Origin of the sequence: Klebsiella pneumoniae, from assembly GCF_000742135.1 — a bacterium.
Classification (GTDB): domain Bacteria; phylum Pseudomonadota; class Gammaproteobacteria; order Enterobacterales; family Enterobacteriaceae; genus Klebsiella; species Klebsiella pneumoniae.
Genome location: NZ_KN046818.1, coordinates 2,311,521 through 2,425,392 on the forward strand (window position 1 = coordinate 2,311,521; position 113,872 = coordinate 2,425,392).

General features: G+C 58.5%; 107 protein-coding genes, 12 pseudogenes and 1 riboswitch (2 of these 120 only partly in view). Of the genes and pseudogenes, 53 read left to right on the forward strand and 66 right to left on the reverse strand.

Annotation, left to right across the window (positions count from 1 at the left end; genetic code table 11):
* The 3 genes from DR88_RS14485 to DR88_RS14475 form a co-directional block, all read right to left on the reverse strand.
* Positions 1-533, reverse strand: partial view of a fimbria/pilus outer membrane usher protein gene (locus DR88_RS14485; protein WP_004148374.1) — the beginning only. 1,969 nt of this gene lie to the left of the window's left edge; 533 of the gene's 2,502 nt are visible here — the first part of the coding sequence; it begins with the start codon at positions 531-533; the stop codon falls past the left edge of the window.
* Positions 534-548: 15 nt separating this feature from the next.
* Positions 549-1,244 (reverse strand): fimbrial biogenesis chaperone, encoded by a 696-nt coding sequence (locus tag DR88_RS14480; RefSeq protein WP_025861922.1) that lies wholly within the window; start codon positions 1,242-1,244, stop codon positions 549-551.
* A gap of 76 nt (positions 1,245-1,320) precedes the next feature.
* Complete coding sequence (locus tag DR88_RS14475; RefSeq protein ID WP_004143457.1) at positions 1,321-1,884, reverse strand: fimbrial protein; 564 nt, start codon at positions 1,882-1,884, stop codon at positions 1,321-1,323.
* A 443-nt stretch (positions 1,885-2,327) separates the two neighbouring features.
* Here DR88_RS14475 and DR88_RS14470 point away from each other — a divergent pair, with 443 nt between their 5' ends.
* A complete protein-coding gene (locus DR88_RS14470) occupies positions 2,328-2,615 on the forward strand; it encodes a YmdA family protein (protein WP_004176193.1) in 288 nt (95 codons plus the stop codon).
* 226 nt (positions 2,616-2,841) lie between these two features.
* Here DR88_RS14470 and map read toward each other — a convergent pair whose 3' ends face one another.
* The 3 genes from map to DR88_RS14455 form a co-directional block, all read right to left on the reverse strand.
* Entirely contained in the window at positions 2,842-3,624 is a 783-nt protein-coding gene (gene map / locus DR88_RS14465) for a type I methionyl aminopeptidase (protein ID WP_004179825.1), read from the reverse strand.
* Complete coding sequence (locus tag DR88_RS14460; RefSeq protein WP_002904808.1) at positions 3,605-3,823, reverse strand: ParD-like family protein; 219 nt, start codon at positions 3,821-3,823, stop codon at positions 3,605-3,607. The genes map and DR88_RS14460 overlap by 20 nt, the downstream gene beginning before the upstream one ends.
* 289 nt (positions 3,824-4,112) lie before the next feature.
* Complete coding sequence (locus DR88_RS14455; RefSeq protein ID WP_002904810.1) at positions 4,113-4,361, reverse strand: hypothetical protein; 249 nt, start codon at positions 4,359-4,361, stop codon at positions 4,113-4,115.
* Positions 4,362-4,657: 296 nt separating this feature from the next.
* Between DR88_RS14455 and DR88_RS14450 the strand changes: the two genes are divergently transcribed.
* The gene (locus DR88_RS14450; RefSeq protein ID WP_004148379.1) at positions 4,658-6,313 is read left to right on the forward strand and encodes a putative bifunctional diguanylate cyclase/phosphodiesterase; all 1,656 of its coding nucleotides are present in this window, start codon (positions 4,658-4,660) and stop codon (positions 6,311-6,313) included.
* A 33-nt stretch (positions 6,314-6,346) separates the two neighbouring features.
* Here the strand turns inward: DR88_RS14450 and iroE are convergent, their stop codons facing one another.
* From iroE to DR88_RS14415, 7 genes are all read right to left on the reverse strand, one after another.
* The gene (iroE, locus tag DR88_RS14445; RefSeq protein ID WP_004148380.1) at positions 6,347-7,282 is read right to left on the reverse strand and encodes a siderophore esterase IroE; all 936 of its coding nucleotides are present in this window, start codon (positions 7,280-7,282) and stop codon (positions 6,347-6,349) included.
* 187 nt (positions 7,283-7,469) lie between these two features.
* Positions 7,470-7,610 (reverse strand): hypothetical protein, encoded by a 141-nt coding sequence (locus tag DR88_RS30675; protein WP_002904814.1) that lies wholly within the window; start codon positions 7,608-7,610, stop codon positions 7,470-7,472.
* A 24-nt stretch (positions 7,611-7,634) separates the two neighbouring features.
* A complete protein-coding gene (locus tag DR88_RS14435) occupies positions 7,635-7,874 on the reverse strand; it encodes a hypothetical protein (protein ID WP_004179827.1) in 240 nt (79 codons plus the stop codon).
* Positions 7,875-8,290: 416 nt separating this feature from the next.
* Positions 8,291-8,734 (reverse strand): PTS mannitol transporter subunit IIA, encoded by a 444-nt coding sequence (locus DR88_RS14430; protein ID WP_002904819.1) that lies wholly within the window; start codon positions 8,732-8,734, stop codon positions 8,291-8,293.
* Positions 8,724-10,169, reverse strand: a complete 1,446-nt coding sequence (locus DR88_RS14425) for a sugar porter family MFS transporter (RefSeq protein WP_004143440.1) — start codon at positions 10,167-10,169, stop codon at positions 8,724-8,726. The genes DR88_RS14430 and DR88_RS14425 overlap by 11 nt, the downstream gene beginning before the upstream one ends.
* A 746-nt stretch (positions 10,170-10,915) precedes the next feature.
* Positions 10,916-12,244 (reverse strand): 6-phospho-alpha-glucosidase, encoded by a 1,329-nt coding sequence (locus tag DR88_RS14420; protein ID WP_004143438.1) that lies wholly within the window; start codon positions 12,242-12,244, stop codon positions 10,916-10,918.
* A gap of 11 nt (positions 12,245-12,255) precedes the next feature.
* Positions 12,256-13,788 carry a PTS transporter subunit EIIC gene (locus tag DR88_RS14415; protein ID WP_016528926.1) on the reverse strand — a complete coding sequence of 511 codons (1,533 nt, stop codon included), beginning with the start codon at positions 13,786-13,788 and terminating at the stop codon, positions 12,256-12,258.
* Positions 13,789-14,055: 267 nt separating this feature from the next.
* On the opposite strand from DR88_RS14415, the gene DR88_RS14410 reads away from it, so the two are divergent.
* Entirely contained in the window at positions 14,056-14,754 is a 699-nt protein-coding gene (locus tag DR88_RS14410) for a GntR family transcriptional regulator (protein ID WP_002904825.1), read from the forward strand.
* 5 nt (positions 14,755-14,759) lie between these two features.
* Here the strand turns inward: DR88_RS14410 and DR88_RS14405 are convergent, their stop codons facing one another.
* Positions 14,760-15,503, reverse strand: coding sequence for a sulfite exporter TauE/SafE family protein (locus DR88_RS14405; RefSeq protein WP_002904827.1), 744 nt, complete (start codon positions 15,501-15,503; stop codon positions 14,760-14,762).
* 111 nt (positions 15,504-15,614) lie between these two features.
* On the opposite strand from DR88_RS14405, the gene DR88_RS14400 reads away from it, so the two are divergent.
* The gene (locus DR88_RS14400; protein WP_025861994.1) at positions 15,615-16,499 is read left to right on the forward strand and encodes a LysR family transcriptional regulator; all 885 of its coding nucleotides are present in this window, start codon (positions 15,615-15,617) and stop codon (positions 16,497-16,499) included.
* 111 nt (positions 16,500-16,610) lie between these two features.
* A pseudogene (locus DR88_RS14395) lies at positions 16,611-17,042 on the forward strand (NAD(P)-dependent oxidoreductase); the annotation flags it as partial.
* Here the strand turns inward: DR88_RS14395 and DR88_RS14390 are convergent.
* From DR88_RS14390 to DR88_RS14345, 10 genes and pseudogenes are all read right to left on the reverse strand, one after another.
* Positions 17,006-18,178: pseudogene (locus DR88_RS14390) on the reverse strand (MFS transporter); the annotation flags it as partial. The pseudogenes DR88_RS14395 and DR88_RS14390 sit on opposite strands and share 37 nt — an antisense overlap.
* A 76-nt stretch (positions 18,179-18,254) precedes the next feature.
* Positions 18,255-19,133, reverse strand: coding sequence for an SMP-30/gluconolactonase/LRE family protein (locus DR88_RS14385; RefSeq protein WP_004148392.1), 879 nt, complete (start codon positions 19,131-19,133; stop codon positions 18,255-18,257).
* A gap of 13 nt (positions 19,134-19,146) precedes the next feature.
* Positions 19,147-20,484 (reverse strand): MFS transporter, encoded by a 1,338-nt coding sequence (locus DR88_RS14380; protein WP_004143425.1) that lies wholly within the window; start codon positions 20,482-20,484, stop codon positions 19,147-19,149.
* A 135-nt stretch (positions 20,485-20,619) separates the two neighbouring features.
* Positions 20,620-21,810 carry a thiolase family protein gene (locus tag DR88_RS14375; RefSeq protein ID WP_004148393.1) on the reverse strand — a complete coding sequence of 397 codons (1,191 nt, stop codon included), beginning with the start codon at positions 21,808-21,810 and terminating at the stop codon, positions 20,620-20,622.
* A gap of 11 nt (positions 21,811-21,821) precedes the next feature.
* Positions 21,822-22,556 carry a 3-oxoacyl-ACP reductase FabG gene (fabG, locus tag DR88_RS14370; RefSeq protein ID WP_032443884.1) on the reverse strand — a complete coding sequence of 245 codons (735 nt, stop codon included), beginning with the start codon at positions 22,554-22,556 and terminating at the stop codon, positions 21,822-21,824.
* Positions 22,557-22,567: 11 nt separating this feature from the next.
* Entirely contained in the window at positions 22,568-24,160 is a 1,593-nt protein-coding gene (locus DR88_RS14365) for an acyl CoA:acetate/3-ketoacid CoA transferase (RefSeq protein ID WP_004148394.1), read from the reverse strand.
* Positions 24,157-25,713 carry a class I adenylate-forming enzyme family protein gene (locus DR88_RS14360; protein ID WP_004148395.1) on the reverse strand — a complete coding sequence of 519 codons (1,557 nt, stop codon included), beginning with the start codon at positions 25,711-25,713 and terminating at the stop codon, positions 24,157-24,159. Before DR88_RS14360 ends, DR88_RS14365 begins: the two co-directional genes overlap by 4 nt.
* Before the next feature lie 247 nt (positions 25,714-25,960).
* Positions 25,961-26,866 carry a ribokinase gene (locus tag DR88_RS14355; protein ID WP_371920526.1) on the reverse strand — a complete coding sequence of 302 codons (906 nt, stop codon included), beginning with the start codon at positions 26,864-26,866 and terminating at the stop codon, positions 25,961-25,963.
* Positions 26,867-26,877: 11 nt separating this feature from the next.
* Positions 26,878-27,567, reverse strand: a complete 690-nt coding sequence (alsE, locus tag DR88_RS14350; RefSeq protein WP_004151641.1) for a D-allulose 6-phosphate 3-epimerase — start codon at positions 27,565-27,567, stop codon at positions 26,878-26,880.
* Positions 27,568-27,676: 109 nt separating this feature from the next.
* Positions 27,677-28,477: a DeoR/GlpR family DNA-binding transcription regulator gene (locus tag DR88_RS14345; RefSeq protein ID WP_004143408.1), complete on the reverse strand. Its 801-nt coding sequence runs from the start codon at positions 28,475-28,477 to the stop codon at positions 27,677-27,679.
* A gap of 362 nt (positions 28,478-28,839) precedes the next feature.
* Between DR88_RS14345 and deoC the strand changes: the two genes are divergently transcribed.
* The 3 genes from deoC (at position 28,840) to DR88_RS14330 (ending at position 31,983) form a co-directional block, all read left to right on the forward strand.
* Positions 28,840-29,589, forward strand: coding sequence for a deoxyribose-phosphate aldolase (gene deoC / locus DR88_RS14340; protein ID WP_004190109.1), 750 nt, complete (start codon positions 28,840-28,842; stop codon positions 29,587-29,589).
* 53 nt (positions 29,590-29,642) lie between these two features.
* Positions 29,643-31,148 (forward strand): xylulokinase, encoded by a 1,506-nt coding sequence (locus DR88_RS14335; RefSeq protein ID WP_004213052.1) that lies wholly within the window; start codon positions 29,643-29,645, stop codon positions 31,146-31,148.
* A gap of 61 nt (positions 31,149-31,209) precedes the next feature.
* Entirely contained in the window at positions 31,210-31,983 is a 774-nt protein-coding gene (locus DR88_RS14330) for a DeoR/GlpR family DNA-binding transcription regulator (RefSeq protein WP_025861991.1), read from the forward strand.
* 136 nt (positions 31,984-32,119) lie between these two features.
* Here the strand turns inward: DR88_RS14330 and DR88_RS14325 are convergent.
* A pseudogene (locus tag DR88_RS14325) lies at positions 32,120-32,377 on the reverse strand (helix-turn-helix transcriptional regulator); the annotation flags it as partial.
* A 125-nt stretch (positions 32,378-32,502) separates the two neighbouring features.
* Positions 32,503-32,667: a hypothetical protein gene (locus tag DR88_RS30690; RefSeq protein ID WP_004221585.1), complete on the reverse strand. Its 165-nt coding sequence runs from the start codon at positions 32,665-32,667 to the stop codon at positions 32,503-32,505.
* Positions 32,668-32,835: 168 nt separating this feature from the next.
* Here DR88_RS30690 and DR88_RS14320 point away from each other — a divergent pair.
* A pseudogene (locus tag DR88_RS14320) lies at positions 32,836-33,414 on the forward strand (aldo/keto reductase); the annotation flags it as partial.
* Positions 33,415-33,465: 51 nt separating this feature from the next.
* Here the strand turns inward: DR88_RS14320 and DR88_RS28100 are convergent.
* From DR88_RS28100 to DR88_RS14315, 3 genes and pseudogenes are all read right to left on the reverse strand, one after another.
* A pseudogene (locus tag DR88_RS28100) lies at positions 33,466-33,663 on the reverse strand (SMP-30/gluconolactonase/LRE family protein); the annotation flags it as partial.
* Positions 33,626-34,776, reverse strand: a pseudogene (locus DR88_RS0125785) (aldo/keto reductase). The pseudogenes DR88_RS28100 and DR88_RS0125785, both read right to left, overlap by 38 nt.
* A 46-nt stretch (positions 34,777-34,822) precedes the next feature.
* Complete coding sequence (locus DR88_RS14315; protein WP_004148403.1) at positions 34,823-35,809, reverse strand: aldo/keto reductase; 987 nt, start codon at positions 35,807-35,809, stop codon at positions 34,823-34,825.
* A gap of 216 nt (positions 35,810-36,025) precedes the next feature.
* On the opposite strand from DR88_RS14315, the gene DR88_RS14310 reads away from it, so the two are divergent.
* Positions 36,026-36,934 (forward strand): LysR family transcriptional regulator, encoded by a 909-nt coding sequence (locus tag DR88_RS14310; protein WP_025861989.1) that lies wholly within the window; start codon positions 36,026-36,028, stop codon positions 36,932-36,934.
* A 29-nt stretch (positions 36,935-36,963) separates the two neighbouring features.
* Positions 36,964-37,887 carry a LacI family DNA-binding transcriptional regulator gene (locus tag DR88_RS14305; protein WP_100219340.1) on the forward strand — a complete coding sequence of 308 codons (924 nt, stop codon included), beginning with the start codon at positions 36,964-36,966 and terminating at the stop codon, positions 37,885-37,887.
* 110 nt (positions 37,888-37,997) lie between these two features.
* Here the strand turns inward: DR88_RS14305 and DR88_RS0125790 are convergent, their stop codons facing one another.
* Complete coding sequence (locus DR88_RS0125790) at positions 37,998-38,216, reverse strand: hypothetical protein (RefSeq protein ID WP_073980554.1); 219 nt, start codon at positions 38,214-38,216, stop codon at positions 37,998-38,000.
* Between the two features lie 216 nt (positions 38,217-38,432).
* Here DR88_RS0125790 and oxlT point away from each other — a divergent pair.
* Positions 38,433-39,727: pseudogene (gene oxlT, locus DR88_RS0125795) on the forward strand (oxalate/formate MFS antiporter).
* Positions 39,728-39,764: 37 nt separating this feature from the next.
* Here oxlT and DR88_RS14300 read toward each other — a convergent pair.
* Both DR88_RS14300 and DR88_RS0125800 read right to left on the reverse strand, forming a co-directional pair.
* Entirely contained in the window at positions 39,765-40,343 is a 579-nt protein-coding gene (locus DR88_RS14300; protein ID WP_014907574.1) for a GNAT family N-acetyltransferase, read from the reverse strand.
* A gap of 70 nt (positions 40,344-40,413) precedes the next feature.
* Complete coding sequence (locus tag DR88_RS0125800) at positions 40,414-40,602, reverse strand: hypothetical protein (RefSeq protein ID WP_004148407.1); 189 nt, start codon at positions 40,600-40,602, stop codon at positions 40,414-40,416.
* Between the two features lie 338 nt (positions 40,603-40,940).
* On the opposite strand from DR88_RS0125800, the gene DR88_RS14295 reads away from it, so the two are divergent.
* Positions 40,941-41,519: a TetR/AcrR family transcriptional regulator gene (locus DR88_RS14295; RefSeq protein ID WP_025861988.1), complete on the forward strand. Its 579-nt coding sequence runs from the start codon at positions 40,941-40,943 to the stop codon at positions 41,517-41,519.
* Here DR88_RS14295 and DR88_RS14290 read toward each other — a convergent pair.
* Entirely contained in the window at positions 41,495-42,595 is a 1,101-nt protein-coding gene (locus DR88_RS14290) for an iron-containing redox enzyme family protein (protein WP_004148409.1), read from the reverse strand. The genes DR88_RS14295 and DR88_RS14290 overlap by 25 nt on opposite strands.
* 201 nt (positions 42,596-42,796) lie before the next feature.
* On the opposite strand from DR88_RS14290, the gene DR88_RS14285 reads away from it, so the two are divergent.
* Positions 42,797-43,711, forward strand: a complete 915-nt coding sequence (locus DR88_RS14285; protein WP_004148410.1) for a DMT family transporter — start codon at positions 42,797-42,799, stop codon at positions 43,709-43,711.
* 40 nt (positions 43,712-43,751) lie between these two features.
* Here the strand turns inward: DR88_RS14285 and DR88_RS14280 are convergent, their stop codons facing one another.
* A complete protein-coding gene (locus tag DR88_RS14280; RefSeq protein ID WP_004148411.1) occupies positions 43,752-44,984 on the reverse strand; it encodes an MFS transporter in 1,233 nt (410 codons plus the stop codon).
* 275 nt (positions 44,985-45,259) lie between these two features.
* Between DR88_RS14280 and DR88_RS14275 the strand changes: the two are divergent.
* Together DR88_RS14275 and DR88_RS14270 are read left to right on the forward strand one after the other, a co-directional pair.
* Positions 45,260-46,868 (forward strand): annotated as a pseudogene (locus DR88_RS14275) (FAD-NAD(P)-binding protein).
* A gap of 107 nt (positions 46,869-46,975) precedes the next feature.
* Positions 46,976-48,076: an NADH:flavin oxidoreductase/NADH oxidase gene (locus DR88_RS14270; RefSeq protein ID WP_004148413.1), complete on the forward strand. Its 1,101-nt coding sequence runs from the start codon at positions 46,976-46,978 to the stop codon at positions 48,074-48,076.
* A 233-nt stretch (positions 48,077-48,309) separates the two neighbouring features.
* On the opposite strand, the gene DR88_RS14265 is transcribed toward DR88_RS14270, so the two are convergent.
* Together DR88_RS14265 and DR88_RS14260 are read right to left on the reverse strand one after the other, a co-directional pair.
* Complete coding sequence (locus tag DR88_RS14265) at positions 48,310-48,843, reverse strand: hypothetical protein (RefSeq protein WP_025861987.1); 534 nt, start codon at positions 48,841-48,843, stop codon at positions 48,310-48,312.
* A 64-nt stretch (positions 48,844-48,907) separates the two neighbouring features.
* Positions 48,908-49,798: a LysR family transcriptional regulator gene (locus DR88_RS14260; RefSeq protein WP_004218747.1), complete on the reverse strand. Its 891-nt coding sequence runs from the start codon at positions 49,796-49,798 to the stop codon at positions 48,908-48,910.
* A gap of 174 nt (positions 49,799-49,972) precedes the next feature.
* On the opposite strand from DR88_RS14260, the gene DR88_RS14255 reads away from it, so the two are divergent.
* Entirely contained in the window at positions 49,973-50,950 is a 978-nt protein-coding gene (locus tag DR88_RS14255; RefSeq protein ID WP_004148416.1) for an NAD(P)H-dependent flavin oxidoreductase, read from the forward strand.
* A gap of 32 nt (positions 50,951-50,982) precedes the next feature.
* Here DR88_RS14255 and hpxK read toward each other — a convergent pair whose 3' ends face one another.
* The 7 genes from hpxK to hpxU all read right to left on the reverse strand — a co-directional run bounded on the left by hpxK (position 50,983) and on the right by hpxU (position 57,384).
* A complete protein-coding gene (hpxK, locus tag DR88_RS14250) occupies positions 50,983-52,242 on the reverse strand; it encodes an allantoate amidohydrolase (RefSeq protein ID WP_004148417.1) in 1,260 nt (419 codons plus the stop codon).
* Positions 52,239-53,480, reverse strand: coding sequence for a pyridoxal-phosphate-dependent aminotransferase family protein (gene pucG, locus DR88_RS14245; RefSeq protein WP_004179945.1), 1,242 nt, complete (start codon positions 53,478-53,480; stop codon positions 52,239-52,241). Before pucG ends, hpxK begins: the two co-directional genes overlap by 4 nt.
* Before the next feature lie 15 nt (positions 53,481-53,495).
* Positions 53,496-54,233: an amino acid ABC transporter ATP-binding protein gene (locus tag DR88_RS14240; protein WP_025862289.1), complete on the reverse strand. Its 738-nt coding sequence runs from the start codon at positions 54,231-54,233 to the stop codon at positions 53,496-53,498.
* On the reverse strand, positions 54,214-54,870 hold the full coding sequence (locus tag DR88_RS14235) for an amino acid ABC transporter permease (RefSeq protein WP_023313205.1): 657 nt from the start codon (positions 54,868-54,870) through the stop codon (positions 54,214-54,216). The genes DR88_RS14240 and DR88_RS14235 overlap by 20 nt, the downstream gene beginning before the upstream one ends.
* Positions 54,870-55,535, reverse strand: a complete 666-nt coding sequence (locus DR88_RS14230; RefSeq protein WP_023313206.1) for an amino acid ABC transporter permease — start codon at positions 55,533-55,535, stop codon at positions 54,870-54,872. Before DR88_RS14230 ends, DR88_RS14235 begins: the two co-directional genes overlap by 1 nt.
* A gap of 9 nt (positions 55,536-55,544) precedes the next feature.
* Entirely contained in the window at positions 55,545-56,330 is a 786-nt protein-coding gene (locus DR88_RS14225) for a transporter substrate-binding domain-containing protein (protein ID WP_004143665.1), read from the reverse strand.
* A gap of 214 nt (positions 56,331-56,544) precedes the next feature.
* Positions 56,545-57,384: a MurR/RpiR family transcriptional regulator HpxU gene (hpxU, locus tag DR88_RS14220; RefSeq protein ID WP_004176115.1), complete on the reverse strand. Its 840-nt coding sequence runs from the start codon at positions 57,382-57,384 to the stop codon at positions 56,545-56,547.
* Positions 57,385-57,563: 179 nt separating this feature from the next.
* On the opposite strand from hpxU, the gene hpxW reads away from it, so the two are divergent.
* The 5 genes from hpxW (at position 57,564) to DR88_RS14195 (ending at position 61,631) form a co-directional block, all read left to right on the forward strand.
* The gene (gene hpxW / locus DR88_RS14215; protein WP_004148422.1) at positions 57,564-59,150 is read left to right on the forward strand and encodes an oxamate amidohydrolase; all 1,587 of its coding nucleotides are present in this window, start codon (positions 57,564-57,566) and stop codon (positions 59,148-59,150) included.
* 10 nt (positions 59,151-59,160) lie between these two features.
* Complete coding sequence (gene hpxX / locus DR88_RS14210) at positions 59,161-59,346, forward strand: oxalurate catabolism protein HpxX (protein ID WP_004179955.1); 186 nt, start codon at positions 59,161-59,163, stop codon at positions 59,344-59,346.
* Complete coding sequence (locus tag DR88_RS14205) at positions 59,343-60,740, forward strand: AtzE family amidohydrolase (RefSeq protein WP_004199945.1); 1,398 nt, start codon at positions 59,343-59,345, stop codon at positions 60,738-60,740. Before hpxX ends, DR88_RS14205 begins: the two co-directional genes overlap by 4 nt.
* On the forward strand, positions 60,737-61,123 hold the full coding sequence (hpxZ, locus tag DR88_RS14200) for an oxalurate catabolism protein HpxZ (RefSeq protein WP_025862006.1): 387 nt from the start codon (positions 60,737-60,739) through the stop codon (positions 61,121-61,123). The genes DR88_RS14205 and hpxZ overlap by 4 nt, the downstream gene beginning before the upstream one ends.
* 85 nt (positions 61,124-61,208) lie before the next feature.
* Positions 61,209-61,631 (forward strand): GNAT family N-acetyltransferase, encoded by a 423-nt coding sequence (locus tag DR88_RS14195; protein WP_004148426.1) that lies wholly within the window; start codon positions 61,209-61,211, stop codon positions 61,629-61,631.
* Positions 61,632-61,668: 37 nt separating this feature from the next.
* Here the strand turns inward: DR88_RS14195 and asd are convergent, their stop codons facing one another.
* Positions 61,669-62,787, reverse strand: a complete 1,119-nt coding sequence (gene asd, locus DR88_RS14190; RefSeq protein ID WP_032443886.1) for an aspartate-semialdehyde dehydrogenase — start codon at positions 62,785-62,787, stop codon at positions 61,669-61,671.
* Positions 62,788-62,988: 201 nt separating this feature from the next.
* Between asd and DR88_RS30695 the strand changes: the two genes are divergently transcribed.
* Genes DR88_RS30695 through fabF form a run of 5 tightly spaced genes read left to right on the forward strand, consistent with a single transcriptional unit; the run spans position 62,989 to position 67,545 of the window.
* On the forward strand, positions 62,989-63,111 hold the full coding sequence (locus DR88_RS30695; protein ID WP_032415987.1) for a hypothetical protein: 123 nt from the start codon (positions 62,989-62,991) through the stop codon (positions 63,109-63,111).
* Positions 63,108-63,665, forward strand: a complete 558-nt coding sequence (locus DR88_RS14185; protein ID WP_009307830.1) for a winged helix-turn-helix transcriptional regulator — start codon at positions 63,108-63,110, stop codon at positions 63,663-63,665. The genes DR88_RS30695 and DR88_RS14185 overlap by 4 nt, the downstream gene beginning before the upstream one ends.
* Positions 63,649-64,692, forward strand: a complete 1,044-nt coding sequence (locus DR88_RS14180) for an HlyD family secretion protein (protein ID WP_004179962.1) — start codon at positions 63,649-63,651, stop codon at positions 64,690-64,692. Before DR88_RS14185 ends, DR88_RS14180 begins: the two co-directional genes overlap by 17 nt.
* A complete protein-coding gene (locus DR88_RS14175) occupies positions 64,689-66,251 on the forward strand; it encodes a DHA2 family efflux MFS transporter permease subunit (protein ID WP_004148430.1) in 1,563 nt (520 codons plus the stop codon). The genes DR88_RS14180 and DR88_RS14175 overlap by 4 nt, the downstream gene beginning before the upstream one ends.
* 19 nt (positions 66,252-66,270) lie before the next feature.
* On the forward strand, positions 66,271-67,545 hold the full coding sequence (fabF, locus tag DR88_RS14170; protein WP_004148431.1) for a beta-ketoacyl-ACP synthase II: 1,275 nt from the start codon (positions 66,271-66,273) through the stop codon (positions 67,543-67,545).
* Positions 67,546-67,548: 3 nt separating this feature from the next.
* On the opposite strand, the pseudogene DR88_RS31465 reads toward fabF, so the two are convergent.
* Positions 67,549-67,716, reverse strand: a pseudogene (locus DR88_RS31465) (DMT family transporter); the annotation flags it as partial.
* A gap of 177 nt (positions 67,717-67,893) precedes the next feature.
* Between DR88_RS31465 and DR88_RS14165 the strand changes: the two are divergent.
* On the forward strand, positions 67,894-68,250 hold the full coding sequence (locus DR88_RS14165; protein ID WP_073980551.1) for an ASCH domain-containing protein: 357 nt from the start codon (positions 67,894-67,896) through the stop codon (positions 68,248-68,250).
* A 202-nt stretch (positions 68,251-68,452) separates the two neighbouring features.
* Positions 68,453-69,352: a hypothetical protein gene (locus DR88_RS28105; protein ID WP_071531370.1), complete on the forward strand. Its 900-nt coding sequence runs from the start codon at positions 68,453-68,455 to the stop codon at positions 69,350-69,352.
* 459 nt (positions 69,353-69,811) lie between these two features.
* On the opposite strand, the gene DR88_RS14160 is transcribed toward DR88_RS28105, so the two are convergent.
* Positions 69,812-70,585 carry an AraC family transcriptional regulator gene (locus DR88_RS14160; RefSeq protein WP_004212113.1) on the reverse strand — a complete coding sequence of 258 codons (774 nt, stop codon included), beginning with the start codon at positions 70,583-70,585 and terminating at the stop codon, positions 69,812-69,814.
* Between the two features lie 119 nt (positions 70,586-70,704).
* Here DR88_RS14160 and DR88_RS14155 point away from each other — a divergent pair, with 119 nt between their 5' ends.
* Entirely contained in the window at positions 70,705-71,430 is a 726-nt protein-coding gene (locus DR88_RS14155; protein ID WP_025862004.1) for a type 1 glutamine amidotransferase, read from the forward strand.
* Positions 71,431-71,564: 134 nt separating this feature from the next.
* Here DR88_RS14155 and DR88_RS14150 read toward each other — a convergent pair whose 3' ends face one another.
* A complete protein-coding gene (locus tag DR88_RS14150) occupies positions 71,565-72,314 on the reverse strand; it encodes an SDR family oxidoreductase (protein WP_004189989.1) in 750 nt (249 codons plus the stop codon).
* A 319-nt stretch (positions 72,315-72,633) separates the two neighbouring features.
* On the opposite strand from DR88_RS14150, the gene DR88_RS0125820 reads away from it, so the two are divergent.
* Positions 72,634-73,143, forward strand: coding sequence for a cysteine hydrolase family protein (locus DR88_RS0125820; RefSeq protein ID WP_025862003.1), 510 nt, complete (start codon positions 72,634-72,636; stop codon positions 73,141-73,143).
* 45 nt (positions 73,144-73,188) lie between these two features.
* Here the strand turns inward: DR88_RS0125820 and DR88_RS31470 are convergent.
* The 5 genes and pseudogenes from DR88_RS31470 to DR88_RS14140 all read right to left on the reverse strand — a co-directional run.
* Positions 73,189-73,293 (reverse strand): annotated as a pseudogene (locus DR88_RS31470) (LysE family translocator); the annotation flags it as partial.
* Between the two features lie 110 nt (positions 73,294-73,403).
* Complete coding sequence (locus DR88_RS28115) at positions 73,404-74,024, reverse strand: histidine phosphatase family protein (protein WP_004189986.1); 621 nt, start codon at positions 74,022-74,024, stop codon at positions 73,404-73,406.
* A gap of 71 nt (positions 74,025-74,095) precedes the next feature.
* Positions 74,096-74,239: a hypothetical protein gene (locus tag DR88_RS30705; protein ID WP_004184140.1), complete on the reverse strand. Its 144-nt coding sequence runs from the start codon at positions 74,237-74,239 to the stop codon at positions 74,096-74,098.
* Between the two features lie 4 nt (positions 74,240-74,243).
* Positions 74,244-74,468 carry a hypothetical protein gene (locus DR88_RS0125825; protein WP_004212106.1) on the reverse strand — a complete coding sequence of 75 codons (225 nt, stop codon included), beginning with the start codon at positions 74,466-74,468 and terminating at the stop codon, positions 74,244-74,246.
* Positions 74,469-74,670: 202 nt separating this feature from the next.
* Positions 74,671-75,438, reverse strand: a complete 768-nt coding sequence (locus DR88_RS14140; RefSeq protein ID WP_025862002.1) for an AraC family transcriptional regulator — start codon at positions 75,436-75,438, stop codon at positions 74,671-74,673.
* Between the two features lie 109 nt (positions 75,439-75,547).
* Between DR88_RS14140 and DR88_RS14135 the strand changes: the two genes are divergently transcribed.
* Positions 75,548-76,339 carry a sulfite exporter TauE/SafE family protein gene (locus DR88_RS14135; protein WP_004184144.1) on the forward strand — a complete coding sequence of 264 codons (792 nt, stop codon included), beginning with the start codon at positions 75,548-75,550 and terminating at the stop codon, positions 76,337-76,339.
* Positions 76,340-76,427: 88 nt separating this feature from the next.
* Here the strand turns inward: DR88_RS14135 and puuE are convergent, their stop codons facing one another.
* Genes puuE through DR88_RS14120 form a run of 3 tightly spaced genes read right to left on the reverse strand, consistent with a single transcriptional unit; the run spans position 76,428 to position 78,832 of the window.
* Positions 76,428-77,360, reverse strand: a complete 933-nt coding sequence (gene puuE / locus DR88_RS14130) for an allantoinase PuuE (protein WP_004148446.1) — start codon at positions 77,358-77,360, stop codon at positions 76,428-76,430.
* A gap of 12 nt (positions 77,361-77,372) precedes the next feature.
* On the reverse strand, positions 77,373-78,116 hold the full coding sequence (gene hpxA / locus DR88_RS14125) for an allantoin racemase (protein ID WP_025862001.1): 744 nt from the start codon (positions 78,114-78,116) through the stop codon (positions 77,373-77,375).
* Complete coding sequence (locus tag DR88_RS14120) at positions 78,116-78,832, reverse strand: GntR family transcriptional regulator (protein ID WP_025862000.1); 717 nt, start codon at positions 78,830-78,832, stop codon at positions 78,116-78,118. The genes hpxA and DR88_RS14120 overlap by 1 nt, the downstream gene beginning before the upstream one ends.
* A gap of 144 nt (positions 78,833-78,976) precedes the next feature.
* Between DR88_RS14120 and DR88_RS14115 the strand changes: the two genes are divergently transcribed.
* Together DR88_RS14115 and guaD are read left to right on the forward strand one after the other, a co-directional pair.
* Positions 78,977-80,473, forward strand: a complete 1,497-nt coding sequence (locus DR88_RS14115; protein WP_004148447.1) for an NCS1 family nucleobase:cation symporter-1 — start codon at positions 78,977-78,979, stop codon at positions 80,471-80,473.
* Positions 80,474-80,574: 101 nt separating this feature from the next.
* Entirely contained in the window at positions 80,575-81,885 is a 1,311-nt protein-coding gene (gene guaD / locus DR88_RS14110) for a guanine deaminase (protein WP_004148448.1), read from the forward strand.
* Positions 81,886-81,983: 98 nt separating this feature from the next.
* Here the strand turns inward: guaD and DR88_RS14105 are convergent, their stop codons facing one another.
* A complete protein-coding gene (locus DR88_RS14105; protein WP_025861999.1) occupies positions 81,984-83,240 on the reverse strand; it encodes a sensor domain-containing diguanylate cyclase in 1,257 nt (418 codons plus the stop codon).
* A gap of 398 nt (positions 83,241-83,638) precedes the next feature.
* Between DR88_RS14105 and DR88_RS14100 the strand changes: the two genes are divergently transcribed.
* The 3 genes from DR88_RS14100 to DR88_RS14090 all read left to right on the forward strand — a co-directional run bounded on the left by DR88_RS14100 (position 83,639) and on the right by DR88_RS14090 (position 86,981).
* Positions 83,639-84,679 carry a LacI family DNA-binding transcriptional regulator gene (locus DR88_RS14100; protein ID WP_004148452.1) on the forward strand — a complete coding sequence of 347 codons (1,041 nt, stop codon included), beginning with the start codon at positions 83,639-83,641 and terminating at the stop codon, positions 84,677-84,679.
* 192 nt (positions 84,680-84,871) lie between these two features.
* Complete coding sequence (locus DR88_RS14095; RefSeq protein ID WP_025861998.1) at positions 84,872-85,795, forward strand: TIM barrel protein; 924 nt, start codon at positions 84,872-84,874, stop codon at positions 85,793-85,795.
* Between the two features lie 13 nt (positions 85,796-85,808).
* On the forward strand, positions 85,809-86,981 hold the full coding sequence (locus DR88_RS14090) for a Gfo/Idh/MocA family protein (RefSeq protein ID WP_004148453.1): 1,173 nt from the start codon (positions 85,809-85,811) through the stop codon (positions 86,979-86,981).
* A 37-nt stretch (positions 86,982-87,018) separates the two neighbouring features.
* On the opposite strand, the gene DR88_RS14085 is transcribed toward DR88_RS14090, so the two are convergent.
* Positions 87,019-88,125: a DUF4056 domain-containing protein gene (locus DR88_RS14085; RefSeq protein ID WP_004148456.1), complete on the reverse strand. Its 1,107-nt coding sequence runs from the start codon at positions 88,123-88,125 to the stop codon at positions 87,019-87,021.
* A 194-nt stretch (positions 88,126-88,319) separates the two neighbouring features.
* A riboswitch (TPP riboswitch) is annotated at positions 88,320-88,421 on the forward strand.
* Between the two features lie 68 nt (positions 88,422-88,489).
* Here DR88_RS14085 and tenA point away from each other — a divergent pair.
* From tenA to DR88_RS14050, 7 genes are all read left to right on the forward strand, one after another.
* Positions 88,490-89,185, forward strand: coding sequence for a thiaminase II (tenA, locus tag DR88_RS14080; protein ID WP_015958456.1), 696 nt, complete (start codon positions 88,490-88,492; stop codon positions 89,183-89,185).
* Positions 89,182-89,910: an ABC transporter ATP-binding protein gene (locus DR88_RS14075; RefSeq protein ID WP_004180001.1), complete on the forward strand. Its 729-nt coding sequence runs from the start codon at positions 89,182-89,184 to the stop codon at positions 89,908-89,910. Before tenA ends, DR88_RS14075 begins: the two co-directional genes overlap by 4 nt.
* The gene (locus DR88_RS14070; RefSeq protein ID WP_004143673.1) at positions 89,907-90,647 is read left to right on the forward strand and encodes an ABC transporter permease; all 741 of its coding nucleotides are present in this window, start codon (positions 89,907-89,909) and stop codon (positions 90,645-90,647) included. Before DR88_RS14075 ends, DR88_RS14070 begins: the two co-directional genes overlap by 4 nt.
* A 24-nt stretch (positions 90,648-90,671) precedes the next feature.
* Entirely contained in the window at positions 90,672-91,607 is a 936-nt protein-coding gene (locus DR88_RS14065; RefSeq protein WP_004148458.1) for an ABC transporter substrate-binding protein, read from the forward strand.
* A 306-nt stretch (positions 91,608-91,913) separates the two neighbouring features.
* Entirely contained in the window at positions 91,914-93,299 is a 1,386-nt protein-coding gene (locus DR88_RS14060) for a diaminobutyrate--2-oxoglutarate transaminase (RefSeq protein ID WP_002905540.1), read from the forward strand.
* 9 nt (positions 93,300-93,308) lie between these two features.
* Positions 93,309-94,790: a pyridoxal phosphate-dependent decarboxylase family protein gene (locus DR88_RS14055; protein WP_073980552.1), complete on the forward strand. Its 1,482-nt coding sequence runs from the start codon at positions 93,309-93,311 to the stop codon at positions 94,788-94,790.
* Between the two features lie 193 nt (positions 94,791-94,983).
* Positions 94,984-95,877, forward strand: coding sequence for a LysR substrate-binding domain-containing protein (locus DR88_RS14050; protein WP_032443887.1), 894 nt, complete (start codon positions 94,984-94,986; stop codon positions 95,875-95,877).
* Between the two features lie 796 nt (positions 95,878-96,673).
* Here the strand turns inward: DR88_RS14050 and DR88_RS14045 are convergent.
* The 4 genes from DR88_RS14045 to DR88_RS14030 form a co-directional block, all read right to left on the reverse strand.
* On the reverse strand, positions 96,674-97,864 hold the full coding sequence (locus tag DR88_RS14045; protein WP_004148464.1) for a cytochrome c biogenesis protein/redoxin: 1,191 nt from the start codon (positions 97,862-97,864) through the stop codon (positions 96,674-96,676).
* A 102-nt stretch (positions 97,865-97,966) separates the two neighbouring features.
* Positions 97,967-99,310 (reverse strand): ATP-binding protein, encoded by a 1,344-nt coding sequence (locus DR88_RS14040; protein ID WP_004148465.1) that lies wholly within the window; start codon positions 99,308-99,310, stop codon positions 97,967-97,969.
* Positions 99,307-100,047 (reverse strand): response regulator, encoded by a 741-nt coding sequence (locus DR88_RS14035; protein ID WP_004180014.1) that lies wholly within the window; start codon positions 100,045-100,047, stop codon positions 99,307-99,309. Before DR88_RS14035 ends, DR88_RS14040 begins: the two co-directional genes overlap by 4 nt.
* Positions 100,048-100,133: 86 nt before the next feature.
* Entirely contained in the window at positions 100,134-101,126 is a 993-nt protein-coding gene (locus DR88_RS14030; protein WP_004180015.1) for an alpha/beta fold hydrolase, read from the reverse strand.
* Between the two features lie 89 nt (positions 101,127-101,215).
* Here DR88_RS14030 and DR88_RS14025 point away from each other — a divergent pair.
* From DR88_RS14025 to pqqF, 7 genes and pseudogenes are all read left to right on the forward strand, one after another.
* Positions 101,216-101,401: pseudogene (locus DR88_RS14025) on the forward strand (membrane dipeptidase); the annotation flags it as partial.
* Between the two features lie 33 nt (positions 101,402-101,434).
* Positions 101,435-101,506 (forward strand): pyrroloquinoline quinone precursor peptide PqqA, encoded by a 72-nt coding sequence (pqqA, locus tag DR88_RS0125835; protein WP_002905689.1) that lies wholly within the window; start codon positions 101,435-101,437, stop codon positions 101,504-101,506.
* 54 nt (positions 101,507-101,560) lie between these two features.
* Positions 101,561-102,487, forward strand: a complete 927-nt coding sequence (gene pqqB / locus DR88_RS14020; RefSeq protein WP_004148467.1) for a pyrroloquinoline quinone biosynthesis protein PqqB — start codon at positions 101,561-101,563, stop codon at positions 102,485-102,487.
* Entirely contained in the window at positions 102,481-103,236 is a 756-nt protein-coding gene (pqqC, locus tag DR88_RS14015) for a pyrroloquinoline-quinone synthase PqqC (RefSeq protein ID WP_004143685.1), read from the forward strand. The genes pqqB and pqqC overlap by 7 nt, the downstream gene beginning before the upstream one ends.
* A 2-nt stretch (positions 103,237-103,238) precedes the next feature.
* Positions 103,239-103,517 (forward strand): pyrroloquinoline quinone biosynthesis peptide chaperone PqqD, encoded by a 279-nt coding sequence (gene pqqD / locus DR88_RS14010; RefSeq protein ID WP_025862269.1) that lies wholly within the window; start codon positions 103,239-103,241, stop codon positions 103,515-103,517.
* Entirely contained in the window at positions 103,504-104,646 is a 1,143-nt protein-coding gene (pqqE, locus tag DR88_RS14005; protein ID WP_004184158.1) for a pyrroloquinoline quinone biosynthesis protein PqqE, read from the forward strand. Before pqqD ends, pqqE begins: the two co-directional genes overlap by 14 nt.
* Positions 104,646-106,931, forward strand: a complete 2,286-nt coding sequence (pqqF, locus tag DR88_RS31300; protein ID WP_004148469.1) for a pyrroloquinoline quinone biosynthesis protein PqqF — start codon at positions 104,646-104,648, stop codon at positions 106,929-106,931. The genes pqqE and pqqF overlap by 1 nt, the downstream gene beginning before the upstream one ends.
* Here pqqF and DR88_RS13995 read toward each other — a convergent pair.
* From DR88_RS13995 to DR88_RS13980, 4 genes are all read right to left on the reverse strand, one after another.
* Positions 106,928-107,665 carry a glutamine amidotransferase gene (locus DR88_RS13995; protein WP_023280129.1) on the reverse strand — a complete coding sequence of 246 codons (738 nt, stop codon included), beginning with the start codon at positions 107,663-107,665 and terminating at the stop codon, positions 106,928-106,930. The genes pqqF and DR88_RS13995 overlap by 4 nt on opposite strands.
* 112 nt (positions 107,666-107,777) lie before the next feature.
* Positions 107,778-109,688 carry a peptidoglycan DD-transpeptidase MrdA2 gene (gene mrdA2, locus DR88_RS13990; protein WP_025861974.1) on the reverse strand — a complete coding sequence of 637 codons (1,911 nt, stop codon included), beginning with the start codon at positions 109,686-109,688 and terminating at the stop codon, positions 107,778-107,780.
* A 198-nt stretch (positions 109,689-109,886) separates the two neighbouring features.
* Positions 109,887-110,363: a DMT family transporter gene (locus DR88_RS13985; RefSeq protein WP_004143692.1), complete on the reverse strand. Its 477-nt coding sequence runs from the start codon at positions 110,361-110,363 to the stop codon at positions 109,887-109,889.
* 9 nt (positions 110,364-110,372) lie between these two features.
* Positions 110,373-110,807: a DMT family transporter gene (locus DR88_RS13980; protein ID WP_004143693.1), complete on the reverse strand. Its 435-nt coding sequence runs from the start codon at positions 110,805-110,807 to the stop codon at positions 110,373-110,375.
* A gap of 99 nt (positions 110,808-110,906) precedes the next feature.
* Between DR88_RS13980 and DR88_RS13975 the strand changes: the two genes are divergently transcribed.
* Positions 110,907-111,839, forward strand: coding sequence for a LysR family transcriptional regulator (locus tag DR88_RS13975; RefSeq protein ID WP_025861973.1), 933 nt, complete (start codon positions 110,907-110,909; stop codon positions 111,837-111,839).
* Positions 111,840-112,107: 268 nt separating this feature from the next.
* Positions 112,108-113,460: pseudogene (katG, locus tag DR88_RS13970) on the forward strand (catalase/peroxidase HPI); the annotation flags it as partial.
* Between the two features lie 183 nt (positions 113,461-113,643).
* Here the strand turns inward: katG and zapE are convergent.
* Positions 113,644-113,872, reverse strand: the final stretch of a protein-coding gene (zapE, locus tag DR88_RS13965) for a cell division protein ZapE (protein WP_004153572.1). It continues 833 nt past the right edge of the window; the window shows 229 of its 1,062 coding nt (coding positions 834-1,062); its start codon lies beyond the right edge, outside the window — the gene reads right to left on this strand; its stop codon occupies positions 113,644-113,646.

Consider the following 113,872-nt stretch of genomic DNA (forward strand, 5'->3'; position numbering starts at 1 on the left):
CTGGCGCCTGAATAACGATAGTTACTCTGAAAGGCGCTAATACCTTCGTCCCACAGCGCAGAGGGAACATTATCCCTCGCCCGGTGCGTCATCAGCGCCTGAGGAATGGTCATTACCAGCCGCTGATGAGCAAAATCGAAATTGACCGTGCTGCCCGGCAGCAGCGCGTTGAGTTCGGGACATGAGCGGGACGTTGCGCCGGGCGCCTGGGACAGCACGGCCGGGTTAACTCCGGCCTGCAGCAGATCTTCCGGCTTAAGGCAGGGCGTGAGCTGTCCGCGATCGTTCTGGCGAAACGTGACGGTCTTACGGGCGTCCAGCGTGACGCCGTTGACCTGCCAGCTCACCGGATAGTCGCCTGGCGGCTGGCCCGCCTGCTGATTGAAGCGTTGCAGATCCACTGCCGGCAAATGGTCGTTTTTCTCCAGCAGATCCATATTAAAGGTCGCCTGGGCGTGCAAGAGCGCGCTCTGTCCGCCCAGCAGGATGGAGAGGCTGACGACGGTAACGGTATGAGCCGGGCCGTGGCGCATCGCGACATCAGACGCTTAGTGCGCCGAAACGGGGGCGCTAAACGTCTGCACAGCGCCAAAGTCATCCAGAATGCGCCAGCTCACCTCGCGGGCGCAGGCCTCGCCGGGGAGGGCATACTCTTCACGGCTGTGAGGAGCAATCACGCTGCGCTCAAGCGGCGTTTTCTGGTTCTGGCCCGCGCAGGTGAGCGTGGTGATAGTCACATAATAGGGGGAGGCATTCTCCGCCTGCAGGTGGTTGCCGCTGATCCGCCAGCGCAGGTGCTGCGCCGCGTCGAGCGCCGAGCCAGGGAGCCCTGCCGGGCGATAAATGAGCTTCAGTTGATTCTTAATAGCAAATTGCAGAATGTTCTCGCCAGCCGGCGCGGTATTGGCAGGGATCACTTTGATATTCAGGGTGAACAAACTTTCCCGATCGTTTGGCAGTTGCGCCGAGGTTAATAACACGCGCAGATCGTTGCTGTCTCCGGCATCCAGACGGAACAATGGCGGGGTGACGATAAACGGTGATTTATTATTATCAGCCAGATCGTCTACCCAGCTCTGAATAAGCACCGGATCGTGAGGATTGGTGTTTTTTACCGTGATGTCTGCCTCATGGCTTTGTTCATTATAAATGACACGTGTGCCGGCAATGGCAACCCCGGCGGCAGACGCCAGGAACGGGCAAAAGAGAAGGCTCAGGATAAAAGCCGCTTTATAACACTGCATAATTGAGGATCCGGTCACGAGGAAGAGAATAAGGGCAGGAGGACGCTGCCCTTGGAAAAGTGGCAATCATGACATTCTATTCGTACACAATATCAATATTGGCCGTGGCATTAATATTGCCGGCAGTGACATCCTGTGAGGAATCGCTCTTCAGATCGGCAATAAAGTTAAATGCAATATCACCGTTTTCGTCGGCTTGCGAAACCGCCGTTTTGCTCTGCTTGTCAAAGGTCAGCTGAGTGCCTTCCGTTGAGCCGTCAGGGGAAGAGAAGACTTCAATGCCCACCCCTTTGGCGGTATCCGCGGCGTCGGAGAGCGCCAGCACGGCGGCGCTGGTGCCGTTAGCGTTGGTGTCCGGAGTACCTTCCAGGCTGATACTGATGTTCTGCGCCAGTGGGCAACCGGTGAGGTTGATAGTGAACGGCGTTTCTGCGGTTTTCGCTTCATGGGATTTCAGCGCCGACATATCGACGTTGCCAAAATCGACATTAACATCGCCACCGTTATTGGCGATCTGGCAGGACTCGTTAATAATTTTACCGGTGAAATTCAGTGTACCCGCCGCGCGGGCGGTGGTCACAGTAGCCAGACTTAAGGCCAGCAGTGAACCAACAACCAGCAGGGTGCCTTTTTCTTTCATACTCAAACCTTATTAAATAATCACAAGTTAACAAAAGCATTTAACATTTTTAAAGCATGTTTTTTATTTCTGTTCACAAAAAACGGTAAGCATCGCTAATGTATATTACCGTCGGGGGCGGGATTATACGGAGAACATCGTAAAGGCCCATTGATAAGATGTGTTAAGCTGTAACATTATTTATTTTTTGGTGTAAGTATAATCTCATTAAATATTGAAAAGAGTCCCATACGTATAATGCATTATTTCCGGGAGATAACTGTTCTGAGCAAATTTTACGAAAAGTTGTTGTTATTCCCGGCAGTTGACCGGGTGGCCCGGAATAATCATTTACGCTGCCGCTATTTTGCAGTAGCGTGGAGTGACGGCAGGAAGCCGCAGGTTGTAGGGCACAGAAACGATGCTGTGCCGCGCAGTGTCACCCGTTATCAAGGAAGATTGCTATGTCTCCATTCCGTCTCGCTCTGCTATGTCTGTGCCTGGCGCCGCTGGCGTCGTCTGCTGCGCTTTCCGGCCAGGTTCATTTTTCAGGACGGGTCATCAATCCGGCCTGTGTTATCGCCCCCCGGCACGATCGTATCGATGTCTCGTGCCAGCACCATTCACCGGAACAGGTCGCCTTGACAAACAACCGTCCTCGCTACGCCATGCCGGACAATCGCGGTGAGGTCAGTATTCACTGGCGAAATGCGCAGCATAGTGAAGCGGATGTCATTATTCGCTATCGCTAAGGCAGGATAAAGGCAATGAAGAGTAAGCTGATGCAAGAAGGTAAAGGATAAACCGTTGTGCGGTTTATGCGCGCATCAGCCATAACCAGCGGGCAGGCGCGCGCGCAGAAATCATTCATGAAAACAATTATTGCCGCCGCCCGGCGGCAGAATCAGGTGTCGTCTGGCGCCCAAGCGAGCTCCGGGATCGGAAAGCGGCCCACCGTCATAGAGAAAGGGAAGCAACTCAGCGGATCCGCGACTGTTCATCGTCGCGTAACGTCAGCACCTCAAAACCGTTGGCGGTGACGGCCACGGTGTGCTCCCATTGCGCGGAGAGTTTTTTATCGCGGGTAACCACCGTCCAGCCATCTTTTTTGGTTTTGATACGGCTGTCGCCCTGGTTGACCATCGGCTCAATGGTGAACACCATGCCTTCCTGCAGCACGGCGCCTTCTCCGGGGCGGCCGTAATGCAGCACCTGCGGTTCCTCATGCATTTCCTGACCGACGCCGTGACCGCAATATTCTCTGACCACGCTATAGCCATGTTCCTCCACCCAGCGCTGAATAGCGTGGCCAATATCGCCCAGCGTCGCGCCAGGCTTCACCACCTCAATGCCTTTCCACATCGCTTCATAGGTAGTCTTTACCAGCCGGCGGGCCAGCGGGGAGACATCGCCTATCAGGTACATCTTACTGGAGTCGGCAATCATGCCCGCTTTCTCGAGGGTGATATCGACGTTAACAATCATCCCGGAGCGCAGATGTTCGGTCGCTTTGGGGATCCCGTGGCACACCACATCGTTAATGGAAGTGTTCAACACATAGGGAAAATCGTATTGCCCCTTGCTGGCCGGGCGGGCGTGCAGCTGGTTGACGATAAAATCTTCCACTCGATCGTTAATCGCCATCGTCGTTACGCCGGGAACGATAAAAGTATCCAGCATATCAAACACTGACGCCAGCAGCTGGCCGGCATGGCGCTGCCGGGCGAGTTCGTCGGCGGTTTTAATGATTATTGATGGCATTGATCACCTCCAGCAGACGGTCAGAGCCGGATTTCAGCATCAGCAGTTTGATCTGCTGGTGGTTAAGCTCAGGGTAGAGTTCGCTCATCATGCCCAGACGGATCCAGTATTCCGCCTGGGCATTGACGGAGCGGGACATGGCTTTGCTGGCATCACGAATATCATCGTGCAGCAGATCGGAGATTTTGACGATTCCCATAGATATATACCGTAATGATTCGTATATACATCGTATACAATCCAGCGCGGGATGTCCTTGGCATTTTGTGGCGTGGATGGCGAGCACCATGCAAAAAAGCCCGACCAGCGGGCTTATATTCAGCATTTTTTCGGGTTAAAAATTCGCGCTGTGCACCATGGCGAAAATTACCCATTAGATTATAGGTATGCAGAAAGAAAATAACATGATGGCGACGCATCAATATATTTTATGCAGGTGTTAATTTTGCGTATTAATATTCTCCCGTCAGGCCGGGAATCCGAAGGATTTACAGCGCGTCAGTGAGTTTATCCACCACCACTTTACCCGCATTATCGAACTGCGTAATGCGGAAACTGTCGCTCCAGGAGCGGCGGGTGGTGAAGCGGTCGAACAGGGATACCCGGCCTTTGCGCTGGCCATCTTTACTTAAAATAACCCATTCGGTCACCGAAGAATAATGCTGGCTATTGTCATGCCGACTCTGTTGTTCAACAAGCTGGTCTTCTTTTTCCACTTTTAAATAATCACGCAACATATTTAACCTCCATAGAAAGTATTATTAACATTACCCCTTTTATTTATTCTTTCAATCAAACTTTTTAATCAATAAAAGTAACTATTAGTGGGCGACCTAAGTGCAAAAATCGCGGGGAATATCACTCCTTCGGACGGCCTGGTCCACTACGCTTAACGAGAGCGTCCGCCGCGCCTACTGCGGTGTCCGGGTCAGAAAGAGGCCAACAAAAGGCCATATCCTTGTATTCTTAATAGGCGTAATTCTGCTATATCTAATGCGTTTTGCCACGACCAAGCCACAGAGAGCGCTGTACCATGAGTAACGATCACCTGACGGATATTGCCTATCGCCACTTTATTGAAAGCGTTAAAGATTATGCCATCTATATGCTGAGCGCCGACGGCACGGTCATTAGCTGGAATGAGGGCGCCCGCCGGGCAAAAGGGTACCTGAGCGACGAGATCATCGGTCGCTACTTCGGTCTCTTCTATAGCGAAGCTGAGCAACTATCCGGTGTACCCGCAAAAAACCTGGAAATCGCCCTGCGTAGCGGGCAGTTTGAAGGGGAAGGCTGGCGGTATCGCAAAGACGGGTCCCGATTCTGGGCGCATGTCATGATCGATACCATCCGCGATGAGCAGAACACCCTGCTGGGTTTTGCCAAAATTACCCGCGACATTAGTGAACAGAAGGCGATTAACGACCGCATCGCCTGGATGGCGCGCTACGATGCGTTAACCGGTTTACCCAATCGGGTGGAGTTTTTTGAACGGGTGGAGAAGCTGATCACTGGAAATGATGCCCGCCGCTTTGCCATTTTCACGATCGATTTAGACAAATTTAAAGAGATTAACGATCTGCAGGGACATCTGATTGGTGACCAGCTGCTGCAGCGCGTGGCGGGCGCCGTTCTCAAAACGCTGCAGAAGGAGGAGATGGTCGCCCGCTTCGGCGGCGATGAGTTTGTGGCCGTTAAACCTTTTTCCGATGAGGGGGAAGTGGATGCCTTTGCTGCGCGCCTGTGGCACTGCTTCAGCGGTAAGCAGACGTTTGCCGCGACGGAAGTGGTTCTCTCCGCCAGCATTGGCATCTCAGTCTACCCGGAGGACGGCACGGATATTAATACGATACTGAGCAATTCCGATCTGGCTATGTATCGGGCAAAAAGCAGCCTCGACCATAAGATTTGCTGGTATGAACGTGAAATGGATGACAAGACGCGGCAGCGCAATATGATGGCCGCCGATATCCGGCGCGGTATTCACGCCGGGGAGTTTTCGCTCCACTATCAGGCTATCCGCAACATCAAAGATCGTAGCATCACCGGTTACGAGGCGCTGCTGCGCTGGCAGCATCCGCAGCTGGGGACGATCCCACCGGACGTGTTTATTCCCATCGCCGAAGAGAGCGGCGCCATCGTGCCCTTAGGTTACTGGGTGCTCGAGCAGGTGTGTAACGAATCGCTGGAAAATGGTTTGAACAGAATAGTTTCGGTCAATATCTCTCCGGTGCAGTTGCGTCATCGTAGCTTTATCGAAAAAGTCCGCGAGATCCTGATGCGTACCGCCTACCCGGTCAGTCTGCTGGAGTTTGAGGTCACCGAAACGGCGTTTGTGATCAATAAACAGCTGGCGTTCAGCGTTCTGCATCATCTGCAAAAAATGGGGATCAGTATTGCGCTGGATGACTTTGGCACCGGTTACTCCTCCCTGAGCATGCTGCGCGATTTTCATTTCGACGTCATCAAACTCGACCGCAGCTTTATGACAGATGTGGAGAGCAACCCTCAGGTACGCTCATTCGTGCGAGCCATTATTTCGCTGGGCAATTCGATCAATACGCCGCTTATCGCCGAGGGGGTGGAAACGGCTGGACAACTGCAGATCCTCGAAGAGGAGGGATGTGACGAGATGCAGGGATTTCTGTTCGGCGAGCCGGTCGATATCAAACACCTGCCCGACCGGCGCTGATGCGCCCACCCTCCGCTGGTGGGCGTAAGGGCGTTACTGATGCGCAAGCGCTGCCTGTCCGGAAAGATGCAGCAGCGCCGAGCGCAGCGAGACCTCGAACATCTGACCGTGCGTCAGACCGGGGTAGCGCCAGAAGGCTACGGTCAACCCTTTACTGGCAAGCTGCTGTTGGGTTTGACGCAACACCTCAAGCGAGGCCTCGTGCCCGGACGGCTCTCCACGGGCTTTACCGTCACCCTCGAGTAGGTACAGCGATTTCCCGCGAAAGCGGACGGCATCAAGACTTTGGCTTGCCTGCAAAGGCGATTGCAGGGCCTGACCTAGCGACGGGCTGGCGGAATAGTAGATCCCGAACGGCGAAGCCTTCCTCCAAGCGTCGAGCACAAACAATCCGCCGTAGGAGTGGCCCCAGATAGCGCGCTGGTGGGGATCTATTTTCAGGTTAGCTTCCGTCTGGGGAACCATCGTTTCGGTCAGCAGCTGGCGAAAAACATCATTGCCGCCGGTTTTACGCGGCGGTAGCGCGGGTTTCCCGGCGCGAGGCTCATGCGTCTTTAGCGGTGGGGTGTAATCCCAGGCGCGGGCTGCGGTATCAAAGGGCAGCGCGGTCTGGTAGCCGATAGCGACGATCACCGGCGGGGAGCCGGCGAAGAGCTGCTGCAGAAACGCGTCGTCGAGTTTATCCATCACCGCGTTGCCATCCAACATATACAGTACCGGATAGCCGGCGGCGGGCGGGGCTTTGTCCGGCACTGCGGTCCATACCCGGTAGTGACGTTCGCCATCGGCAGAGTCATACTGGCGTTGCGTAAAGTGGTAAAACGCCGACCCTTTATCCGCAATGTTCGGCCCCAGCGGCTGAAGATCCGGCCGGGCAATACTGCCGCTGCTGTAGAAGAGTGCGCCAATCGCCAGCGTCAGCAGCCCGCTCGTACGACCTGTTGTGATGCTCCCTGAACTCAACTTCACCTCGTCTGTCCCCCTGTTTTGTTGCTTCTGGCGTTATTGTTGGGCTGACACGTTAGCACAGCTTTTATGATAATGGTTCTCATTTCTTTTTCTGGCGTTGCCACAAACTGTATGCTGGGGGAGCGGGTGACGGGATAAACGGAGATGACGAAGAGAAGGCCCCCTATAGGCGGTCATAAAAGAAAATTCAGGAACGATCGTGAAGGTGACTCAACAGTTTTTTGACCAGCGGAGTGAGCGCAATAAACAGCAGCGCAATAATTACGATCAGCAAGAGCGTCAGCCCTTTATGGTGGCTGATAAGCACCAACAGCATCGCCAGCGTCATGGTATGATCCTTTAATAAATGGCGTTAACCACCGCCAAGGTGAATAAAATTCAACAGAATGGTCATGACCACCCAGGCCAGCAGCAGATAGCGTCGTTTATCGCGTCGAGCTTCCAGCGCAGCAAAATAGTTAGCGCTGTACCAGGTCGATATGATAATAGCCAGCGTGATGATGACCTGCCAGATCGCCTCGCTGAAACCGGTGACGATGCTTATGCCACGAAAGCAGAGGACAATCGCAATACCGTTAAACGCATTACACATCAGCCATCCCCACAGACTTGCGGGTCGGCTAAATAAATATCCCAATCGTAAAACCAATGTCGTATTCACCCTGCTAAAATAATCGCGCTGTAAAATGCATTTTAACGATCGAACAGGTATTGATATAAATCAAAACTAATGGAATACCGCAGGAATCACTGGCGTACGGTGCTAACAGCGCGAGCAATAAACCTGAGGGTCAGTAGCCCTGAAGAATATTTAACTCATTGTTTTAATGGGGTTTTAGTTATGAGATGCCTGCGGTAACGTGCGTACTTCAAGCAAGTAGCAATACGTTGGTTGCTCTGGTTATTATTGCCATTGAGGTTATAACGGGGAGAATCAGATTATTCGCCATGTTTGCTGGGCGAGGGGTGAAAATCCGACCGGGGCCAGAGCTCCGGTCGGTGTCATACTTAATGGGGCAAGGCGTTATGCTGCAGAATTTTCAGGAAATCATGTTTGTCGGAGATTAATGACAGTGCGTTAGCGATCAGCTCATCGCTAAATATCGAGGCAATTTCCTTGAGTACGTCAATATGCTCTTTCTCTTTCGCGATCACGCCGATGGCAATAAACATTACATTGCTCCGATCCCAGATTACGCCATCAGGAAACTGATAGATCTCAATCCCGGTTTTAAGGATGATATCCGTCGCGGATTTCGGCAAATGCGGCAGGGTGATGCCATTGCCTAAAAAGGTCGAGACCTGATGTTCACGCTCCAGCAGAAAGTGGACACATTCCTGATTGACATAGCCTTTGGCTTTAAACTCCGCGCCGATCATGGCGATGACTTCCGCTTTATTACTGGCTTTGCAGCCAATATGCAGATTATCCAGCGTGATGTTATCGATCATAACCAACCTCCCTGGTGAGACGAGTGGATTTTTTATCTTCATGGTTTGCTGACAGCTCTGCTTCTAACTGCTCAAGCGATTTATTGGAGGTCTCGGGCAGGGCAAAGACCACGAAAAGAATGGCTAAATAGTTAATGGCGGCGAAGATAAAGAAGACCGGCCCAAGGCCCAGTTTTGCCTGCAGCAGCGGGAACAGATAGCTGACCACCGCGTTCATGATCCACATGAAAAATACCGAGATCCCCATCGACAGTCCGCGGAATTTCAGCGGGAACAGTTCGGCTAATACCACCCAGGTAATAAAGCCCATGGAGCCCTGCATCACGCCGACGAACAGCGCGCCCAGCAGCCAGATGGCGGTAGCTTTCAGGTCACCCACCAGGGTGTAATCGACAGCGGCGATAATCAGATGCAGGGTTGCCATAATGGCGAAACCGTAGATGATGATTGTCTTACGTTTGAAGCGGTCGACAAGGAACAGTACCCCGATCAGCATACCGCCCACGGAGAAAACACCGTTCAGCACGTTGCAGATCAGCGAAGTACGCTCTGAGAAACCGGCGGCACTCAGGATTTCCGTACCGTAATACATAATGACGTTAACGCCGGTGGTTTGCTGCAGTGCGGCCCAGGTAATGCCGACCAGCAAAATTTTGAGGATCCAGGGTGTTTTGACAATCGTCGCAAAGGTGCTCTGGGCGCTGTACTTATTACCAGCTTCAATTTTGATCAGGGTAGAGATGTCATCGTACTCCTTCTGCGCGCGTTCCGCCGGGCGGATTTGTTTGAGGATATGCAGCGCTTCATCATGACGATTTTTGCTGATCAGCCAGCGCGGGCTTTCCGGCGCGCGCCACATGCCAACGAACAGGCAGATGGCCGGAATCGCTTGTACCAGCAGCATATAGCGCCAGACGTCCGGCAGATGGCCCCAGATGATGCCAATGATCGCGTTGATGGCAAACGCCGCCAGCTGGCCAATGACGATGGCGACTTCATTCAGGCCGGTCAGCTTGCCGCGCATCTCGGTAGGCGCCACTTCTGAAATAAAAGTGGGGGCGGTGACCGAAGCGCCGCCGACGGCATAGCCCAGCAGGGCGCGCGCAATCAGCAGGGTAGTGATATCGGGGGCCGCGGCGGAAAGCAACGCGCCGATGAGAAAAACAAAGGAGAGAAAGAGTAAATATTTACGCCGGCCGAAGTAATCGGCAAATTTGCCGCCAAACACGCTGCCCAGCGCGGCGCCGACCAGCAGAACGCTCATTACCAGCCCTTCGGTGGTTGGGGTCAGCGCCATGTACTGCTTCAGTGAGGAAAAGGCGCCGTTGATAACGCCGGTGTCGTAACCGAAAAGCAGGCCGCCGAAGGTGGCCACTAAGGTGATCTGATGAAGTCGTTTTCTCTGTTGCTGGTTCAGGTTTGTTATAAATGACATGGTAGTCCCTTTATTTTGTTGAACGACACAAGATAAAAATACATCTCCCCAGTCAGGATTTATCACGCCTGTGTTGTCGTATCTAACTGAATTAAATGATTTTCTTCTTTGTGTAATTGCTCAGCACAAGGCAGGGTACGCTAAGCAATGGCGGTCAAAGAGGTTTACGGCTTGGTGTTGACATGGATGTAGTCGATATCCGTTCTCCTTTGCGGGTTAGCGGTCTTTAGTGCGTCAGTCGCGACGACATTTGCCGATGAACAGCGCTCTGGTGTGGCACGTTGCTGTCGCTCCGGCGATTTTACCGTGGTAAGAATATGGCACAAAGAAATGGAATGAACATGCAACAAGATCACATTATGAAAATTTAATTTCATATCAGTGTTGCAGAATGGTAAATGCATGAAGCCAATCACAAAGGCTAAAGGGAGTATATCCCCATGAAAAGCAGGTTAAATTTACAGTGAGGTAATAACGATGTTGTTTTCAGTGGGTTAATGTAAATCGAAGAATACTACGCAGATCACATTTTTACGCCATAATATTGAAGAATAGAATTTATATTTCATTGTCACGATCGGGGCAAAATGAAGATAGAGGCCTTTTACCACCGGTCTGAAGGGGGAAATGAGCGGTTCGCTTTGCCCACGGGGGCGGAGGTTAAGGATGAATGCATCACCGGGGGAAACATCGGGTAAAAATGCAGAGAAGGGGGATTCTCTGCATCTTACCCATCACGAAAAAGATCAGTGCAGTGCGGGCCAGTAGCCTTCGTTGGCGACGATCAGTTCATCGAGGATGGCTTTCGCCACCGAAGCGCTGGGCACCGTTTTCGACAGGGCGATGGCCTGCCACAGTTTCTGGTAACTGCCCTCAATCCAGGCGTCAACCACCAGTTTCTCAACTGCCACCTGCTGCTCCATCAACCCTTTCTGGAATGACGGGATTTTCCCCATCGCCAGCGGTTCCGGACCATTAACGCCCACCAGGCAGGGGACTTCCACCATCGCCGTCTCATCGAAGTTGGCGATGGCTCCGTTGTTCTCGACGATCAACAGCATCCGCTCCTGGGTGTTAAAGGCGATGGCGCAGGCGAGGTCGACGATAAAGGTGGCATGGGCCCCGGCATGGAAATGCGCGCCTTCCGCCGTGCCGCGACGGGTGATCTCCCGGGCCATATCAAAGACCTCTTTTTCGCGTCCGGCCATCACCTCGTTGGCCCGCGTAAACTCCGGGTCGGAATGCGCCACTTCATAGTCCGGGTAGAGATAGTATTTCAGATAGGTGTTAGGCAGCGTCGACGGATCGAGGGCAAACACATCCTTCACCTTTTTAAAGGTCTCGATCCAACTCGGCGCCTTATGCTGAAAGTCTTCTTTTGGGCTGCTGTATCCCTGCTCCGCCACGTGACGCTTCAGCGCCGGCATCAAATCGTTACCGGCTTTATCGGTGATGCTGGTCCACCAGCCGAAGTGGTTCAGGCCATAGTAACGAACGTTCAGCGCTTTGCGCGACGGCAGGCCGAGGATGTCGGCGAACAGACCCTCGATAGCCACCGGCATATCGCAGATGTTGATGATGCGCGCGTCGGGCCGCAGGCGACGGGTCGCTTCCGCGACAATAGCCGCCGGGTTGGAGTAGTTGAGCATCCAGGCCCCTGGAGCGTACTGCTGCATATAATCGACCAGCTCCAGCACCCCGGCAATCGAGCGCATACCGTAGGCAATCCCACCCGGGCCACAGGTCTCCTGGCCCGGGACGCCATATTTCAGCGGGATCTTTTCATCCTTTTCCCGCATCTCATACAGGCCAACGCGAATATGCGCCATCACGAAATCGACGTCGGTAAAGGCCGCCTGCGGATCGGTGGTATAGCTGAACTTAACCTGTGGAAAGCGTTCAGCCACCAGGATGGCGCAGGCGTCGCCGATAGTCTTCTGACGCTGGTGATGGTTGTCATACAGACGGATCTCCCGCAGGGGAAAGCGCGACATATTTTCCAGTAACATCATCACAATCCCAGGGGTATAAGTACTGCCGCCGCCGGCAATGGTGACCACAAAATTATCTTTCATTTACCACCTCGTTATTCAATAACACCCAGACTGGCGTTGACCGCCGTTCGAATTTTGTTAACTCCCAGGCCATAGATAACCTGGACATGGTTTCCTTTAATCAGCACGCTGCTCCCGCCGCTCTCTTTCAACAGCGTCTGCTGGATAAGGGCGGGGTCCCGCACATCAACCCGTAGACGGGTAAAACAGTTGCCCACCGCACAGACATTCTCTTTCCCTCCCAGCCCGGCAATCACCAGCGCGCCTTTATCCGGATGCTCGCTATTAGCCTGTTGCGAATGCTCATCTTCGGCTGCGGTTTCGCGGCCCGGGGTGAGCAGCCGCAGACGGGTAATACAGAAGGTGCCGACCAGGTACATGGTCGCGGTTTCCAGCAGACCGAGGGCGACAAACACCGGCCAGCGCGTCGCGCTGACTCCCGCCGGGAGGTTATAGACGACGAAATCGATGAGACCGTTAGTGGCGCAGACCCTGACGTGAAGCAGCCAGGCCAGCATCTGGAAAAAACCGTCCAGCAGGGAGTAGATAAGCCACAGCAATGGGGCGGTGAAGATAAAGAGAAACTCAAAAGGTTCGGTGATCCCCACCAGGACGGAGGTAACAATCAAGGGGATCAGCGTGACTTTCAACCGCTGCTTATTCTCCGGTTTCGCCGTACGGTAGAAGGCGAGCGCCATGCCGGCGGTGCCAAAAATCTTCACCATCCCATAGGTGAGGAAACGGGCGGAATCACTGAGCGCGTCAACGGGGTGGCGGGCGATTTCGGCCAGGAAAATAGGCTTAGCGCCAATGACGGTCTGACCATCGATCAGCAGCTGACCGCCGATAGAGGTAAAAACGAACGGCGACCAGATCAGATGATGCAGCCCGGTGGGGATCAGGAACCGGTTGAGAAAGCCGTACAGGAAGACCCCGATGGCGCCAAAGGATTTCATAAAGCCGGTCAGCGCCGAGATGCCCAGCTCCACTACCGGCCAGAGATAGACGGTGGCGATGGCGAACATGCCAACCAGCGGCAGCATCACGATCAGCACCAGCTTACTGTTGCCGTAGATCGACAGCGCGCCGCGAAACTCAATCCCAACCACGCGATTATGGACAAAGGCGACAGCGCAGCCAAGGATAATCCCAAGGAATACGCCCATATCGATAACCTGAAAACCGAAGATAAAGGTTTGTCCGCTGCCGTACAGTTGCGCGTTGGTGGCTCCGGTCGCCAGGCGATGGGTGAGGGTTAGCCAGCTATTATTCGCCGCCAGGTACATCAGCCAGGTCATGGCCGCCACGAAGGCCGCTTCGGCCTTGCGGGTTTTCGCCAGACCGCTGGCCAGCCCAAGGCAGAACAGAAACCCTAGATGGTTCATCAGCGCCCAGAGCATACTGGAGACAAATTTCCCCATCAGGTAGAGCCCGCTGCTTTCATCCACCCACAGCCGGTTGGTCGTCATGCTGAACAGGGCGATCAACAGGCCGATAGCTGGCAGATACAGTACCGGCCCGATCATCGCCTTGGAAAAGTCCTGAAGCTTTTTCACTCCAATCATGGTTGTCCTCTCGTCTTTGCAGACCGCTGTCATCACCTGATGAATAGGCTTATCAGACTAGGAGCAGACCACCGGGATCCCGAGCAGGAAAAGGGCCATCTGTGACGAAAGTCATATATATTGTTGCTGGACAGATATATAAATATGGCGTGATTTATAGATGTGTCATTGTTGATTTTTTCGCTGCAAGATAAAAATAATCATCTAATTACATGAAGTTATTCATGGTTACCGTTGACTGGCGCCACTCCATCGAGACATCTAAAAGTGATTTATAAAAAGATTGCCACTGAACTGCGGACCCGCATCAACAGCGACGACTATGCCGTCGGCGATATGCTGCCCAGCGAAAAAGCGCTCGCCGCGGAGCTGAAGGTCTCGGTGATGACGCTGCGCAAAGCGCTGGCGCTACTGGAGGAAGAAAAGCTGATCGCGCGGCGGCACGGCAGCGGAACCTGCATTGTGCGTAAAAGTAACTATCATGGCGGGGAACTGGAGGGCTTTAACTACCAGATGCAGGTGGTGGGCGTCACCAACTACCGTAACAAAGTTATTGAATTTACGCTGCTTGATGCCCCGCCAGCCATTGCCCAGCAGTTAAAGATCCAGCCGGGGGAGAAAGTGTATTACGTCAGACGGCTGCGGCTGATCGATGAGGTCCCAATCCTGGTGGAAAACAGCTATATCCCCTTCGCCACCTTCCCCTGGCTCAGCGTGGGTAACCTCGAGCAGTCTAAGTTCAACTATTTTAAAAAAGAGTGCCATATCACCATCATCGAGAGCCACCGCAGCTATACCCCGGTGCTGGCGACCCGTGAGCAGGCGGAGCTGCTGCAGGTGGCGCCAAACAGCCTCCTGCTGCGGGTGCAATCGATCAGCTACGCCCAGAACCGGGCGATCGTCGATTTCTCAGAGATCTACCAGAACACCAGTAAGTATAATGTGAAGCACATTACCCGCCGCTAGAGGATTCAGACCAGCCATCCCCGGGCGATCAGCTCTATCCCCAGCGCCAGCAGGAACAACAGAAAGCCCTGACGAAAGCGCTGCGGGCTGAGACGTGAGCGGATCCGCTGTCCCAGCCACATGCCGAGCAGTGCCGGCAACAGCGCCAGCGCCGACAATAGCCATGCATCATCATGCCAGCCATCGTGCAGGGCGAGGCCAGCCGCCAACGCCAGGGTGGAAAGGGTGAACGACAACCCCAGGGCCTGCACCAGCTCGTCGCGACGAAAGCCCAGCGCCTGTAGCCAGGGAACGGCCGGAATAACAAATACCCCGGTCGCCCCGGTGATAACGCCGGTCAGCCCGCCCATGAGCGGCGACAGCCACTTCTCCACGCGGCCGGAAACCTGAAACACCGGACTGCAGAGCGCATACCCGGCATAGACTATCAATGCGGCGCCAAGCGCCAGCGCCGACCACCGAGGATTGAGGCCGATCAGCAGTGAGGATCCAGCCAACGTGCCAATAATAATCCCGGTCATCATAAGCCAGAGACGGCGTACAATCTGCGCCAGCGCCGGGCCTGCCAGTAACTGCCAGAGATTGGTGAGCAGCGAGGGAAGGACCAGCAGCGCCGCTGCGGCCTGCGGCGGCATCAGCAGGCCAAGCAGGCCCATCGCCACGGTGGGCAATCCCATGCCGGTCACCCCTTTGACCAGCCCGGCGGCAATAAAGATCAACAGGAAAGAGATCGTGTGTAAATCGAACATTATGGCTCACTTTTCAGGGTAGAAAGGGGCATTGAAACAGCTGGTCGTGAGGGCCACAATGCGGTATGTTGGCCATAGACTACGGAAAAACCGAAGGGAAAGGAGGGCCTGATGCGACTGGATCTGGCCGATCTGCGGCTATTTATCGCCATCGTGGATACCGGTAGTATCACCGGCGGAGCGGCGAATGCCCATCTGGCCCTGGCGTCCGCCAGTGAGAGGCTGCGCAAGATGGAGGCCGAGATCGGCGTGCCGCTGTTGCACCGTCATGCCCGCGGGGTGACGATGACAGAGGCCGGGGAGGTACTGGCGCGCCATGCCCGCCCGCTTCTTGCGCAGCAGCAGCGTCTGCGCCAGGCGATGCACGCCTTCGCCTGCGGTCAGCGGGGGACGCTGCGCCTGTTCGCCAACACCTCGGCGATGTCGGCCTTTCTGCCGGGGAAGCTTGCCGCCTGGATGGCAGCGCACCCGGCGGTGCAGATCGAAACCGAAGAACGCACCAGCGCGGATATCGTCAGCTGTATCCTGGCGGGCGTGGCGCAGGCCGGAGTGGTGTCCGATGCGGTCGACGCCGGGCCGCTGCGCCTCGATCCCGTCGCTGACGACCCGCTGGTGCTGATCGTGCCGCCAGCTCACCCTCTGGCCGAAAAACAGGAAGTGGCGTTTGCGGCGGTGCTCAACGAGCCGTTGGTCGCCCTCTATCAGACCAGTGCGCTACAGCAGCATATCGAACAGCACGCAGCTGAACTCGGCCAGGCGCTAAACGTTCGGGTCAGGATGAGCCATTTTGCAGGGCTTTGCGAGATGGTGGCGCACGGCGCCGGCGGGGCGATCCTGCCGCGCGTTATTGCCGAGCGTTACCGGCAGCGCTATTCGTTTGCCGTCATCGGGTTACAGGACCGCTGGGCGCAGCGCCGTTTGTGCCTGTGCTATCAGGATGACGCCAGCCTGTCGCCAGCGATGCGCCGCTTACTGGAATGGCTTCGTCAGCCTTGAGAACATCAGTGACAGTGTCACTTTTCATGCCCGTTATTGCTACTGACATCCGTGCCAGAGATGCGATAGTAGAGGTCCGCTTTTATTAAGACGCGAATCAGGACAGACAAGATGAGTACATTACCAAAGGTCGCGGTGCTGGGACTCGGCGCCATGGGACACGCTTTTGCCAGTAACCTGCTGAAAAACGGCTTTACCGTTGCCGGCTGGAACCGTTCGCCAGCCCGCGGCGAAGATTTACAGGCGCATGGGTTATCTCTGCACGCCACGCCGCAGCAGGCGGTGGCCGATGCCGAGGTGATCATCAGTATGCTCGCCGACGGCGAGGCCACCCTCGAGGTACTGGCGCAAATCGCGCCCGCCTGTCAGCCGCAGGCGATCTATTGCCAGATGGGCACCATTGGCCTGCCGGAGACCCGGCAGGCCATCGCGTTGTTGCGGGAACTTCAGCCAGCGATGACCTATATTGATGCCCCGGTGTCGGGGACCAAAGCCCCAGCGGAGAAAGCGGTAGAGGTGGCGCGTTCTTCGGCGGAGTCCGACGCCATGGCGTAGTAGATAGGCCACACGGCGTTGGCCACCAGGCCAAAAAATAGCTGAATGGCGATAAGGCGCGGCATATTGGTGGCGAAATAGAACAGCGCAATGCCGATACTCATCCACAGACCGCAGACGATCAGGGTTCGTTTACGGCCAAAGCTATCCGACAGCCAGGGCCAGATTACCTGACCCAGGGTACCGGTAAGCGTGAAGATAATACTCAGCCCGGCGGACGCCGCCAGCGACAGGCCGGAGACGTGATAAAGATACGGGGGCAGTACAACGTTAATGCCCATATAGACGATTTGCGTCAGCAGGGTATTGCCCGCCGTCAGCGAAATATTGCGGTTGCGCAGGGTGCGTAAAAAGGTCTTCATCCCTTCGCCTTTGGCGACATGGCTGCTTTCCTGCGTCGCCGGGCGCGTCAACCCCTGGCTGTCGATATGCTGATAAAGCGTGTTGATGCGGTCGGCGGTAGAATATTTTGCCCAGAAGATCATTAGCGGGATGGCGACGAGCAGCACCAGCAGGAAGCAGTAGCGCCAGCTGCCTTCGCCAAACGTGGCAAGCACCAGGCTTGCCACCACGCCGCTCAGCAGCGCGCCAATCGGATAGCCGGTATGATGCACCCCCAGCGCAAAACCACGCTTCTCTTTCGGCCACCACTCCGCGGTGTTGCTGACGCCGACGGGTTCGCCCCAGCCGGCCCCAAGGTTGACGCCCACGCGCAGCAGCACAAAGGCCGTCAGCCCGTGGCTGATCGCTTTAATCCCGGAAATAAAAGACAGCGCGGTATAGCCCAGCACCAGCGGTACCTGAAAGCGCGCTCGTTTCCAGCCAGACCCGTAGCGATCGCTCCAGATGGAGCCGGGAATATCCAGCACCGCAAGGGCTACCATGATCAGGGCGACGATATTGCCCCACTGTTCCGGCGAGAGCGAGAACTCCTTAGAGATGACCGGGCCAAGGCGCAGGATCATCTCGCGATCGTAGGCGTTAAGCACCCAGATTAGCCAGCAAACCAGTAGCGAAACCCAGGAGAAGCGATGTATCAGCCGCTTTTTGCCACGTTGTTCGCCGGCAGGTGTGTGATTGATTGTTGTCATAGTCGTGTTTACTCCGCGGCGTCGCGACAGCATGATGCGCGCCGCCTGGTGTCAGGGTCAGAGTCAGTTCGCCGGGTATTATTGTTATCGCGGCGAGCCGGTGGTTCGTTTAGCCGGCGAAGCGCCGTTCCGCTACGCCGGTCACGCCCAGGTCGTAAATGGCGAACAGGCTGCCGCGCAGCTGATTATCTTCCGGGAAGCGCGGCAGGGGCGGCTGCGCCATGGAGGTGACGTACAGCACATCAAGGTTTTCGCCGCCGAACATCACGCTGGTCACTTTTTTCACCGGCATCTCAATGATGCGATCGACCTTGCCCTCCGGGGTATAGCGCACCAGCTTGCCCGCGTAGACCAGCGCGTTCCACAGATAGCCTTCGCTGTCCACGGTGGCGCCGTCCGCCGCGCCGCCTTCGCTGCGATCGACATGGCAAAAGACCCGTTCGCCGGAAAGATCGCCGGTCGCGGTGTTGTAGTCCCAGGCGCAGATTTCGCCCGTCCAGGTATCGGCAAAATAGAAGGTCTCGCCGGAGGGGCTCCAGCAGGGGGCGTTAGAGACGATAATGTCTTTCTTCAGCACGTGCAGGGACAGATCGGGGTCCAGGCGATATAGCGCGCCGCTCGGTTCCTCTTCGCGCATATCCATTGACCCGAACAGAAAGCGTCCCTGACGATCGACTTTGCCGTCGTTGAGCCGGTTAAAGGGTCGGTCCGCTTCCGGATGGTGCAACAGCGTCAGCTCGCCGCTGGCGAAGTCGAGCAGATGAACGCCATTCTGCAGCGCCACCACCGCGCCTTCGCCGTTCTGGCGCAGGGCGAAAGAGCCAATTTTCTGTCGCACGTCCCAGCTCTTGATCGCGCCGCCCTGCGCGTTGCAGGCGAACAGGCGCCCGTCGAGGCTGTCCACCCACCAAAGACGCTGCTGTTCGACATCCCAGACCGGGCTTTCGCCGAGTCGGGTTTTTAAATCCAGTAACACTTCAATGCGCATAATGGCCTCCTGATTACACTTTTTCGCCGTGGGCCTGTTTCGCCGATACGGAGCCTGGGGATGAGGAACTTTTGAGAAACAGGGACACCAGCGCGCCGATAATCAGTAGCGCGACAGCGAACCATAAGCCGGACGTTGCCGCACCGGTGCGGTCCTCAAACGCGCCGAGAATAAACGGCCCGAGAAAGCCCCCGCACAGCCCGAGGCAGTTGAGCAGGCCGAAGCTGCCCGCCAGCATATGCCCGCTCATGATGGACGGGAGCCAGTTAAAGATGATGGATTGCATAGCGAAGAACATGAAAGCGGCCAGCGAGAAGCCAAGCAGCGCCACACCGTGGCCGGCAATGGCGCCAATCGCCATGCCGGTCGCCATGACCAGATATCCGGCCATCAGCATGCTGCGGGAACGCTGTTCCGTGCGGGCGAATCGCGGCAGCAGGATCCCACCCGCGGCGGCGGCAATCCACGGGATGGCGGTCAGCAGACCAATCTGCAGCGGAGTAAGCTGGCCCCAGCTACCGATGATCCCCGGCAGGAAATAACTCAGGCCGTAAACCGAAAACTGGTGGGTAAAGTAAATCAACACCAGCAACAAAAACACTCGGGTGGACAGCGCGGTTTTCAGGGAGAAACGGCTCGGCGTATGGCGCGTTTCCTCGGCTTCTTTCGCCAGTACCGCGTTAATGGCTTGCACATCGTCGCTGTCCAGCCAGCGGGCGTCGGCTGGTTTATCCGGCAGTCTGCGCCAGACGACGAACGCCAGCGCTATCGCAGGCAGCCCTTCGATAAAGAACATCCACTGCCAGCCGTGCCAGCCGGACATGCCATCAAGGCTTAATAACAATCCGCCCAGCGGCGCGCCGATAATATTGGCCAGACAGACCCCCAGCAGGAACAGGCCGGTGGCTTTTGCGCGCTCTTCGCGGCCAAACCAGAGGGTGAGGTAGTAAATAATGCCCGGATAGAGTCCCGCTTCGGCGGCGCCGAGCAGAAGGCGCATCACGTAAAAGGACGTAGGCCCGGTGACAAACGCCATACCGCAGGAGAGGATGCCCCAGGTAATCATGATGCGAGCTATCCAGCGCCGTGCGCCAATCCGGGTGAGAAACAGGTTACTGGGGATCTCCAGCACTGCGTAGGTGAGAAAAAACAACCCGGCCCCGAGGCCGAATGCGGTTGCGGAAAGGCCGATATCCACCGACATGGTCGCTTTCGCCATGCCAATATTGGTACGATCAATAAAGCTGATGATGTACGCCACGATAAGCAGCGGCATCAAATGGCGGTAGATTTTTTTATGGGTGCGTTGCAGCTGCGTCCCGTTTACCGCCTTTTCATTTATTGCGGACATGGTTATTATTTCCCCGTATTCGTGGTCAGAAGACTTGCCGGGATCGAGACGATCCCGTTCGTCAGCTCACAGGTTGTCGCCGGGTGCTGACCCGAACGACGCCCGGCCCGAAGCCCCACTTCGGGCCGTCTTTTGCTAAGCGCCTTCGCGCTCGAACAGCATAGAAATCCCCTGGCCGCCGCCGATGCACATGCTGACCAGACCAGTGCGTGCGCCGCTGCGCGCCATTTCATACATCAGTTTGACCGGCAGAATCGCACCGCTGGCGCCTACCGGGTGGCCGAGGGCGATCGCGCCGCCGTTGACGTTAACGCGGGCCGGGTCGAGACGCAGATCGTTCATCACCGCCAGCGCCTGAGCGGCGAAGGCCTCGTTGAGTTCAATTAAATCAATGGACTGCACATCTATATTGAGACGGTCCATCAGGCGTCGGGTAGCGGGAGAGGGACCAAACCCCATAATCTCCGCTCCGCAGCCGGCGACCGCCCAGCCGCGAATGCGCATGCGCGGGGTTAAGCCGCGTTTTTCCGCCTGCTGGCGGGTCATCATCACCAGCGCCGCCGCGCCGTCGTTAATGCCCGATGAGTTGGCCGCCGTCACCACGCCGTCGGCTTTAAACGCCGGACGCAGCGTGGCGAGCTTTTCACGCGGGGTGTCGCGCGGGTGTTCATCGGTCGCAAACAGGCGGGTCGCTTTTTTGCCGTCCGGCACCTCAAGGGCCAGGATCTGCTCGCGAAAGCGACCCTCCGCGATCGCCTTCAGCGCCTTCTGCTGGCTCGACCAGGCGAAATCGTCCATCGCTTCGCGGGTAATACCGAAGCGTTGCGCGACGTTTTCCGCGGTGATGCCGTTGTGATAAGGGCCTTCCGGCCAGGTGAGAATGGAGATCAGGCCATCTTCCAGCTCGCCATTGCCCATGCGATAGCCATCGCGCGCTTTACGCAGGTAGTAGGGCAGCTGGGTCATATTTTCAGTGCCGCAGGCGACGACCACCTCGGCCTGGCCGCTTTGCAGCTGCATCATGCCGTCCGCCAGGGCCTGAAGTCCGGAGCCGCACTGGCGGTTAACGGAATAGGCGGTGCTCTCCTGCGGGATCCCCGCGCGCAGCTGACAGATGCGGGCGATAAAACCGCTTTCGGCGATTTGCCCGACGTTGCCGACGATCGTTTCGTCGATATCCTGCGGCGCAATCCCGGCGCGGGCGATCGCTTCGCGAATGACGGCGGCCCCAAGGTCATGCTGATGGGTATGTTTAAGACTGCCGTTAAACGTGCCAATAGCGGTACGGACGCCGCTGACAATCACAATATCATTAGCCTGGGTCATTGTTTTTCTCCTTACAGCACCATGCCGCCGCCGACGTTAATCACTTCACCATTGATATAGCGCGCGCCATCGGACGCCAGAAACGCCACGCACTCGCCGACGTCTTTCGCCTCGCCGGCATAACCCGCGGAGATTTTACTGATCATGATTTGCCAGACGTTTTCCGGTACGCCGCGCGTCATGTCGGTATCGATAAAGCCCGGGCAGATGGCATTCACCGTGACACCTTTTTTCGCCAGTTCGCGGCAGGCGGTTTTGGTCATTCCCACCACGCCGGCTTTTGACGCCGAATAGTTGGTTTGCCCGACGTTGCCAAGCCAGCTGGCGGAAGCGATATTGATAATGCGGCCCGCACCGCGCTCGCGCATGCGGATAGCGGCCTGCTGCATACAGAGGAAAGTGCCTTTCAGGTTAATGTCGATAACCGTGTCCCAGTCCGCTTCCGTTAATTTGTGCAGCATGGCGTCGCGGTTGATTCCGGCGTTATTCACCAGAATGTCTACCGGGCCAAACGCCTCTTCGGCCTGGGAAAACAGGGCTTCGACCTGCGTTTTTTCAGCGATATTGCAGCTGATAAACAGCGCCTGTGCGCCCGATTCGCGCAGGGAAGCGGCGGCGGCTTCGCCGTGTGCATCACGATCGGCGATAATCACTCGCGCGCCTTCCCGCGCAAGCACCTGGGCAATGCCAAAGCCGATACCGCGTGCGGCGCCGGTGACAATGGCGGTTTTACTGGCAAGTTTCATAGCAACGTTCCTTATGAGTCAGAGGATGAATTCCGGGACAGATGTTCCGCGAGACCGCAGGGCGGCGGGGCGAACAATCGGCTATCCATAACCTGAAGATCCGCGGCGATCGCCGGATGAAAATCCATATGCGCCAGGATGTCGCGCTCAAGATCGATACCGGGGGCGATTTCCGTCAGCACCGGTCCTTCCGGGCGCAGTTCGAAAACCGCCCGTTCGGTGACGTAATGCATGGTTTGTCCTTTGGCGCGGGCCAGTTCGCCGTTGTAAGAAATCTGGTTTACCCCGGCGACGAATTTACGCACTTCGCCTTCGCGGCGGATATGCAGCGCCCCGTGTTCACAGGCGATCTCCAGCCCTTTGGCGGTAAAAGAGGAGCAGAACACGACGTGGCGGGCATTCTGGGTGATATCGATAAAACCGCCCGCGCCGGGGCAGGATGCGCCGAGCCGTGTGGCATTGACGTGCCCGTGCGGGTCAATCTCGCCGGCGCCCATAAAGGTGATGTCGACCCCTGCGCCGTTGTAGTAGAGCATTTGATCCTGGTGGCTAATCATCGCGCTCAGATTACGGCCGATACCGAAATCCACGCCACCCGCCTGCTGCCCGCCGTAGATCCCTGACTCGACGGTGATGGTGACCTGCTCCCCGAGCTGTTCCTCGTGAATGATGGCGCCAATCACGTCATTGGGAATACCGGTGCCGAGATTGATGACGCAGCCGGGGGTCAGATAGCGGCAAGCAATCCGCCCGATAAGCTTGCGCAGGTCCAGCGGCAGCGGCGCATTCTGCGCGGCGGGCAGCTGGATATCGCCGCACAGCGCTGGGTCGAAGGCCCAGCTTGAAGTCTGGCGGTGATCCGTCTGCGGCTCTTCGCATACCACGATGGCGTCGATCAGGTTGCCGGGAACAGTGATGCTTTTCGGATGCAGCGAGCCTTTCGCTACGCGATATTTCACCTGCGCCAGCACCTTCGCCCCGTAGCGTCTGGCGGCGAGAACGGCGTGCAGGACTTCCAGCTTCATCACCTCTTCATCGGTCGTGAGGTTACCGTCTTCATCAGCATGGGTGCCGCGCACAATGACCACGTCCAGAGGAAGGGCCGGATAAAACAGATATTCGTCGCCGCGAAACGTGACGTGCTCGATCAGATTGGGTCGTTCGCGGGTGCGGGCGTTCATCCTTCCGCCCTCTATGCGCGGATCGACAAAGGTACCGAGACCGACGGGAGAAAGCCGCCCCGGCAGTCCGGCGGCCATCGCGCTATAGAGATGAACGATCTGCCCCTGCGGCAGGCACCAGGCTTCCACTTCGTTGTTGTTGATCATCGCCATCCAGCGCGGCGCCAGGCCCCAGTGCGAACCGATAAGGCGGGTCACCATACCCGGATGGGCAAAGTGCTGGATACCGCGCTGGCGATCGCTTTGCCCCGCGGCATGCAGTAGCGTCAGGTCACGCGGTTCGCCCGCGGTCAGAAAGCGCGCTTCGATGGCGCTTAAAATGGACTCCGCCGCGCCGATAAGCGTCATCCCGACGGTGCAGACGGTGTCGCCGCTGGCGACCCACCGCGCCGCCTCATGGGCGTCGATAAATTTGCTGCTCACTTTTTATCCTCCGTTGATAGCGTGATGATGGATTCTGCGAGACGCTTTTTGAGCTGCTGTTTGCTCACTTTGCCGTTGTGGGTACGCGGTAAAGCACGGGTGAAAATAATGCGCGCCGGTAGCTTAAAACGGGCGATTTTGACCTTGAGCCAGTCGAGGATCTCTTCGCTGGTCAGGTGATGCTGGCCATCCGGCACGATAAACGCCACGGGCTCTTCGCCGTAGACCGGGCTGGGGGTCGGGATGACGGCAACTTCCCGTACTCCCCGATAGGTAGAGAGAATGTTTTCCAGCTCCAGTGAGTAAATTTTCTCGCCGCCGCGATTGATCATGTCCTTGCTGCGGTCTTTGATGTACAGCCAGCCTTCGTCGTCGAGATAGCCCAGATCGCCGGTACAAAACCAGCCCTGCGCATCGCAGCTCGGGCGTCGCTCGCTGTGCTGCCAGTATTCGCGGATCACCACATCGCCTTTTAGCCAGATATGGCCGATTTGTCCGGCGGGGAGGGGCTGCTGGCGATCGTTGCGGATGGTAATGGCGAGACCCGGGATCGCCTGACCTGAACTGCCGCATTTATCGCTGCCCCAGACGTCGCCCGGAAAAATCGTCGCAGGCGAGGTCGTTTCGGTGAGGCCGTAGATTGGCTGAATCGCGGTATGCGGGAACAGGGTTTTTAACTCCTTGATCAGTCCATCGCTCAGGTGGCCAGCGCCGCAGGCAATCGTGCGCAATGCCGGAAAATCGCTGGGATGGTTGACGCTCTGCTCACGCGCAGCCTGGCAAAGAAGGATAAAAATGGTGGGCGAGCCGTGCAGAAAGGTAATGTTCTGCTCGCGCAGGGTGGTGATCACCTGCGGGGCGTTGAACCGATGCTGCAGCCAGATGCTCGCGCCGAGGCTAATAAACAGCGCCAGCAGCGCCGACAGGCCGGTGATGTGATAGATAGGCACCGCCAGGATGGTGCTATCCGCGGCGGTGAGATTCAGTTTTTGCGTATAGGCGTCAATCGCGCAGAGCAGGTTATTGTGGGTGATAATCGCCCCTTTAGGCTCTCCGGTGGTGCCGGAGGTGAACATCATCACCGCCGTATCGTCGCGGTTAACCGGGACCGGCGGGCGGGTCAGCGGTTCGGGAAGGCAGAGCGCCTGCCATTCGCTGAGAGAAACCGCACGCGCGTCAGGGGTGTTTTTCAGCCAGTCCTGTACTGTCGCATCGAACAGGACAACCCGGGGAGCGATATGGCCTACCAGCGCCTCGCTTTCGGCCTGCTTAAGCTTGGTGCTGAAAGGCACCACTTCGATGCCCAAACCCAGCGCGGCAAAAAGGACTTCGCAAAAAGCGGGGTGATTGCCCCAGGCCAGCAGAATACGGTCGCCTTTGCGCAGCGACCAGCCGCGATCAAGCTGCGCCATCGCCCGCTGTACCCGCAGATGAAAATCGCGGTACAGATAGCGCCGATCCTCAAACGCCAGCGCCAGGGCATCCGGGCTGCGGGCGGCGCTGTGGCTCAGGGCCTGGTACAGATTCTGGAAGTCGGCGGAGGTGCTGTTCATGTGTCTCTCCTGATATCGCGTATTGAGTAGGAGTAGTCTGGGGAAATTCAGGAGAGGAAATTGCCGAATGGCTCACAATAGAAAATCAACAAAACAGAAGCAATTTTGTAACATTGCACAATGGGCAGGAGAGACCGGGTGGGGGAGAGATATCCGCGAATCAAACCGACGTGAATAAAGCCAGAGGACGTATCTTTTAGACCCGTGTTAACCGGGCCTAAAAGAGTGAAGGGGTCAGCCCTGCCGCTTAGCGTTTACAGGCATCGAACTCGAGCCGTTCGCCATCGGGGCCGCGAATAAGCAGGAAGCGCACGTTGTCTTCTTCTATCGGCCCTTCATCGAGCTGATAACCGAGCGCCGCCAGCCGCGCCGCCAGCGCGCCGTTGAAGGCATCGCCCGCACCGGTAGTGTCTCGGGGGTGAGAAGGAAAGCAGGGAATAGGGGATTTCACCCCATGCTCGCTCAGCAGGGCGCCGCTGGCGCCGAGAGTGATAATGACGTTGCGCGCGCCCTGAGCATGCAACACGTCGGCGGCCTCAGCCGCGGCCGTCAGACTGTCAACCCGGCGTCCGGTCATTAACCCGGCCTCCGTGGCGTTCGGTGTAAGTAAATCCACTTTGCGTAGAAGGGCGTGCTCAACGGGCTGCCAGGGCGCGGGATTGAGCATCACCAGGGCCCCGGCTTGTTTGCCGGCGTCTATGACCTGTTCAATAGCAGAAAGATTGTTCTCCAGCTGAACCAGAACCACATCCGCGCAGCCGATAGCGGGAATGCAGCCGGCGATTTCATCATCGGTCACCGTCATATTCGCGCCGGGATCGACGGCAATCATGTTTTCGGCATCGTTACCGGCGACATAAATCAGCGCATTGCCGGTGGGGATCTCTTCGGCGACCAGCAGCGTCACAGCATTGAAGCCCACGCCTTTCAGATGACGGCGGGCAAAATGGCCGAAGGTGTCATTGCCAATCTTGCCGATATAGTGGACATTTGCTCCCGCTTTTAGCGCGGCGGTGGCCTGGTTCGCCCCTTTACCTCCGGCGCTGGTCATACTTCCGCAGGCCACTAACGACTCACCTGGTACCGGAAAGTGATCCACCCTGGCGACCATGTCGAAATTGAATGAACCAAAAACACAGACTTTTCCTGACATCATTCGCTCCTCTATACCAGCTCGGGGGAGTGCAGCGCGGCGGACAGTTCGCGGGACATGGTTTCCCAGGCCAGCTCGAGCGGCATATCAGCGCGGAATAAACCGCTGCTGCCCATCACCAATATCTGCGCCCCGGCGCCCAGCAGCGCGCGGTAGGTGTTGCGGTTACAGGAGCCATCGACTTCCAGCAAGAAGCGGAGGCTGCCGGTCTCTTTGAGCTGATGAAGCTGCGTAATTTTGGCGAGCATTTCAGGAATAAACGGCTGACCGGCATAGCCTGGGTCGACGGTCATCACCGTCACCTTATCGAGCAGATGCAGATAGTGCTGGATGCTCTCAACCGGTGTGGCGGGATTGAGCACCATTCCCACCTCTTTCCCCGCCTGACGAAGCATATTGATAACCCGGAACGCTTCGCGGCAGATGGTCTCCGGATGCAGTGAGAAGGCGTCTGCGCCGGCGTCTAACAGCGCCGGTATAAACGAAGCGGGCGCTTCGACCATCAGATGGACATCGATAGGAAGCGAGGTGTAGGGACGGATCTGCGCCACAAAGCTGGCCGACAACGCCAGATTTTTGACATAGTGGCCGTCCATGATGTCGACATGCAGCCTGTCGGCTTTGCTGTTTAGAAAGCGCAGCTGTTCCGTCAGCTTCATCATGTCCATACACATCAGCGAGGGAGAAAGGTAATAACGCATAAGGCCTCATTTATTCCGGTGGTGGCTGAATTCAGGCAAAGTCTGGCCCTGCCGCGGTAAGCAGCGTTTCGACATTGCGCGTATTAACCGTCACGTCATGACGGCGTACTCAGGCGATTTGCAGGCTGACGTTATGCCAGGTCATCTCTTTTTCCAGCAGCGGATCGACAAACCTTTCAGTCACCAGACAGTCCAGCTCGCCCAGTCCGCCGATACGCGCGACGCCTGTTCGCCCCAGCTTGCTGCCGTCGACCAAAGCCACAGTCTGACGGGCGGCCAGCAGCATCTGTTTCAGCAGGGCGGCGTGGGCTTGCGTACCCGCATACAAGCCGCTATCGCGCTCCAGCCCCTGGCAGGAGAAAAAGAGCGTATCAATGGCATATTCGCGTAGCGTTCGTGAGGCGGTTTCCCCGAAGAACGACTCTTCGGTCGGGGAGAAATCGCCCCCCAGCCCGACGAGATGCAACGAGCGTCGGCTCATCAGAGTTTGTAAGATGCGAATGGAGGGCGTAATCACCGTCAACGCCATCTCCGGCATCTGCCGGGCCAAAAACCAGCTGGTGCTACTCCCGTCCAGGACAATGGTCTGTCCCGGTTGGAGAAACTGCAGTGCTTTACGGGCCACGCGCATTTTGCCTTCGCTGTGCAGCAGCGTTCTGTGCTGAAAGCTTCCCTGGCTATCTTCAACTGGCAGGGCGGATGCCGCCGCCCGGGTCGCCGGCAGCGGATTTTCCGCCGCCAGCGCTCCACCGTGGCTTCGGGTTAAGATCCCTTTGCGTTCCAGCTCGCTCAGATCGCGGCGAATCGTTTCCCTGGAGACCCGAGTCGCTTGCGCAATCTCATTCACCCGCATGACGCCGTGTTGGCCCAGCAGTTCAACAATCAAACGATGACGTTCCAGCGGCAACATAGCTCTCTCCTGAAGTACATAATCAGATTACCTTTCCCTTGCGCAGAGCGTTGAGACCTCGGGAATGTCCCACGAAGGCAAGCTATCCGCAGCCGAACACTGTGATAGCGCACGCATTTCGCTTCACTTCCGTCAGCGGTTTGCGCTATTTCGCCCGTGATTCAGGCATAAACAAAAACAAACAAAAATAAATGCAAGATTGCTTTTGCGCCCATTTATGCCCGATTACGCCTGCTCTGCAAGGTTAACGCTTATTTCCTGCTGCTAATTAAAAACAAATAAAAATAAAAAAATGCTAATTTGATCACGTTATTTTCATTTAATGCGTTTTTAAATGGATTTAAGCCAAATATCAGCATTAAATGAAAGCAATTAAAAACAAAGGACAGGATAAGACCATGAATGAAACAACCCGTCGTTTTGCACGTTTAGTTGATCTGAGCGCAGTTCAGGCCACCAGTACCGAAGCGGATGTTCGCGCCTGCGCCGAGCTGGCTGCCAGATACAACATTATTTCCGTCCACGTACTGCCTTGCTGGACGCGCTTTCTCAGTACGTTGCTGCCGCAGCAGGGTACGGGAGAGGTGATGATTGGCGGTCCGGTCGGCTTTCCCGGCGGTGGGCATACCACCGATACCAAGGTTCAGGAAGTGCGGCAGCTGATTGCCGACGGCGCTCGGGAAGTGGATATGGTCGTGAATATCGGCAAAGTGCTCTCCGGCGATTATGACTATGTGCGCGAAGATTTGCGCCGCGTGGTGGAAGCCGCCGCCCCGGTACCGGCCAAAGTGATCCTTGAAACGCACTATCTTAATGAGGAGCAGATTCGTCGCGTGTGCGAAATTGCCGTAGAGGTGGGGATGAAGTGGGTCAAAACCTCTACCGGCTGGGCGCCCACCGGCGCCACGGTGGAAAAAGTCAGCATCATCGCCGACCAGCTTAAAGGCCGAATCGATATCAAAGGCGCCGGGGGCATTCGCGATCTGGCCACGGTGCGTGCGCTGTACCAGCTTGGCGTGCGCCGCTTTGGCATGAGCCATGGCGCGGTAACCAAGGTGCTGGCTGAACTGGAGCAGCACCCGGAACGTTTTCCCGAGCTGAACGCCGATTAAACTGAGAGACCGCGGGCCTGGTGGCCCGCCTTAAGACGTCACCGGAGTTAGTGATGAAAGATAAAATACTCACGATTGATGTTGGCACTGGCAGTACCCGCGCCGCTATTGTGCGCATTGACGGCGCGATGATCGGCTTTGCGCAAAGAGAGTATGAGCAAACCACGCCGCGTGCAGGTTGGTCAGAACAGGCCCCGTCTTTATGGTGGCAGGCCGCCTGCGACTGTATACGCGAGGTGCTTTACCGCTATCCTGAAACGGCAGCGCAAATTGCGGTTATTGGTGCTTGCGGACAGATGCATGGCACCGTCCTTCTGGACGACCGTGGCGAGCTGGTGGAGGATAGGGCGTTGCTGTGGAATGATAAGCGCAGCCAGCCGCAAGTTGACGCCTTTAACGCGCGCGAAGGTTGGGAAAAGTGGCTGGCACATTTGAATAATCCGCCTGCGGCAGCATGGCCCGCTTTCAAGTTAGCCTGGTGGCGCGAAAATCATCCGGATCGCTGGTCGCAGCTCGCCAAAGTATTAATGCCGAAGGACTATATTAATTTCATGCTGACCGGTGCCATGGCGACCGATTATAGCGAAGCGTCGTGCTATTTCCTGATGGACAGCGAAACCCGTAGCTGGTCTTCGCAAGCCTGCGAAACGTTTGGTCTGCGGGTCGATCAGCTCCCGGAGCTTAAACTTTCCAGCGACATAATCGGCCAGGTGACGCAGCGCGCAGCCGACCTGACGGGCCTGCCGGCGGGTATCCCGGTGGTTGCCGGGACGTCGGATATGGCGGCCTCTCTGCTGGGCTCGGGTGTGTATGAACCGGGGATGGCGTCCGATTCGACCGGCACGTCGACGCTGATGACGGTGGTGTCGCCGCGGCCGTTACACCATCCGCTGGTTAATAATCTTCATCTTGCCAACGCGGCCTGGGGCGGATTTACGATCCTCGACGCCGGCGGCGATGCCGTTCGCTGGGCGCGGCTGGCACTTGCCGATAACCAGATTACGCATCCACAGCTTTTACAGGAAGCGGCGGCGGTGCCGGCGGGGGCAGAAGGGCTGCTGTTTCTTCCCTATCTGACGGGAGAACGTCTGGCCGAACACACGAACTCGCGGGCACAGTTTTTTGGCCTGCAGCGCAAGCATCGCCGCGGTCATTTATTCCGCGCAGTTCTGGAAGGGGTGGCCTTTGCATCCTGGCGCAATCTTCGGCAGCTGCAGAAGTGCGGGCAGTATCCGCAACAAATGATCGCTTCCGGCGGCGGCGCGCGCAGCTCGCTGTGGCTTGAAATCAAAGCCTCGGCGTACAATCTGCCGATATTATCTACGCGTAATCAGGAGAATGGCGTCACCGGATGCGGTATTATCGCCGGGGTTGGCGTAGGGTTGTACGCCGATTTTGCCAGCGGCGTGCGGCAAACGGTGCAGTTCGACAAACTGATCTCACCGGATCCCCTTCTGCGGGATTATTACCACGCCTGCTGCGAGCTTTTTGATACGCTGTACCGGCAATCCGCTGCCTTATACGACAGGCTGGATGCGCTCAGCGTAGGACCCGACTGATACGCAAAGGTAAGCCAGCGCCGCGACGCGCGTAACGAGCTGTAAAAAAGAGAGAGGCAGAATGTTTGCAGAAGAAAGACAGGAGAAGTTACTCGGTATTCTCAGGGAAAAACGCAAAGTTGCTGTTTCTGAGATGTGTGACGTCTTTAATGTATCTGGCGCTACCATTCGTGCCGATCTCCGCCAGCTGGAAGAGGAGGGGTTGCTGACCCGAACGCATGGCGGAGCCGTTCTTCGTACCCGAGCGAGCTTCGAACAAGCATCGGACGCCCGCGAAATTGTCAATCTCAGCGCGAAAGAACGGATCGGCCAGCGCGCGGCGGCGCTGGTTGAGGATGGCGATATAATCGTGCTGGATACCGGTAGCACGACGCTACATATCGCGCGCAATATTCGTGACAGACAGAACGTCACGGTGGTTACCAATGATTACCAAATCGCCCGGGAGCTTGAGGCCAGTCCCTCGATTCAAACGATTCTGCTCGGGGGGATCGTTAAGAAGGGATACCACTGCGTGGTGGCGATCAACGGACGTTCCATTCTCGACACGCTAAACGTCGATAAAGCATTTATGGGCACCAATTCGCTGTCGCTGAAACACGGCGCCTGCGTGGCCGATATCATGCTGGCAGAAACGAAACGAGGCATGGTGGAACACGCCAGTCAGGTGATTATTGTCTGCGACTACAGCAAGCTGAATAACACCTCGCTTGCCCAATTTACCGCCGCAGATCGAATTGACACGGTGGTGGTGGATCGTCTGCCTGATGATGTTCAGGCGTATCGTAATGCCGGCATTCAGGTGATCTCGCTGGATGAAGAGGAGTATCTTTAGCGCGCTGCTGTGACGTTGTCACTAACCAGCGCGTCGTAAAATCCCGTCCATCAGGGCGGGGTAAAGTTTTGGGTATTAGACTCACGTGCCGGGGGGATATCGAAGACCAGGCATGGTACAGGCGGTCCAGAATTGATTAAAGCTTACCCGCTGACTTTCTCAGTTCAGTAATATCCCTCTTGGGCGATTCCCCGAACATCCGCGTATATTCCCGGCTGAAATGGGACAGGCTTTCGTAACCGACCGCATAGGCTGCTGTGGTGACATCGTAATGTTCATTCAGCATCAGTCGCCTGGCTTCATTGAGGCGCAGCCATTTCTGATACCGTAGCGGGCTCATCCCCGCAAGCTGCCTGAAATGGTGGTGGAAAGAGGGCGTGCTCAACTTCAGCTGGCGGTTCTGTTTATGGTCGCGATGGCACTCGCCATTTGAGTGCGGAAAACGAAGCTGGCATCTTTTTGATAATCACGTCTGTGGCTGATCAAGCCCGGTTGATACACACTGCAGGCGGCGCGCTATCAAATGAGCATTTCATCTGGCATCCCGTGACGCGTTCGGTCAGAAAATGCAACAGCAGTAAGATATGCCGGACAGTACAAGCAGCAGGTGTGGCTGAATGAATTTCCCTGGCTTTTACTGTAGGAGAACAGGCTGTAGTGGGCGAAGTGATTGTTAAAAGCCATGCTTGATTTATCACCTCGAACATTTTGCCTTATAGCGCAGCATTCACGTGCATGAAAGGAATGACGGTCATAGTGTTGATGTGGGAAGAGGCAGCTATCAAAGATGACGTTATTGAGTACGACATTGCATTTAACATAATATACATTATGCGCACTAATGTTATAGTACGTTACATCGGCGCATCTTCTATGGAAGCCTGGCGCTTTGCAAAAATGCAGCATACCGCTGAGCGTAACGGCTGGACCCGATTTATCACGATGCAACCGCAATACAACCTGCTTTACCGGGAAGAAGAGCGCGAGATGCTGCCCCTGTGTGAAGACCAGGGCGTTGGGGTGATCCCCTGGAGTCCGATGGCACGCGGCAGGCTCACGCGCGACTGGAGTGTCACGTCCCGACGAACGCAAAACGATGCCTTTGCGTTAAAAATGTATGAGAACGCAGCCCTTCTGGATAAGCCCGTGATTGATGTTGTTGCCAGCATTGCCGAAAAGCACGCGGTGCCAAGAGCTCATGTTGCAATTGCCTGGCTGTTATCAAAAACGGTCATCACAGCACCGATCATTGGCGCAACGAAACCAGAACATCTTTCCACGGCTATCAGCGCGCTGGACTTTTCACTTAGCGATGCCGAAATCACGGAACTGGAAGCTCGCTATCTGCCGCACCCCGTTGACGGGATCATTCCCCCGCTTCCGGATACGCCGCCTTCCCTCACGCCGCCTTCAGCGATCCAGAACTATTAACACCCTGCCCTGGCCCGGCGTTGCCGGGTCTCCCAGACCACTCATTCCCGGTCACTGATGTGAAAAGGGAAACGGTGCCGGCGCGAATGCGCCCGATCGAAAAATCATCGCTCCACCAGGTTCGGTCCCGCTGTTAGCGACAATAAACAACTCGCGATGCCCGGGGCGGGTCGCCAGGCTTGTCGATTTAAGGTTACGGCCTTTGTCGCGGTCAGGCAGCACAATTTGCCCAATAGGCAGTCCGTTGCGCAAGCGCCGCATCGATTTCGCGTAGCTCGCTGTCCGTCAACCGGACTTGCGGTGCGCCGCTGTTTTCTATCAGGTGCGGATATTGCGTCGTACCCGGGATTGGGACAATCCAGGGCCGCTGCGCCATTACCCAGGCCAGCGCGAACTGAACCGGAGTGGTGTTTTTGCGACGGGCCCACGACTGCGCAAATTCAAGCAGCACCATGTTTTTGGCCAGGGCATCGGGCTGGAAGCGTGGCAGGTTATGCCGCCGATCGGTGCTGTCGAACCGCTGGCTTGGATTGACTGCTCCGGCAAGGAAGCTGCGGGCAGTCGGGCAGTAAGGTACGAAACCGATACCCAGCTCTTCGAGCGTTGGAAATATCCGCGTCTCTGGTTCCCGCCACCACATGGCATACTCACTCTGCACCGCAGTCACAGGGAGTACCGCATGTGCGCGGCGAATTGTCCTGGCACTCGCTTCCGACAGTCCCCAGTTTTTCAACCCTACTGGATCAACGCCTTCACGGTTTCCGCCACATCCTCGATCGGCACATTCGGATCGGGGCGATGCTGATAGAGAAGATCGATGTGGTCCGTTTTCTGACGCTTTAGCGAGCCTTCTACGGCGCGGCGGATATGGTCAGGATGGCTGTTAAGGGAAGTGGGCTTCCCCTCCTCCACGCCGAAGCCGAACTTGGTGGCAATCACCACACGATCGCGAACAGGGGCCAGTGCTTCCCCGACAAATTCTTCACTGAGATGGGGGCCGTAGACCTCGGCAGTATCAAAGAACGTGATACCTTGTTCGAAGGCTGCCCGGATAAGCGAAACCATGGCTTTACGATCGCGCGGACCTCCGCCGTAATAACCCACCATCGGCAGGCACCCGAGTCCCATGCTGGACACCTCCAGCGAGCCGAGTTTACGCGTGGTTAAGGTTTCCTGCTGGACCGGAACAGCTTCCGAAGGGGCGTTAGGCGTGTCCTGACCAGCCGGTTTCGCCATCACGGCGCCGCTCCTGCCAAGGGTGGTTGCGGCCAACGCCAGACCGGCTCCGGCGATCAGAAAATTGCGCCGGTCCCGGGAAGCGGGTACGGCAGCAGAAGGCTGGTCATGGATCATCTTGCTCATAAACTGGAACTCCCTTTAACGCAGAAAGGATTCATTAATTTGGTCATTACCAGGCATAAGCCTGGGGCGCTTCTCCCCCGGGGCCGGGCCAGATTTCGTCGAGACAGCTCATGGTGTCGTCTGATAGCGTGATTGTCGTTGCGTGAAGCGCTTGCTGGAGTTGTTCGACCGTACGAGGCCCAATCAGTGGAGCGGTAACGACAGGATTCTGCAGGAGCCAGGCCAGCGCCACATCGGAAGGGGATTCGCCGAGGTCATCACATAATCCTTCATAGGCTTCCAGCTGCGGACGATAATCTTCAATTTGGCGGGCAAACGCGGGCCTGGCACGGCGCCCGCTTGCCATCTTTTTCAGTACGCCGCCAAGCAGCCCTCCGGCAAGCGGGCTCCAGGGGATCAACCCCAGGCCAAAATGGCGGCATGCGGGAATGACCTCCAGCTCAATGGTGCGGGCTGTCAGATTATAAAAACTTTGCTCGGCGACCAGGCCCAGGAAATGACGGGCCGTGGCGACTGACTGCGCAGTCGCAATGTCCCAGCCCGCGAAATTGCTGCTACCGATATAAAGAACCTTTCCCTGCTGAACAAGCAGTTCCATGGCCTGCCAGATCTCTTCCCACGGCGTATGACGATCGATGTGATGCATCTGATAGACGTCAATATGGTCGGTCTTAAGCCGTCGCAAACTGTCCTCGCAGGCTTTGCGAATATGGTAAGCAGAAAGCCGGCGATCGTTCGGGCCCGGTCCCATAGGCTGATAGACTTTTGTCGCCAGAACGATGCGTTCACGGCGGCCACCCTGCTGAAGCCAGCGACCAATAATTTCCTCGGACAGCCCCGAGCCTTGCTGGATATCGGGAGATTGTTCAGTGCCATACACGTCTGCTGTATCAATGAAATTGATACCCGCCTCAAGCGCCTCATCCAGAATGCGGGCGCTGGTCTTTTCGTCGGTGACGTCACCAAAATTCATGGTTCCGAGACAAAGGCGGCTGACTTTCAGGCCGGTGCGGCCAAGATGCGTATAGTTCATAAACGGCTCCGTTAGATGAGTGTTCCGCCCTGGCCTACCAGCCAGAGCGCATGATTTTCAAGAATAACGAAGCACAACGTGTACAGTGAGTGGACGTGCATGAATGGACTTGTGAAAAAAATTCAGCAATGGATTAGCCCTAATCGGTCTAAGGTGTATATCATTTCTTCATCAACGCATTCGGGTTTTAACGCCGCATAAGGAAAACTATTCTGTATGCAAATAAGCAGAGCTGATGTTGCCGATCTTATTTATTTCATGGCGATTGCACGTCATCGCAGCTTCAGCCGTGCGGCAATTGAATTAGGCGTCAGTGCATCAGCGCTGAGTCATGCCCTGAAGGGACTGGAAACCCGGCTCGGAGTTCGCCTGCTTAATTGCACGACCAAGAGCGTCACCCCTACGGCAGCTGGTGAGGAACTGGTTCCGTCTGTTCTTCAGCCTTTCGACACCATAGAAGGCGCGCTTGAATCGCTTAACCGGTATCGCAATACCCCTACCGGACGTATCCGCATCAATGCAGCCGTTGAAGCGGCAAATCTTTTGCTTGCGCCGGTCATGCCCGCTTTTATGGATCGCTATCCCGATATTGAAATCGATATTGTGGCCAGCAACCGTATGGTTGACGTGACTGATGCGGGCTTCGATGCCGGCATCCGCTATGGTGGCACCGTCCCGGAGGACATGGTTGCCCGGCGTTTATCTGCCGATATTCGCTGGGTTATCGCGGCCTCCCCTGATTACCTGGAACGCTACGGAACGCCTGAACATCCGGATGATTTATTACACCATCGCTGCATCAGCAATCGTCTCGGTGACGATCGGGTTTATCGCTGGGAACTTGCGCGAGACGGCGAAACATACCAAATGACAGTGCCAGGCTCAGTGACGGTCAATCATGCCGAAACGGGTCTGGTGGCCGTATTGGGCGGGGCTGGCCTGATGTATTTTCCGGAACCTCTTGTTGCACCCTATGTCAAGGATGGACGGCTCCGTCTGGTGCTTACGGAATGGTCCCCACTGGAGGAAGGTTTTCATATCTATTATTCAAGCCGCCGGCAATTGCCGACCGGGCTTCGCCTTCTGATTGAGTTCATACAGGAGGCCAGGCCGCTGGGGTTGTGAAATAGTGCCTCCATACTGAACGATGCGTTATCGGCTTTATCGCCCCGTCGCTTATTCAGAATGCTCAGTTGCAGGAAGCCGCAGGACTCGGCTATGTCCCTAATCTGCAGGCACGTAATCTGGCGTCGGTCCATTCCGATCTTATTCTCGCCTTCGTTCCCACCTTCTCTTCGCCGGGTTTTTTGCCGGTCTCTGAAGCGCTGCAAAAAGTGCTGACCGAACGCGGATATACCATGATGTTTATGGAATCCGGGCATGACGGTCAAAGTGAACAAAAGACGTTTGAAAAAATGCTCGCCTATAACCCGGCGGCCATTATTCAGTTCAATATCGATACCATTGAGAGCTGCACCCAGTTGCTGGCCAACGTGGATGTTCCTATTCTGGAAATTGGCGCGCTAAATACCCACCCTGTGGGTATGTGCATCGGCGTGGATTACGGTAAGGCCGTAAAACAGATCGTGACTCATCTGGCCGACGCCTCATTAAAAAACATCGCACTGCTCTGTACCCCGGCTAATAACACATTGTTTCGCCAGTTGCTGAGCGGTTGGAATACGGCGATGCTCGCTCTGAACCGCTCCCCGCACCGGGTGGTAACCACGCATTTGCCATCCACCATCGCCACAGGCGTCAATATATTCATGGATATGATGATTACCTGGGGCGATCTGGATGCGTTAATTTGCACGTCGGATGAAATGGCCTGTGGATGTATGATGGCCTGCCACAGTGCCGGCATCAAGGTGCCCAATACCGTAGCCATTGCGAGTTTAGGCGGAGGAGTGTTATCGACGGTCTGTTCCCCTGCCCTGACAACCGTTGAGTTTCCCTGGCATGACATTGGGGTGAAAGCCGGTAAAGCCCTTCTCGAACTGCTTAACGATAAGCCTGGTGAAAAGTTCATTGAAATTCCGTCAGTGCTCAAAGTCCGGGCCAGTACCGCGGCATGAACTTAGTATAGGGCGATAAGGCTTCCCCTATCTAGTATCTGTGTGTGGTAGCCAGGCTTTCTACCAGGAAGAATGTCTCTCTGCGAGAGTCCATACAATAAATGCCCAGCTCATAAAGCAAAAAATAGTCGGGACAGTAGCGTTTTTTCGCTACTAAGCGGGTAAACCGCCAGCCTCATTTCCCGTTTATCTTGCCAGCCGCCCCAGGCGGTGATTTCGTAGCCTCGACCCGCCTGGGCGGCTTTGCACTGAAGTCCGTCTAGCGCCAGTCCAGGGTATACGATGTCTCCTAAGCCAGTTAGCAGGCAAAGCGCACCGCAATAATTCATTTGCACCGCCCTGGTGCCGCACATTCACCATGCCGCCCCCCGTCAGACATACCCTCATTACATTAACCACTTGAATATAAAAACTTATTTTATATGGCACGTTTAATGCTCTTCGCTTGTATACCGCAATGTGGACAAGAACGTATGCCATATGGCCACAACAGGTCGCCAGTCTGCGGTCGCAACCTTCCCCTTTCTGTGAGGCATCCAGGGTGGATGCGTTTCACGGAAGCCTGCTTACTGAAAACGGAGAACAACATGACGACACTCAGTGAACCGTTGGTTACCCCGAAATATGGCAAATGGCGCCAGCTGGTGCTGGGTTTGATCTGTATGGCCGCCATTTCCAGTCCGCAATATGTCTGGACGCTGTTGACAAAACCCCTGGCCGCTAAACTGGGCGTGGGTTTGCCAGAATTGCAGGTGACCTTCTCCCTGCTGATCATCCTGCAGACCTTCTTTTCCCCTTTTCAGGGGCGGTTAGTGGAAAAATTTGGCCCACGGCGGCTGATCGCTATTGGCACGGTGATGGCGGGAATGAGCTGGGTGCTTTCCGCGCAGGTGAATGGCCTGGCAACGCTCTGGCTGGTTTATGGCTGCATGGGCGGCCTCGGGACCGGGATCGTCTACATCGGCGTTGTCGGCCTGATGGTCAAATGGTTCCCACAGCAGCGGGGATTTGCCGCCGGCGCGGTGGCGGCGGGCTACGGGATGGGGGCCATCATAACCACCTTCCCCATCTCCCTGTCGCTGACCACTAACGGCCTTGAACACACGATGGCGACTTTCGGGATCCTTTTCGCCCTCGTCGGCTTCCTCGCCAGTCAGGGGCTGAAGCTGCCGCCGCCCGCTGTCTCCCAGCCCGTCAGTCAGACGGTGGCGCAGAGCAGCAGATCGTTTACTTCCCGGGAAATGCTGCGCCAGCCGCTGTTCTGGCTGATGTTCGCCATGATGGCGATGATGTCGACTTCCGGGCTGATGGTCACTTCGCAGATGGCGGTGTTCGCCGAGGATTTCGGCATTAGCCAGGCGGTGGTGTTTGGCATGCGCTGCCGTTGGCGTTAACGATAGACCGCTTCACCAACGGATTGACCCGGCCGCTGTTTGGCTTTATTTCCGACCGCTTCGGCCGCGAGCAAACCATGTTTATCGCCTTTGCGCTGGAAGGCGTGGCGATGATGCTCTGGCTGGCGTGCCGGGAAGATCCGCTGCTGTTTGTCCTGCTCTCCGGGGTGGTGTTCTTTGGCTGGGGGGAGATCTTCTCTCTCTTCCCGTCGACACTCACCGATACGTTCGGCAGCGAGCATGCCGCCAGCAACTATGGCTGGCTGTATATTTCGCAGGGCATCGGGTCAATCTTTGGCGGTCCGCTGGCGGCACTGCTCTATCAGCACACTCACGGCTGGCATGTGGTCTTCAGCTGCGCGATTGGCCTTGATTTTGTCACCGCCGCCCTCGCGCTGTGGGTGCTAAAACCGTGGCGCGCGCGCTTTATCCGCCAGCATAGCTAATCGTCCGCCGGGCAGAAGTGACGGCTCGCCCGTCACTTCACTGATATTCGCTACGCAACAGCGCATACAGGTACTCATCGCCCCACTCGCCTTTAAAAAAGATATTCTGCCGGTAATGCGCCTCGCGACGAAAGCCCAGCCCTTCCAGGAGTTTGATCGCGCCGGTATTGCGGGTGTCTACCACCGCTGTCAGCCGGTGGTGGGCTAACTGTTCAAAGAGTAAGGCCATCACCGCCCGCATGGCTTCCCGGGCATACCCCTGATGCTGATACGCAGGGGAAAAGGTCATCCCCAGCTCGGCTTGTCTGCCGTGATCTAAGAAGTGGATCCCCACATCTCCCGCCAGCGCACCGTTGGCCTGAATCTCTACGGCAAGCTGGAACCAGCTCTCATCCTCAGCAAAGGCCTGCGAACGCTGTTGTTCATAGAAGGCTGTCGCCTCTGTCATGCCGTAGTGGGTCCAGCTCTGAAAGCGGGCCACCTCCGGCAGATTGCGATAATGGCTGAAAGACGGCAGATCTTCCGTTCTGAACCGGCGCAGCAGCAGCCGGGGCGTGGTCAGGGGTAATTTCATCTCTTCTCTTCTTCTTAATGAGACGGGCAATGGCGGGGCCATCTTAACCTGCGCAGCCTCAACCCAGCCATCGCACTTCCTTGTCAATTTAATATAAAGTTAAATTTCGATATTAAAATTTCACAAACCGATAAAACATTACAATAACAAATACGAAAAACAGGGGAACAAGCCAGAGAGGCGTCTCTGGAAAAAAGAGCCCTTGCGCCACGGCGAAGAGGATGGTCAGTACAGCAGGGCCATAAGATGAAATTAACGACCTGAATATTCTTCGCAGCAATCTTTTAATAAGATTCATCATAGTTATCGGATCATCCTGGTAATGATGTCTGTAATACCCTCATTCGATGCCTGTCCTGCTGTAACCGTCTCAGACTTCAGAAATAATGCCTATCAGAAAGTACATCATTCACAGCTTATGTGTATAAAGGTCCGAATAATACGCCGGTTCAGAAACATAAGGACATGACTTGTGTATGTCTACGCAATCTTGTTTTTATTGGGGGAACCGACGCCGCATAAACCGCGGCTGATTTACTTTTTGCCCGTCTGGCGGCAAGATCCGGCATAATGCACCGCTGTCGCAGGACGGCCGTGTCACCGGCAATCGTGACAGCGAACCATTCGACAGGAAAACGCATGAAGCCAAAACAAGCGGACATTCTCCGCCACGCCAGCACGCTTTTTAATCGCGAAGGATATCAGTCGCCCAGCATCGAGCGGATTGCTGAACATGCTGGCATCTCCAAAATGACCTTCTACCGCTATTACGCCGATAAAGAGGCGCTCATTCTGGCTATCCTCAAGCAGAAAGAGAGCGAATTTATGCAGGATTTGGCGCAGATCACCGCGGATAAAGCCAGCGCGCGGGAAAAGCTGTTTGCCGTGTTCGACTATTATCATCGCTGGTTTACCTGCGAAACGTTCCACGGCTGCATGTTTACCCGCGCGCTGTTTGAATATGGCGCGTCATCGCCGGCGATCCGGGAGCAGTGTTCCCGCTTCAAGTCGCTCCTCTGGCAGTTCTTCCGCGATATTCTCCTGCTGGTGTTAAAACCAGAGCCTGCCGAGCGGGTCGCCATGATGATGGTGATGCTCATCGATGGCGCTATCGCCGCCCAGCAGGCCGAGTCCGCCGAATGTCGGGAGATCCCGCCGGGGATGACCGCCTGGAGCGCGGCCAAAGCGCTTATTTACTCAGAAGGCGGTACGCTGTGAGATGATAAGCTGCCGCCCAGCGACTGCAGGGCCGCCAGCAGACCATCATAGTAATCGTTGCAGGTTTGCAGACGCAGCGCGGCGCCAAAGAAGACCTCCTCCATAGCCGCCGGATGTTTTTTGCCAATCGGCACAATCACATTGTTCAGCCAGCCATCCGCATGACCGATGTCGACCGTGATATGTTCGGCATAGTAATGCACGTCGCGCTCGGAAAGCCCAATCCGCCGACAGCCCGCCACCAGTTTTTCATACTGCGGCGGGTCGAGCAGCTCGGTCATGGCCATCACGCCCAGTGATTTGTAGTAATGCTGACGGTTTACGCCGCCCAGCATAAAGGCGTTATACCCGGCCAGCCCCTGCCACTCGTACAAATGGGCAAAATGATTGTCCGGTAAGGCGATATTTCGCCGCTTCAGTAAATCCTTATACAGATTAACGTGGGTGATCTCGGTGCTGCCCTGGCCTATCTCATCCCACAGATTTTGCGCAATCTCAGCGCGGGTTTCCGGCAGCGAGCCCACCAGCCCCATCGCCACCAGATCGAAGAAAAGCAGATTGAGGGCGCTGTCGCTTTTGAAGAAATAGTCGATTTGCGCCGCAGAGGCCTCGCTGGCAAGGAAATCGAACAGCGGATGATGAGACGCCGGGTGCTGCTGGCATAAGGCGCGCAGTTCGTCGACGATATTGCCGGCGTTAAGCATTGGTCTCTGGTGGTGGAAGCGTTTGCTTTCCGCCCGCAGCCACTCAGACTCGATGTAATTTCTGATCCCGGAAAGCAGCGGATGAAACTGATTGGCAGCCGCTGGCGAGAGCGGGTCGGCAAGCCAGGACTGATAAAGAATGAACAGCGCGTGGTGCGCACGCTTTTTGGCCTGTGGATCGTCAGCGGAGAAGGCGCGGATGCAGGTATTCTCAGTGAGATGCCAGGCTCTGTCGGCCACCAGCGGGTTGGCCGTCAGCTTCAGCGACAGCGCGTTGCTGTGCAGAAGCTGGTCAATTAACTCATCCAGCGCCAGCCTGGCCATCACCGCGGTCTGGTCGCTTCCAATCACCCCATTATCTGTGTTACGCATGATTTATCCCTGTGAAATACATGGCTACTATACGGTATAGTACCGTCCATAATGCGGCAACGTAAATTTCACACGTGTTGTCAATTTACTGTTTATTAAAGAATTTAAATGAATACAATAAAAACCACTAAAATATTATTGATATTATAAAAACAATAACATTACCATTCAGTACAGTGACAAACGACACAAGGAATCATCATGCCTTATCTGTTACTGACGCTGGCGGCTCTGTTCTGGGGCGGGAATTATGTTGTCGGGCACGTGCTGGTGCAGGGCGTGGATCCGATCCTGATGACCGAAGCGCGCTGGGCGCTGACGGCGCTGCTGCTGGGCCTGCTCTACCGACGGCAAATCGCCGGCAGTCGCCACCTGCTGCGGGCAAACGCGCCAGCGGTGGTGGTGCTAACCCTCTGCGGCCAGGTCAGTTTCCCGCTCACGCTCTATATTGGCCTGCAAACCACCTCCGCGCTCAACGCCGCCATCTATATGTCCGCCACGCCGAGCATGGTACTGTTGATTAACCGACTATTTTTCCGCGATCCGGTATCAGGGCGTAACTGGCTCGGAGTGGCTTTTAGCACCCTCGGCGTGATGATCCTCTTATTTCAGGGAAATCCGCTGCACGCCGCCTCTCTGCACACCTTTGCCATCGGCGACCTGTGGGCGATGGGGTCGGCGCTGAGCTGGGCGCTCTACTGTTCGCTGTTACGTCTGAAGGACCGCCGAATCCCGGCGAATGGCTTTGTCGCCGTCAGCTCGCTGCTCGGCGCCCTGATCCTGGTGCCAATCGTCATCTTCTGGCTGATGCGCCACCCGGCGCAGGACTGGGCAGCCTGGCGCGAGCCGTTTTTCCTCAGCGGCCTGGCGTATCTGGTAATTTTCCCATCGTGGCTGGCATACCTGTTCTGGAACAAAGGTATCGCCACCATTGGCGCCACGCGGGGCGAAATTTACACCCACATCATCCCCCTCTCCGGCGGGGTGTTGAGCATCCTGTTCCTGCATACCCAGCCGCATGCCTGGCATCTGTTTAGCGCGCTGTTCATCATGGTGGGGATTGGGATCTGCTCGCTGGAGAAACGCCAGGCGGCGTCTATTCGTCTGCGTGACTAATGTATGCGACCGGGCGCCTGGCCACGCCCGGTCACAAAAGTTAACGGCTGGTGGAGAGCGGCTGGTGATGTCCCGCTCCTGCGGATTGGATCACCCGGCCTTCGCGACCAAAAAAGGTCAGGACGGTAATGACAATCGCCACCGTCCCGGCCACCAGGGCCATTGCCAGGCCGTAGTTATGCCCATGATGCTGGGCGATTGATGCCTGGAGAGTGGCATTCACCGAAGCCAGCAAATTACCCAGCTGGTAGACGAAGCCGGGCAGCACCGCCCGGGTGTTGGCCGGGACCAGTTCATTGAGCCAGGTGGGGATCACCCCCCAGGCCCCCTGGACCATAAACTGCATCAGGAACGCCCCCGCCCCCAGCGCCAGCGAGCCGCTGGCGAAAGCCCACAGTGGAATGACCGGCAGCGCCAGCAGGGCGGCGATCATAATCGCTTTGCGTCGGCCAATCTTCTCCGACAGCGAACCGAAGAACACTCCACCAATGATCGAGGCGATGTTATAGCAGACCGCGATGATGCTGACCGTTTTAGGCTCGAAGCCGTGCTGAACTTTCAAAAAGACCGGGTAAAGATCCTGCGTCCCGTGAGAGAAGAAGTTGAAAGCCGCCATCAGCACCACCAGGTACAGGCACAGCTTCCAGTGGCTACGCAGTACCGGCAGCAGGGCCGTACTCTCTTTATTCTGCCTGGCCGCCTGCCAAACCGGAGACTCCTCGACGCAGAAATAGATAAACGGCAGCAGCAGCACCGGCGCGGCGCCAATGACAAACATCCCGCGCCAGCCGAGTTGTTCAAACAGCAGCCCATAGGCGACGGCCGCCAGCAAATAGCCGAAGGGGTATCCCGCCTGGAACAGGCCGGACATCAGGCCGCGCGAGCGGTCGGGGATCGTCTCCATCGCCAGCGAAGAGGCCACGCCCCAGATCCCGCCCATCGCCACGCCGTACAGCACCCGCAGCAGGAAAAACAGCATCAACGACGGCGCGGCGGCGGAGAGCAGCTCAAAAGCCGAGAAGAACACAATGTTGAGCATCAGGATTGGTTTGCGACCAAACTTCTCCGCCGCCCTGCCGAAAATTAGCGCGCCGACGGGCCGCACGGCCAGAGTCAGCAGAATCGCCAGGGTGACCTCCTCAAGGTCGACATGAAACGAGTGGGCGATATCGCTCAGTAAAAAAACTAACAGGAAAAAGTCGAAAGCATCGAGCGTCCAGCTTAAAAAACTGGCTATCGCCGCATTACGCTGTCGTGAGGTCCAGCCGTGCATCTTGTCATCCCTATCCCGACGGCATTGCCGGGAGTGTGCGCGGCGTCCAGCAGAGCGAGCTGGGGTTACCGCTTGTGTAAATTGTTTGTATAGAAAGTTGCTCTTTTGTTAATTACACCCCTTTTACGACAATCGGCAAGTTTATTAGCATGCTAATTTGTTTCAAATTGCGTGTTCCCCTCACCGGTTCGGTAATTTTCGACCAGAATTAAAACTAGGTTCGCTTAAGCGAAGCGTCATCAATGCCGCATCTGCCCACAGGAAGGGAGAGAATCATGAAGAGAATTGCCATCGTCGGCGTGGGGCCGACGGGGATTTACACCTTTTATGAACTGGTGAAGCGCGGTGAGCCGCTGGCCATCACCCTGTTTGAAAAAGAGGCGCAGGCCGAGGTGGGTATGCCCTACAGTGACGATAATACCGCGGCGCAAATGCTGGCCAATATTGCCAGCATTGAGATCCCCCCCCATCGACCTGACCTACCTGCAATGGCTGCAGCAGCAAAGCGATGACTGGCTGGCGGCGCGCGGGCTTGAACGGCACGCCCTGCATGAGCGCCAGTTTCTGCCGCGGGTGATCCTCGGCGAATACTATCGCGACCGTTTTCTTTACCTCGTTGAGCGGGCCCGGGACGTCGGCTTTGTGATTAGCGTTTGTGAATCCTGTGAAGTCACGGATATTGCGGTTCAGTCCACCGGGATCGCCATCCACACCGATAGTGCAGCAGACCCGGTAATCGTCGACCTGGTGGCGATTGCCACCGGCCATCTGTGGCCTGAAGAAGAGCGCGCCAGCCGACAGTACTTCCCCAGCCCGTGGACCGGCCTGATGGAGGCCCGCATTGCCCCCTGCCGGGTGGGGATCCTTGGGACTTCATTAAGCGCGATTGATGCCGCCGTGGCGGTAGTGGCCCGCCACGGCGTTTTCCATACCGAGGACGACAAAACGACCCATTTTTCCCTCCATCCAGGCAGCGAAGCGCTGGAGATCACCCTGATGTCACGCCACGGCGTGCTGCCGGAGGCCGATTTTTACTGCCCGATCCCGTGGGAGCCGCTGGAGATTGCCACTCCCGCCGCCCTCGAAGCGGCCATTGCGGAGGGTAGCGACGCTCTGTTAGATCGGATTTTTGAGCTGATCGTTAAAGAGCTGGAATATGCTGCCCCCGACTGGAGCGAGGCGATCGGGCTTCGTCAGCTGACGCCTGACAGTATCGCCGACGCCTGGTTTGCCGACCGCCTCACCCATGACCCCTTTCAGTGGGCGCAGCGCAATCTGCAGGAGGTGGAGCGCAATAAGCGCGAACACCACACGGTGCCCTGGCGCTATGCCATTCTGCGCCTGCATGAGGCGATTGAAACCTTGGTGCCGCAGTTCAACGACGCGGACAGCCGTCGCTTCCGCCAGGGCCTCGCCCGGGTATTTATCGATAACTACGCCGCCATTCCGCCGGAGTCCATACGTCGGCTGCTGGCCCTGCACCGGGCTGGCATTCTGCGGATCCTGACGCTGGGCGAAGATTATGAGCTGCAGCGGGAGCCTGACCGGACGCTGATTGTTCATCATCGTCAGCGCTGCGAATTCGATGTCTTTATCGATGCCCGCGGACAAAAAGCGCTGAAAACCCGGGATCTGCCCTTCCCTTCACTGCGCCAGCAGCTGCTGGCCTGCGGCGACGACATTCCGGACGTCGGTGATGACTACACGCTGCAGGCGCCGGAGACAGTGCGCGGCCGGGTCGCCTTCGGCGCCCTTCCCTGGCTGATGCACGATCGCCCCTTTGTGCAGGGGCTGACGGCCAGCGCCGAGATTGGCAGCGCAATGGCCCGCGCCGTGTCGCAGCAGGCCGCCGGCCGACGGCGCCGTCTCTGGTATATCGAATAGCGGAGCGCTTAAGCGCAATATCCGAATACTGGGGGGGTGAACAGGCGTGCTATAAACAGCAACTGTCCGTCCCCTGCACGACCACGTTTAACATTTACGAGGTATTCATGAGTCATCTTTTTAGCGCGACGCGAATTGGTCAACTCACCCTTGATAACCGTATCGTTATCGCCCCGATGTGTCAGTACTCCGCCGACGAGGGTAAGGCGACCTCCTGGCACCGGATCCATCTTGGCCAACTGGCTTTCTCCGGCGCCGGCCTGTTAATTCTGGAAGCCACGGCGGTAGATCCTGCGGGGCGTATCTCCCCGGGGGATCTGGGGCTGTGGGATGATGAAACCGAAAACGCCCTGCGCGGCGTAGTCGAAGATATTCGGGCCTGGTCGCCGATCCGTCTGGGGATCCAGCTGGGTCATGCCGGACGCAAGGCATCCTGCGCCGCCCCGTGGCAGGGAGGCCATCAGCTGGCGCTCAACGATGGTGGCTGGCAGACCGTCGCCCCTTCCGCCGTGGCGTTTCACGATGGCGATCGCGCCCCCGCTGAACTGAGCCATGCCGATATGGCGCGCATCAAAGCGGCCTTCGTCGCCAGCGCGCTGCGCGCCCAGCGGCTGGGCTTTGAGCTGATTGAACTGCACGCCGCCCACGGCTATCTGCTGCACCAGTTTCTCTCGCCGCTCAGCAACCAGCGCCGCGACGAGTACGGCGGTTCGCTGGAGAACCGAATGCGCTATCCGCTGGAAGTCTTTAAGGCGATCCGCGAGGCAGTGGGCAACACCATGGCGGTGGGCGTCAGGCTGTCGGCTACCGACTGGGTCGAAGGCGGCTGGGACTGCGAGCAGTCCATTAAGTTTAGCCAGCAGCTGGAAACGCTGGGCAGTGACTATATTCACGTCTCCAGCGGCGGTTTGTCGCCGCAGCAGGCGATCACCGTTGGGCCGGGATACCAGTTGCCTTTCGCCCGCGATATTCGCCAGCAGGTAGCCATCCCGGTGATTGGCGTGGGGCTGATCACCGACCCGCAGCAGGCGGAAGCGGCGCTGGAGAATGGCGATGCCGACCTGATCGCCCTCGCCCGCGCGGTACTCTACGATCCGCACTGGCCGTGGCACGCAGCGGCCAGCCTTGGCGCCCAGGTCCGTGTGCCGTCGCAGTATTTGCGCTCGGAGCCGCACGGCCTGAAAGGCACCCTGCTGCCAAACCGTTGAACCCACGGCGGGCATAAAAAAGGGGTATCGTAAGATACCCCTGAGCAGGATGTTATTGCGGTCCATGTGCCGGGCGGCGACGACGCCTTGCCCGGCCTACAAAAGGGTGATACCCGGTCATTGCGCAGCCAACCCGCCCCCTGCGTAGGCCCGCGCAAGCGCAGCGCCGCCGGGCAATCTATCAGGCTCCGCTCCCTATATTTCCGGGCGGCGGGTCAGGCAAACACCGCGAGTTACTGCTGTGCGGCGGGCGGCGCGGCGTTCTGTTTATCCTTCGCGATACTGTCCTGGATGGCTTTGGTTTTGCTCGCCGCTTCAGCCGAGAGCTGATTGGCGTCACCGATGGCGTTGTCTTTGATCTGACCCGCCTCTTTGACTATGCGGTCACTTTCCTGCTTTGCGTTCTGCTTCACCGCATCGGCCTGGGCTTTCGCCTGCTGGGCGATGGCGTCCGCCTTCTTGTCCGCCTCGGCCTTGATGGCGCTGGCCTGATCCTTCAGGCGATCGGCCTCGGCGTCAGCCTGGCTTTTCAGCGTATCGATTTGCTTATCCGCATCCTGTTTAATTGCCTGCGCTTTATCCGCCGCGGCATCCTTCATCTGCTCCGCATTATCTTTAGCCTTATCCAGTTTGTTATCAACTGTCGACGCATCGTCGCAGCCAAACAGGGTCAGGCACAGGGCGGAAGCGAGTAGTGTTTTATTCCAGAGTTTCATCAGCATTCCCTTACAGGTTAAGTCGTTATCCAGCTTTGTGATTCGTTGCATTAATAGCATTCACATTTTATATATAAACGCTCAGCCGATAGAGTCAAGGCGACAGCGCCGATTGTCAGTCCAGGGTCGCTACCAGCCCCTGCAGCCAGTCGGCAAAGACCCGAACCTTATGCGAGAGATGCCGGTGCGGATAGAGCAGCGACAACGGTCGACGCGGCGCCGGAAAGTCCGGCAAAACTTCCACCAGTTGCCCGCTGTCGATATAAGGTTGCAAAAAGAAACGCATCCCCTGCAGCATCCCCAGCCCCGCCAGCCCGGCAGCAGTAAAGACTTCAGAGTTGTCCAGCACCAGTTTACCGGGAATGGCGATCTGCCTGATGCCCTCCGGGGTCTGGAATCGCCAGGGCATAATCTGCCGGCTGCTGCTGTTCACCCAGTTCACCGCCAGATGCGACTGCAGGTCCTCCAGCGTCGCGGGCGCCCCATAGCGCGCCAGATAGCCCGGACTGGCGCAGGTGGTTAACGCCACCTCCCCCAGTGAACGCGCCACATAGTCGCCATCCTCAAGATCCCCCACCCGCAGCAGGCAATCCAGACCATCGCGCAGCATATCCCGGCGTACGTCGGAGCTGCTGAGGACAATCTCCACCTCCGGATGGGCCTGATAAAAATCCGGCAGATGCGGGATCACCAGCAGCCGGGCAAAGGCGATCGGCATATCAACGCGCAGCTGACCGCGGATCGGCCGGTCCGGCGCGAACGACTCCAGCAGATCGTCGGCCTGGGAGAGCAACGGTTTGCTGCGACGATAAAACTCTTCCCCCTCCGGCGTAAGATACAGACGTCGGGTGGTGCGCTGCAGCAGCCGGACCCCGCTCTCCTGCTCCAGCTGCTGCAGTGCTTTGGTCACCGCCGGTCGGTGGATCTGCAAATTTTCCGCCGCCTGGGCAAAGCTGCCGGCATCGACGATTTCAATAAAAATTTTAATATTTTCAAACAGATTCATTTGCATGATGGCCCGCCTCCCACCTCTTCATCAGTTCACATTATTACTAATTTAATAATAGTGATGAAAGTTTTTGCTCATTTTTTAAAACAATAAAGACGCCTACACTGCCCTCATTGCCGCATCGCTGGGGCGAACAAATTTATAACTTATTAACATACAAGGAAAAATAGCATGCAACCTAACCGCGTCGCCCGCATTCTGGGTATTGAAAAACCGGTGGTCCAGGGGCCCCTCTCCTGGCTAACCGATGCTCGTCTGGTGGCGGCCGTCGGCAACGCCGGTGGGCTTGGCGTGCTGGGCCCGAACGCCGGACTGACGGCGACAACCGCCGTCTCCACCCCGGAGGCCACCGCCGAGAAAATGCGCGAAGAGATCCGCAAAACCAAACAGCTGACGGAGAAACCCTTTGGCGTCAACCTGATCCCGACGGCGGAAAATGACATCTGGACGCCGGCGATCCTCCCGGTGATCAAAGAGGAAGGGGTTAAGGTGGTGGTCTACACCGGCTACGGCGACGGTTCGTTAAAACCGGCGCTGTTCGACGAACTGAAAGCCGCCGGGATCACCATTATCTATCGTGACATCAACCCGACGCCGGAGAACAGCCGCCGCGCGGAGCAGGCCGGAGCGGATATTATTGTCGCCACCGGCTTTGACGAAGGCGGCACGCTGCCGGGCACCGCCCTCGGGACCTTCACCATCGTCCCGCTGATCGTTGACGCGGTACAGCGGGTTCCGGTGATGGCCGCCGGAGGGATCACCGACGCCCGGGGCGCGCGCGCCGTTCATGCCCTGGGGGCGGAGGGCGTCTTCGCCGGTTCGGTATTTATCAGCACCATCGAAAGCCGGGTTCCCGACTCGGTGAAAGCGAAAATTGTGGCCGCCAACGGTCTGGATCTGCGCCTGTTCCGTACCCTGCCGGACTACTACCGCGCGCTGCCCGGCAAACTGAGCGACACACTGGTAGCCATGGACCGGGCCGGCGCCTCAAAAGCCGAGCTGGCCCAGGCGATGGGCGGGCTGCGCGGGATGCGGCTGGGCATGCTGGAGGGGAATACTGATGAGGGATATATCTCGGTGGGCGCGGGGATCGGCAACATCCATGCCATCACCTCCGTCGCCGAGGTGGTCAACCAGCTGGCGGTATGAAGCCGCCAGCTGGGGCACGGTAACCGCCGCGATCAGGCGTCAGCCACCTTCTCTACCGCCCGGGAGAACGCGTCGATAGCCAGCCCGACGTCGGCGGCGGTGACCGACTCCGCCGGGTGATGGCTGACGCCCCCCAGGCAACGCACAAACAGCATGGCCGATGGCCAGCGCTCGGCGATGGCGATGGCGTCATGCCCTGCGCCGCTCGGCAGCGTCAGCGAACGGCCCTGCACCGCCACCACCGCCTCGCTCAGCACCGCCTGCAGGTGACTGTCGCAGGCGGTGGCGGCGATGCGATAATACTCCTCGGCGGCGAAACTCAGCTGGCGGCGCCCGGCAATGGCCTGCGCCTGCCCCAGCAGTTCCTCCAGCAGCGCCGTCAGCGGCGCATCCTGCGGGCCGCGAATATCCAGCGTCAGCTGCACCTCGCCCGGTATCACGTTTACCGCGCCCGGCGCACAGCGCAGGGTGCCGACCGTCGCCACCAGGTTACCGCCGTGCTGCCGGGTCAGGTTTTCCACCTGCATCATCCATTCCGCCGCCGCGGCGAGGGCGTCCTTGCGATGAAGCATCGGCACCGTGCCGGCATGGCCAGCTTCGCCGGTAAAGCGGCAGTTCAGCCGTCTGGCGCCATTAATCGCCTCCACCACGCCGAGCGCCAGCCCCGCCTGCTCCAGGCACGGCCCCTGCTCGATATGCAGTTCCAGATAGGCGGCGATATCCCGCGGGTGACGGGCCGCGTGGGCGATCCGCGCCGGATCGAGTCCGGCATTCACCAGCGCCTGGGCGACGCTCACCCCGTCGGAATCGCACTGTGACAGCCAGCTTTCAGGCCAGGTGCCGGTGACGCCGCGACTGCCGAGCAGGGTGATGCCAAAGCGGGTGCCCTCTTCATCGCCAAAGCCGACGATCTCGATTGCCTTCGCCAGCCGTCGCCCCTGCTGGTGCAGACGCTGGACCACCTCAATCGCCGCCAGCACGCCGAGCATGCCGTCGTAGCGTCCGGCGTTGCGCACGGTGTCAAGATGAGAGCCCAGCAGCACCGCCGGCGCCCCCTCCTGTTGTCCTTCATAACGTCCGCAGATGTTGCCGACGCTGTCCTGCCACACCATCATGCCGGCAGCCTGCATCCACTGCCCCACCAGCTGGTTGGCCTGCAGATGCTCGGGCGACAGATAGACCCGGGTCAGGGCATCGGCGGTTTCGCTGAGGGCGGCCAGCCGATCGGCACGCGCCATCACCCGGCTGGCGGCCGCCTCTCTCTCCGCCTGCTGGCGGACGGTGTCACTCATAGGGTGGCCTCGGTGCGGTAGTGATCCCAGGCCGCCTGCATCGCCGCGCCCTGGGTGGTGGTGAACCTGAGGTAGTTCAGGACCGCTTCCAGCGCGCTGAGCGTCTGCATCACGCAGTCTTTACGCGCGTTATAGCCCATGGTGCCAATGCGCCAGACTTTACCGTGCAGCGGACCAAACGAGGTGCCAATTTCAATGCCGAAATCTTCCAGCATCAGTTTGCGTACCTGATCGCCGTTGACCCCGTTGGGGATCACCACCCCCAGCACGTTATTCATTTTGTGCCGCAGGTCGCCAAAGGTCTCGAGCCCCATCGCCTGGATGCCCTTCAGCAGTGCATCGCCGTGCAGTTTGTGGCGGGCGATGCCGTTGTCGAGTCCCTCCTGGAGGATCAGGCGCGCGCACTCCCGGGCGGCGAACAGCGCCGAGGTCGCTTCGGTATGGTGGTTAAGGCGCTCCGGCCCCCAGTAATCCATCACCATGCCGAGATCGAAATAGTTGGAGTAGATCATCTCGTCGACGCCATCGTGATGGGCATCGGTGCGGATCCCCTGCTCAATGCAGCGGCGGCGGCGGATGACCTCTTCCATCCGCGGGCTGAGGGTGATGGGCGAGGTGCCGGAAGGACCGCCCAGGCACTTCTGCATCCCGGCGGACACGGCGTCCAGCTGCCAGGCGTCGGTTTCCAGCGGGTTACCGCCGAGCGACGCGGTGGCGTCGGTATAGAACAGCACATCGTGACGACGGCAAATCTCTCCCAGCTCCGCCAGCGGCTGCAGCATGGTGGTGGAGGTATCGCCCTGCACGGTGAGCAGCAGGCGCGGCCGCACGCGCTTGATCGCATCCTCAACCTGATCCGGCGTAAAGACCTCACCCCACGGCACCTCGATGGTGTGCACCTCTGCCCGGCAGCGACGCGCGATCTCGCACAGCAGATGACCAAACCGGCCGAACACCGGCACCAGCACCTTGTCACCGGGACGGATCGCCGACAACAGAATCGCTTCGATCCCGGCGCGCGAGGTGCCGTCGACCAACATCGTCCAGCGATTTTCGGTGCGAAACACGCCGCGGTAGAGCGCCATGACTTCATTCATGTAGTGGGTCATCGCCGGATCGTACTGGCCAACCAGCTGGCTCGACATGGCGCGCAGCACGCGCGGGTCGGCATTGATCGGCCCCGGCCCCATCAGCAGGCGCTGCGGCGGGTTAATTTGCGAAAACTGAGTGATATCCATCTGCCATTCCTTACGTTAGTTAAGACCGCGCACCGAGGAGATAAACTGTTTCAGTTCGCTGGTCTGCGGGCTGGCGAACAGCGTTTTGCTGTCGCCCTGCTCCCAGACGCGTACCTGATGCATAAACACCACGCGGTCGCCCACTTCGCGGGCAAAATTCATTTCATGGGTGACGAGGATCAGCGTCATACCTTCCGCCGCCAGTTGCTCCAGCACCTTCAGCACTTCACCCACCAGTTCCGGGTCGAGCGCCGAGGTGATTTCGTCACAGAGTAAAACTTTCGGCGACATGGCCAGCGCCCGGGCAATGGCCACGCGCTGCTGTTGGCCGCCGGAGAGATTGGCCGGATAGTAATCCAGACGGTCGCCAAGACCGACCTTCTCCAGCATCCGCTGCGCCAGCTCCCGGCATTCGGCCTGGGACTTCTTCAGTACCCGCCGCGGAGCCAGCATGACGTTCTCCAGCGCCGTCATGTGCGGGAACAGGTTAAAGTTCTGGAACACCATGCCGATGGAGCGGCTGATCTCCCGGGCCTGGGAATCGCGGTTGGTGATGGTCATGCCCCCGAGCTTGATGCTTCCCTCCTGGTAGCCCTCCAGACCATTGATACAGCGCAGCAGGGCGCTTTTACCCGAGCCGCTGCGGCCGATGATCGAGATCACTTCCCCCATGTCGATATCCAGATCGACGCCCTTCAGCACATGGTTGTCGCCGTAGTACTTCTGCATCTGATTAATGGTGATGAGAGGCATTGAATTTGTTCTCCAGATAGCGGCTGTAGCGGGACAGCGGATAGCACAGAATGAAATAGCCCAGCGCCACAAGGGCAAACACTTTAAACGGCTGATAAGTGACGTTGGTCAGCATCGTCCCTGCCTTGGTCAGCTCCACAAAGCCGATAATCGATGCCAGCGCCGTGCCTTTGATCACCTGTACTGCGAACCCGACGGTCGGCGCGATGGCAATGCGCAGCGCTTGCGGCGCCACCACCCGGTACAGGGTCTGGCCGAAGCTCAGCCCGAGACAGCGCGAGGCTTCCCACTGGCCTTTCGGCAGCGCGCGAATGCTGCCGAACCAGATATCCAGCAGAAAGGCGCTGGTGTAGAGCGTCAGGGCGACCGAGGCGGCGGACCACGCCGAGACGTCGACGCCGAACAGCGCCACGCCAAAGAATGCCAGAAACAGCTGCATCAGCAGCGGCGTGCCCTGGAACAGCTCAATATACCCGCGGATCAGCCGTTTCACCTGGCGTCCGCCGGTGAGGCGCAGCAGCAGTAACGGTAAGGTCACCAGCGCCCCGCCGGTGAACGCGACCAGCGACAGCAGCACCGTCCAGCGACCGGCCAGCAGCAGGTTGCGGATAATGTCCCAGTCGGTAAAAGTGGTCATCAGGCCTGTACCCCCAGCCATTTACGCCCCGCCGCCATCAGCAGCTGGCGCATCGCTATCGATAACGCTAAGTAGATCCCGGTGGCTACCAGATAGACCTCAAAGCTCAAAAATGTCCGCGACTGGATCAGGTTGGCGGCGAAGGTCAGCTCCTCATAGGAGACCTGGGACACCACTGACGAGCCGAGCATCACGATGATGCACTGGCTGACCAGCGCCGGATAAATCCGCTGCAGCGCCGGGGGCAATACGACGCGAACGAAGGTTTGCGTCCGGCTGAGCCCGAGCACGCGACCGGCTTCCCACTGGCCCTTCGGCGTCACCTGGATGCCGGCGCGGACGATCTCGGTGCTATAGGCGCCGAGGTTGACCACCATCGCCAGCAGCGCCGCTTCACCGGCGGTCATCTTCAGTCCGAGGTTCGGTAAACCAAAGACGATAAAAAAGAGCTGCACCACAAACGGCGTATTACGGATGATTTCCACATATCCGCCCCATACCCGGCTGAGCATTCCCGGGCGACCGCTGCGGATCGCCGCCCCGAGGATGCCGATCGCCAGTCCGCCGATCGTCGCCAGCACCGTCAACTGCACCGTCACCCACAGGCCGGCCAGCAGCTCCGGCCAGTGCGGCCAGAGCTCAGAGAAATGAAGTTGCTCCGTCATCCCCAGACCTTACGCGCCGAGGCTGGCAGGCAGTGGCGCTTTCAGCCACTTCTCAGACAGACCGTTGAGGGTGCCGTCCTTAATGCCCTGCTCAATGAGGGTATCCACTTTCGCCTTCAGCGCCGGTTCGTTCTTTTTCAGACCGATAAAGCACGGCGAGTCCTTCAGCATAAAGCTCGGGACCGGCGCTTTGTCGGCGTTCTGCCGGGAGATAGCCGCCACCACCAGGTTTCCGGTGGCGACATACTGCACCTGACCGGACAGGTAAGCCGACAGCGTAGTGTTATTGTCCTCGTAGCGCTTAATCTGCGCCGCCTGCGGCGCCACGCTGGTCAGCACCATATCTTCCACCGCCCCACGGGTCACGCCGATGCTTTTGCCGCTCAGCGCGGCCGCGTCCTTCAGCTCCGCCCCTTTCGGGCCAAACACCCCGAGGAAGAACGGGGCGTAGGCGCGGCTGAAGTCGATCACCTTCTCGCGCTCGGCGTTCTTGCCGAGGCTGGAGATCACCAGGTCTACCTTATCGGTCTGCAGATACGGCACGCGGTTGGCGCTGGTCACCGGGACCAGCTGCAGCTTGAGCTTCATCGATTTCGCCAGATAGCGCGCCATATCGATGTCATACCCCTGCGGCTGCAGGTCGGTACCCACCGAGCCGAACGGTGGAAAGTCCTGGGGTACGGCAATGCGGATGACGCCGCGTTTTTCAATATCCTGGAGCTGGTCAGCCTGCGCGGCAGAAACAGACGATAGGAGACAAGCGGCCCCGGCCAGCGCGATCAACAGTTTCTTCATGATGTTTACCCGTTACGTTAGCATGAAACAAAAGGTTCTTTGAATCTGTTTTTGCAACTAATGTGCCAGATACGGACGAGGCGAGGGTTGGCGAGGAATTAAAACAAAAAGTGAGAAAGGACAAGCGTTAACGGAAAAGTGTTCAGAGAGCGGCGGCGCCATCACGTGGTTTTTATTGCACCATAATAATGCACAGCACCACGCTGGCGCCCCATCAGCGTTGTTCCAGCTCGTCCAGCTGCTGGTAAAGCGTGGCGATATCGTGGATGCGCGGACGACCGCTGTCGAGCGTTTCATGGAGAAAGGCATTGGCCAGCAGATTAATCAGGCTGTTGACCGAGGCATAGCTATCGTAGGCGGAGACGCTGTCCAGCGGCGCGCAGAGCTGCCAGCGGGAGAGCGGAAACAGGCTGTGGGCCTGCGGCTCGCACATTAACAGGACCGGCACCCCGTCGCGCTGCAGCTGCTGCAGCAGCGGGCGTACTATTCGCGGCCGGCGGCGAAACGCCATCATTACCACCAGATCATCGGCGGTCAGATCGACCAGCTCTTCGCTGAGACTCTGACCCGGCTGGGGCAGCACCAGCACCTGGCCGCGGGCCTGCAGCAGCTGCTGGCGCAGATGCAGCGCCGCCGGATAGGCGTTGCGCATGCCAATCACCACAATGCGGCGGGCGGCCACCATCGCCGTCAGCGCCTCAGCGAACTGGCGGGCGTCGAGGGCGTTGACCCACTGGGTGAGGTTTGCCATCTCCTGCTTATAATGGCGCGCCAGCAGCGTGTTACCCTGCACCGCGTCGCGCTGGTCGGTGAGCGGCATCCCGCTCTGACGCAGAGTGCGCAGTTCATCGCGCATATCCTTATATTTGTCGTAACCGAGGCGCTTAAACAGCCGGCTGACGGTGGCTTTCGACACGCCGCTCAGCTGCGCCAGCTCGGCGCTGTTGTAGCTTATCAGGTCGTCAAAGTGGTCAAAGATGAAATCCGCCACCCGCTGCTCCTGCGGCGACAGCGAGGCGTATTGCCCTTTCAGTCGTTCATCGAGTTGTTGCATAGCGCCCCTGTAACTTTCGTTTCATCATCTATTCCTCATCATACTGTATCTGCTATGCCTTACACATAGCGTGCCAGTGGGAAAATTCTGGTCATCGTTTTTATCAATGAAACGAAACGTTCAGAGATGGAACAGCTTTTGCAGTGTTCTGCGGGTGATTCGTTCAGAAAGGATAATTTATGCACAGTAGCAACGTTTCGACCCACGGCATGGCGGTGGCCCCCCACCACCTCGCCAGTCAGAGCGCGCTGGCGATCCTGCGCGAGGGCGGCAGCGCCATTGAAGCGATGGTGGCTGCCGCGGCGGCCATCGCCGTCGTCTATCCCCATATGAATGGCCTCGGCGGCGATGGCTTCTGGCTGATCGTGCCGCCTGAGGGAGACCCAATCGCCATTGACGCCAGCGGGGCCGCCGGATCGCTGGCGACCCTCGAGGCCTACGCCGGACAGCGGCATATTCCCCACCGGGGACCGCAGGCCGCGCTGACCGTCGCCGGCACCGTCAGCGGCTGGGACGAGGCGCTGCGTATTTCACGGGACTTAACCGGCCGCGCGCTGCCGGTGGCCCGCCTGCTGGCCGATGCGATCGGCTATGCCGAAGACGGCATTCCGGTCACTGCCTCGCAGGCCCACGCCACCGCCAGCAAACTGGAAGAGCTGCGCCATCAGCCGGGCTTCAGCGAAACCTGGCTGGTAGCGGGCGAGGCCCCGCGGCCCGGCAGCCGCTTCCGCCAGCCCGCCCTCGCCGGTACCCTGCGCATGCTGGCCAGCGACGGTCTCGACAGTTTCTATCGCGGGCCGCTGGCCGAGCGTCTCGCGCAGGGTATGGCCGCGCTGGGGATGCCGATCACCCTCGGCGACCTGCAGGCCCACCGCGCCCGGCGTCCGGGGCCGTTGACGCTCCAGCACCAGCAGGGCACGCTGTGGAATCTTGCGCCGCCGACGCAGGGACTGGTGTCGCTGGCGATCCTTGGCATCACCGACCGCCTGAACATGGCCGATGCCGACGACGCGCAAACGGTGCACCGTATTGTCGAAGCCACCAAGCGGGCATTTGCCCTGCGCGATGCGCATATCACCGATCCACGCCATCTGGATGTGGATGTACAGGCTTTGCTCACCCCGGAAGCCCTGCAGCCGCTGGCCGACAGCATCGACAACGCCAGCGCTTCCCCCTGGGGCCGCGGCAAAGGCCCGGGCGATACCGTCTGGATGGGCGTCGTGGATGACAGCGGACTGGCAGTGTCATTTATTCAGAGTATCTATCACGAGTTCGGCAGCGGCGTGGTACTTCCGGACACCGGGATCGTCTGGCAAAACCGCGGGGCGGCCTTCAGCCTCGACCCGCAGCATCTCCTGGCGCTGGCCCCTGGCAAACAGCCATTCCACACCCTCAACCCTGCCGCCGCCCGCCTGAACGATGGCCGGGTGATGGTCTATGGCTCGATGGGCGGCGACGGTCAGCCGCAAACGCAGGCGGCGCTGTTTACCCGCTATATCCTGCAGGGGGTGCCGCTCCAGGAGAGCATCTCCCGTCCGCGCTGGCTGCTGGGCCGCACCTGGGGCCAGTCCTCCGACTCACTGAAGCTGGAGGGACGCTTTGCCCCCGCCTGTATCGCGCGCCTGCGCGAGCTGGGGCACGAAGTGGAAGTGCTGGCTGATTTCAGCGAAGCGATGGGCCACGCCGGGGCCATTGTCCGCCATCCCAACGGCCTGCTTGAAGGGGCGACCGATCCACGCAGCAACGGCGCCGCCGCCGGATACTAAGGAGCAGACTATGACCACACAGCCAGACTGGAGCGAGTATCTGACGCAGATGACTCACCTGTTGGATATGGAGCTGGATGCGCCGCGCCGTGAGGAGCTGGAGCGCCAGTTTGCCCGCATCGCCGCCATGGCGCAGCCGCTGATGGACTATCCCCTCGGGCCGCGCGAGGAGATTGCGGGGGTGTATAAAGCATGACTCTTCAACACTTTACCATTGCCGATCTCCAGCGTGCGCTGCACGATGGCGAACTGAGCGCCCGGGAGATCGCCCGCCAGACGCTGGACGATATCGCCCGCGTGAATCCGCAGATCAACGCCTGGACCGAGGTCACCGCCCAGCGCATGCTGGCGGAGGCCGACAGCATCGACGCCCTGCGCCGGGAAAAGCGCCCCTTGCCGCCGCTGGCAGGGATTCCTTACGCAGTGAAAAATCTGTTTGATGTCGCCGGGCATACCACCCTCGCCGGCGCCGAACTGCTGAGCGACCGGCCGCCGGCAGCCAGCGACAGCTGGGCGGTGCGCCAGCTGCACAGCGCCGGCGCCCTGCTCAGCGGGATGCTCAATATGGACGCCTACGCCTACGGCTTTACCACCGAAAACAGCTACTATGGCGCGACGCGCAACCCGCACGATCTGTCGCGGATCGCCGGCGGTTCTTCCGGCGGTTCGGCCGCGGCGGTGGCGGCCGGGCTGGTTCATTTCAGCCTCGGCAGCGACACCAACGGCTCGATCCGTGTCCCCGCGTCGCTGTGCGGGATCTTTGGCCTGAAACCCACTTTCGGGCGCCTGTCGCGCTCTGGCAGCCATCCGTTTGTCGCCAGTCTGGATCATATTGGTCCTTTTGCCCGCCGGGTAGCCGACCTCGCCGCGGTGTATGACGCCCTGCAGGGGCGCGACCCGGCCGATGACTTTCAGGCTGATAAAGCCAGCGAGCGCACCGGCAATCTGCTGGAACGCGGACTGGAGGGGCTGCGCTGCGCGCGGCTGGGCGGCTATTTCACCACCTGGTGCGATGACGACGCCCGGGCGGCCGTGGATCGGGTCGCCCACGCGCTGGGCGCCGACAGCGAGCTGCAGTTCGCGGATGCCGCGCTGGCCCGCTCGGCGGCCTTTATCATCAGCGCCAGCGAAGGCGGCAATCAGTACCTGACGGATCTTCGCCACTCGCCCGAGCGCTTTGAACCTCACTCCCGCGAGCGGCTGCTGGCCGGCGCGATGATCCCCTCCGCGTGGTATCTGCAGGCTCAGCGTTTTCGCCGTCATGCCCGTCAGGCAATGAAATCCCTGTTCAGCCAGGCCGACGTGCTGATCGCCCCGGCCACCCCATGCAGCGCCACGCCAATAGGCGCGGAGGAGATGGTGATTAACGGCCAGCCGCTGCCGGTGCGCGCCAGCATGGGAATGCTGACGCAGCCGATCTCCTTCCTCGGGCTGCCGGTGGTGACCGTGCCCCTGCGTACCGCCAGCGGTAAGCCGATTGGCCTGCAGCTGATTGCCGCGCCGTTTAACGAACAAGCCTGTCTTCGCGCCGCGCGGGCGCTGGAAGCGATGGGCATTACCGATGCCCGAGTGGCGGAGAGTGCAGCATGATCAATCTGGATAATGTAGACCGCCCGGCGATCCTCGCCGAGGTGACGGCGGCGTTTTATCAGTATGAAGAGGCGCTGGTGAGCAATAACATCGAGGCGCTGGATGCGCTGTTCTGGCACAACCCGCGCACCGTACGGCTGGGAGCCGGCGAAAATCTGTATGGCATCGAGGCGATCCGCGCCTTTCGCGCCGCCCGCCCCGCCGCCGGTCTGGCCCGCGATCTGCGCCATACCACCATTACCACCTTTGGCGCGGATATGGCGGTGTGCAGCACCGAGTTCACCCGCGAGGGCAGCGCCCGCCTGGGCCGCCAGCAGCAGACCTGGGTACGCTTCCCCTACGGCTGGCGGATTGTCGCCGCCCAGGTCAGTCTGATGGACTGAGTGGAGTATACGGGAGCGGACCGGAGACTAAGGTATCCACCGGCCCGCTTCCGGTCCGGTAACATGCTATTTGGAGTCGAAGATCATGGTGTTCATCAGAGCTGCTGAAGCAAAAGATATCCCCTCGCTGCAAACGCTATTTCTGCAGCTAGGCTATCAGACGGAGACGGCGATCTTAGCGCAACGCATCACTGCCCCGCAGATCATGATGAGTGCGCTGGTGGCGGAAACAGAAAACGCCGTGTGTGGCGTAATCGTTATCAATTTTATTTTACCGGTACATGAGAACCGTTTATGGGCATTAATTTCCGCGCTGGTCATCGAGGAATCGTCACGTGGATCAGGGATAGGCCAGCAGCTTCTCCAGGCCGCAGAGCGCCTCGCCCGTGATAAACAATGCGCTCAGATCGAGCTTTCAAGTAGTGAAAAAAGAATCAGAGCGCATCAATTTTATGAAAATAACGGCTACAAGGAGGTTCGCAAACGCTTCGTTAAACATTTGTCTTAACCGCCTGCGCGCGAGGGCTTTCCCCGGATGACCGTAACTATATTTTGCCCAGCAGGATATTTAACATGCGGCGCAGGGGTTCCGCCGCCCCCCACAATAGCTGATCGCCAACCGTTAACACCGAGTAGACTGGGTCATTATTTAGCGACATTTTCTTGTAGCGGCCAATACCTACCTGCAGCGAACCACTAATAGCAGCCGGGGTCAATTTACTGACACTCTCTTGCTTATTATTGCGGACATAGTTTACCCACGGATGGGAATGGGTGACTAACTCAGCAAATTCTGCTTCGCTGACCTCACGTTTAAGTTTCAGCGTAATCGCCGCGCTGTGACAGCGGATCACCCCGACCCGAATGCATAAACCATTGACCGGGATGGTACCCGGCGCAAGGCCAAGAATTTTATTAGTTTCCGCCTCGCCCTTCCATTCTTCGCGGCTGTTTCCATCGCCCAGATCGCTGTCGATCCACGGAATGATGCTGCCCATGAGGGGGACGCCAAAATTCTCCACCGGCATGCCCGCGCTGTTAATCAGCTCACTCACTTCATTTACCAATGGCAGCACGGAACCTGATGATGTCAGTTCATCCGCAGATAAATGCTGACTGATATAAGCGCTTTGTGCGATTAATTCCCGCACCTGTTTGGCGCCCGCCCCGGAGGCAGACTGATAGGTCATCACGCTCATCCATTCGATAAGATCCGCTTTTATCAGCCCGGCCAACCCCATCAGGCTCAGCGTAATGGAGCAGTTGCCGCCGACAAACAGTTTAATTCCCGCTTTTACCGCACGATCGATATTTTCGCGGTTGACGGGGTCGAGAATAATGCAGGCTCTTTCATCCATCCGCAGCGCCGAAGCGGCGTCAATCCAGTAACCTTGCCAGCCATGGTTAATTAACGCCGGATAGATGGCTTTGGTATAATCCCCGCCCTGACAGGTGATGATGATATCCATTTCGGCGAGTGCGCTAAGGGAATTCGCATCTTTCAGCCTGTCGCTTCTACCATTAATAACCGGGCCCGGGGCACCCGCACTGGAGGTACTAAAAAAATGCGCTGTAATATCGTCGAAATCATTTTCTTCGATCATGCGTTGCAACAATACTGAGCCCACCATCCCTCGCCAACCAACAATACCCACCTGCTTCATTTATTTAACCTTTATAAGTTATGAGAATGTTAATTTGAGTGTCGCCATACCTTATATCGTATCCCCCAATAAAGGTCATTACCCAGCACATCGATTTTTATCATTATTAAAATGTTTCATCTGCCATCAGCGATATTTATCTCTTATTACGGTCAAGCAGATATAAGGCGGCGGCGACTGTCCAGTTTTCGGCATTCAAAGGTGAAACGGCGTAGCGAAACGGCAGCAGCTTCTTCTCCGGGTACCATGAAGAGTAACTTGCATTTTGATAGTTACTATGTCAATTTGCTGGCAAAAGCCACCTGGTTACTGGACAGCCCATGAAAAATGAACCGCTTTGCCACGCTCCCTGCCCCATCGCCCGCAGCCTGGGCCGCATCGGCGACAGCTGGAGCATCATGATCCTGCGCGATGCCTTCGCGGGCTTTACCCGCTTTGACGAGTTCCAGAAAAGCAGCAACGTCGCGCCCAATATTCTGTCGCGCCGCCTGAAGGAACTGGTCGATGACGGACTGCTGGAGAAGGTGTGCTACAGCAGCACCCCGCCGCGCTACGAATACCACCTCACGCCGCGCGGCCGCGATTTCCGCATGGTGCTGCTGGCGCTGGCGGAATGGGGTAACCGCCACTTCGCCCCCGAAGGCCGTCAGATGCAGCTGGTGGAAACCGCCACCCAGCGACGGGTTGAGCCAGTCATGGTGGATAAAGCGACCGGGGAAGAGATTATTCCGGGTAAATACGCCATGGTGCCGGGCCCCGCCGCCTCGCCGCTGATGAAATATCGTCATGAATATCTGCTGCGCAAACGCGAAGGCGATAGCGGGCAAAAATTCCAGCCTGAACCTTACAGAGATGCCAGCAATGAATCCGACCAGTAAGAAAAATATTCTTGTCCTGGCGGCCCTGGGGGCTGCCGCCCTGGCGGCAGCGAGCTACGGCGCTTACTGGTGGCATACCGGGCGCTTTATGCAGACCACCGATGATGCCTATGTCGGCGGCGACATTAGCGCCATCTCCAGCAAAGTCTCCGGCTATATCCAGCAGCTGGCGGTGCAGGACAATATGGCGGTGAAAAAAGGTGACCTGTTGATCCGCATTGACGACCGCGATTATCGCGCCGCCCTCGCGAAAGCCGCCGGAGAAGTGGCGGCGCAGCAGGCCGCGCTGGCCGATATCCAGGCTACCCGCCAGCTTCAGCAGGCGACCATTGCCGGCTCTGCGGCCTCGTTACTGGCCGCCACGGCGGCAACCGAAAAACTGGCTAACGACAACCGACGCTATAACGCCCTGGCCGCGTCGAGCGCGATTTCCGCACAGATCCGCGATAACGCCTCCGCCGATTATCGCCGGGCGCACGCCGAGCAGGAGAAGGCCAAAGCGGATAAAACCGTGGCCGAACGTCAGCTGGCGGTGCTGGATGCTCGCCAGCAGCAAATCCTGGCTGCCCTGGCGCAGGCCCAGGCTAACCTCGAGATGGCCAGGCTGAACCTCAGCTATACCGACATTCGCGCGCCGTTCGATGGGGTGATTGGCAACCGCCGCGCGTGGTCCGGCTCCTTCGTCAGCAGCGGTACGCAGCTGCTCTCCCTGGTACCCGCGCACGGCCTGTGGATTGACGCTAACTTCAAGGAAAACCAGCTGGCGCATATGCGTGCCGGCCAGCCGGTGACCATCGTCGCCGATGTGCTGCCGAACCATACCTTTAAGGGGCATGTCGCCAGCCTGGCGCCGGCGACCGGCTCACGCTTCAGCATTCTGCCGGCGGAGAACGCGACCGGGAATTTCACTAAAATCGTGCAGCGGGTGCCGGTCCGCATTGCGCTGGAAGGTGACGGGGCAAAGCTTGACGTCCTGCGCCCGGGACTGTCGGTGATCGTCACCGTGAACGAAAAGAGCCCTCGATGAGCACCGTTCAGGCGCTGTCCGCCCCGCAGGGTCTGTCGATGCCGACGGCGAAGAAGATCTTCGCCTTCGCCAGCATGTGCGTGGGGATGTTTATTGCCCTTATCGACATCCAGATCGTCTCCGCCTCGCTGCGGGATATTGGCGGCGGCCTGTCGGCGGGCGACGATGAAACCGTCTGGGTACAAACCAGCTACCTGATCGCCGAGATCATTATTATCCCGCTTTCCGGCTGGCTGGCCCGGGTCATGTCGACCCGCTGGCTGTTTGCCGCTTCCGCGGCGGGCTTCACGCTGATGAGCCTGCTGTGCGGCTGGGCGTGGAACATCCAGAGTATGATCGCCTTCCGCGCCCTGCAGGGACTGGCGGGCGGGTCGATGATCCCCCTGGTGTTCACCACCGCTTTCGCCTTTTTTCAGGGCAAACAGCGGGTCATCGCCGCGGCGACGATCGGCGGCCTGGCCTCCCTCGCCCCTACGCTGGGTCCAACGGTGGGCGGCTGGATCACCGAAAACTACAACTGGCACTGGCTGTTCTTTATCAACGTTGTTCCGGGGATTTACATCGCGGTGGCAGTGCCGCTGCTGGTAAAAATAGACAGCGCCGACCCCACTCTGCTGCGCGGCGCCGACTATCTCAGTATTCTGCTGCTGGCCTTGTCCCTCGGCTGCCTGGAATATACCCTCGAAGAAGGTCCGCGCTGGGGCTGGTTTGATGACGCGACCCTGACGACCACCGCCTGGGTCGCCCTGCTCTGCGGCGTGGCCTTTGTTATCCGCACCCTGCGCCATCCGCAGCCGGTGATGGATCTCCGCGCCCTGCAGGATCGAACCTTCAGCCTCGGCTGCTATTTCTCGTTTATGGCCGGCGTCGGCATCTTCGCCACCATCTATTTAACCCCGCTGTATCTGGGGAGCGTGCGCGGTTTCAGTGCGCTGGAGAACGGCCTGGCGGTATTTTCCACCGGTTTGTTCCAGGTCATGTCTATTCCGTTTTATTCGTGGCTCGCCAACCGCGTCGATCTGCGCTGGCTGCTGATGGCCGGGCTGATCGGCTTTGCGGTGTCAATGTACAGCTTTGTTCCGATCACTCACGACTGGGGGGCGGACCAGTTGCTGCTCCCGCAGGCCTTTCGCGGACTGGCGCAGCAGTTTGCCGTCGCGCCAACGGTGACCCTGACGCTGGGCAGCCTGCCGCCCACGCGCCTGAAGCTGGCCTCCGGGCTGTTTAATCTGATGCGCAACCTCGGGGGCGCCATCGGCATCGCCCTGTGCGGCACGGTGCTTAACGACAGAACCAATCTGCACTATAGCCGCCTGGCGGACCATCTGAATAACGCCAACCTGGCAATGAGCGATTTTGTTCAGCGCAGCGCGGCAAACTTCACCGTCCAGGGGATCTCGCCGGATGCCGCGCAGACGGCGGCGCTGAAAAATCTTTCCGCGCTGGCGCTACGGGAGGCGCGAACCCAGGCATTTTCCGATGCTTTCTACCTCATCATGATGGGTTTTTTAATTGCCGCGCTGCTGGTTCCCTTGATGAAAAAGCCGCCGGCACACTGATACTACAGGAGAGTTAACTATGGGCGTTTCCGTTAAACGCATTGTCGTCACCGGGATGGGGATTGTCAGCCCGCTGGGCTGCGGCGTACAGCACGTCTGGCAGTCGCTGCTGGCAGGAAAGTCAGGGATCACCCGACTCAGCGAGCAGCTGGTCGCGGATATTCCCTGCAAAGTGGCCGGCCAGGTGCCGTCCATTGACAGCGATCCGCTGCACGGCTTCGACCCGCTGGCGACCATCCCGGCGAAAGAGCGCAAAAAGATGGATCGCTTTATTGAGTTTGCGCTGGTCGCCGCCCGCGAAGCGCTGGCCCAGGCCGGTTGGTCGCCAGCATCCGAGGCCGAACAGGAACGCACTGCCACGGTGATCGCCACCGGGATCGGCGGGTTCAGCGAGATCGCCAATGCGGTACATACCACTGATGAACGCGGGCCGCGTCGTCTCTCGCCGTTCACTATCCCCTCTTTTCTGGCCAACCTGGCCGCCGGGCATGTGTCTATCGCCCACGGCTTCCGGGGGCCCATCGGCGCGCCGGTCACCGCCTGCGCAGCGGGTGCCCAGGCCATCGGCGATGCAGCGCGGATGATCCACAGCGGCGAGGCGGATATTGCCCTCTGCGGCGGCGCGGAAGCGGCAATTCATCGCGTTAGCCTGGCCGGGTTTGCCGCGGCAAGGGCGCTGTCCAGCGCCTACAGCGACCACCCGGAAAGCGCTTCCCGCCCCTTTGACCGTGACCGCGATGGTTTTGTGATGGGAGAAGGCGCCGGGCTTATCGTGATCGAATCTCTGGAGCACGCGCTGGCGCGCGGGGCCACGCCGCTGGCCGAGCTGGTGGGCTACGGCACCAGCGCAGATGCTTATCACCTGACCGCAGGCCCGGAAGACGGGAACGGCGCACGTCGGGCCATGGAGATCGCTATTCGCCAGGCCGGGGTGACCGTCGAAGAGATTGATCATATCAACGCCCACGCCACCTCGACGCAGGTCGGTGATAAAGGTGAACTGGCGGCGATTAAAACGCTGTTTGGCGTCCATCCGGTCGCTATTACCTCGACGAAATCCGCCACCGGCCATCTGTTAGGCGCGGCCGGCGGGATCGAGGCCATCTTCACCATTCAGGCGCTGCGTGACCAGGTGGTGCCGCCGACGCTGAACCTGCATCACCCCGATGAAGAGGCGGCAGGTCTCAATCTGGTGGCGCTGCAGGCCCGCCCACAGAAGATGCGTTACGCGCTGTCGAACGGTTTTGGCTTTGGCGGCGTTAACGCCAGCCTGCTGCTGAAACGCTGGCAATAATCGTCAGCTCCCCCGCGGTACTGGCCGACGGGGGATTTCCACCGTTGCGGCTTTTGCCCTGCTGCTGGAGTAAATCAAGTACAGCGCAATACCCAGGGAGACAATGGCGCCGATTCGGCTCATCGAGAATGGAATCGACGCATTGTCCAGCCAGCCGAAGTTATCGATCAAGGTCAGTTTTGAGCGAAGAACGGACCACACTATCTAAAGAATGATATCGCCTATTATGTTGGGACCGCTCATGTTAAAAAAGGGATAGCTTTTCTTTTCATTGACGATAACGAAGGAATTTTCATGGTTGAGGTTGAGGAAATAAAAAAGAAATATCCCGGCGCAGATGCCTGGCAAATGGGTGACAGTCCGGAACTGGCTAACGAGCTTGCTGACCTGATCAAAAAAGGGATCAAAACGGCCTCTTGCGGATCTTTTGCCTCTTACCAGCAGGAAGAATCCGCCCCGAGAATCGGGAGTTATAACATTATTCTTGATGGTCAGAATGTTCCAGTTTGCGTGATCAGACTGATTTCGATGCAGCTGGTTCGTTTTTGTGATGTCACTGAAGCGTTCGCCCGCAAAGAAGGTGAAGGCGATTTAAGCCTTGAATACTGGAAGAGAGAGCATCAGAGATTTTTCAGCTCCGAAGGTCATTTTTCTGAAGATATGGAGTTGATCGCAGAAGAATTTGAAGTGGTTGAGGTGCTGTAAGGCAAGGTCAACGTGCTGACATTTTATCACTGGCCACTCATAACACTGTTCGCTTCTGGCGCGGAGCGGACAAGCTATCGAGCTAAAGGTCCGCATTGAGCAAGGAGCTGACGTGCCAGCTATAATTGGTAATAAAGTGAGAGTAGAACTATTCTGATTTGTTTAAAAAAACATTTTTACATCCAAGGGCAAAATATTTTTTATGCTATCTTACATGCTCTCTCAATATGCCAGGCTACCTGTGCCTGAAGTTACTCTACGTTCATGGTTAAAACAATGGTTGTCAGAGCAGGAATCGAGGTGTACAGACAGAAGTTTCTCGGCGCGATTTCCCTGGAGAGAAACTGGATTATGTCAGGAATATTTTTTACAACGAAAACTCAAAATTGATGGAAAGCAATTTCTTACTGGCCCCCGTTATCAGGGCGGAAATATTAACAAACCTTTTATTGATATTGTAGGTATGGATTCTGACCTAAATCATACTGCATTAGAACTCATTAGTAAGGAATGGTCACAACTCAGAGCTCAGTATGTCCGCATTCTTGTGCCAGGCCAGTCCTTCCCGCAGGGTATTCCCGACCAGTATATATTTGCCACGTCTTTTTCTGAACCCCCTGAATTCAATGATAAATCTCTTACTTTGCATGTGGCGACATACGAAGATTTTGACTGGTGTTGTCAGGCTCTGGGTGATGCCTATAAGCATACATGGCAGACAGTTCGCGAACTGTCAGCAAGCAATTTGGTAGCAGTTGATGACGAAGAGTTGTGTGACCATATTTCTGAGAGAGAAGTATATATTATCTATGAAAACGATGTTCGCGCCGGGTTGCTAATATGCCAGAAAGGAAACCTCGCTTTTCTGAGAGGATATCGTATTACTGACAAAGTAATACTTCCTGCTTTTCGTGGTCGATCATTGTCGGCCCGAGCGCAACGCCTGCTGTACCGATTATTAACTCATTCCGATTCGGAACTATCCATGTATATGGGCACAATTATTCCGGAGAATATCCCCTCGATGAAAACTGCAGAAAGAGCGGGACGAACTTGCATCCTAAGTTATCAATTTCTACCTATCTGCAGAACCCACGATTAACATCAACGCTAATTTATCATCAGCCTACTTCCGCTTTTGGCACACAGGGACGTGCAGGGCCCGGGAGTACTCCCCTGGACGCATTAATGGGCAGGATGTGATTGTTGCGCAGGCTATCATATGGCCTGAGGTACAGCAGAATCAGGCTTCGTAGCAATGAGGGGCTCACAGCGTCCGGAATCCACCCGGTGCCGTAAATCACCGCAAGGTCTGTCATAAGGTAATTTCATCACACATCGCGACACCTTTTTTCTTCATGCAGGCCTTCTCTTTCACGGTTTGTCAGAACTATGGACCGCAGTAATCTCCACTCCGTGCTTTAATCAATGAGAGTGTGTCGGGTGCAAATTAAACTACCTTTCTCAACAGCAAAGGCGGGATACCCCTGCCCTCGCAGGGTTTCTGCGTCTGGTAATATGCCCATGACAGTCTCAAAGACCGCTTTGAGGGTTTCCCGGTTTAAGGCACATAATCGCGTGGCGTTGCCCCCAAAATGCAGCGAAAAGCAGCGGTAAAGGCCGCCGGGCATGAGAAACCAAGCTGGTAAGCGACCTGTTTGATTGGAACACCGTTCGCGAGAAGATCCAACGAAGCGCAAATTCTGGCTCTCTGCTTCCATGTTCTAAAACTAAAGCCTGTATCCTTCATAAACAAGCGGGAAAAGGTCCGTTCCGACATGGCCGACATAAAAGCCAGCTCGCTCAGCGATGCTTCCCAGCGCTGATTGACCAGTAGCGATCTGGCCGCGCTGAATAATCGCTCATCATTCGGCATGGGAAGCGCCATCGTTAAAGGTGGAGCCTCGCTGAGAATTTCCAGAAGCAACAACGCTATCTTCCGTTGACTCGGTCTGGCGTAGTCCTCACTGAACAGCCCAGCGATAAGCTCTTTGACTAACGGCGTAGCCGTGATCACATGCACCTGCTGACTCTTCGTAAAGCTCGTACATTCTGCGATAAGGCTACTGCTGAAATAGATCGCCCTGAGATCGGTTTGTGAAAGCAGATGATAACTATGGATATGCAGAGGCGGTAGCCATAATGCCCGCTGAGGAGGGATCACCCAACGGTCGCTCTCTGTTTGCACCAGCATAACCCCTCTGGTGGCGAAGAGTAGCTGCCCCTCAACATGATGATGGGGAGGATCTGCCTCGCCGCGTTGATAGCTTATCGCAGTACTGGACCAGCCTGTGGCTTCATCATGTCTTGGCGCTTTATCTATACTACCTGGCATTTCAGATTTAGCCCCTGCCATTATCATATCGAAACTGGAACCACCCGGAGTAGAGCCTTAGGCAATGGGTGCGTGACTTATCATCCTGATCATCAAAGATATTACAGGAGCTTAACCTCATGCGTGTACACTTTATCGTACATGAAAGTTTTGAAGCCCCGGGCGCATATGAAACCTGGGCAATAAACCAGGGTCATGATGTAACTTACTCACGCGTCTATGCAGGCGATCGGCTACCTGATGACGCCGTAGGCATCGATTTTCTTATCGTTATGGGCGGTCCGCAAGATCCTGACACCACGCTTGAAGAGTGCCCGCACTTTAATGCTAAAGCGGAACAGGCGCTGATTGCTTCCGCGGTTAAAACCGGTAAGGCGGTGATCGGTATCTGCCTGGGTTCACAGCTAATCGGTGAAGCGCTGGGCGCGCCGTTCTCTCATAGCCCGGAAAAAGAGATTGGTAAATTCCCGATCACATTGACCGAAGACGGCAGTAAGGATGAGATGTTCTCTCACTTTGGGAAAACACTGGCAGTGGGTCACTGGCATAACGACATGCCAGGTTTGACGCCGGAGGCTAAAATTATTGCTTACAGCGAAGGCTGTCCGCGGCAGATCGTTGCCTATTCAGACCGCGTCTTTGGTTTCCAGTGCCACATGGAGCTCACATTGGACGTTGTAGAACGGCTGATCGCTCATTCTGAGAAAGACCTGAGCCGTGCAGCAGAATATCGTTTCGTTGACACGCCTGAAGCGCTCCGGGCGCACGATTACAGTGAAATGAATCAAGTACTTTTTGGCTTTTTGGATAAGCTGGAAGCACGTTACACAGCAGCGCAAGCATAATGTTATGCTCGGTAAGCTTGCCATCGGTTTTGATTTTAATGTCCGCTCCTGGCACAGAGCGGACAAGCTATCTGAGTTGAAGGTCTGATATGAGCGATCAGCGGACGTTGGCTACACTGTTAAACGTCGCAGCCTCAGCTTCTGACTGCCAGTTTTTCGCGAGTTGGGCCTTCAAAGTAGATGCTCCTGATATGGCAATTACGGGGTTGAGTCAGCACAAAGCGAATTGTTTCCCAGACTGAACGCCCATTCATCAGACGTTCCCCCATTTTGGGCTGGCTATCGACAAACGCCTCTAACCCTGTCAGCTCGAAATCCGGGGGATACAACCCAGTCACACGTATATTTTCTTTAGACAACTGGTACGAAAGTTTAGTTGTAAACCCGCTAAGCCCGTGTTTACTGGCAAAAAAAGCGGGGTGCGCAATTGAATCTGTAAAATTAGGAATCCCACATGAAGATATAATTGAGACGATATCCGCACTTTCTGAACGTCTTAACCCGGGTAGCAATGCCTGAGTCAGCAGAATAGAACCTGTCAGGCCTGAACTGATAGTATTTATGATTTCTGTGTCTGATTGATCGTCTAACGTTCCTGAAAGCCACTGAGCAGCATTGAGGATTAAAATGTCTATGGGCTTGTCTAAAGTTAACAACTGTGAAGAAAACTGAGAAAGGGATTCAGGTAGGGTTAAATCACAGAGATGCCCTTTCGCCATTCCGCCTTCAGCCGTAATGATACTGCAAGTTTTTTGAATGTCATCAGCGCGCCTCGCGCAAAAATCCACCTCGACGCCTTCTCGCGCTAACCATACGCTCAGCGCCTGACCAAATCCCGTGCCACCACCGGTAATTACAGCTCTTTTACCTCTCAGCATCTTCATCCATCCTTTATTAATGAATAGGGGGGAATGTAGATATATATGAGGAAGCAGATTGACATCTTTCAGTTAGTGCCATTTTTTGACGATAGGGATAAGTTGTACTGCTACATTTCCATCGCGCTCCTGTGGGCATGCAACATCCGCTCCTGGCACTAGTCTGCCGTAAAGGGCAGCTTTAAGCGAGGAGCGGACGAGCTAACGCAGGTGAAGATCCGCTGTGAGCGAAAAGCGGATTTTTGTCGTTCTGTCATCAAAACTGGCGACTTATATTAGGATATCGCAATACCCCTCGCCCTCAGGCTACGTCTGCTTGAATTGATTGCCTCAAGAAGGCGGAGGCGGCTTTCCGCTGATTGCCGCTACGCGCACAGCAGGCGTACCGGTCATTTATGTCAGCGTCGGATTCCGCAAGGGGTATCCAGAGGTCAGCAAAAACAACACTATCTTCGCTTCGATTAAGGAGAATGGAGTTTTTATGGCTGATAACGAGAGCACGGCTATTCATCCTGATGTTGCTCCAGCAGAAAATGAAGTCGTCATCGTCAAACGCAGAGTCGGAGCTTTCTCGTTTAGTGAACTTGAGATGATCCTTCGTGCTCAAGGCATCGAAAACCTGATTCTTACGGGTGTAACTACCAGTCGTGTGGTGCTTTCCACAGTCGGACAAGCTTTTGATCTGGATTACCGCCTTATCGTTGTGAATGATTATTGCGCAGATCTAGATCCTGACACCAATATGTTTTTACTTAAAAAAGTTCTACCTCAACATGCTTTTGTTACCAGTTCCTCTGAAATATCAAAACCTGGGCATAAAACTATGAATTTCTGACGTCAAAAAACGGGAGGATATAACCGGGGATCCCCAGTCATCTGAACGTCCGCTCCTGGTGGCGATAGTCAGCATCATGTCTGGCCCAGGAGAAATCTCCAGAAGCGTCAGTGCGAGAAGGAAAGTCATAAACGTTTCGATGGAAGGCATCCTGGTAGAGTCCGAAAACATATTTCCGCTACGTTACCTCCGTTCGATGCGGGCAAGAAGCGGACGTTGTACTTCAATCATCATCGATTTGAATGACAGCAAGGTAACGGCTAATCCAGGTGACGTAAATGTGTCGCGATCCCCCAGCTTAGAACGGTACAGCTTCCATTAATCAGCTCGAAAACGGCGTAACTCGCATTGGGTTGTGCATAGCGGTGAAAATCATCCACAGATCCACTTTTTAATGTCGCAAGCACGCCCTGAATGACCTGCCCGTGAGACACAATACATATTGTTCGATGATGATGTTTTTTTTCCAGACTGGATAAAAAATGTATCATTCGCTGCGAAGCATCTGAGAGAGACTCACCCCCTGGCGGACAATACTCTGCATCCAGGGTGAATAATGCTTCTGCGGCGTCCGGATTATTTTGCAGCAGCGCTACGGTTGTCATGCCTTCAAACTGACCAAAAGCCTGTTCTTTCAGAGCCGGTTCAGCTATCAGTGAACAATAAAAACGCTCAGCCAGGCGCTGTCCCATTTGCCAGGCCCGGCCAAGTGGAGACGCGTAAACACATTCTACCCGGTAATCACTCTCTGCAAACGCTGCCAATAAAGCTGATGTTTGACGCTCCCCACGAAGCGTCAATGCGCTATCACTATGTCCCTGAATAATATTTTTTACATTCCATTCTGTTTCCGCGTGTCGAACCAGTATCACTTGCATCATTGCAGGGTCACATAAGCCGTTATTTGAAATGTTATCATCTAAAAACCCTCCTTTGATATGCAGGCAAGTTCTCAGCTCTCGACGAAAAACAGGAACAAGTGTAGCTGATAATGGTTATGTTCAGCTTCAGAAGTGACGTAGTTATCGACGTTAACGTCTGCTCTGGCACAGAGCGAACGCTTCCCCTTGTCGACGCGAAAAGCAACTCTGCCCATGCCTCTATCTCAGTAATACCTGTATCAGTTGAACGACGATATACACTCCCGCTATCACCTGTATGACCCGGAACCCCCATCTCAGATAGCGCCATTGATAACGTTCTCTGGCATCAGCTGCTTCAATGGCGGGCTCGGAACGTTTTCTTTTCCTGGTCCTGAATGTATCGAATCCCCACAGGACGAGAAGAAAGATGATGATAATTTTTTCAACGATAAGATGGTTCACAAAGAGAGACTCCGGTCTTCTCACGGTTACAGGCAGAATAGATAAACCGCCTGGATGTAGCCACCACTAAATGTAGGGGTACCTGAAGACGAAGCCAGGCATTCCACGATTATTTGTCTTATGACCGCGTAAACGCATAGCAACGCCATAAAAGCGACATTCATTTCCGACACATGCTGCCGGAGTCCCCTTCTCCGACGCCTCAGGCTGGGTGATAAAACGACGGCGGCTGCCCGGTCACGCGGCGGAACATGGTGGCGAAAGAGGACGCATTGTCGTATCCAAGGGATAATGCCACTTCGTTCACCGGTTTGCCTGCTATCAACCATGCCAGGGCGCTCACCACGCAGGCTCGCTGACGCCAGGCGGAAAATGACAGGCCCAGCTGCTTCAGGAAATGGCGGCGAAAGGTACTAGGACTCATAAACAGCGCCCTGGCCCAGCGCGCCGCAGGATCATGGATAGAGGGGTTAAGCAAAAAAGCCTGACAAAGCGCCAGCAGCGCCGGATGCTGCGGCAACGGAATGTCAAATTCGCGGACCGGCATAGCGGCCAGTTCCAGCAACATCAACTGTATCAGCGTGCGATCGCGTGGGCTGTCGTACAACGGTGGTAAATCCACAGCCTCAAGCAGTAGCTGGCGCAACAGCGGCGAGACGCTGATCACTTCGCAACGACGGTGTTTAATGAAAGCGGCCACACAGTCTGGCTCAATATACAAGCTACGCGTGGTCACCCCTGCAAATCTGACGGCATGCACGGTTTCAGGGGGGATCCAGACAGCGTGTTGCGGAAGAACCACCCATTCTCCGTCCTGCGTAGTGACATACATCAGTCCGGTCGCGCCATACAGCAGCTGTGCGCGACGATGCTGGTGCGGGGGCAGGATAAACCCTTGCGCATAGTCATTACCTAACGCCACCACATCACGATCGAGTCGATCGACCTCGTCAATTTTTACGTTGCGCACCCCTGCCTCCCTCTGACCGATTTACAAAGGTAATTGAGCGCTACGCAAATGGGAAGCAGTACGCGACCGGTATAAGCTGCTCGCTCATTTTCAGGTCGGGGATACTCTCTTGAATGAGATCGTTATTATTGCGCTGGCAGGCTTTACTACCGGCATTACCACGGTGCTGTTCGGCTTCGGCGGCGGCTTTGTGGTGGTGCCCTTTGTCTATCAACTGATGCTCCGGCAGCCGGCGATTGCGGGCAACGCCATGCATGTCGCGGTGGCTACCTCAACGGCGGTGATGATATTTAACGCCGGCTGGGTCAGCTATCGAAACTGGCGGGCGGGCAGGCTTGCCGCGCAGACGCTGTTTCCGTTGTTATGGTTTATTGCCATTGGGGCGGTGGTGGGCTCCTGTCTGGCGGGGATATTGAGCGAGAATATTGTTCGCGCGCTGTTTATTCTCTATATGCTGGCAACCATCAGCGATTGTTTGTTGCGCAAGGGTTTTTTCACGGGCAGCGCTCGGCGTCGCCTGTCCCTGCCAGTGGTCACCGGCGGCGGTGTGATTATCGGTACGATCGCCGCATTGCTGGGCGTGGGCGGCAGCGTCATGACGGTGCCCCTGCTACGGCGACACGGGTATGCAATGCAGGAGTGCGTTAGCGCATCCAACCCGCTTTCTTTGCCCGTGGCGCTATGCGGGGCTGTGACCTATGCCGTTATTGGCTGGCACAGCATTCCGCTGAGCGGATTTCTGGGGTTTATCAGCCTGAAAATTTTAGGCCTGCTCGTCCTGACCGGCTGGGCCGGGATAGTGTTTAGCCGCCGGGCAATCCCTGCGGTACCTGATGTATGGTATGCGCGCATCTATGTGCTGCTGCTGTGCCTGGTACTCCTCGCCATGCTTATTCAATAATCAAATTACATTCTGGTGAACCGGTGTAACAGACGCGGCCGGGCGGAGCCCTCTCCCTGGAGAGAGGGCCAGGTTCAGGGGCAACAAGCTACCCGCGATACGGATGGGTTTCGCGCCAGTGGTCGGCAATCTGCTGCCGGGTGCAGACCCACACCTTGTCGTGCTGCTGGATATAGTCAAGGAAACGCTGCAGCGCGCGGAAACGGCCCGGACGCCCAAGCAGCCGGCAGTGCATTCCCACGGACATCATCTTCGGCGCGGTTTCACCCTCGGCGTACAGCACGTCAAAGCTGTCTTTCAGATAGGTATAAAACTGCTCCGCGGTGTTGAATCCCTGGGCGGTGGCGAAGCGCATGTCGTTGGCGTCGAGGGTATAAGGCACGATCAGGTGCGGCCGCTGGCTGCCGTCGCTGCAGGCCACTTCGCTCCAGAAAGGTAAATCATCGCCGCAATAATCGCTGTCGTAGTCAAAGCCGCCGTGCTCCACCACCAGCTGGCGGGTGTTAGGGCTGTCGCGGCCGGTATACCAGCCGGTGGGCGGTTTGCCGAACAGGTCGGTCAGTACCTGCACCGCTTTGCGCAGATGCTCGCGCTCCTCGGCGATATCCATGTGCTGATAGTGGATCCAGCGCCAGCCGTGGCTGACCACATCGTAATCCGCGGCCTTGATCGCCGCCACAATCTCCGGATGCCGCGCCAGCGCCATCGCCACGCCGAAGACCGTCAACGGCAGCCCGCGCTGGCTGAACTCGCGATGGATGCGCCAGAACCCTGCCCGGCTGCCGTACTCATAGAGTGAATCCATCGACATATGGCGCGCCGGGTAGCTGGCGGCGCCGATAATATCGGACAGGAACTGTTCCGAACCCGCATCGCCATGCAGGACGTGATTCTCCGCGCCTTCCTCATAGTTGAGGACAAACTGCACCGCGATCCGCGCCCCACCCGGCCAGCGCGCGTGCGGCGGTTCCCCTGCGTAACCTCGCAGATCGCGAGGATAGTGTTCCTGGTTCTCTCCCATCTCCTGCCCCTTTTAAAATGGATTTAACGACTGAAACTGTCCGCTTAACGCTTTTTTCTCCGGGAACGCTAAGTCCCCATGCTTGCTGGTCGCCAGGCCCAGCGCGACCAGCGACTCCACCATCTTCACCGCCGCGCTGACGCCATCGATCACCGGCACCCGTAGCTCGCGGGTCAGCTCCTGCGCCAGGGTCGCCATCCCGCCGCAGCCAAGAACAATCGCCCCGCTGCCATCCTCTTTCAGCGCGCGAATGCAGCGCTCACGCACTTTCTCCTGTGCCAGGCCACTGCCGTCTTCCAGCGCCAGCACCGGCAAATCAATGGCGTGTAGCGCCGCGCAATGTTGATGAAATCCGTACTGGTGCAGCAAATGACGGGCGATGATCAGCGTGCGCGGCAGCGTGGTCACAATGGAGAAACGGGTGGCGACCATCGTCGCCATATGCATTGCCGCCTCCGCGATACCGATCACCGGCCCCTGGGCCAGCTCCCGCGCCGCCAGCAGCGCCGGGTCGCCGAAGCAGGCGATCACATGCCCATCCACTCCCTGCTCGCGTCCGGCCCTGATCTGCTCCAGCACGCCGACTGCCGCGATGGCTTCGTCAAAGTGGCCCTCAATTGACGGCACCCCGGCGCGGGGACAGACCGCAAGGATCTCGGTGCCCGGCGCAGCGACCGCACGCGTGGCGGCGCCTATCGTTTCGGTCATCGCCAGGCTGGTGTTGGGGTTAATCACTTGTATACGAACGGAAGACATCACGACTCCTTGTGGCCGGCGAACAGCTGGGAAAAATCGGGCAGGCTGACGCCATCGCGCTCGAAGCACAGGCTGGCGACAATATGATCAAAATGGTGCATCAGCGCCTCGCTGAGCGGCTGCAGGGCTTTATCCCGCAGCAAACCGACCAACTGCTGGTGTTCGTCGCAACGGCAGCCCTGTCGCCAGGGGGCGCCCCAGGCGGCAATCACTAAAGAGGAGCGCTGGCTGAGGCGGGTCACCATCTCGGTGAGCACCGGGTTGCCGGAGATAGCCTGCAGCTGAATATGAAAGTCAGCGGAGTGGCGGATCGCCGCCGGGCCGTCGTGCGCCGCATGGGCCTGCTGTTCACGCTGAATAATGTTCTCCAGCGCCGCCAGATGCGGCGGCTGGCAGCGCGCGATCACATCGGGGAGATTGGCGACCTCGAGCAGCGCCCGGGTGCGAAAGATCGCCTGGGACTCTTCCACGCTCGGGCTGGTGACGTGTGCACCACGTTTGGGCGTCAACGTGACCAGTTGCACAGCGGCGAGTCGTTGCAGCACCTTTCTGATGCCGGTGCGGCTCACGGCGAACACCTCCGCCAGCGCCTCTTCCGGCAGTTTGCTGCCCGGCGGCAGCTGATGTTCGACGATAGCCGTCATCAGCGCCTGGTAAATGCTTTCGTCCTTGTCCTGCAGCGCTGGCGCGGCCTGGAGACGATGTTCATTATTCATTAACCCACTCCGGTTTCACTTATCGATAGCAGATCGTATACATAAAATTTATTTTTTGTATACAAGATTCATCATTCTGGCCTGGATCCTGCAATAGCCTCAGCAATCCATATCAAAGGGTTTTCATTCAGAGGAGCAGGTTTCATGCCACATTCATCCCACACGCAGCAGACGAAGACTCACGAGGCGGCCGCCGGCTACAGTCCGCGGCTATGTAATGACGATCTGGCGCCGACCCGCGACCAGAACTGGAGCTGGTACAATATCTTTTCATTCTGGATGTCGGACGTGCACAGCATGGGCGGCTACGTAGTGGCGGCGAGCTTCTTTACGCTTGGGCTGGCCAGCTGGCAGGTTCTGCTCTGCCTGCTGGTGGGCATCTGTATTGTCCAGCTGTGCGCCAACCTGGTGGCGAAGCCGAGCCAGATGGCCGGGGTGCCTTACGCGGTGATTTGTCGTCAGGCGTTTGGCGTCTTCGGCGCCAATATCCCGGCGGTGATCCGCGGGCTGATCGCCTTTGCCTGGTACGGCATTCAGACCTATCTGGCGGCGAATGCCCTGATGCTGGTCCTGCTCAAGTTCTGGCCCTCCCTAGCCTCGCTGACCAGCAGCAGCTTTCTCGGGCTGTCGCCCCTCGGCTGGCTGTGCTTCGCCACTATGTGGCTGCTGCAGGCGATGGTGTTCTGGCATGGCATGAACGCCATCAAACGCTTTATCGATATCGCCGGTCCGGCGGTTTATGTGGTGATGCTGGCGCTGGCCGGATGGATTGTATACAAGACCGGTCTGGATGGGATCTCCTTTACCCTCGCCAGCAAATCCCTGAGCGCCGGCGAGCAGACCTGGCAGATGATCACCGCCACGGCGCTGGTGGTCTCCTACTTCTCCGGGCCGCTGCTTAACTTCGGTGACTTTTCCCGCTACGGCAAAAGCATGGGCGAGATCCGCCGCGGTAACCGCTGGGGTCTGCCGTTTAACTTCCTGCTGTTCTCGGTGGTGACCGTGGTGATTGTCTCCGGCACCCAGTCGCTGTTCGGCAAAATGATCACTGACCCGATCGAAACCGTCAGCCGCGTGGGTAACGATCTGGCGGTGGCCATCGGCCTGCTGACCATGATTACCGCCACCATCGGCATTAATATCGTGGCTAACTTCGTCTCGCCGGCCTTCGATTTTTCCAACTGCGCGCCACAGAAAATCAGCTTCCGTACCGGCGGGATGATTGCCGCGGTGGGCTCGATACTTCTGACGCCGTGGAATCTGTTTAACTCGCCGGAGTTGATCCACTATACCCTCGACGTACTGGGCGCCTTTATTGGCCCGCTGTTTGGCATCCTGATCGCCGACTTCTACCTGATCAAACGCGGCCGGGTGTCAGTGGACGATCTGTTTGACGATACGCCGCAGGGTAAATACTGGTACCGCAATGGCTTTAACCCGAAAGCGATTGCCGCCCTGCTGCCGTCGGTGGGCCTGGGGCTGATTATCAGCTTTATTCCGGCCTTGCATGAAGTGGCGAACTTCAGCTGGTTTATCGGCGTCTTCCTCGGCGCCACCGCCTACCGCTGGCTGGCTCGCGACGAGCGCGAAGTGCAGGCGAAAGCCGCCTTCCGCTCCGGCGCGGTGGCGCAAAAAGAGTAACCTTCCCCTTCTGCCGCGGCGTCTGGCCGCGGCAGGCTGCAAACTGGCACCAATCTTGCTGTTTATCACTATTCCCAGAGCGTTAAGAGAAGGCAGGTTCGATGATGGATTACCAGACCGCGGTGCGCGGTGCATTTTTTAATATCGCCGGCGTGGCGGAGACCCCGGATGAGGTGGCCGCCCAGGCCCGCTATCTCGATGATGGCCTGTTGTTCCTGCAGGAGGGGAAAATTATCGCCCTGCTGCCATGGCAGGAGGGGGAAGCCTTTCTGCATCCCCTGAAGGGCTATGTCGATCTGAGGGGTAAGCTGCTGCTGCCGGGGTTCGTTGATGCCCACGTTCACTATCCGCAGACCGAGATGATCGGCGCCTTTGGCGAACAGCTGCTGGAGTGGCTCACTACCTACACCTTCCCGGTGGAGAGCCAGTTTGCCGATGCGGAGTATGCCCAGGAGATAGCGCAGTTTTTTGTAAATCAGCTGATAAGCCATGGCACCACCACCGCGCTGGTGTTTTGTACCCTGCATCCGGCATCGGTGGAGGCGTTATTCAGCGAAGCGCTGCGCCTCAATATGCGCCTGATCGCCGGGAAAGTGATGATGGATCGCCATGTGCCCGACTACCTGTGCGAAACCGCCGGGGAGAGCTACGAGCAGACCCGGGCGTTGATCCGCCGCTGGCATCAGCGCGGCAGGCTGGGCTATGCCATCACCCCGCGCTTTGCCCCCACCTCGACCCCGGGGTTGCTGGAGGCGGTGCAGCGCCTGCGGGCCGAGTTTCCCGACACCTGGCTGCAGACGCATCTCAGTGAAAACCGGGAGGAGATCGCCTGGGTTAAACAGCTGTGGCCTGAGCATGCGCGCTATCTGGATGTCTATCATCACTATCAGCTCACTGGCGAACGCAGCGTCTTCGCTCACGGGATCCATCTCGATGATGCCGAGTGGCAGTGCCTGCATGACACCGGGTCCGCAGTCGCCTTCTGCCCGACGTCGAATCTGTTTCTCGGCAGCGGGCTGTTCCGCCTGCCCGCCTGCTGGCAGCACCAGGTGCGGATGGGCATCGGCAGCGACGTCGGAGCCGGGACCACCTTCAGCATGCTGCGGACGCTGGGCGAGGCCTACAAGGTAGGACAACTGCAGAGCTATCGCCTGCGAGCCAGCGAGGCCTTCTATCACGCCACCCTTGGCGGGGCGCGCGCCCTGCGGCTGGAGGAGAAAATTGGTAATTTCCAGCCGGGCAAAGAGGCGGATTTTGTGGTGATTGACCCGGCGGTCACCCCGCTGCAGCGCCTGCGCATAGGCCGCTGCCATGACATTTATGAGCAGCTGTTCGTGCTGATGACCCTGGTTGATGAACGCAATATCAGCGAGACGTGGGTGAACGGCGAGCGGGTGTGGTGTCAGGATTGACCCCTCAGCCAGTCCCACTTCCTGAAAAGAACGAGAAAACGCACCATACCTTGTTTGCCACCTTAGCGCAGGCTAACCCACTACAGGCGGGGGCTTATTCAGGCGGCGCCATCTCTACTGCGCCGTCGCTCAGGGCTGTCAAAAGGCATGCGCGTCACCCGATTACGCCCATCATTTTTTGCCGCATACAGCGCTTTATCGACGCGGGAAAACAGTTGATCAACCGTTTCGCCGTCATGATGTTCAGCCACGCCGATGCTGACGGTCACCGACAGCGTCTGGTATTCGCTAACCGCCTGGCGGATCCCCTCCGCCAGTATCAGCGCGCGGCCGATCGGCGAATGGGGCAAAAAAAGCAGAAACTCTTCTCCACCCCAGCGATAAATTGTATCTTCGCGGTCGACCGACGTTTCCAGAATACGAGAGAGCACCAGCAGGACCTCATCGCCTTTTTGATGGCCGTGAATATCATTAATGCTCTTGAAATGATCGATATCGATTAACAGCAGACAATAACCCCGGGGGATAAAAGTTGGCGCCTCAACCAGACGGTGAAACTCCCGGCGATTAAGCAAGCCGGTTAACGGATCGTGGGCGGCGGAAAATTCCAGCTCTTTTTTCAGATGCACTTCTTCGGTGATATCGTGAATGATGCATAGCATCAGTCGAATATTATACAGCACCACCGGCCCGGCATAAGTTTGGACATGACGTAGCGAGCCGTCAGCCAGAATATGCGTAAAATTAAGCGGTTTATGACCGCCAGGCAGATTGGCAATATTATTCATAATGGGGATGACGTCCCGGCCCAGGGTATTTATTTGCCAGGTATGTTTGGTGCGCATTTCCTCATCGGAATAATGATAAAAACGTAGCGCGGCAATATTGGCATCGACAATCCGGCCATCTTTATGAGGGTCGATCAACAGCATCGGCGCGGTATTGGTCATAAAAAAGCGAGCGAAAAAGCCATTGTTACGCCGCTGGTAGCGGCGGGAGCCGGTATGAATCGACTGATTTTGCGCCAGCAGCTTCACGGCTTCAAACAGCAGCAAGCAACCACAGTCTTCGGTATCAATCAGGGTGGTTTTGCAATACACCGACTGCAACCCATTGGCGGTGGGTAACGTCCAGACTTCGAATATCTCGCTCATGGTGTCGAGATAGCGAAGGTAGTGCTGCAGTTGCGTTTCCGGACAGGTGGAATAAATACCGTTACGCATCTCATTGAGCGACATCTCGCCGCTCAATGTCCGGGAAGCCTGATTGGCATAGACCACCCTTTCGTTAAAAGGATGAACTACCCATATCGGGGTGCTTAAGACCTCAAAAACAGCCAGCTCTTTTAATAACATACAGGCCCCAAACCGACCCACTGCCGGCGCGGAACGGCACTTAACGCTGTGCAGCCCCAACGCTGGTTTAAAGTGAAAGCAAAATAGACACCGAGAAACCGCAATTACGCGCGAGCGCGCCAAGTATAGTCGGTTATGCGCCCAGTAAAGCCCTCTGAGGGTGACTTTGCGCGCAGTTTAACCAACAGAAGCGATGCTGCCTTTAATAATAATTGTATTTCAACAGCATAGCAGCAATGCCAGAACGGGTAGTCGCTTTTGATCACAGAGTGTGCATCGCCAACAGGGGTTACCCGGCAGGCGCAGCGGCATAGGCCAGGGCGGGCAGAGAGTCGCTTTTCTGCCCAGGCTAACCGTGATAGTTTCTATCATTACGCTCATTCATAGCGACAATTACCTTGAAAAAAATCGCCACTAAAATCACCCTTGCCGACATTGCGCGTGAAGCGCGCGTCGGCGTAGCCACCGTCGACCGGGTGCTCAATAAGCGCGCGGCGGTGAAAGAGTCCACGGCGCGGCGCGTGCTGGAGGCCGCCCGCCGGCTGGGTTTTACCCTCGAGCAGCCCCACTATCGCCTGGCTGCCGGCAAAGCGCCGGTCACGATCAGAATGGGCTTTATCCTGCTGCAGGAGAGCCACTCCTTCTACCTGCCGTTGGCCCGGGCGCTGACGCGCGAGGCTGCCCCATGGCTACCGGCGGGCCAGGCGCCGGTGATACTGCATTTTGCCATCGATGCGGTGGAAGCGATGGCTCAGGCCATTCACCGACTCAGCGATGAAGTGGAGGTGCTCGGCCTGGTGGCGCTGGATCACCCGCTGATTCGCCACGCGGTGGCCCGGGCCGCCGCCCGCGGCGTGCGCGTGTTCACCCTGCTTTCCGATCTGTCGGTCCCCCAGCGCAGCGGGTATATCGGCCTCGATAATCATAAAGCCGGGCGCACAGCCGCCTGGTTTATCGAGCGCTTATGCCGGGGGAATGGCGAAATTGGCATTATCATTGGCGATAATCGTTTTACCTGCCAGGAAAGCTGTGAGATCAGCTTTCGCTCCTGCCTGCGAGAACAGGGCAAGGGGCAACAGATCCTTGAGCCGGTTCGCAGTCATGAACGGGCGGATATCGCCAGGACCGTGACGGAACAGATGCTGACTCAGTACCCGGCCCTGCAGGCGATCTACGCCCCCTGCGGCGGCGTCGAAGGGATCGTCGACGCGCTGCGCGACAGCGGCCGTCAGCAGGAGATCGCTCTGGTCTGCCACGGTCCGCTCAGCGACAGTGAACTGGCCCTGATCGATGGCACCATCGACATCATGCTTAACCACCGGCTGGATGAGTTTGCCGCCGTTACGCTGCGCGCCATGGCGGACGCCGCTTCACGCCCCCATAGCGAGGTGATTTCACTCCCTCAGCCTTTCGATATCATCACCAAAGAAAATATGTAAATTTCCGGCTCCGTCTCCAGCGGAGACGGGTATCGGGCGGACCGCGCCACATCTCGATTTGATAAAAAATTATCAAAAAATCCATCAATTAAAATCATGATGATTATCATAAAATCAAAATTCCATCATTGTTGATAATGAAATCTTTATTCAATACTCAGCGGCATCCCTTGTATGAAAAAGGAAGCCGACATGATACATCCTATCGCTAACGCCCCCTGCAGCTGGGGCGTCGATGACCCGAAAAACCCTAACCTCCCTGCCTGGGCTACCGTGCTGAAGGAGGCGGCGCAGGCTGGCTATCGCAGCATTGAGCTCGGCCCCTGGGGTTATCTCCCCAGCGATCCGGCCAGCCTGCGCGCGGCGCTGGAGCAGCATCAGCTGTCGCTGGTCGCCGGCACGATCTTTGACGATCTGGTGAGCGAGGCCCATTTCCCCACCCTGGTGGCGCTGACCCATCAAATCTGCCGCAATCTGTCGCAGGTAGCCGCTGCCGAACCGATCCCGGGCCGCCCTTTCCAGCCGCCCTATCTGGTGATTATCGACTTCGGCAACCCCGAACGGGCGCGCTTTGCCGGGCGCGGCGCGCTGGCTCCGCGCCTCAATGACAAAGACTGGCAGCGCATGATGGAGCACATTATCGCCCTTAGCACCCTCGCCTGGCAGGAGTACGGTGTGCGGGCGGTTATCCATCCGCACGCCGGGGGCAGCATTGAATTCGCGGATGAGATCGAGCGGCTGGCCAACGATATCCCGCACGACGTCGCCGGGTTGTGTCTGGACACCGGACATCTCTATTACGCCGGGATGGATCCGCTCGACTGGCTGGATCGCTATTACCTCCGCCTGGACTATCTGCACTTCAAGGATGTCGACCCGCAGGTTTATCAGCGCGCTATCCATGAAGGTATCGACTTCTTCACTGCCTGCGCCAAAGGGGTGATGTGCCCGCTCGGCAGCGGCGCCATTGACTATCCGGCTATCAAAGACTTTCTTGCCCGCCGGGGGTATCAGGGCTGGATAACCATTGAACAAGAGCGCGACCCGCGCCATGCCGCAGGCAGCCTGCAGGCGGTCACGGAAAGTCTGCGCTATCTGCGCGACGTCGGATTCTGACAGGAGGCACGACATGATTAACGGTTTAAAACCTCTCGACCGCACCCTGCGCTGGGGCATGGTCGGCGGCGGCGGCAGCAGCCAGATCGGCTATATTCACCGCTCTGCAGCGCTGCGCGATAACACCTTCACGCTGCAGGCCGGCGCCTTTGATATTGATGCCGAGCGCGGACGCCAGTTCGGCCAACGGCTGGGGGTGGATCCCGACCGCTGTTACGGCGACTATCAAAGCCTGTTCCGCAGCGAGGCTGCCCGGCCTGACGGCATTCAGGCGGTGTCAGTTGCCACGCCAAATAACACCCACTATGCCATCTGCCGGGCCGCGCTGGAGGCCGGGCTGCACGTGGTGTGCGAAAAGCCGCTGTGCTTCAGCAGCGAGGAAGCTGACGAGCTGGTGGCGCTCAGCCAGCGGCGGCGCAAGATCATCGGGGTGACCTACGGCTATGCCGGCCACCAGCTGATCCTGCAGGCCCGGCAGATGATCGCCGACGGGCTGCTGGGCGATATCCGTATCGTTAATATGCAGTTTGCCCACGGTTTTCACGCCCAGCCGGTGGAACAGGAAAACGCCAGTACCCGCTGGCGGGTCGATCCCCGATTCGTCGGCCCCAGCTATGTGCTGGGCGACCTGGCCACCCATCCGCTGTTTCTGATCGAAACCATGGCCCCGCAGCTGAAGATCACCCGGCTGATGTGCGCCAGACAAAGCTTCGTCAAAAGCCGCGCGCCGCTGGAAGATAACGCCCATGTACTGATGGAGTATGACAACGGGGCCATCGGCTCACTGTGGAGCTCCGCCGTCAACTGCGGTTCGATGCACGGGCAAAAGGTGCGAATCATCGGTGAAAAAGCCAGTCTCGAATGGTGGGATGAACAGCCCAACCAGCTACGCTACGAAATCCAGGGCGAACCCGTGCGCATCCTCGAGCGCGGTATGGACTATCTCGATCCGCTGGCGCGTCAGGATGATCGCATCGGCGGCGGCCATCCCGAGGGACTGTTTGAGGCATGGTCGAATCTCTATCGCCGCTTCGCCATCGCCATGGATGCCGCCGACCGTCGCGACGAGGCGCTGCTGGCCGACTTCTGGTACCCGGACGCCCGCGCCGGGGCGTTCGGCGTCCGCTGGGTGGAAAACTGCGTGCGTTCTGCCGACAACGGCGCCTGCTGGGTCGACTTCCGCTAACTCGCCGGCTCAGGGCGTTCGTCCTGAGCCTTTACGGCTATTTTTCTGTCCGCGCCAGCTGGGTTTTATCCGCCTCATGGGCGCGGTCCGCCAGCCCCTGGAACGCTCCGGCGCCATAGTATTGCGCGGGAACCGGCAATGCCTGCATATCGTGCCCTGGATAGATCTGCAGTTCGCCGAGGTCGCGTAAGCGGAATCCCCCGACCTGCTCCGGCATGGTCAGGCGATACGGCGGCATGGTTTCGAATGGGATCGGCGTCGGCAGCCGGTTTTCCTGTAGATCGTAGTTACGCTTCAGTACCAGAAACTTATCCGGCACCCGCCGGTGACTATTCCACCAGTCGCCGTCGATCTGCTGAAACATCGCTTCCGTCTCACCGCGCGTCGCCACCAGCAGCCGGGTCAGCACTTGTTTCAGCGCCGCATCCATGGCCTGGTTATAATCCTCCAGCGAACCGCCGTGGCCGCTGAGGATGACATTAATCGCCAGCCTCGCGCCCAGTAAATTGGAGTAGAGATCCTCGGGCGAAAAAGCGGAAATCTCTTCGGAAAACCCGGGGACCGACTGGAAGCCATACCACTGGGCGATCTCATGCCACTGGGCGATTTCAAAGGCCAGATGCCCGGCGAGCCAGGCCGCCAGCTGATAGCGCTGCCTGACGCCCGCCGGCGGCGTAAAGGCATTCAGCTGCACGCGGCGCACGCCCAGTTCTTCACTGTAGAAGATCCGCCCCGCCTGGCCCAGCGTCGGCGCAATACGATTGAACAGATAAAAGGTGTTGTCCGCCGTATCGCGCACATGGGCGATATCAATAAACCCGCCGCGGCGGGTATAGATAAGCCCGTTCTGCTCCTCGCTGAGCCCCAGCAGATTTTTCACCGCACCGAACGCGCTATCGTTGTAATGGTGCTTACCCAGCGTACCCAGAGTCAACACATTACCGATCTGGTACATCGGGATCGGAATGCCCGCCGCGCGCACGTGCAGGTCGTAACCAAAAGCGCAGCACGGTCGCAGCGACTCCGGCGGCGGCAGCTCACCGAGGGTGGGCGCCGTATGGATCGCCGTCACGGCGGGTAGCACCGGATCCTGCGCCAGCGCCGGCAGCGCCAGCGCGAATAATAGCCAGAAGGCTTTACGCATCAACAGCCTCTCCACAGCAATAAAAGTGCGCGCATCTTACCGGCAGATAGCGCCTGCGGTTTTAGTTAAAAACGGTATTCAGCGCCGACAACGAAACTATTGCGCGCGGAAAAGCGCTGGCTATCCCCCATTACCATCATCCTGCGGCAAGGTGGCGCGGTGATTGTATTCAAAAGGTGAATGTCGTATAACATAGCGCTACCGAGGGGTGTCCCGTGAGGGCTGAGATGGCGCAAGCCGAACCCTTTGAACCTGATCTGGGTCATGCCAGCGAAGGGACGGGTCGGCAATTTTGCCAGCATTACCGCCATTGCCTGTTCACACCCCTGCACGCCCGGATCTCCCCTGAATAAATGGAGGTCCTGTGATCGTTCCCGCTTTTAGCCAAGGTCTTTACGGCCGTTTACGCCAGCTGGCCGCCGCTGACTGGCAGCGCTATGTGGCGCATCCTTTCGTCCAGCAACTTGCCGATGGGACGCTGGCGGAAAACGCCTTTCGTCGCTATCTGACCCAGGATTATCTGTTTCTGATTCACTTTGCCCGCAGCTACGCGCTGCTGGTGAGTAAACTGCGCGCGCTGCCGGAGATGCGGGCCGCGGCCGCCTCGATGAATGCCATCCTCAACGAACTGCCGCTGCACGTCGGCTACTGTGCCCAGTGGGGGATTAGCGAACCGGAGATGGCCGCCCAACCTGAAGCCCCCGAAACCCTCAACTATACCCGCTATGTGCTGGATATTGGCCACTCGGGTGACGCGCTGGATCTGCTGGTCGCCCTGATGCCCTGCGTCGCGGGCTACGCCGAAATCGGTCTCGGCCTGCTGCAGCATCCCGCCACCCGACTGGACGATAACCCCTACGCCTCATGGATCCGCAACTATGGCGATGAAGGCTATCTGCAGGGCGTCAGCGCCGCGCTGGCGCTGTTGGAAACGGTGTGGCAGCAGCGCGGGAGCGAGGCGCGAATCACTGAGCTGAGCGAGATTTTCACCACCGCCACCCGCCTTGAGGCGCAGTTCTGGCAGATGGGCCTCAACGCCGCGGCGGAGACTCGGGCGTGACGGCGCCGGGTATCGAGGTCCGTGGCCTGAGCCTGCATGTCGGCGACCGTCGGCTGTTCGACAACCTGTCGTTTACGGTCCCCGGCGGGCAGTGGGTGTCGCTGCTCGGCGCCAGCGGCGCCGGCAAAACCAGCCTGCTGCGGGTGATGGCCGGTCTGGCGCCCGCCACCCGCGGAGAAGTGGTCGCCAGCGATGGGCAACCGATTCAGGGCCGTCTGGCGTGGATGGGGCAGAAAGATCTGCTCTACCCCTGGCTGAGCGTTAGGGACAACGTCGCCCTCGGCGCGCGGCTGCGCGGTGAAAAAGTCGATCGTGCCCGGGTCGCCGCTCTGCTTGAACAGGTTGAGCTTTCATCCTGCGCCGACGCCCGCCCGGCGACTCTCTCCGGCGGCATGCGTCAGCGCGCCGCGCTGGCGCGCACGCTGTATGAGGATCGCCCCATCGTGCTGATGGATGAGCCTTTCTCGGCGCTGGATACCCTCACCCGTACGCGCATTCAGACCCTGGCGGCCACCCTGCTGGCCGGTCGCACGGTGGTGCTTATCACCCACGATCCGCAGGAGGCCTGCCGGTTGAGCCACCGCCTGCTGGTCCTCTCGGCGGCCGACGGCGACATTGATGATAGCCATCACCTCGCCGGCACACCTCCGCGCGCGCCGGACGCGCCCGATCTCCTGATCGGCCAGGCCGCCCTGCTGCAGCAGCTGATGAGGGCCCAACCATGACTGGACGTCTCTGGCGCGGCGGCATGGTATTCGGCGGGCTGATGCTCCTCTGGGGTCTGGCCAGCCGCAGCGGCATTCCCCATTTTCTTTTACCGTCCCCGATGGCGGTCGCCGAGGCGCTATGGGTTAATCGCGCCTATCTCGGCTGGCATACGCTTATCACGCTCAGTGAGATCCTGAGCGGCCTGGCGCTGGGCGTGACGCTCGGCGTCACCCTGGCGCTGGGCATGATCCTCTCCCCCCGTCTGCAGCGCTGGCTGATGCCGCTGGTGCTCACCAGTCAGGCGATCCCGGTCTTTGCCCTCGCCCCGCTGCTGGTGCTGTGGCTGGGCTTTGGCATGAGCGCCAAAGTGGCGATGGCGGTGCTGGTGATTTTCTTTCCGGTGACTTCCGCCTTCTTTGATGGCTTGCGGCGGGTCAACCAGGAGTATCTCGATCTGGCGCGCAGCATGAATGCCTCCTTCGGCGCTCAACTGCGACATGTCCGCCTGATGGCCGCCCTGCCGGCGCTGGGCTCTGGCCTGCGCATGGCGGCGGCGGTGGCGCCCATTGGCGCGATCATCGGCGAATGGGTCGGCTCCGCCGAGGGGCTGGGCTACGTCATGCTCAACGCCAATGCGCGACTGCAAACCGATATCTGCTTCGCCGCGCTGTTTATTTTAGTACTACTGACCCTCCTGCTGTGGCTGGCGGTAGATACCCTGCTACACCGGCTGATCGACTGGTCGCCGGAATAAGAATGACGTAATAAAGGAAAACAGATGAAAAAGTCGCTATTCGCCGGGGCAACCTTGACGGCCCTGTTCAGCGGCCACGCGCTGGCCAATGAACCGCTGACGCTGGTGCTGGACTGGTACATTAATCCCGACCATGCGCCGATTATGGTGGCCGAGCAGATCGGCGCCTTTAAGGCCCAGGGGCTGGACGTCAGGATTATCCCCCCTTCCGATCCCGCGCTGCCTCCGCGCATGGTGGCCGCCCGTCAAGCCGATCTGGCCATCACCTACCAGCCGCAGGTGCACTTCTTTGCTGACGAAGGGTTACCGCTGGTGCGTGTAGGGACTCTGATTAATTCGCCGCTGAATACGGTTATCGCCCTGGATAAGCAGATCAAAACCCCGGCAGATCTACAAGGCAAGAAGGTGGGCTACTCGGTCAGCGGCATTGAGCAGGCCACCCTGGCGACCATGGCGCAACATGAAGGGATCGATCCGGCCAGCATCAAACTGGTGAACGTCAATTTCCAGCTGACCAGCGCCCTGCTGGCCGGCCAGGTGGACGCGGTTATCGGCGGCTATCGTAATATAGAAGCGCAGGAGCTGAAGCTGCAGGGCAAAACGCCGGTGGTGATGAACGTCGAAGATTACGGCGTGCCGGCCTATGACGAGCTGGTGATTGTCGCCCATCGCGACGCAATTCATGAGGCGAAGATCCGTAAATTCCTCACCGCCCTGCAGGCGGGAGTGGGCTATCTGCGCGCCCATCCGCAGAAGAGCTGGGAGGCGTTCGCCGCCGCCCACCCGGAGCTTAGGACCGAACTCAACCACCAGGCGTGGTTGCAAACCGTGCCCCTGTTCGCCACCGATCCGGCAGCGCTGGATAAAGCGCGCTACGAGACTTACGAACAGTTTTTATATAACAATAAGTTGGTGAAAAAAGTTACACCTTTAACAAATTATGCGGTGCAACTGCATTGAGTCTTGCTATCGCTGACGGAAGGCATTCCGTCAGCGCTTTAACGTAGCGGCAATAAAAATATAGAGACTTTCTCACTAATAATTACACTTTAAAGGGTTATAGTGACAGAGCGTTGTTCTATTATAATTCAGCGAGTTACGTTAATTTTGCCCCTGGTAAGAATAACGTCAAAATAGCGCAATCAATAAAACGTTGAATGCGGATTTAAAAAGCCATATATTGTGCGCGCTTTATGAATGCCAATTCAATTTCTTACACCAATTATTCAACCAGCGTTCAACCGCAATGCTGGTTGTGGGAGTGATATGATGACGGATAAAGTCCGTATTGATACTTTACGTGCCGATTTATTAGACGCAAACAACGAAACCTTTTTGGCCCGTCAGGCCGAATTCGAATCGAATGTCAGGAGTTACCCGCGTAAGCTGCCGCTGGCTATCACTAAAGCCGAAGGCGTGTGGCTGACGGATGCGGATAACAAACAGTACCTGGACTGCCTCGCGGGCGCCGGTACTCTCGCTCTGGGCCACAACCACCCTGATGTATTGCAGAGCATCCAAAGTGTCATTACCAGCGGCTTGCCGTTACATACTCTCGATCTTACCACCCCGTTAAAAGATCGCTTCTCCGAATACCTGCTCTCTTGCCTGCCGGGCGAAGGGAAAGAATATTGCCTGCAGTTCACCGGCCCGTCCGGCGCTGACGCCGTGGAAGCCGCGCTGAAGCTGGCGAAAAAATACACCGGTCGTACCGCGGTGATCAGCTTCTCCGGCGGCTATCACGGGATGACCCACGGCGCGCTGTCCGTCACCGGCAACCTGTCGCCGAAAGCGGCGGTTAACGGCATGATGCCGGAAGTCCAGTTCATGCCTTACCCGCACCTGTATCGTTGCCCGCTGGGCATCGGCGGCGAAGCCGGCGTGAAAGCCCTGACCTACTACTTCGAAAACCTGATCAACGACGTGGAGAGCGGCGTCCGTAAACCGGCGGCGGTGATCCTTGAAGCCGTTCAGGGCGAAGGCGGTGTGAACCCGGCGCCGGTCGAGTGGCTGCAGCGCATCCGCAAAGTGACCGAAGAGCACGGCATTCTGCTGATCGTCGATGAAGTGCAGGCCGGCTTTGCCCGTACCGGTAAATTCTTCGCCTTCGAGCACGCCGGTATTCAGCCGGACATCATCGTGATGTCGAAAGCGGTTGGCGGCGGGCTGCCACTGGCGGTGCTGGGCATTAAAAAGCAGTTCGACGCCTGGGAACCGGGTCACCACACCGGCACCTTCCGCGGCAACCAGCTGGCGATGGCCACCGGCCTGACCACCCTGCGTCATCTGCGCGACAACAAGATCGCCGACAAAGTCGCCGCCCAGGGCGAGTGGCTGAAAGGTAAACTGGCCGAGCTGCAGAAACGCTACCCGGTGATTGGCCACGTTCGCGGTCTCGGTCTGATGATCGGTATCGAAATCGTCAAGCCGAACGAAGCGCAGGATCACATGGGCTGCTACCCGGCTGACGGCGAACTCTCTGCCCTGCTGCAGAAGAAATGCTTCGAAGCGGGCCTGATCCTCGAGCGTGGCGGTCGTCACGGCTGCGTGCTGCGCCTGCTGCCGTCCCTGCTGATCAGCGACGCGGAGCTGGACGTGTTCCTCGACAAATTTGAACAGGCCCTGCTGGCCGCCGGCGTAAAACCGGTCTGAGTGGAGTAAGTGACCGCCATGTCCACATTGAATCCGATTCTTGCTGGTCCAGCGCAGAGCGTTGAAGCCTATCAGCAGGTTATCGAGCAGACCAGCCAGGCCGTTGTGCAGTGGCTGAAGCAACCTGAGATGTATCAGGGGAAAAGCGTTGACGAGCTGCGTGAGCGTATCTCCCTAGAATTTAACGAACAGGGTTTGGGTAACCAGGCGGCGATTGATCGTGCGATCGAGTACTTCCTGAAAGACAGCCTGTCGGTGCATCACCCGCAGTGCGTGGCGCACCTGCACTGCCCGAGCCTGGTGATTAGCCAGGCGGCGGAAGTGCTGATTAACGCCACCAACCAGAGCATGGACTCCTGGGATCAGAGCCCGTCGGCAACCATTATCGAGATGAAGCTGATCGAATGGCTGCGCGCCCGGGTCGGTTTTCCGGCGGGCGACGCCGGCGTCTTCACCAGCGGCGGCACCCAGAGCAACCTGATGGGCCTGATGCTGGCGCGCGACGCCTTCTTCGCCCGTCTGGGGCACTCCATCCAGCAGGATGGGCTGCCGGGGGATATCCGCAAGTACAAAGTCTTGTGCTCGGAAAACGCCCACTTCTCGGTGCAGAAAAACATGGCGCTGATGGGCCTCGGCTACCGCTCGGTAACGCTGGTGAAAACCGACGAATTCGCGCGGATGGACGTGTCCGACCTGCAGGCGAAGATTGCGCAAGCGCAGGCTAACGGCGAGCAGATCATGGCGATCGTCGCCACCGCCGGCACCACCGACGCAGGCGCTATCGACCCGCTGCGCGACATCGCCGGTATCGCTGCGGAACATCAGATCTGGCTGCACGTTGACGCAGCCTGGGGCGGCGCCCTGCTGCTGTCTGAGCAGTATCGCGACTACCTTGACGGTCTGGAGCTGGTGGATTCCGTTACCCTGGACTTCCATAAGCAGTTCTTCCAGACCATCAGCTGCGGCGCATTCCTGCTGAAGGACGCGCGCCATTACGAGCTGATGCGTTATCAGGCGGCCTATCTGAACTCCGAGTTCGATGAAGAACACGGCGTACCGAACCTGGTGTCTAAGTCGCTGCAGACCACCCGTCGCTTCGATGCGCTGAAGCTGTGGATGGGTCTGGAAGCGCTGGGCCAGAAACAGTATGCGGCGATCATCGATCACGGCGTCACGATGGCGAAAAACGTGGCGGAGTACGTGAAGTCGCAGCCGACGCTGGAGCTGGTGATGCAGCCGCAGCTGGCGAGCGTGCTGTTCCGTTCCCGTCCGGCGCAGATGGCCGGGAGCGACGCGGCGGCTATCGCGCTGCTCAACCAGCGCGTCGGCGACGCCCTGCTGGCCTCCGGCCGCGCTAACGTCGGCGTAACCGAGCACAACGGCGTTACCTGCCTGAAGCTGACCCTGCTGAACCCGGTGGTGACGCTGGATGACGTGAAGGTTCTGCTGAACCTGGTGGAGCGCACCGCTCAGGAACTGCTGGCGCAATAACCTGCCTTAGCGAGGTGGCGCCTGCCGCCCCGCTGCCAGCCTTGCCTGCAATAAGCCGATAATGTCCTTATCGGCTTTTTTTATTTCTTTCCGCACCGCTAATGCTCTCTTCGCAGGGCCCGTTGACCCCTGCCTCTCGCGATGCCACAGTACTATCTCGAAAATAACAACGTTCAGGATAAACGTCCTGAAAATGGGGATGATGATGGAGAAACGCTTACCAGGGCTGGATCTCGACGCCCTGCGCAGCTTTGTGACCGGCATGGAGTGCGGCAGTTTCGCCCAGGCAGCGCTGCGCCTGTCGCGTTCCACCTCCGCGGTCAGCGCCCAGCTTAAAAAGCTGGAGAGCCAGTGCGGTGCGGCGCTGGTGACCAAACAGGGGCGGCATCTGGTGCTCACCGCGGAAGGCGAAAAGCTGATGAGCTACGCCAGACGCCTGCTGGCGCTCAATGATGAAACCCTGCGCGCGCTGCAGGCTGAGCGGCTCACCGGCGAGATCCACCTTGGTATGCAGGAAGATTTTGGCGAATCGCTGATGCCGGAGATCCTCGGGCAATTTAAACGGCATCATCCGCAGGTGCGGATAGTCGCCAGGGTGGATCGCAATGGTCCGCTGCGCCAGGCGCTGGCGGAAGAGGCGCTGGATCTGGCGCTGCTGTGGCAAACCGAAGATCAGGGTCCCGGGCTGGGCCTCTGCCCGCTGGCGTGGATTGCGCATCCTGACCTGGACATTCGCGCTCTGCTGGTCTCCGGCGAGCCGCTGCCGCTGGTGATGTTCGACAGCCCGTGCCTGATGCGCTCCCGCGCCATTGCCTGTCTCGATGCCGCGGGGATCCCCTGGCAGGTGGTGTTCGTCAGCCACAGCCTGAGCGGCATTTGGGCGGCGGTGCAGGCCGGGCTGGGCCTGACGATACGCACCCGCATCGGCATGCCAGGCAACCTGCGCCCCGCAGGAGGACTCCTGCCAGCTCCAGGAAGTCTGGCCGTCAGCCTGCGACAAACCCCGCGTGAGGAACACCATTCCGCCGCCGTGGCGCTGCTCGGCGAACTGATGACCGAGGCCCTGCAGGGATGGCTCGACAGGTGACACTGTCACGCCATTTCCATTCACCCTCACCCTAACCCTCTCCCTGAAGGGAGAGGGAACCGTTCGGCAGCATCTGTTACCCCCCTCCACATTCTGTCTCCCGTGCAAGCGCAGCGCCGCCCGGCAACAGGCACAAGAGATGAACGGAACCGTTCGGCAGCCACCGACAATAGGCATTCCGCACCTCTCCCGCTTCAATGCCCGGTGGCGGCTACGCCTTACCGGGCCTACATTCTCCCTGCGCGCTCATGTAGGCCGGGCAAGCGCAGCGCCGCCCGGCAATGGGCACAAGAGATGAACGGATCCGTCCGGCAGTCACCGGCAATGGACATTCTGCGCCTCTCCCGCTTCAATGCCCGGTGGCGGCTGCGCCTTACCGGGCCTACACTCTCCCTGCGCGCTCATGTAGGCCGGGCAAGCGCAGCGCCGCCCGGCAACAGGCACAAGAGATGAACGGAACCGTTCGGCAGCCACCGGCAATGGACATCCAGCGCCTCTCCCGCTTCAATGCCCGGTGGCGGCTGCGCCTTACCGGGCCTACATTCTCCCTGCGCGCTCATGTAGGCCGGGCAAGCGCAGCGCCGCCCGGCAACAGGCACAAGAGATGAACGGAACCGTCCGGCAGTCACCGGCAATGGACATTCTGCGCCTCTCCCGCTTCAATGCCCGGTGGCGGCTGCGCCTTACCGGGCCTACATTCTACCTGCGCGCTGATGTAGGCCGGGCAAGCGCAGCGCCGCCCGGCATCAGGTATAAGGGCTGGAGGGTTCCGTCCGCCAGACGCCTGCGCCGCGGGTCAGGCTTTGCTCTCCTGCAGCAGCTGCTGGATCACCTGCTCCTGGCGGGCATAATCCCCTTCGCCGAATGCGGTATAGCGCAGCTGTCCGCGAGCGTCGAAAATGTAATGCGCCGGCCAGTACTGATTGCCGAAGGCGTTCCAGATGGCGTACTCATTATCCGCCACCACCGGGTAGGTTACCCGCCAGTCCTTCACCGCCTGGCGCAGCAGGGGCAACGAACGCTCCCAGGGATATTCCGGGGTATGAACGCCAATCACCACCAGGCCCGCCGCGCGGTATTTGTTCGCCCAGTCGCGCACGTAAGGCAGGGTATGCTGACAGTTGATACACTCCCGGGTCCAGAAATCCACCAGCACCACTTTGCCCTTCAGACGCTCCGGAGTTAACGCCGGGCTGTTGATCCATGCGCTGCCCCCCGCCAGAGAGGGCATCGCGTTGCTGGGCTGCGGCGCGGCGATCGGCTGGAGGCTGGTCTTTTGCTCCGGCTGCGGCAGACGGGCGGCCAGCCGCTGCTCCAGCGCCTGGCTCAGTCCACCAGCGCTTTGCAGATAGCGATCGCCGCCGCTAGCGATCAGCGCCACCGAGGCCAGCATTGCCCCCCCTGCCAACCGGCGCAGCCGCTCGCCGAACGCCTGTCCGCGACGCAATCTGGCGATCAACGCCGCCCCGCACCACCCCAGCAGGAATAACATCAGCGCCCCGCCGCTGCCGTAGGCCAGCAGCAAGCCGCCGGTAGTCGCCTGCCCCGGATGCACAAAGCCCAGGCTAAGTATCGCTCCCAATACCGGCCCGGCGCACGGCGCCCACAGCAGGCCCACCGCCAGCCCGGCCAGTAGAGAACCGATCCAGCCGCGCTGGCGTGAACTGGCATCGTTAAGCTGATTCCCCAACGCTACCAGGGGTGAGGTCAGCCGTTGCGCGACGCGTTGCGAAAGCAGACTCAACCCGACCAGGGTGAAGAACGCCAGCGCCAGACCGCGGCCTGCGAGGGTCAGATTCACCACCCAGCCGCTGGCGACCGTCACCAGCCAGGAGACAGCGCCGAACATCAGCGCCATTCCTGCCAGCATGATCGCCAGCTGCCCCCGGCGGCCCCGGACGCTGGCGAACAGCAGCGGGATCACCGGCAGCGTACAGGGGCTCAGCAGGGTTAACATCCCGCCCAAAAATGCAATTAATATCGACATCGCCTTCTCCTCATTATGCCGTCGCTGCCGAGAGTGGCAGCCACGACATTACAGCAAGGCCATGTAAGGCGAATGTGTCGGGAAAGGGGGAGAATTGTCGGCTTAGTTATCCGTCTTTCCCGGAGATACAACAGGATACAATCCCGCCGCGGCAAGGCGAACGCTGGCGTCCAGGCCGCCCTGCGGGCGGTTGGCCAGGCGCAGCGCGCCGTCCATCTGGCTGACCAGCTGCGCGGCGATCGCCAGCCCCAGGCCGGTGCCGCCGGTATCGCGATTGCGCGAGTCCTCCAGGCGATAAAACGGCTGCAGCACCGCCTGCAGCGAGGCCTCGGGGATCCCCGGCCCCTCATCCAGCACATGAAGGGTGATATCCCCCACGGCGTCACGGGTCAGGGTTACCGTGGCCGTCGTACCGAATTTCAAGGCGTTATCGATAAGATTGGTCATCACCCGGCGCAGAGCCTGCGGCGGGATCCACACCACCCCGGCGGTCTCTTCGGGACAAAACTGGACCGGCCGGCCGACATCGGCATAATCGCAGACGATGGTGTCGAGAAACGCATCGAGATTCAGCCGCTGTCGCGCCTCCTCCAGCGGCTGCGAGGTGCGGGCGAAGGCGATGCCCTCCCGCACCAGACGGGTCATATTGTCGAGATCCTGCAGTAGCTTATCGCGCAGTTCCGGCTGGTCGGCCATCTCCACCCGCAGCTTCATTCGGGTTATCGGGGTTTGCAGATCGTGGGAGATGGCGGCAAGGATCCGCGCTCGCTCCTGCAGATGATCGTGGATGCGCGCCTGCATCGCGTTAAACGCGCGGGCGGCGCGACGCACCTCCTCCGGCCCCTGCTCGGCCATAGTTCCTGCCGTGTCGCTGGCCGGCTCCAGGGCATTTACCGCGTGGGTAAAGCGGGAGATGGGCAGCAATACCTGGCGAACCGCGTACCAGGCGCAGGCCAGCAGGAGGACAAACTGAGCGATCAGCGCCACCGGCAGCCAGCGGGCGATGGCCGGTAGTTTCGGCCATAGGTCGAGGGTCAACGGCGCGCCGCCGTGAAGGGTAATATGGGCCTGAATATGCTGCCGCGGGCCGGGGATCGCCACAATACTTACCGGATACTGCGCGCTCAGCGCCTCCTGCAGGGAGCGCGCTGCGTCCCGGGCGCGCCAGCTGTCCGGGTAATTGCCGCGCTCCCCGGCGTCCAGCAGATAGCGATAATTGCCGCGCGCCAGCTTCGGCAGCCATTGTGGCCGCTCAGCGGCCGGCAGGCGGTCAAGGATCGCCACGCTGGTGGCGACATCGGAAGCCAGATTGCCCAGCATCACGCTGCGAGCGCTGCTCATACGCTCATAAAACAGCAGCGACAGGGTTAATGTATTCGCCAGCAGCAGCGCCAGAAACAGCAGCGCCATCAGCCTCGACTGCAGCGAGGCGGGCCAGAACCTCATTCATGCCTCTCGCGAATGGAGACCGGTACCGACAGCACATAGCCTTCGCTGCGCACCGTTTTAATGTAGGCCGGCTCGCGAGCATCCTCCCGCAGCCGCTGGCGCAGTCGGCTCACCAGCAGGTCAATTGACCGCTCAAACAGTTCCGCGTCGCGTCCCTGGGTCAGATTGAGCAGCTGATCGCGGTTCAGCACCCGCTGTGGGTGGTCGAGAAACACCCGCAGCAGCCGATACTCCGCCCCGCTGAGGGCGACGATGGCGCCGCTGTCGTCCAGCAAATGGCGAGCGGCAGTGTCGAGCAGCCAGTCGCCAAAGGCGATCAGCCTGCCCGCCTCGGTGATCTGCAGGTTCGGCGGCAGCGCCCGGGTGCGGCGTAAAATAGCTTTGATGCGCGCCAGCAGTTCGCGAGCCACAAAGGGCTTAATCAGATAATCGTCAGCCCCCATTTCCAGGCCGAGGATCCGGTCGCTGTCATCGGTGCGGGCGGTGAGCATCAGCACCGGGATATCCTGCTGCGGGTTAGCGCGCAGCTGGCGACAGAGCGTTAAGCCATCCTCTCCCGGCATCATAATATCCAGCACAATCAGGTCAATTTGATGGTTTTTGAGTACCGACCACATGGCTTTGCCGTTCGCCGCGCCGCTGGCGCGATATCCCGATTTTTCCAGATAGTCGACAATCAGTTCCCGGATGTCGCGGTCGTCGTCGACGACCAGGATGTGGTCAATACGCTCCAAAGGCTGCTCCTGGGGCAAAATAAACTCTTCACAAGCATAAGCCGTGTTGCCGGAAGCGCAACGTCGCGCCGCCGGCAAGGCGCGGGTTACAAACGATCGGCGTCCACCACCGCCTGCACAAACGCCGTCGGATCCTCCTGCGGCGGGTTATGGCCCACAGCTCCCGGCAGATCCCGGTGCTCATATTTACCGGTAAATTTGGCACGGTAGCTGGCGGGAGCCGGATGCGGCGCGCCGTTATTCGCCCCTTCCAGGGTGATGGTGGGCACGGTTATCGGCGGTAGCGCCGCCAGCCGTTGTTCATAGCCGGCATACTTCGCTTCCCCTTTCTCCAGCCCCAGGCGCCAGCGGTAGTTGCTGATGGTGATCGCCACATGGTCCGGGTTATCCAGAGCCCGGGCGGTTTTGGCAAAGGTCGCGTCGCTGAATTGCCACTGCGGCGACGCCTGATGCCAGATAAATTTCGCAAAGTCGTGGGTGTTTTGCCGGTAACCGGCCTCCCCACGCGGGGTGGCAAAATAGAATTGATACCACCACGACAGCTCAGCCTGCGGCGGCAGCGGTTTTTCGCCAATCTGCTGACTGCTGATCAGATACCCGCTCACCGAGACCAGGGATTTCACCCGCTGCGGCCACAGCGCGGCGACGATATCCGCCGTGCGCGCGCCCCAGTCAAAACCGGCCAGATCCGCCTGCCTGATGTTAAGGGCGTCCATCAGATGGACAATATCGGCCGCCATCGCCGACGGCTGACCGTTACGCGGCGTGCTGGCGGAGAGGAAACGGGTCGTGCCGTAGCCGCGAAGATACGGCACGATCACCCGGTAACCCTTCTGCGCTAGAGCCGGCGCCACCTGGGCATAGCTCTGAATGTCGTAGGGCCAGCCGTGCAGCAGGATCACCGGCTGGCCGTCGCGTGGGCCGATATCCACGTAGCCAATATTCAGGTCGCCGGCGCGGATCTGCTGGATCTTGTCGAACGCCCCCGCGTCTTCAGCGGCGCAAACGGCGGCGGACCACAGGGTGGATAACCCCAACGCCACGGCGCTGGTATAGCGGATCAGGGATAATCTGTTCATCGTTTTCTCACCTTTTATCGTCATCAAGAGAGTACGTGACCAGTAAAGCGGAAATTTGTATCCGCCATGTGCCCGACCGGGGCCATTTTTCTCTCCCGCTGGTGGCCACCCACTCCAATGCCCACGCCCTGTGCCCGCAGCCGCGCAATCTGACCGACCAGCAACTGCGGGCGATCCGCGACAGCGGCGGCGCGGTGGGCGTCAATTTCGGCAATGCTTTCCTGCGCGCCGACGGCCGGCGCGATAGCGACACGCCCTTAACCACCATTATCCGTGAGGCCTGTAGTCATTTTTAAGAGGAACAAAACATGTGGAAGAAACCAGCTTTTATCGATTTACGTCTCGGTCTGGAAGTGACGCTGTACATTTCTAACCGTTAATCGCCCCGCCCGCCGTTCGCGCGGGCACCTTCATTCATTACCCGGTCCGTCTTCATGTTCATTAAAGTCCTCGGTTCCGCCGCCGGCGGCGGTTTCCCGCAATGGAACTGCAACTGCGCCAACTGTCAGGGTCTGCGCGATGGCACCATTCAGGCTGCCCCCCGCACCCAGTCGTCAATTATCGTCAGCGACAACGGTAAAGAGTGGGTGCTGTGCAACGCCTCGCCGGATATCAGCCAGCAGATTGCCCATACCCCCGAGTTAAATAAAGCCGGCGTACTGCGCGGAACACATATCGGCGGCATTATTCTCACCGACAGCCAGATCGACCACACCACCGGGTTGCTGAGCCTGCGGGAAGGCTGCCCACATCAGGTCTGGTGCACCCCGGAGGTTCATGAGGATCTCTCCACCGGCTTCCCGGTGTTTACCATGCTGCGGCACTGGAACGGCGGCCTGGTGCATCATCCCATCGCTCCGCAGCAGCCTTTTACCGTTGACGCCTGTCCTGATTTGCAGTTTACCGCGGTGCCTATCGCCAGCAACGCGCCGCCCTATTCGCCGTATCGCGACCGGCCGCTGCCGGGTCATAACGTGGCGCTGTTTATCGAAAACCGCCGCAACGGGCAGACGCTGTTCTATGCCCCGGGGCTGGGTGAGCCGGATGAAACCCTTCTGCCGTGGCTGCAAAAAGCGGACTGTCTGCTGATCGATGGCACCGTCTGGCAGGATGACGAGCTGCAGGCCGCCGGCGTCGGGCGCAATACCGGGCGCGATATGGGCCACCTGGCGCTCGGCGATGAGCACGGGATGATGGCCCTGCTGGCCTCCCTGCCGGCAAAACGCAAAATTCTCATTCATATTAATAACACCAACCCGATCCTTAACGAGCAGTCTCCCCAGCGCCAGGCGCTAACGCAACAGGGGATCGAAGTGAGCTGGGACGGGATGGCAATCACCCTTCAGGATACCGCATGCTGATCACTGACACGCTGTCGCCGCAGGCCTTTGAAGAGGCTCTGCGGGCTAAAGGCGCCTTCTACCATATTCACCACCCTTACCACATCGCCATGCATAACGGCGACGCGACCCGCGAGCAAATTCAGGGTTGGGTGGCGAACCGGTTTTATTACCAGACCACTATTCCGCTGAAAGACGCGGCGATTATGGCCAACTGCCCGGATGCGCAAACCCGGCGCAAATGGGTGCAGCGGATCCTCGACCACGACGGCAGCCACGGTGAGGACGGCGGGATTGAAGCCTGGCTGCGGCTGGGGGAAGCGGTCGGTTTGAGCCGCGACGATCTGCTCAGCGAGCGTCACGTGCTGCCCGGCGTGCGCTTCGCAGTGGATGCCTATCTTAATTTCGCCCGTCGCGCCTGCTGGCAGGAGGCGGCCTGCAGTTCCCTGACCGAGCTGTTCGCCCCGCAGATCCATCAGTCGCGCCTCGACAGCTGGCCGCAGCACTATCCATGGATCAAAGAGGAAGGCTATTTTTACTTCCGCAGTCGTCTGAGCCAGGCCAATCGCGACGTTGAGCATGGCCTGGCGCTGGCGAAGGCCTACTGCGACAGCGCTGAAAAACAGAACCGGATGCTGGAGATCCTGCAGTTTAAGCTCGACATTCTGTGGTCGATGCTCGATGCCATGACCATGGCCTATGCCCTGCAGCGCCCGCCCTATCACACGGTCACCGACAAGGCGGCCTGGCACACGACCCGACTGGTGTAATCATGCAAATAACGTCCATCGTTGCCTTTCGTCGCGGCTACCGACTGCAGTGGGAAGCCGCCCAGGAGAGCCATGTGATCCTCTATCCGGAGGGTATGGCCAAACTCAATGAGACCGCCGCGGCGATCCTCGAGCTGGTCGATGGCCGGCGCGACGTCGCGGCGATTATCGCCATGCTTAATGAACGTTTCCCAGAAGCAGGCGGCGTCGATGACGACGTCATCGAGTTCCTGCAGATCGCCTGTCAACAGAAGTGGATCACCTGCCGTGAGCCAGAGTAAACCCACCGTCAATCCGCCACTGTGGCTGCTGGCGGAGCTAACCTACCGCTGCCCGCTGCAGTGTCCCTACTGTTCCAATCCGCTGGACTTCGCCCGGCAGGATAAGGAGCTGACCACCGAACAATGGATCGAGGTCTTTCGCCAGGCGCGGGCGATGGGCAGCGTTCAGCTAGGCTTTTCCGGCGGCGAGCCGCTGACCCGTAAAGATCTGCCGGAACTGATCCGCGCCGCGCGCGACCTCGGGTTCTATACCAACCTGATCACCTCCGGGATAGGGCTGACGGAGAGCAAACTGGACGCCTTCAGCGAGGCCGGGCTGGACCATATCCAGATTAGCTTCCAGGCCAGCGATGAAGTGCTCAACGCCGCGCTGGCCGGCAACAAAAAAGCCTTCCAGCAGAAGCTGGCCATGGCCAAAGCCGTGAAAGCGCGCGACTACCCGATGGTGCTCAACTTCGTTCTCCACCGGCACAACATCGACCAGCTCGATAAAATTATCGAGCTGTGCATTGAGCTGGAAGCCGATGACGTTGAGCTGGCCACCTGCCAGTTCTACGGTTGGGCGTTTCTTAATCGCGAAGGGCTGCTGCCGACCCGGGAACAGATCGCCCGCGCCGAGCAGGTGGTCGCTGACTACCGGCAGAAAATGGCCGCCAGCGGCAACCTCACCAACCTGCTGTTCGTCACCCCGGACTATTACGAAGAGCGGCCGAAAGGCTGCATGGGCGGCTGGGGATCGATTTTCCTCAGCGTCACCCCGGAAGGCACCGCCCTGCCTTGCCACAGCGCGCGCCAGCTGCCGGTGGCGTTTCCGTCGGTGCTGGAGCAGAGTCTGGAATCGATCTGGTATGACTCATTCGGCTTCAATCGCTACCGCGGGTATGACTGGATGCCGGAGCCGTGCCGCTCCTGTGATGAAAAAGAGAAGGACTTCGGCGGCTGCCGCTGCCAGGCCTTTATGCTGACCGGCAGCGCCGATAACGCCGACCCGGTGTGCAGCAAATCCCCGCATCATCACAAAATCCTCGAGGCCCGGCGCGAAGCGGCCTGCAGCGACATAAAAGTCAGCCAGTTGCAGTTCCGCAACCGTACCCGCTCGCAGCTGATCTACCAAACCCGGGACCTGTAATGACACTGGCGACCCGCACCCTCACTTTGCCGGGCGGCCTGCAGGCCACCCTGGTCCATCAGCCGCAGGCGGATCGCGCGGCGGCCCTGGCGCGGGTCGCCGCCGGCAGCCACCACGAACCGTCGCGCTTCCCTGGGCTGGCGCACCTGCTGGAACATCTGCTGTTTTACGGCGGAGAGCGCTACCAGGATGATGACCGACTGATGGGCTGGGTGCAGCGCCAGGGCGGAAGCGTGAATGCCACCACCCTGGCTCGCCATAGCGCGTTCTTTTTCGAGGTTGCCGCCGATGCTCTGGCTGATGGCGTCGCGCGTCTACAGGAGATGCTGCAGGCCCCGCTGCTGCTCAGGGAAGATATTCAGCGCGAAGTGGCGGTGATTGACGCCGAGTACCGCCTGATCCAGCAGCATGAGCCATCGCGCCGGGAAGCCGCGGTGCGCCACGCCGCCAGCGCGCCCGCGGCGTTTCGCCGCTTTCAGGTAGGCAGCGCCGACGCGCTGGCGGGCGATCTCGCTGCGCTGCAGGCCGCCTTAGGCGATTTTCACCGCACCCATTATGTCGCCCGGCGAATGCAGCTCTGGCTGCAGGGGCCGCAGTCGCTGGAGGCGCTCGGCGAGCTGGCGGCCCGTTTCGCCGCCGGGCTTGCCGCAGGCGAGGCTCCGCCGCCGGCGCCGCCGCTGCGCCTGGGCGAGTTCACTGCACTGCAGCTGGCGGTCTCCAGCCAGCCCGCGCTGTGGCGCTGCCCGCTGATCGCTTTAAGTGACAACGTCACGTTACTGCGCGAGTTTTTGCTGGATGAAGCCCCCGGCAGCCTGATGGCCGGCCTGCGCCAGCGCCGGCTGGCCGGGGATGTGGCGCTGAACTGGCTGTATCAGGATCGGCACCTCGGCTGGCTGGCGCTGGTCTTCGCCAGCGACCGGCCGGAAGAGGTCGACCGGCAGATAACCCACTGGCTGCAGGCGCTACAGCAAACGACGCCTGAGCAGCAGCTACACTACTATCAGCTATCCCGCCGCCGCTTTCAGGCGCTGTCGCCTCTCGGTCAGCTGCGCCAGCGGGCATTCGGCTTTGCCCCCGGCGCGCCGCCCACCGGGTTCACCGATTTTTGCGCCGCCCTGCAGGCCGCCCCGTCGGTCAGCCTGGCCTGTCAGACCGTTTCCCCAGGGGAGTCTGTTGCCACCCAGGGCTTTAGCCTGCCGCTTAGCCGCTGGCGCCGCCGCCCTGAGTCTGACCCGGCGCTGGCGTTCGCTTTTTATCCGCAGGCCGCTGGCGATCTCGTTGCCAAATGCCCGGAGAAAGCCGCGCCGCTGCTCCACCTCCCGTCACCGGGAGAGCCGCCGAGGCTCCTGCTGCGACCGCCCTTCTACTGCTCGCCCGATCAGGCCGAAGGACTGGCGCGTGGGGAACAGCTGCGCCCACAGCTTGCCGCCCTGCGCCATGCCGGGGGACACGGCGAGTGGCATCTGTTCGACGGCAGCTGGCAGTTGACCCTCCAGCTGCCGGAGCCCGGCCGACGGCCGGAGGCGATCCTGCAGGCCATCCTGCGGCAACTCGCACTCCCGGTCGCCTCGCTGACCCCACCGCCGGAAAGTATCGCTATCCGTTATCTCATGGCTCAACTCCCCGAACGGCTGGGTACATCCGGGCATCAGAAAGGTTGGCTGGCGGCCCTGGCCGGCGGCAGCGCAGAAGATGCGCAGTGGGTAGCGCGTCAGCTGAGCCTGATTACCGCCCCGGTTAATCCGCCGATGCCCGCTCCGGCGCCCTGCCGCCGCGGCGTCGAACGTCTGGTTTATCCGGGAGGCGATACGGCGCTGCTGGTCTTCATTCCGCTGCCGGATGGCGCCTCGCTGGCGGCCCTGCGGCTGCTGGCGCAGCATTGTGAGCCGCTATTTTTCCAGCGCCTGCGGGTGGAGCAGCAGATTGGCTATGTGGTGAGCTGCTGCTATCAGCGAGTCGCCGATCGCGACGGGCTGCTGATGGCGCTCCAGTCCCCGGATCGCCGCGCCGGGGAATTGCTGCGCTGTGGTAAAGACTTTCTGCGCCAGCTGGCCCCCATGGATGAGGCGACCTTCAGACCGCTACAGCAGCGCCTGGCCGCTCAGATCCGCGCCAGCAGGCCGCCAGAGGCGCGGGCGCTGTCCGCCCTGCGTCAGGAGTATGGTTTACCAGAGCTAACGCCGCAGGCGGTTGACGCGCTGCGCGTTGCAGAGGTGGCCGATCTGGCACGCGAAATGACCCGCCGGCGTCGCCGCTGGCAGGTTCTGTTCACGACGGGGGATTAATGGCCGGGGGCATCCGGGGTCAGAAAGGCGCTGACGAAGCGCGTAAGGATCGCCGCGCCCTGCGGGCTCTCCTGCACCTCGTCGTGTAACCGCTGCGCGTCAATACCTTCCGCCTGCAGCACCGCCTCCCGGTGGCGGATCAGCGAACGGGCTATCGGCGCGGTAAATTCCGGGTGAAATTGCGTAGAGACCGCGTGCGGCCCATAGCGCACAATCTGGTGGGGATCGTGGGAGGACGCGGCCAGCACCGTGGCCCCTTCCGGCAGACGAGTCACGGTTTGCAAATGGCTCAGATGCGCAGGAAATGTAGCCGGCAGGCCGATCAGCAGCGGATCATCGATACCCCATGGCGACAGCGTAATGGTTTGGCTGCCGCTTTCCCGCCCGCCAGGATGATACGCGACCTCGCCCCCCAGGGCATGGGCCATCAGCTGATGACCATAACAAACGCCGAACAGCGGCATGTCGATAGCCACCGCCTGCCGGATCCAGTCGGCGGTCCGTTCGCTCCACGCCAGACGATCGGTTACCATCGCCCACGAGCCGGTTAGCACCGCTATGGTCTGGTTATCCGGCGTCGGCAGCGGTTCATCTTCAAACACCCGCACCGTGGTGAGCTGCGTCTGCCACGGCGCCAGCAGCGTGCGAAACCAGCGCGGCAGATCGCCATGCGCCTGGCGAATGGCCGTCGGCGGCGTGCCGGTCTGGACCAGCAGTAATCGGTTACGTGTCACCTTTCCTCCTCGCTCCGGGTCATGTTCCCGTAAAACACTATGCCGCCGGGAAGACGATGGGACAAATAACCAATTACTATGGACGATGCGCCTGCGGAATAAGTCCTGTCGCTTACTGGGCATCGGCGCTGTCACGCTGCGGCACATCGGCTGCCGCCGAAGATGCCTGCTGCGGGACAAAAATATGGTCCAGGATGGCGCGCGCCGTCGGTCCGGCCACCACCCCATCCCCGCCGCCGTTCTCCAGAATCAGCGCCATCGCCACCTTCGGATGCTGATAAGGGGCAAACAGGGTGTAGAAGATATGGTCGCGCAGACGCACCGGGATCATTTTGGCGTTATAGGTCTGGTTTTGCTTCAGGCTAAAGACCTGCGAGGTCCCGGACTTCGCCGCGATCTGATACGGCGCAGTATGAAACAGCTTATAGCCGGTGCCGTTGGGCTGATTCGCCATCCCATACATGCCGTTGCGCACAATGCCCCAGTACGGGGATTTCTGGTCACCCACCTGCGGCAGGTTCGCCGGCTGCTGATAACGTTCCACATGGTTGCCCTGCTTCATCGAATAGAGCAGATGCGGATCCTGTACTTTACCATTGTTCAGCAGAGTGGTAAGCGCCTTCACCATCTGGATCGGGGTGTCGATCCAGTACCCCTGGCCGATGCCGACCGAGATGGTGTCCCCCTGATACCAGGGCTTTTTATGCACCCGCTGTTTCCACTCCCGGCTGGGCAGCACCCCGGCGTACTCCTCATTAAGGTCGATGCCGGTGGACTGGCCGTAGCCGAACTTGCTCAGCCATTCATGGATCCGGTCAATGCCCATCTCGAAGGCGACCTGATAGAAAAAGGTGTCCGCTGACTCTTCGATGGCTTTAGTCACGTTGAGCATGCCGTGGCCGGTTTTCAGCCAGTCGCGGTAGCGGCGTTGCGTGCCCGGCAGCGTCCACGTCGGCGCCCCGAAGAAGGTGGTGTTCGGGGTGATGACCCCAGCGGAGAGCGCCGACAGCGCCATATAGGGTTTGACCGTCGAAGCCGGAGGATATAGCCCCTGGGTGACGCGGTTGATCAGCGGCCGGTCCGGATTCTCCAGCAGCGATTTATAGGCCTGATAGCCGATACCTTTGACGAACGGATTAGGATCGTAGCTGGGACTGGAGACCATCGCCAACACGCCGCCATCCCGCGGGTCGACCACCACCGCCGCCGCCCGCTGTCCCTTCAGCACCGACTCAATATACTGCTGGAGATGAAGGTCGAGAGTCAGATAGAGGTTTTTTCCGGCCACCGGCGGCACCTCTTTCAGTAGACGCACCACCCGGCCGTGGTTATCCACCTCCACTTCCTGATAGCCGGAGGTGCCGTGGAGCGCTTTTTCATAATAGCCCTCGATGCCCTGCTTACCGATATTGCGGTCGGCGGCGTAGTTCTCCTCTTCGCCGTTTTTCGCCAGCCGCTGCAGATCGCTGTCGTTGATTTTCGACACATAGCCCACCACGTGCGCCAGCTCTGCGCCGTAGGGGTATTCCCGTTGTTGGTAGCTCTCCACCGTCACGCCGGGGAAACGGAATTCGTTGACCGCGAAGCGGGCCACCTCCACATCGCTGAGGTCTGACTTGAGGGTGACCGCTTTGTAGCGGCTGGTGTGGTGCATATCGTCGCGAAAGCTGGCGATGTCGTCCGGCGTCAGGTCGACGATAGGCGTCAGCTGCTGCAACAGCGCGGCCATATCGGGAATTTTGCTCGGGATCACCTGCAGGCGATACAGGGTGATATTCTGCACCAGCGGAATGCCGTTGCGATCGAATATCAGCCCGCGGCTGGGGGCGATGGGCAGCATTTTGATGTCGTTCTGGTTTGACCGGGTCTGGTAAAAATCGTGCTGCTCCACCTGCAGATGGTAGAGGTTAACGATCAGCACGCCAAAGCAGACCACCACCAGCAGAAAAGCAATTGCGGCCCGGCGGATAAACAGCATCTCTTCCGCGGAGTGGTCGCGAATTTCATCTCTCAAAAGGGGCATTAGCGGTACATCACCTGAATCACTGGAAAAGCCAACGGCGTAACGGCCGGGAAGCATAGCCTTATCGCAGCGTCAGCCCTACTGAAAGGTTGCTAATGATCTGGCAGAAATGTTTCAGCATGTTAGAGGGATCGTTATTCTTAACCTTGCCCGTGACGCGTCAGGCTATATTCACGATGCCCGACGCGTCGGCGCAGCTCACTGTTCTGCGCGGGCCGCCTCGTGGGAGGTAGCCGACTTCCCTGAGGTATAGATTAAGTACAGCGCGAGGGCCAGACATATCACCGCCGCCAGTCGCGCCGGCGAGAACGCCATCGTGCTGTTGCCCAGCCAGCCAAAGTTGTCGATCAGCAGGCTCATCGTCAGCTGGCCAAAGATCACCGCCACGGTAGCCGTAGCGGTGCCTATCCGCTGCACCGCCAGCACCATAATGACGATGTAGGGCACGCCGCAAAAAGCGCCCAGCAGCTGCCACTTAGGCACCTGTAGCAGGTTTACCGACGTCGCTGGAGCAAAAAACAGGATCAGCAATCCCGTCACCAGCGCGCCGGTGGCGAAGGTTAAAAAGGCGCTGCGCAGCACCCCCACCTGGCTGCCAAGACGGCCATTTATCGCCGCCTGGACGCTAAGCAATGCGCCGCCGCACAGCGCCAGAATGATCACTATCGTATCCATTTCCCCTCCTTACCCCAGAGCCACCAGCAGTAACGCCGCCATAATCAACATCAGCGCCATGGCGCGCCGCGGATCGATTTTGCGCCGTGGGCTGCCGAATAACCCGTAATGGTCGATCGCCAGGCTTTTCGCCACCTGACCCGCCAGGATGCCGATCATGGTCATGGCAATACCAATCACCGGCGTCGCCATGGTCAAGATCACCACGTACCCCGCCCCCAACAGACCGCCGGTGAGTTGCCAGCCGGGCAGAGAAAAGAACGACGGGCTGCTACGCGGGCTGAAAAAGAGCATCAGAAAAAAGGTTAACACTGCGCCAATCCCAAAGATGCTCATGGTTGCCCACAGATCCCCCACCTGGCTCGCCAGCGGCCCCAGCAGGCCGGCCTCGACCGATAATCCCATGCCGCCGGCAATCACTAATAAAATGAATAATAACGCCATTACTGCGCCTCCTCTGTACAACAGGCGGCTGAGGATAAAACAGCGTGCTGATGCGATAAACGGTATAATGCAGAAAACACTATTGCAGGAATTGCACAGATGGCCGATGCCAGCAGCGTCGATTTTCGCGCCCTTCAGCTTTTCATCGCGGTTTACGATAACCAGAGTTTTTCCGTAGTGGCCCGCCGCGAAGGGGTCTCTCCCTCGCTGATCTCGCGAACCATCCAGCAGCTGGAAGATGCCCTCGGGCAGCAGCTGTTCTACCGCAACACCCGTGCCGTGGTACCGACCGAAGCAGGACGCCTTTTCGCAGCGTCCGCCCGGGAACTACTGGGACAGTACGCCGACGCGCAACGGGCGTTACAGGATCGGGCACAGGTTCCCGGCGGACTGGTGCGGATCAATGCGCCGGTCTATTTTGGTCAGCGGCATATCGCCTCCTGGCTTCCGGAACTGGCGGCCCGGCATCCCAAACTGCAGTTTGACCTGACACTGACCGACGATTTTATCGATCCCCATCGCGATGCGACGGATATCCTTTTTCGCATCAGCAGCCTGCCGGACGCGGGCTATCACGCCAGAGTGTTTGGCAGCCAGCGCTATTACCTGACCGCCTCCCCGGAGTATGTTTCACGGTACGGCAGCCCGACTTCGCCGGAGGCATTGCATCAACATCGCACGCTGGTGTATGGCGGTTCGCAGGGAGCCAACCGCTGGCTGTTTCGCCAGCGCGAAGAGGCATGGGTGCACTATCCGTTGACCCCGCTCATGACCTCGAACAATGCCGATGCCCTGCTCACTTCAGCCATCGGCGGGATGGGGATCGTGTTATTTTCCGACTGGATGGTCAGCGAGGCGCTGCACAACGGGACATTAGTCACGCTGATGGATCGCTATTCGGCGGCCATCAGCCACACGCCATCGTATATCGCGGCGATTTATCCTTATACCCGCCATCCCTCTCTCAACGTGCGGACAGTGATTGACTATTTTGCCGACGTGTTTGGATCGCCGCCCTACTGGCAGCGCTAATGCGAGTTTCGTAGTAAAACTTGTCATATCTCAAACAATTAGCATTCCTTCGCCCAGCTTGACGCGGATCGTTTCCTTTGCCGCCTCGTTACGGCTATGGTTACTAATGAGGTTAATCTCAATCTCCAGGCCGACACGGTGCCACCAGGGGGTTGCCTAACCCTTCATTGAACGGAAATAGCTATTAAATCCGTAGATTCATTCAAATATCGCTTATTGGTAGCAGTGTATATCGTAACGGCATTCACAAAAGCAAACGGAGCCTGATATGAGCACGTCTAACGACCCATCCAACAATGCATCCGCCGGGAAGTGCCCTTTCCACGCCGAGACGCCAAAACAGAGCGCCGGCAGCGGCACCGCCAACCGCGACTGGTGGCCGAACCAGCTGCGTGTCGATCTGTTAAACCAGCACTCCAATCGCTCCAACCCGTTGGGTGAGAATTTTAACTACAGGGAAGAGTTTAAAAAGCTCGATTACTCCGCGCTGAAGGCTGATCTCAGAGCGCTGCTGACCGATTCGCAAGAGTGGTGGCCGGCAGACTGGGGTAGCTATATTGGCTTGTTTATTCGTATGGCCTGGCACGGCGCTGGCACCTACCGCACCGTTGACGGTCGCGGCGGCGCAGGTCGTGGACAGCAGCGCTTTGCTCCCCTGAACTCCTGGCCTGACAACGTCAGCCTCGATAAGGCCCGCCGTCTGCTGTGGCCGGTGAAACAGAAATATGGCCAGAAAATCTCCTGGGCCGACCTTTACATGCTGGCGGGTAACGTCGCTCTGGAAAACGCCGGCTTCCGCACCTTTGGCTTTGGCGCCGGTCGCGAAGACGTCTGGGAACCGGATCTCGACGTCGACTGGGGCGATGAGAAAGAGTGGCTGGCCCACCGTCATCCGGAAAGCCTGGCGAAACAGGCCATCGGGGCCACCGAAATGGGTCTGATTTATGTCAACCCGGAAGGTCCGAACGCCAGCGGCGAGCCGCTGTCCGCCGCGGCGGCCATTCGCGCCACCTTCGGCAATATGGCGATGGACGATGAAGAGATCGTCGCGTTGATCGCCGGCGGCCATACGCTGGGCAAAACCCACGGCGCCGCAGAAACCAGCCACGTCGGCGCCGAGCCGGAAGCCGCGCCGCTGGAAGCGCAGGGTCTGGGCTGGCACTCCAGCTACGGCAGCGGCGCAGGCGCGGACGCCATCACCTCCGGTCTGGAAGTGGTCTGGACGCAGACGCCCACCCAGTGGAGCAACTACTTTTTCGAAAACCTGTTCAAATACGAATGGGTGCAGACCCGCAGCCCGGCTGGCGCGATCCAGTTCGAAGCCAAAGACGCGCCGGAGATTATCCCGGATCCGTTTAACCCGGAGAAAAAGCGCAAACCGACCATGCTGGTCACCGACCTGACCCTGCGCTTCGACCCGGAGTTTGAAAAAATCTCCCGTCGCTTCCTCAACGATCCGCAGGCCTTTAACGAGGCGTTCGCCCGGGCGTGGTTCAAGCTGACCCACCGTGATATGGGGCCAAAATCCCGTTACCTCGGGCCGGAAGTGCCGAAAGAAGATCTGATTTGGCAGGATCCGCTGCCGGCAGCGACCGTAAAACCGGCGAAGCGAAGTACAGCGCCACCCGCGTGGATCTGGTGTTTGGCTCCAACTCGGTACTGCGCGCCCTGGCGGAAGTGTACGCCTGCGCCGACGGGCAGCAGAAGCTGGTGCATGACTTCGTTGCCGCCTGGACCAAGGTGATGAACCTCGACCGCTTCGATCTGTAATCCTCTCGCCCCGGCTCCCGCCGGGGCGTTTTCCTTATACCGCCCGCGGCAGCTGTTGCAGGCGACTCCGCGTTCGTTGAATATCCTCCAGTTCCACCCCTGCCACCAGCGTCTCCAGGTCGCAGCGGGTCACCAGCAGCAGGCGGATCTGCTTTTCATACAGCACATCAATCACATTGATAAAGCGCTGCTGGGCCGCCGGCCCCACCGTAGCCAATGGCGGCACCTCGTCCAGTAGCCAGACGGCATAGCTTTCGCAGAGC

Excerpts from the sequence above, each read along its gene's own strand:
- DR88_RS14480 (WP_025861922.1), bottom strand. The coding sequence starts at position 1,244 with ATGCAGTGTTATAAAGCGGCTTTTATCCTGAGCCTTCTCTTTTGCCCG.
- DR88_RS14475 (WP_004143457.1), bottom strand. The coding sequence starts at position 1,884 with ATGAAAGAAAAAGGCACCCTGCTGGTTGTTGGTTCACTGCTGGCCTTA.
- DR88_RS14470 (WP_004176193.1), top strand. The coding sequence starts at position 2,328 with ATGTCTCCATTCCGTCTCGCTCTGCTATGTCTGTGCCTGGCGCCGCTG.
- map (WP_004179825.1), bottom strand. The coding sequence starts at position 3,624 with ATGCCATCAATAATCATTAAAACCGCCGACGAACTCGCCCGGCAGCGC.
- DR88_RS14460 (WP_002904808.1), bottom strand. The coding sequence starts at position 3,823 with ATGGGAATCGTCAAAATCTCCGATCTGCTGCACGATGATATTCGTGAT.
- DR88_RS14455 (WP_002904810.1), bottom strand. The coding sequence starts at position 4,361 with ATGTTGCGTGATTATTTAAAAGTGGAAAAAGAAGACCAGCTTGTTGAA.
- DR88_RS14450 (WP_004148379.1), top strand. The coding sequence starts at position 4,658 with ATGAGTAACGATCACCTGACGGATATTGCCTATCGCCACTTTATTGAA.
- DR88_RS30675 (WP_002904814.1), bottom strand. The coding sequence starts at position 7,610 with ATGACGCTGGCGATGCTGTTGGTGCTTATCAGCCACCATAAAGGGCTG.
- DR88_RS14435 (WP_004179827.1), bottom strand. The coding sequence starts at position 7,874 with ATGTGTAATGCGTTTAACGGTATTGCGATTGTCCTCTGCTTTCGTGGC.
- DR88_RS14430 (WP_002904819.1), bottom strand. The coding sequence starts at position 8,734 with ATGATCGATAACATCACGCTGGATAATCTGCATATTGGCTGCAAAGCC.
- DR88_RS14425 (WP_004143440.1), bottom strand. The coding sequence starts at position 10,169 with ATGTCATTTATAACAAACCTGAACCAGCAACAGAGAAAACGACTTCAT.
- DR88_RS14420 (WP_004143438.1), bottom strand. The coding sequence starts at position 12,244 with ATGAAAGATAATTTTGTGGTCACCATTGCCGGCGGCGGCAGTACTTAT.
- DR88_RS14415 (WP_016528926.1), bottom strand. The coding sequence starts at position 13,788 with ATGATTGGAGTGAAAAAGCTTCAGGACTTTTCCAAGGCGATGATCGGG.
- DR88_RS14405 (WP_002904827.1), bottom strand. The coding sequence starts at position 15,503 with ATGTTCGATTTACACACGATCTCTTTCCTGTTGATCTTTATTGCCGCC.
- DR88_RS14400 (WP_025861994.1), top strand. The coding sequence starts at position 15,615 with ATGCGACTGGATCTGGCCGATCTGCGGCTATTTATCGCCATCGTGGAT.
- DR88_RS14385 (WP_004148392.1), bottom strand. The coding sequence starts at position 19,133 with ATGCGCATTGAAGTGTTACTGGATTTAAAAACCCGACTCGGCGAAAGC.
- DR88_RS14380 (WP_004143425.1), bottom strand. The coding sequence starts at position 20,484 with ATGTCCGCAATAAATGAAAAGGCGGTAAACGGGACGCAGCTGCAACGC.
- DR88_RS14375 (WP_004148393.1), bottom strand. The coding sequence starts at position 21,810 with ATGACCCAGGCTAATGATATTGTGATTGTCAGCGGCGTCCGTACCGCT.
- fabG (WP_032443884.1), bottom strand. The coding sequence starts at position 22,556 with ATGAAACTTGCCAGTAAAACCGCCATTGTCACCGGCGCCGCACGCGGT.
- DR88_RS14360 (WP_004148395.1), bottom strand. The coding sequence starts at position 25,713 with ATGAACAGCACCTCCGCCGACTTCCAGAATCTGTACCAGGCCCTGAGC.
- DR88_RS14355 (WP_371920526.1), bottom strand. The coding sequence starts at position 26,866 with ATGTCAGGAAAAGTCTGTGTTTTTGGTTCATTCAATTTCGACATGGTC.
- alsE (WP_004151641.1), bottom strand. The coding sequence starts at position 27,567 with ATGCGTTATTACCTTTCTCCCTCGCTGATGTGTATGGACATGATGAAG.
- DR88_RS14345 (WP_004143408.1), bottom strand. The coding sequence starts at position 28,477 with ATGTTGCCGCTGGAACGTCATCGTTTGATTGTTGAACTGCTGGGCCAA.
- deoC (WP_004190109.1), top strand. The coding sequence starts at position 28,840 with ATGAAAGCAATTAAAAACAAAGGACAGGATAAGACCATGAATGAAACA.
- DR88_RS14335 (WP_004213052.1), top strand. The coding sequence starts at position 29,643 with ATGAAAGATAAAATACTCACGATTGATGTTGGCACTGGCAGTACCCGC.
- DR88_RS14330 (WP_025861991.1), top strand. The coding sequence starts at position 31,210 with ATGTTTGCAGAAGAAAGACAGGAGAAGTTACTCGGTATTCTCAGGGAA.
- DR88_RS30690 (WP_004221585.1), bottom strand. The coding sequence starts at position 32,667 with ATGGCTTTTAACAATCACTTCGCCCACTACAGCCTGTTCTCCTACAGT.
- DR88_RS14315 (WP_004148403.1), bottom strand. The coding sequence starts at position 35,809 with ATGAACTATACGCATCTTGGCCGCACCGGCCTGAAAGTCAGCCGCCTT.
- DR88_RS14310 (WP_025861989.1), top strand. The coding sequence starts at position 36,026 with ATGCAAATAAGCAGAGCTGATGTTGCCGATCTTATTTATTTCATGGCG.
- DR88_RS0125790 (WP_073980554.1), bottom strand. The coding sequence starts at position 38,216 with ATGAATTATTGCGGTGCGCTTTGCCTGCTAACTGGCTTAGGAGACATC.
- DR88_RS14300 (WP_014907574.1), bottom strand. The coding sequence starts at position 40,343 with ATGGCCCCGCCATTGCCCGTCTCATTAAGAAGAAGAGAAGAGATGAAA.
- DR88_RS0125800 (WP_004148407.1), bottom strand. The coding sequence starts at position 40,602 with ATGATGAATCTTATTAAAAGATTGCTGCGAAGAATATTCAGGTCGTTA.
- DR88_RS14295 (WP_025861988.1), top strand. The coding sequence starts at position 40,941 with ATGAAGCCAAAACAAGCGGACATTCTCCGCCACGCCAGCACGCTTTTT.
- DR88_RS14290 (WP_004148409.1), bottom strand. The coding sequence starts at position 42,595 with ATGCGTAACACAGATAATGGGGTGATTGGAAGCGACCAGACCGCGGTG.
- DR88_RS14285 (WP_004148410.1), top strand. The coding sequence starts at position 42,797 with ATGCCTTATCTGTTACTGACGCTGGCGGCTCTGTTCTGGGGCGGGAAT.
- DR88_RS14280 (WP_004148411.1), bottom strand. The coding sequence starts at position 44,984 with ATGCACGGCTGGACCTCACGACAGCGTAATGCGGCGATAGCCAGTTTT.
- DR88_RS14270 (WP_004148413.1), top strand. The coding sequence starts at position 46,976 with ATGAGTCATCTTTTTAGCGCGACGCGAATTGGTCAACTCACCCTTGAT.
- DR88_RS14265 (WP_025861987.1), bottom strand. The coding sequence starts at position 48,843 with ATGCAACGAATCACAAAGCTGGATAACGACTTAACCTGTAAGGGAATG.
- DR88_RS14260 (WP_004218747.1), bottom strand. The coding sequence starts at position 49,798 with ATGAATCTGTTTGAAAATATTAAAATTTTTATTGAAATCGTCGATGCC.
- DR88_RS14255 (WP_004148416.1), top strand. The coding sequence starts at position 49,973 with ATGCAACCTAACCGCGTCGCCCGCATTCTGGGTATTGAAAAACCGGTG.
- hpxK (WP_004148417.1), bottom strand. The coding sequence starts at position 52,242 with ATGAGTGACACCGTCCGCCAGCAGGCGGAGAGAGAGGCGGCCGCCAGC.
- pucG (WP_004179945.1), bottom strand. The coding sequence starts at position 53,480 with ATGGATATCACTCAGTTTTCGCAAATTAACCCGCCGCAGCGCCTGCTG.
- DR88_RS14240 (WP_025862289.1), bottom strand. The coding sequence starts at position 54,233 with ATGCCTCTCATCACCATTAATCAGATGCAGAAGTACTACGGCGACAAC.
- DR88_RS14235 (WP_023313205.1), bottom strand. The coding sequence starts at position 54,870 with ATGACCACTTTTACCGACTGGGACATTATCCGCAACCTGCTGCTGGCC.
- DR88_RS14230 (WP_023313206.1), bottom strand. The coding sequence starts at position 55,535 with ATGACGGAGCAACTTCATTTCTCTGAGCTCTGGCCGCACTGGCCGGAG.
- DR88_RS14225 (WP_004143665.1), bottom strand. The coding sequence starts at position 56,330 with ATGAAGAAACTGTTGATCGCGCTGGCCGGGGCCGCTTGTCTCCTATCG.
- hpxU (WP_004176115.1), bottom strand. The coding sequence starts at position 57,384 with ATGCAACAACTCGATGAACGACTGAAAGGGCAATACGCCTCGCTGTCG.
- hpxW (WP_004148422.1), top strand. The coding sequence starts at position 57,564 with ATGCACAGTAGCAACGTTTCGACCCACGGCATGGCGGTGGCCCCCCAC.
- hpxX (WP_004179955.1), top strand. The coding sequence starts at position 59,161 with ATGACCACACAGCCAGACTGGAGCGAGTATCTGACGCAGATGACTCAC.
- DR88_RS14205 (WP_004199945.1), top strand. The coding sequence starts at position 59,343 with ATGACTCTTCAACACTTTACCATTGCCGATCTCCAGCGTGCGCTGCAC.
- hpxZ (WP_025862006.1), top strand. The coding sequence starts at position 60,737 with ATGATCAATCTGGATAATGTAGACCGCCCGGCGATCCTCGCCGAGGTG.
- DR88_RS14195 (WP_004148426.1), top strand. The coding sequence starts at position 61,209 with ATGGTGTTCATCAGAGCTGCTGAAGCAAAAGATATCCCCTCGCTGCAA.
- asd (WP_032443886.1), bottom strand. The coding sequence starts at position 62,787 with ATGAAGCAGGTGGGTATTGTTGGTTGGCGAGGGATGGTGGGCTCAGTA.
- DR88_RS14185 (WP_009307830.1), top strand. The coding sequence starts at position 63,108 with ATGAAAAATGAACCGCTTTGCCACGCTCCCTGCCCCATCGCCCGCAGC.
- DR88_RS14180 (WP_004179962.1), top strand. The coding sequence starts at position 63,649 with ATGAATCCGACCAGTAAGAAAAATATTCTTGTCCTGGCGGCCCTGGGG.
- DR88_RS14175 (WP_004148430.1), top strand. The coding sequence starts at position 64,689 with ATGAGCACCGTTCAGGCGCTGTCCGCCCCGCAGGGTCTGTCGATGCCG.
- fabF (WP_004148431.1), top strand. The coding sequence starts at position 66,271 with ATGGGCGTTTCCGTTAAACGCATTGTCGTCACCGGGATGGGGATTGTC.
- DR88_RS14165 (WP_073980551.1), top strand. The coding sequence starts at position 67,894 with ATGGGTGACAGTCCGGAACTGGCTAACGAGCTTGCTGACCTGATCAAA.
- DR88_RS28105 (WP_071531370.1), top strand. The coding sequence starts at position 68,453 with ATGCTATCTTACATGCTCTCTCAATATGCCAGGCTACCTGTGCCTGAA.
- DR88_RS14160 (WP_004212113.1), bottom strand. The coding sequence starts at position 70,585 with ATGCCAGGTAGTATAGATAAAGCGCCAAGACATGATGAAGCCACAGGC.
- DR88_RS14155 (WP_025862004.1), top strand. The coding sequence starts at position 70,705 with ATGCGTGTACACTTTATCGTACATGAAAGTTTTGAAGCCCCGGGCGCA.
- DR88_RS14150 (WP_004189989.1), bottom strand. The coding sequence starts at position 72,314 with ATGAAGATGCTGAGAGGTAAAAGAGCTGTAATTACCGGTGGTGGCACG.
- DR88_RS28115 (WP_004189986.1), bottom strand. The coding sequence starts at position 74,024 with ATGATGCAAGTGATACTGGTTCGACACGCGGAAACAGAATGGAATGTA.
- DR88_RS30705 (WP_004184140.1), bottom strand. The coding sequence starts at position 74,239 with ATGGGCAGAGTTGCTTTTCGCGTCGACAAGGGGAAGCGTTCGCTCTGT.
- puuE (WP_004148446.1), bottom strand. The coding sequence starts at position 77,360 with ATGGGAGAGAACCAGGAACACTATCCTCGCGATCTGCGAGGTTACGCA.
- hpxA (WP_025862001.1), bottom strand. The coding sequence starts at position 78,116 with ATGTCTTCCGTTCGTATACAAGTGATTAACCCCAACACCAGCCTGGCG.
- DR88_RS14120 (WP_025862000.1), bottom strand. The coding sequence starts at position 78,832 with ATGAATAATGAACATCGTCTCCAGGCCGCGCCAGCGCTGCAGGACAAG.
- DR88_RS14115 (WP_004148447.1), top strand. The coding sequence starts at position 78,977 with ATGCCACATTCATCCCACACGCAGCAGACGAAGACTCACGAGGCGGCC.
- guaD (WP_004148448.1), top strand. The coding sequence starts at position 80,575 with ATGATGGATTACCAGACCGCGGTGCGCGGTGCATTTTTTAATATCGCC.
- DR88_RS14105 (WP_025861999.1), bottom strand. The coding sequence starts at position 83,240 with ATGTTATTAAAAGAGCTGGCTGTTTTTGAGGTCTTAAGCACCCCGATA.
- DR88_RS14095 (WP_025861998.1), top strand. The coding sequence starts at position 84,872 with ATGATACATCCTATCGCTAACGCCCCCTGCAGCTGGGGCGTCGATGAC.
- DR88_RS14090 (WP_004148453.1), top strand. The coding sequence starts at position 85,809 with ATGATTAACGGTTTAAAACCTCTCGACCGCACCCTGCGCTGGGGCATG.
- DR88_RS14085 (WP_004148456.1), bottom strand. The coding sequence starts at position 88,125 with ATGCGTAAAGCCTTCTGGCTATTATTCGCGCTGGCGCTGCCGGCGCTG.
- DR88_RS14070 (WP_004143673.1), top strand. The coding sequence starts at position 89,907 with ATGACTGGACGTCTCTGGCGCGGCGGCATGGTATTCGGCGGGCTGATG.
- DR88_RS14065 (WP_004148458.1), top strand. The coding sequence starts at position 90,672 with ATGAAAAAGTCGCTATTCGCCGGGGCAACCTTGACGGCCCTGTTCAGC.
- DR88_RS14060 (WP_002905540.1), top strand. The coding sequence starts at position 91,914 with ATGATGACGGATAAAGTCCGTATTGATACTTTACGTGCCGATTTATTA.
- DR88_RS14050 (WP_032443887.1), top strand. The coding sequence starts at position 94,984 with ATGGGGATGATGATGGAGAAACGCTTACCAGGGCTGGATCTCGACGCC.
- DR88_RS14045 (WP_004148464.1), bottom strand. The coding sequence starts at position 97,864 with ATGTCGATATTAATTGCATTTTTGGGCGGGATGTTAACCCTGCTGAGC.
- DR88_RS14040 (WP_004148465.1), bottom strand. The coding sequence starts at position 99,310 with ATGAGGTTCTGGCCCGCCTCGCTGCAGTCGAGGCTGATGGCGCTGCTG.
- DR88_RS14030 (WP_004180015.1), bottom strand. The coding sequence starts at position 101,126 with ATGAACAGATTATCCCTGATCCGCTATACCAGCGCCGTGGCGTTGGGG.
- pqqB (WP_004148467.1), top strand. The coding sequence starts at position 101,561 with ATGTTCATTAAAGTCCTCGGTTCCGCCGCCGGCGGCGGTTTCCCGCAA.
- pqqC (WP_004143685.1), top strand. The coding sequence starts at position 102,481 with ATGCTGATCACTGACACGCTGTCGCCGCAGGCCTTTGAAGAGGCTCTG.
- pqqD (WP_025862269.1), top strand. The coding sequence starts at position 103,239 with ATGCAAATAACGTCCATCGTTGCCTTTCGTCGCGGCTACCGACTGCAG.
- pqqF (WP_004148469.1), top strand. The coding sequence starts at position 104,646 with ATGACACTGGCGACCCGCACCCTCACTTTGCCGGGCGGCCTGCAGGCC.
- mrdA2 (WP_025861974.1), bottom strand. The coding sequence starts at position 109,688 with ATGCCCCTTTTGAGAGATGAAATTCGCGACCACTCCGCGGAAGAGATG.
- DR88_RS13985 (WP_004143692.1), bottom strand. The coding sequence starts at position 110,363 with ATGGATACGATAGTGATCATTCTGGCGCTGTGCGGCGGCGCATTGCTT.
- DR88_RS13980 (WP_004143693.1), bottom strand. The coding sequence starts at position 110,807 with ATGGCGTTATTATTCATTTTATTAGTGATTGCCGGCGGCATGGGATTA.
- DR88_RS13975 (WP_025861973.1), top strand. The coding sequence starts at position 110,907 with ATGGCCGATGCCAGCAGCGTCGATTTTCGCGCCCTTCAGCTTTTCATC.